Below are 115,343 nucleotides of genomic sequence, written 5' to 3' on the forward strand. Positions count from 1 at the left end.
CATCTGATTTTATCCATTCCCTGCCAAACGTTGAAAAAATCGAAATCCTTCCGTACCATAAGTTAGGTGTCTACAAATATGAAGCGCTCGGCATTGACTACCCCCTCAAAGGTGTCGAACCGCCGACAAAAGAACAAGTTGCACATGCAGAACAGATTTTGAAAAGGGAATTGCAGTAAAAAAGTGCCGGCTGCCCGCCGGCGCTTTTTTTATTCTTCCTAAAGAACGATACAACGTTCAGAAAGCGTGGAAAAGTGTTCGCCTTCTGTCTATCCTAAAAAATTGCCCGAGTTTTTCATCCTTCTGCTGGTGCTGCATGCATGCAGCAAGATAGCGGCAAAAATATCCGGCGCCTTCCTTCGCTTTAAGCACGCCTGCGCTAAGCTTCGCTGATGATACGCTACCGCCCGCGCGCAACGGCTGCAGCACCATGCTGCAAAAGTGCATCATCCCAAATTTCCAGGATTGCCTCTGGAGAAAGCTTTTCCCAATTGCAACAGTTCATGCGCAAGCTTTCGGATGCGTGCCTGGATATCAGCATTGATGATTTCATTTTCCTCATTAAAATCATCATTGTGGATAAAAACATTACGGACCGCACAGGTGGCCTTTAAAAAGGTTAACACCGGTTTCAGCTGGTATTCGGCAACAAGAAAATGTTTGTCCGATCCGCCGTTCATCACAATACCGCATACTTTAGACTGAAAAGCATCGCGGTGCAAATGGTCGAGCAGATTTTTCAAAGCGCCTGTAATGGACGCCTGGTATACCGGCGAGCCAAAAACAAGGATATCCGCTTCCAGCATTTTATTGACGACCGCAATCGTATCATCATTATAATAAGAAAGCGGAAAACCTCTTGCAAATTCCACTTCGTAATCTTTTAAATCGAGCAGTTCGGTTTCCGCTTCCGGGTTTTCCGCTTTTATTGCCATAAGCGCCTCATATACGCCGATAGAGGTTTTCTCACCGGTAAGCGAGCCAGATACACCTAAAATTTTCACCGCTTCCACTTCCTGATGTTATTTAAAATTTTCCTTTATATATGCCGCTTCTTCAGAAGGCGTCAGCCGCCGCTCCGCTTTTCCGATGTTGCCTTTTTGGTAGGCCCATATCTCGTTATGGGCCTTCACCGCATTGCTGAAATCGCCTTTTTTCCACGGTTTTAATATGCCGAGCAGCATATCCTGCAGTTCTGTATCCGCAAAAGTTTGATTGCTGATCGCCGAATACAGGGCGTCCACCTTTTCTTCTGTGATTTCGGAAGCTCCCCATTTTTCATTTGCCGCCACTTTTTGATGCGTCATATTATGTACTTCCTGCACCAATTCTTCTTCGTTCATGCTTTTGTATGCCGAAAGTTTGCGCTCAGGCGTCTTCTGGCGGAAACTTGCCTGTATAACCGCTTTTGCAGCCGTCTCTTCCTCTGCAGCCGGTTTTTTCGAAGGTGCTGCCTCCGTTGCAATTGCTTCTCCTTTGTTAAAGTAAAAATACGTGACACCTGCAATAAACATAAACACAGCAATCCCCATCCCAACGATAAACCGTTGAAACACAGCATCTCCCCCTTTGCTTATCATACGAAATTCGCGCTACCCCGTAAAAAATCCTGCTTTATCATTGTATGAATGCAGCGAAAAAATTTTACCGGAAATTGGCGGAATTCCGTTTTTCTTAATAAACATCCCGTTTCGTAAACACAACAAAAGACACCATAAGCGAAAGAAAAAGCCATACAAGCAGCACAGCAACCGAAAATCCGAGCGTCATGCCTTCAACAGGTGGGCTTGTGCCGTTGAGATAATTCGTCAGCTGCAAATTCACCATAAACAAATATTTTGCGCTTGGCCATGCCGATACCATATTGGTCAAAATCGCGCCGGCAATCAATGAGGATAACATAATCCCCATTACGGCGGCCGTGCTGCGCAACAGGACAGAAAGCATAAACGTGAGGCTGCCTGAAACAACGCAGACAAACCAGGCAAGGCCGAACGCCATGAGCAAATATTTCCATTGCGGGACAGCATGCACATGTGCAGTAAGGAGCTCGTCCCCTTTTATCGTAAAACCGGTAAGCATTGGCATGTTCCAGCCGCGGTAGCCGAATACTATTCCGGAAATGGCATAGGTAAAAACGGCTGTGCACAGCAAAATAAACGAAACGGACAGCAGCATGGCAATGTATTTGCTAAGCAGGATGCGCCATCTTTTCACGGGGCGCGTCAGCAATAATTTGATTGTCCCGCTGCCCGCCTCGGCAGACACGATATCGCTCGCCGCCACCATGACGAACAGCGGCAAAAGCATCCCGATCGCATTTTCAATAAATACCCGCATAAACGTCGGTGCGCCCGGCGCGTTCGGATTGATGTTATGGTTGAGATAATATTGTTCCTGGCTCAATGTCATACGCAAATATTTTTTGAAATCATCGGAAAGGCTTGCCGATCCAAGCCGGTTTTGCGTATCGACAATTTGTTTCTGGAGCTGCACCCGCCAGTCGCTTGTCCCGATTTTTTCCTGCAGCGCTTTTGATTCTTTGTACTGCGCGTAGGTAAAAATGGGAACAAGGCAGGCGATAATCAGGATAATAACAAGAATCCGCTTTTTCTTCCAAAGCTTCAGCTGTTCATTGTATATGAGTCGGATCATTTTTCCTGCCCCCTGTCAGTTCCAAAAACAAATCTTCCAGCGCCGGCAGCACGGCTTTTATTTCTTTTACCCGGACCCCGTTTTGAACGAGCATCTCGTTCCATAAAGCATTTTTTTCTTCATCATATGGGGTGATAAGGAGGCCGTCTTCTCCCTCTGCCACCTGTGTTTCCGCCTGAAGCAAGATGCGCGCTTTTTCTGCCGGGACTGCTTTCCAAAAGGTGCGCGCTTTTTCGGAAAGCAGCTCATGTACATTCCCGGTGCGGACCACCCGGCCGTTATGGATAATGGCCACCTTGTCGCACATCAGCTGCACCTCGCTTAACAAATGCGAAGAAACGAGGACGCTTAAATGCTCTTTTTCAGCAAGCGACCGGATAAATTCGCGCATTTCCCGAATGCCTGCCGGGTCAAGCCCGTTTGTCGGTTCATCAAGAATCAAAAGCTTCGGGTTCCCAAGGAGCGCCTGGGCAATGCCAAGCCTTTGCCGCATGCCGAGAGAGTATGTTTTCACTTTATCATGGATCCGGCTGCTTAAGCCAACGAGCGCTGCCGCTTCATCCAGCCTGTTTTTCGGAATGGACGGATCCATCCGCGCAAAATAGGCAAGGTTTTCATAGCCGGTCAAAAACGGGTACATCTCCGGATTTTCGACAATGCAGCCGAGATTTTTCATTGCTTCCGTAAACTCGGTCCGGACGTTTTTTCCGCCGATGAAAATTTTTCCCGAAGTCGGGCGGATCAGGCCTGTCAGCATCCGGATCGTTGTTGTCTTCCCTGCCCCGTTCGGACCGAGAAACCCGAACACCTCTCCCGGCATTACTTCAAAACTGATGCCTTTGATGATTTCTTTCCTGCCAATTTTTTTCCTTACATTGAGCACCTTAAGTGCGGGAATAGCCGTCATTTCGCTTTCTCCTCCCGGAAATGGATCAGGGAAGCAACACGCTCTCCGATCAGTTGATAACCGGCCATATTCGGATGGAATTTGTCACTGTACAAATAGTCGTTCACATTCAGTTCAAAAAGGTCAAATGTCGGCACATAGACCACCTTTGGAAAATCAGCTGCGACGGAAGCCGAATCAAAATTCCATTTCCGGACGATCGCAGAGGTGGTTTTCGCCTGAGACAGATCAATAAAAGGATTATACAGCCCGACGTGATAGACGGTTGCCGTTTTGTTTACCGCCCGGATCCCTGCATAGATCTGTTTTAAATGGACCAAATAAGGCTTTTCCAACTTTTCGATATAAGCGTTATCCAAATGGCCAAGCGCCTCCCCGCCTGCAAACAAATCATTACCGCCGATCGTCAGCAAAATGATATCCGCACTCCGGAGTTCACGTTTGATTTGCGGCTGTTTGATCTGTTCCAGCAGCCCGCTTGATGTAAGCCCTTTGATCCCATTGTTTTGCAACAGAACAGCCTTCTTTGTTTTTTTCTTTACCTCATCCGCAGTATAACCGGCATACCCCTTTCCTGCTGTATCCCCCGTCCCCCTTGTCAGCGAGTCGCCGATTGCTGTAATCGTGATTTGTTTCGTACCACCCGCTTTTGACGTGTTATTGCCGGTTCTGGCAGTTTCCGTCTTTACGCCTGTTGCTTTCGTCTGCTGGTCTTCAAACACCATCCACAGGCCGGCCAGAAACAACAAGGCTGACACGGCAGAAACAATAGAGATGGCGGAAATTAAATGCTTTTTCATTTCGCTATTCCTTTCTTTCCTGTTTATAACTTAAAGGATAGCAAAGGAAGCCGACTTTTTAAAATCGCGTGCTTTAAATAAATGCACAGGGTCCATTCTAAAAAAAGCGTTGTCCGGTTTCCAGGTAACACGCTGCAGAAATGTTTGATTGCTGCGAGCTCTCTCCCAAAATACAGCGCTGATGGGTTTTACGGAGACGAAACAGTGCAAGTTGCCAAGTACTGTAAAGGAAAGCGGATATAGAATTATGAACCGGCGACAGCGGGATTGGCTGGTGTTGCCCAACAGTGTTTAAAAAGGGATCAAAAAGCGTGGAAAAAGTTTTCAAAAAACCATAATAAGATTAAAGAATTTTGTAAGAATAATGAATATCCAACAAAATAAAAAAACTGCTGGTATATCGTGGATTCTGGGAGTTTTTTACAAGTAAATCGCAAATAAAGCCGCCAAAACAGCCATAACAAAGTAATCATTACTATCCATTTTCGTACCGTTTTTAACAAAAACACTTAAAGCCCAATGCAATATTGTTCCATCAGCCGTCTTAGAAACGAATTTTTTGCCGATATTGTAATACAGCACTTTGAATAAGGCAAATGCAATTGAAAGAAACAAATAAAGCAAGATAAACTTACCAAAAAACAAAAGCATTGCCGTCACTCCTATATTTAGTATTCTTCAATCAATAACTTAATTTTACCAAAAACGTCTATAAGAGAAAAGCAGAAATCAAAGAAAAGAAGATTAGTTCTTATGGAGCTTATGCAAAAAAGGGAAAGGGAGTCAAACACGAGATAGGAAAAATTTATTTTGCCAGTGACTTATTAAGAGGGAAAGAAAAAAAGTTATATAACTCAAGTTTCGGACTTGAATAATGAGCATAATCCCTTGATACAAAAGGAATCGCCATGCTTTTATTATCATGCTGCTTCCGATTTTAGTAGTGGCTTTTGTAAAAAGCTCGGCAATTTGTTGATAAAGCAATCCAAAAAGTCCTGAATTTTTTCATCTGTAAGCAGAAAGCTTTCTGCCAATGTTTGACCTAAAGCTTCTATAATTGTCAAAAGTGCTTCAGCAAATTGGATATCATCTATTTCTTCACAATACATGTAAAATAATTGTCCGAGTGTTCGAGGATCCTCTTCCTCTCTAGCGCGTAAGGATAGCATCAAATACCTTAGAAATACAATGGTCGTATGAGCAAACATTGAGTCATAGCTCTGACATTGAAATTCTTTACCTAGTTTTAGATATGATTTTGTCACTTTAAAGAAGCATTCAATATCCCAACGTTTGCCATAGATACGCACAACGTCTTCATCTGTGTGATTCATATTGGTCGTAAGTAGAGCTAACCACTTTTTTGAGCGATTACGGTCACGCACAAAGACGATACGTGCTTGAATTTCTTGTCCGTATTCATCATTGTGTCCTAATCCGACGACAATAGATGCCAAAATTTTAGCACGTCCACGCTTTTTACGAACCATTTTATAGAGTTGGCTTAATCGATAGGACTGCCCTTCATAATGGTAGGAAACCCTTGGTAAATCTTTTAGCATACAGACTACATCAAGGGAATAATTCCTGACGATTTTAGCGATGGTACTTGGAAAGGCAAACCAGCTGTCAAATAGAACGGCCTTAGCCCCTAGCTTTTCGGGATCAACAGCATCCAGTAGGTTGAACATCGTTTCCGTAGTTTTTTGGATAGCTTCCTTACGGCGTTTGTAACCAACAGTCCGTTTATCGATGCTTGAATCCATTTCTTGAAAACGATTTTTAGCTTTGGGAGAACTTAAATGTGAAAAGGCAAGAGGTAGAAAGGTAGCCCCATCTGACCAGCCAAGGGTAAGCATGCGAAATCCTTTGAAATACACATGATGTGCATGATCCTTCGCCCGTGCAAGCAGCTCAACACATTTACTCCGGTTTCGATAAAAGGCAGAATCGTCAAAGATCAGTACACAATCACGTCTTTCAGACGTAAGGGGACGGATAAACTTTTCTATGAGATAGGTGGAAACCAGAACCAACAGTTTACGCCAATTGTAAGTAGGATTCTTTAATAGGTCATAGACAACATCCTTCCGGAAATCTTTCGGGATGCGATCTGATTTAAGTGCTCGTGAAAAACTCATTCCATGAAGAACGAGAGAGAAAACGAACCGGATTATAGAAAGAGCGGAGATCCCCTTTACCTTGTGAATATTGGACCGATGTAAGAATACGCCTAACTTCGCTTGTTTAAAAAATCGTGTAGTTTCCACAGCTCTGAGGAGTAAAAATTTTTCGTGATAATTTAACTATTCCCCCCCAAAAATGCGGCTAAATATGTAATAATTTAAATAATTAGAGCTTGCTGGACGAATATTTTGGCATGGCTTAGTGACAAGTCGAATACAAGCTAAAATTTGATTCGTTCAGCAAGCCCTAATTAAACTTGGCTGTTTTGAGGGGGTTTTTATTTTGGTTACTAGAAAAGAAAAAAGAAATCGTGAAAAAGAAGCAAATTATTTTTTCGAGTTCCTTAAAATTCAGAAGCATTTTTTCAAAGACCTGATGAATAACCTAAAAAAGGTAGCAGACCACCGACATCAAAGCTATATCACTTATGGTCCAGAGGTCCTTTTATTTACGATGATGTTGAAAAATATGACCGGCCTAAAATCCATGAGAAACATGAGTGAGAGTTTTAATAAAGAAGAATGTATTAAAAATGTAGGGAAGGTGTTAGGCTTAGATTCTCTTGAAGAACTTCCACATTATGATACAATTAACGACTTTTTATCTGGCTTAGATGTAAATGAATTAGAAAAAATTAGAACGTATATGATTAAAGAATTATTGAAAAAAAGGTCTCTCGAGTCTTATCGAATTGAAGGAAAGTACTGGGGTGTCATCATTGATGGAACTGGATTACACACCTTTCATGAGAAACATTGTAAACACTGCCTGAGACGGGCATATACAAATAAAGAAACAGGAGAAACGAACGTACTTTATATGCACCATGTACTTGAAGCCAAGCTTGTCGTGGGGGATATGGTCTTCAGTATTGCCTCCGAATTTATCGAAAATGAATCAGAAAATGTTTCTAAGCAAGATTGTGAATTAAAAGCCTTCGACAGGCTGGCAAAGAAAATAAAAAAAATATTTAAAAGACTACCGATTTGTATCTTGGGAGATAGTCTCTATGCATGTGAAACGGTATTTAATCTGTGCAGGGCGCACAAATGGAAATATATATGCAGATTTAAGGAAGGGAGAATTAAAAGTATCTCGACGGAGTTTAAGGCAATAAAAGAGCTGGAACAAAGTAAGGATCAGAATTCATTAGTTTGGGTGAATGATATTGCCTACAAAGACAGAACGGTCAATCTGATGGAGGCCACAATGAAAACAGAGGATGGGAAATCGAAAGAGTATGTATTTATAACGGATATTAAAATCACGAAAAAGAACGTGGAACGACTCATCGCTGCAGGAAGAAGCCGCTGGAAGATTGAAAATCAAGGATTTAACGAACAAAAAAATAATCGTTACAATATAGAACATGCCAATAGCCAAAACTACACAGCCATGAAAAATCATTATTTATTAGTTCAAATAACAGATATTATTAGACAGCTGTTTGAAAAAGGTTCGTCAATCTTAAAAGCACTCAAAAAAACGGCAAAAGAAAAATCCTCAAATCTGTTGGAATCGTTTCGGACACGTATTTTAACAGACGAGGATTTCACCCATTTAAGTAAGCCAATACAAGTAAGGTTTACTTAATGGTTATATTATAGCAAAGGATGTGATGTAAAAAAAGGTTTTTTTGAAGTTATCCACAATTTTAAAAAAGAAATTTGCAAATTCGGCTCTTTTTGACTTTGAAAGCAGAAAAAATAGATGGAAAAATTTTCTAAATGTGGATAAGTCATTTTATCATAAAACATCTAAAAATTGATGAATTTACTCTTCAGAACTGATGGCGGCATATTGCTTTTGAATCTTGGTCCGATCTGTAGTAAAATGAAAGTGCTCTTGCATGGGGATTCTCCTTTCGAATGGTAGGTTGCACTTTCATTCTATAGGAGATCCGCCAGGCAAGGGCTATTTTTATGCTTGATCAAGTTTATCTAGCACCACGGGTTTTTTAAAACAACTAGGTAGCACCCAAGAAGCTCATTTTTTAAAAGCCACACGCTAAAGTCAATTTTGCATGTGGCTATTTCTTTATTTAGTGTGAAATCTTTCAAAGAGAACTCTTTGGGTGCTAATATTGTTAAGTGCTTTGCAATCTTAAGAAATTTTCAGTGGCAATTAATGAGTGCTCCTCTAAAATCACTATTTCTTTGATTATATAGAAAGGCAGCCCATCCCTTGTCTCAATTCATTTAGTTATTCACACATTTTTTAATTTTTTTCACTTCATCTATACTGAGTTTTACCATTTTTGCAACTTTTTCAACTGAAAATCCTTCCCTTAATAACTCGGCTGCCAAATTCCTTTTTTCTTCCATTTTCCCTTTTTCAATCCCTATTTCAATTCCTTCTTCCTTCCCCTTTTCAATCCCTTTTTCAATCCCTTTTTCTATCCCTATTTCAATTCCTTCTTCTTTCACAGTTTTCAGATACTCTGCAAATGTAGGAGCTTCTTTAAGCTCTTCAGAATACAGCATATGGTTTGCCTCCTTTTCAATGTGAATAAATAACTCTTTCGTTAATTGTTTTGTTAACTCACCAGGAAGATACAGAAGATAGTCAATAAAGTAACAAAGCGCTTCCGCATAATTAGAACTAAGATTTTGGTTGGATAAGATGAATTCTTTTAACAATTTTTTCTTAACTTCATATCGTTTCTGATAGTTCTTTTCCGTTAGATGAAGGTAAATACCCGCCAATACTGCAATGGCAAAAGGGTTCGTAGACTTTTTCAAAGAAGGAATGTCCGCTTCATTAAACTTATAAGTGTTAAAGCGATACGTAAGTTCAGTGCCGTAAAAGGAGTATTGGAACGGCTCTGAGTTATTTGATTTAGACAAATCGGTCAAAATCGCAATGGAATAAATGTTTTCTTGGAAGCGATCAAACAAGCGATAAAAATAAGTAAACATTCGTTTGGAAAAGTCCGGATCTTGTTTTTCTTGAATTTCAATGTGAATGAATACATATTTTTCTTCGCCGTTTTTCAAGGAAACCTTTACAATTTTGTCTGCAATTCTTTTCCCTTTTTTATGCTTGATGATGACTTTGTGCAGTTCCTGTTCGAGAAAAACAATTCCTTTTCCAAAATCAATGGTCTCATACAAATCAGGTGCAAAGAATAAAATAAATTCCTCAAACAGTTCACTTATAATTTTCTTCCAAAGCCCGTCGTAATCAGTTCCGGGTAAATAGTTTACCTTTTTCTCCAGAATAAGTACTTCTCCCATTATTTTACCCCATCCTTTGCTAAAATTGAATTATTAATCATATTATACACGATAAGAACGTTTGTTTCCACAAAATTTTTCGACCACTATATTGTGCTCCACCAGGTTTTATCCATAGGCCGAATGAAGAACACCGGAAGCGATTAAACGCACACTACCCAAAGTGGTATGGCAATTTAGGCAGTGGAAGCTTTTTTCAAGGAACGGAGCTGAACAACTTCGAAAGGGCCAACATTGCCAGCAGCTCCACCCACCAATCCGGCATGGTCGGAAAGAAAATTTCCAAAACGATCTGGATATCCCGGTGGAAGTGGAATACGCGACGACTTCCGCGACTTCCAACAACCCTCTCTGTTATATCAAATCATTCAGTTCATTCATTTTTTGACTTTGAGGCGATGGGCCGGAAGAGTTTAAAAACCGTTTCAACGCACTTTGATTTTTCAAACAAAAGTACTGACTGCATTCCTTTCAAAACAGAAAATTGTTAAAATAATGATGGGAATGCACTTTCAGAAGGAGCTGGTCCAGAATTGTCAAAAATCATGATTGTGGAAGACGATGTGAAAATTGCACGGGTGCTGGAGCTCGAATTGCAGCATGAGCACTATGATACCGTTTGGGTAGAGAACGGATCACAAGCACTCAACCTGCTAGAAAGCGAAGATTGGGATTTGGTACTGCTGGATGTGATGATCCCCGGCTTGAGCGGTCTCGAGGTTTTGCGGCGCTACCGTATGAGAAACAGCCGGACACCGGTCATTTTGCTGACAGCCCGCAATTCTGTCCTCGATAAGGTGAATGGGCTAGACCATGGTGCAAATGACTATATTACAAAGCCTTTCAATATTGAGGAATTGCTCGCGCGGATCCGTGCCGCGCTGAGAACGGGTGCACTCCATACCGGCAAATCCGAAAACAGCAAGAAACACGAATATGCCCTTGCCGATTTACTTGTCAACACGGCAACAAGGCAGGTGACAAGAGGCGGCAAACCGATTGAATTGACAAAACGGGAATTTGATCTTTTATGTTATTTGTTAAAGAATAAACGCATTGTATTAAACCGAGAACAGTTGTTAAATGAAGTATGGGGATTTGAATATGCGGGAGATACGAATGTTGTAGATGTTTATATTGGCTATTTGCGCAAAAAAATTGACCACGGGCACGAAACAGCGCTGATCCACACAGTGAGGGGCGTTGGTTATACAATGAAGGAGACGGGTTAATGTCGATTAAGAAAAAACTTTCGGCATTGCTTATTCTCTGGTCTTTTATTGTGCTTTTTGCCGGCAATACCATTGTATTTTTGGCGTTTCTTTATTTTTCAAAAGACCGGTTGGAAACAAGCCTGGAGAACAGTGCTGAACAATTAGCTGAAAGTGTGGGCAGCGGGGATGCGCTTTTTTCCGATCCGGAACCGATATTGCAAACGCATGTACCGGATGAAGGGATGATCCGTTTATTTAATGCACAGCACCAAAAGGTTTATGTAAAAGCCGATGAAGAAGACCTGTTGTCCATCAAACCGGTGTTTCCGAAAGATGACCAAACCCGTACTATTAAAGGTGAGGATTTCACTGCTATTGTGACCTCCTATCCGATCATGGAAAACGGAAAATACCTTGGAATGTTGGAACTCTCCGTGGTCCCCGAAGACATATTTGAAGACAGCCGACTGCTGCTTACGATCTTACTGGCCTCCTCTGCTGTTTTAATTGTGCTGGCCGCATTTGTAGGTGTAAAAACTTCCGGTCTGTTCTTAAAACCGGTCTCAACGATGATGAAGACGATGGCGGATATTGAAGAAAACGGCCGCTTTGAAAAGATCCCGCTTGCCCTGAATCATCACGATGAACTGTACCAAATGGCGCTTACCTTTAATGCCATGATTGACCGGCTTGAGGCCATGTTTAAAAAGCAGGAGCAATTTATCTATGACGCCTCCCATGAACTGAAAACACCGCTTACGGTTATTGAAAGCTATGCTGCCATGTTACGGCGCTGGGGAAAAGATGATCCCGAAATCCTGGCTGAAGGGATTGCCGCCATTTCGGATGAAAGCCGGAGACTCAATTCGATCGCCGAGCAGCTGCTTGCGCTTGCCCGTAGTGAAGATGTTTCGTATGAGTTGCAACCGGTTGATGCCGCCAATCTTTGCAGGCAAACTGCAAAGCGGCTCAGCCAATCATCCAACCGCAGCATTTCTGTGAAAGCTGAAACACCCGGGCTGTATGCATGGACCAATGAAGAAAAGTTTGTCCAGGTGCTGGTCATCCTTTTGGACAATGCACTGAAATACAGCCGCTTTCCCGTACAGATTGAAGTGGGAAGCGATAATGATTTTGTGACGGTCACCGTAATAGATCACGGCACCGGCATTCCAAAAGAAGACTTGCCGCATCTCTTTGAACGGTTTTACCGGGTCGACAAAGCGCGAACACGGGGAACCGGCGGGACCGGACTGGGCCTTTCGATCGCCCATTCAATTATGACCCAGCATGGCGGGGGGATTAAAATTGAAAGCGAAGAAGGAAAAGGGACGCGGGTGTGCCTGCAGTTTAAAAAAGTGGTTGATGCCTCATGATCCATCCAGACGGCTCCGGTTTCTTGCGGAGGCGGCCGGGATTCCTGCTGTTTGCTCTTGCCTGTTCCGCTTTGATTCATCCCCTGCATTCATTTTTCAAAAAAGCAAACCGGTATAATTTGCAAAAAAAATGCCTGGGTTTTGGCAGTTTTTTACTCGTGTATTCCTAATTTTCACGGTCAGTCATCATAGCCATCAAGAAATTCGTCATCAAGTTCTGCAGATAAAATTTTATCATGTTCATCAAGATCCAATTCGACTGGTACACCCTTTAGACTGCCACGGTAGCCGTCCCGGTCAAGACGGTAGAAGTGCCCCTTTGTAAAGCTTTTTGTTGTGCCATTCGCCTCAACCTTCATTGATTCTTTTTCGTCTGATACGATAACAGCTTTCACATCCATTGTCCGTTCTGTTTCGATTTTTACCGCTTCTTCTCCTGACGCCTTCAATTCAACAAGCACGCCTTTTTTTAACGGCAAGGAAAAATCTTCGACTACTGTTTGATTCGTCAACTTGAATGTTTCGCTTCCGCCGAACGGAAATGAAACGGTAATGCTTTGTTTATCCAGCGCAGTGACTTTGCCTTCTGTTTCGCGAATGACTGGATTAGCTGTTTTGCTCTGCCCGCCTTCTTTATTAACTGTGTAAGAAGCAACAGGTTCCTCTTTTTTTGCTTCTGGCGCAGAAATGGTTTCGGCTGGGTCTGATAAACGACTGGCCGTTCTTCTTTCATATTCATTCCGACAGCAATGCCGGCTCCCCCTGCAACGGAGAGGACTATTACCCCGATTAAAACTTTTATCCACTTCATTACGGTTCAATCCCCTTTCACTTGTTTGTTACTATATATTAGTCAGAAAATTCAATAAGACCTTAAGCAAAATTTAAGAATTGGATAAGAATTTCAGCTTTTAACAAACAATCAGGAGGCAATAACGAAGCAGATCTATCCCCTGTTTCATCAAGCATTCGGCCGCTTTATCCCCCTTTTGTATGTGTAAAATTTTACTCGAAGGGCAGATGGGTGGAAAAAAATGGGAAGACGCTCTATCATTTAAATGTACGCTTGTGGGCGAATACATTTAGAAAGAGGTCTTCCTATGGATATTATATCAATAATTGCTGGATTATTAAAGGATACAAAAAGTCTTATTGAATTTGAAGAACAAGTTAAAATTCTGATCCAGAATTGTTTTTTGCAAGAAAAAAGTGCAGAGTATTGCAGTATATAAATTCGTTTATACCGCATAAAAATTCAATCTGAATTCTCGCTATTAAGGGCTTGACATGGAGCCTCTGCAGCCATGATTCTTTTGCCAAGCGGCCAGCTGTAACAGATTTGGCAAACCCAAACAGGTTATCATGGCTACCCCTCCATGTAAAGCCCCTCTGCATAGCCATTTGCATAGAAATTTTGCACATCTCTGCACTTTAATTTTGCAATAAACACCAGAATGCCTTTACGCAATGGGTTGGGGAAATATTTGAGACGTTAGATAAAACAATTAAGCAAAAAAAGCTGGAGGATGGCTGGGAGTACTGCCGGAGTGATAACAGAAGCATTCAGTTTTTATTTGGAAATGTGACCTTTAAACGTTCACTAATGCATGACCAGAAAGGGAATTCACATTATCCTCTGGATGAATGGTTAGGGCTTTTACCATACCAACGATACAGCCCGTTAGTGGAGTTAAAGGTGGCAGAGTTGGCAAGTGAGAACACCTATCGGGAGGTAGCTGATATTTTAAAAGAATGGACAGCAGTGAGCCTTAGTCACACAACTGTAGGGAACATGGTGAAACACGTAGGGAAAACGCAAGCTGAAGCCGACAAGGCACTTGTAGAAGAGCTAGAAATAGCTGATTCACTACCTGAGGGAAAGAAGGTAGATTACCTGTTTTCCGAAGCTGATGGTATATTCGTCCGGGGACTAGAAAAGAAACAGGGTTTGGAAGTCCACCACGCCATTCTCTATGAAGGATGGGAAACCAATGGCAAAAGAGTCTCTCTACACCATCCCGTTGTTATCATGACGACGAAATCCATCCAGACATTTTGGGATGAAGTCCAAGCTGTAGCAGCCAACACCTATTCCCTAGAAAAAGCTCGTGTCATTACAAATAGTGATGGAGGTGCGGGGTACACAGCTGAACGGTTTCAAACAGCATTCTCACAGTCGGAATTTCCGGTGCTCAACCAGCTGGATACCTACCACGTTGCACAAGCCATCGTAAGGACATTCGGGGGCGGAAAGAGCGAGATCAAAGAGCAAATTAGAAAAGCGATTAGAACGCATGACCTAGACCAATTCACATTGTATTTGGATACGCATGAAAGCACATTGACGGATGAAAAGAGCCTTAAGAAAGTCAAGGAGTTTCGTTCGTACATCCTAAAAAACTGGGACCGCATTTTTGACTGGAGGGACAAGGTAGAGAACGTACCGGAAGGTGCGAGAGGCCTGGGGGCAATGGAATCAAATCAAAGGCATATCTCATTCAGAATGAAGAAAAGGGGGATGCATTGGAGTAAAGCTGGCGCCGAAGCCATGGTAAAGGTGAAACAGGGCATGCTTAACGGGACATTGCAGGAAACCTATCTGAAACACCGTTCAAGAAGCGCGAGAAAGCAACGGAGCTTGCAACAATCCATCAGGATGTCTCAACTATTCAAGCAGCCTGTACGCCCGTCAGTGGGCGTAAAGCACGGATCAGTTGCCCTGCATTCAAGCAGTTCATCGGCAATGGGACATTTAAGCAAAATATTAGAGCTTTCGTTTTAAGCTTGGCTCAGTGGGGACTGATCGTTGAGGCGCGCGAAATTTACGAGACTCCTGCGGGAAAAGCGAGCCAGGAGAGACCCCGCAGCGAGGTACGAGCGAGGAGGCTCGCCGGCCGCCCGCGGAAAGCGAGTGAATTTCGCGCGCCTCAACATCCCCGTTATCCATCTTTATACGGAAATATTACATCTTTTCCGAAAATTACACCGAGCAAGTAAAGCACGGTAGCCGAAAGTGTACAAAAAGAGTGTCTTGGAATACCCGATATTTAAACCTTGTCGAGAAAAACTTGACACATACCCCCCTTTTTTTCACATTGACAACATCTTCCCTGCGGAGTATAATAAAACTATAAAACTATTGTGAATTTGATGTTAACGTCTGTACATGGGGTAGGTTTACATAATGGGGGTTAAACAATGAATGTTAAAAAAATCGTGTTTGCCGGTCTTTTTATTGCATTAGAAGTGATTTTCACCCGTTTCTTGTCCATACAAACACCAATCATACGAATTGGATTTACTTTTATTCCTACAGCTTTGTCTGCTGTCTTATTGGGACCGTTATTTGCAGGAATAACAGCTGGATTGGCAGATATCATAGGAATGGTGCTATTTTCGGGAGGAGCTGCTTATTTTCCTGGTTTCACCCTCTCTGCGTTTCTGTCAGGTGCCATTTACGGCTTGTTTTTATATCGAAAATCCGTGCGATTTTGGAGAGTATGCATGGCGGTATTGATCATTACAGTTGTTGTTAATCTTGGATTAGATACACTATGGATATGGATGCTAACCGGAAAAGGGATATTAGGCTTATTGCCAGCAAGATTCATTAAATCCGTCATTATGTTCCCCATACAGGTAATACTGATCCAAGTCGTGTGGAAATCTCTTGCGGTTAGCTTAAGGCTTGAACCCTCCCACCACTTCCCCAACGGTTTTAGGTAGGGCATTTCTTTTTGAATCCAGCACTTTATGGGGAGACTCGTGTTTATGGGGAAGTTTACGCGGTGCCTGATCCTAAATAAATATTGACAATTGTGATTTTTGTTATTATACTAACTTATAAAGTTATAACTTTTGGAGGAGCAGCATGCAAATCGACAAAAATCTACCAACTCCTTTATATCATCAGGTACAAGAAATTCTTGACAAAAAAATATCCATTGGCCAATGGGAAGAAGGATTTCAAATACCTACCGAGAAAGAATTGGCGCGCATCTTTAACGTAAGTGCAATTACTGTGAAAAGAGCGGTTCAGGAATTAGTAAAGAAGGGCAAACTGTATCGTGTTAGAGGAAAAGGTACTTTTGTATCGAAGAAAACAGAAGAAAAAAGCATTTTGGATGTCGTGACATTCGGTAGCGAAGAAGTGAAGATGAGCCCACATAAATTGCTATATTCTTCAATTGTTCAAGCTGATGATGTCATTTCAGAAAAGTTAAAGTTGAAAAAAGAGGATCAAGTTATTCAGATGATTCGCCTTAAATATGAGAATGATGAACCTGCTGCGATAGAACACACTTTTTTAGTTCATGATTTGTGCAGAAACTTTTTACCTGAAATGACAGAAAAAGAACTTATATACAACGTGGTTCAGCAAAACGGGGTTAGTCTAGACAAGGTGAAGATCAACTTTTCGTCTATCAGTTCGGATTCCTACGAGGCTAATCTTCTAAAAATAAAAAAGGGCACACCCCTTTTTGTTATAGAACGGGTGACATTTACCGAAAAAAACGTCCCTGTAGAATATTCCAAGTTCGTCATACGTCATGATAAAGTCGATTATTATATTGAAGTTAGTCTCAACATGTAAGTGAATTCGGATAAAAAATGTTAGTGATATTTTTACAATCAAAAGTTATAAAAATATAAAGTTATAACTTTATATTTTTACCTAATAATGTCAGAAATTAAAAATTTAAACCAAAATTAAGGAGAATAAAGAATGCGCGATTCCGAAAATGCTGTAAAGAACCAAAAAGTCCAGCCATCCTACTTGCCGCCGCAGAAAGGTTTTTTTGGCCACCCTAAGGGTTTGTCGACGTTATTTTTTACAGAAGTGTGGGAACGTTTTTCTTATTATGGCATGCGTGCTATTCTTCTTTTTTATATGTATGACCAAATCGTACATGGAGGCTTGGGGTTGTCTCAAGGTACGGCTGCCGCCATCATGTCCGTATACGGGGCTTTAGTCTTTATGTCGGGTATTATTGGAGGATGGCTGGCCGACCGCTTGCTCGGCACATTCCATTCTATACTGTTAGGCGGAGTATTCATTATGTTAGGCCACATCGCTTTAGCTGTACCGGCCGGAGTAGTGGCTTTGTTTATCTCAATGGTTCTCATCATTGTCGGAACGGGGCTTCTCAAACCAAATGCCTCAAATGCAGTCGGACATTTATATACCCAAGATGATATCCGCCGGGACGCCGGTTTCAGCATATATTATATAGGCATTAATATTGGGGCTTTTATTGCACCTTATATTGTTGGAACATTAGGACAAAAGGTGAATTATCATCTCGGTTTCGGAATGGCAGCAATAGGAATGGCATTGGGCTTGATTATTTTTTTCTTAACAGCTAAGAAAAATTTATATGAACCTGAATTATTCATAGAAATACCAAAATAATCTACAAACGTTAATCTACCATGGAATTAACCTAAGTTGTTCATGCATCAAATAAATGCAAAAAGAATCCATTTCTGATAAGGTTAAAGCAACTACGAAATAACCATCAGAAAGGATTCTTATAATGGCTGTTTATTGCAAAATTAAAGTGCAGAGATGTGCAAAATTTCTATGCAAATGGTTATGCAGAGGGGCTTTACATGGAGGGGTAGCCATGATAACCTGTTTGGGTTTGCCAAATCTGTTACAGCTGGCCGCTTGGCAAAAGAATCATGGCTGCAGAGGCTCCATGTCAAGCCCTTAATAGCGAGAATTCAGATTGAATTTTTATGCGGTATAAACGAATTTATATACTGCAATACTCTGCATCTGCACTTTTTTCTTGCAAAAAACAAATGGCTACTTTACCGCAAATAACGCTAGATTTCAATCGTCAAATTAAATTGTCAAATGATGGAGGTTCTCTTTCCTCTGATACAGGGGAACTCATCTTTAGAGAGTTCGATGAGAAAATAGGTTTTTCAAAAACAATCGCTCGATTTCTTCATTTAAAAGACGAACGACATTACTTTATCCATTCGAATGAAGATTTACTCCGCCAAAAGATTTATCAAATCATAGCCGGGTATTTCGAAGATGACGCAGCCGATCAATTGACAAATGACCCGGTTTTTACAAAAGTCGTGGGGAAAGATGCATTAGCTTCCCAGCCTAGTTTATCTCGCTTTTTTTCACGATTTGATGCTGAATCGATCGCTCAATTAAATCAAGCCAATCAGGAACTTTTAGACAAAGTACATCAATTCAGAGAGCCAAAGGCTCTTATCATAGACTTGGATTCAACACACGCTGACACGTACGGAAAGCAAGAATCCGCAGCTTACAATTCACATTATGGTACAGTCGGTTTCCATCCATTAGTTGCTTTCGACGGTATAATGGGTGATTTCCTTAAAGCCCGGCTGAGACCGGGAAATGTGTATACTTCGAATGGGGTTGTGGACTTTGTGAAACCTCTTATTGAACATTATAACGAGAAATTTCCCGAAACCCTCCCATTCTTACGGGGAGACAGTGGTTTTGCTGTCCCAGCTTTGTATGAACTATGTGAAGAACAATCGGTCTATTACGTGATTCGTTTAAAGTCAAATGCCAATTTGCAACGTCTCGCCGATGAGCTGCATCCTGCCTCTACACCGACTGATACAACGAAATTAGAATGTTATTACGAGGAAAGCGAGTATCAAGCAAAGTCATGGTCCAAGCCGAGAAAAGTGATCATTCAGTCTGTCCGTCCTGCTGGAGAATTATTTTTCACGCATTCATTTTTTGTAACGAACATTGCTGCATTCTCCCCGCAGGATATTGTTAAAGCGTACAAAAAACGTGGAACAATGGAAAACTATATCAAAGAAGCCAAGAATGGCTTCGGCCTCGATAAAATGAGCAGTCATGCTTTCCAAATGAATGAAGCGAAGATGATGTTGAGCCTGTTAGCTTATAATCTAACGAATTGGCTGCGAACCCTTTGCTTTCCAGAGGGGCAACAGACGATGCAAATTGAAACGATTCGGACAAGAATCATAAAAGTGGCCAGTAAATTAGTAAAATCAGGACGATCCTTTTACTTTAAATTGTCCTCTAGTTTTGTGTACCAGGAATTCTTTTGGGCGGTACTTCGGAAAATTCAATACCTACAACTTGAATAAGCCAGCAATACTGTTATTAACTTCAAAAAAATTTAATTGGCAGACCAAGGGATTAGTCTGCCCAAAAACGGTAATTTATTGGAACTGAAAGGCCAGACTTTATCAAATTGAAAAAAACAGCTTTAAATCTTTGGCAACGAAGAAACAAATGAAGGTTTTCTGCTTCAATTTACAACATCGCCCGCAGGTATGAATAATTCAGGATGAAATATCCTTCAGGCCTATGAATCCTGTAAAAAGTGGGGAAGTTAAGACTCTTTCTTTAAAATTCGTCAGCGGTGCGATTGTGATAGCTCTTTTACTAGTAGTCTTGCAACAGATGGGTATTTTGACCATACGCTTCTTTGTCAACTGCATTACGATTGTAGCCAGCTCTGAAGAGTAAATTCATCAATTTTTAGATGTTTTATGATAAAATGACTTATCCACATTTAGAAAATTTTTCCATCTATTTTTTCTGCTTTCAAAGTCAAAAAGAGCCGAATTTGCAAATTTCTTTTTTAAAATTGTGGATAACTTCAAAAAAACCTTTTTTTACATCACATCCTTTGCTATAATATAACCATTAAGTAAACCTTACTTGTATTGGCTTACTTAAATGGGTGAAATCCTCGTCTGTTAAAATACGTGTCCGAAACGATTCCAACAGATTTGAGGATTTTTCTTTTGCCGTTTTTTTGAGTGCTTTTAAGATTGACGAACCTTTTTCAAACAGCTGTCTAATAATATCTGTTATTTGAACTAATAAATAATGATTTTTCATGGCTGTGTAGTTTTGGCTATTGGCATGTTCTATATTGTAACGATTATTTTTTTGTTCGTTAAATCCTTGATTTTCAATCTTCCAGCGGCTTCTTCCTGCAGCGATGAGTCGTTCCACGTTCTTTTTCGTGATTTTAATATCCGTTATAAATACATACTCTTTCGATTTCCCATCCTCTGTTTTCATTGTGGCCTCCATCAGATTGACCGTTCTGTCTTTGTAGGCAATATCATTCACCCAAACTAATGAATTCTGATCCTTACTTTGTTCCAGCTCTTTTATTGCCTTAAACTCCGTCGAGATACTTTTAATTCTCCCTTCCTTAAATCTGCATATATATTTCCATTTGTGCGCCCTGCACAGATTAAATACCGTTTCACATGCATAGAGACTATCTCCCAAGATACAAATCGGTAGTCTTTTAAATATTTTTTTTATTTTCTTTGCCAGCCTGTCGAAGGCTTTTAATTCACAATCTTGCTTAGAAACATTTTCTGATTCATTTTCGATAAATTCGGAGGCAATACTGAAGACCATATCCCCCACGACAAGCTTGGCTTCAAGTACATGGTGCATATAAAGTACGTTCGTTTCTCCTGTTTCTTTATTTGTATATGCCCGTCTCAGGCAGTGTTTACAATGTTTCTCATGAAAGGTGTGTAATCCAGTTCCATCAATGATGACACCCCAGTACTTTCCTTCAATTCGATAAGACTCGAGAGACCTTTTTTTCAATAATTCTTTAATCATATACGTTCTAATTTTTTCTAATTCATTTACATCTAAGCCAGATAAAAAGTCGTTAATTGTATCATAATGTGGAAGTTCTTCAAGAGAATCTAAGCCTAACACCTTCCCTACATTTTTAATACATTCTTCTTTATTAAAACTCTCACTCATGTTTCTCATGGATTTTAGGCCGGTCATATTTTTCAACATCATCGTAAATAAAAGGACCTCTGGACCATAAGTGATATAGCTTTGATGTCGGTGGTCTGCTACCTTTTTTAGGTTATTCATCAGGTCTTTGAAAAAATGCTTCTGAATTTTAAGGAACTCGAAAAAATAATTTGCTTCTTTTTCACGATTTCTTTTTTCTTTTCTAGTAACCAAAATAAAAACCCCCTCAAAACAGCCAAGTTTAATTAGGGCTTGCTGAACGAATCAAATTTTAGCTTGTATTCGACTTGTCACTAAGCCATGCCAAAATATTCGTCCAGCAAGCTCTAATTATTTAAATTATTACATATTTAGCCGCATTTTTGGGGGGGGAATAGTTAAATTATCACGAAAAATTTTTACTCCTCAGAGCTGCTTTAGTAAATGCAAACCGAAATTCATCCCTTACCTTCTGCCCTTCACCGATTGAAGAGAGTGACTTCTTCCGGAAAATGAAAAAACGCTCCTTACTAGATTATAAGGAACGTTTTACCGAAAAACTGAAATGTGATCTTTTGATACCGGTGGTCGGGGTCGAACCGACACTCCCGAAGGAACACGATTTTGAGTCGTGCGCGTCTGCCAATTCCGCCACACCGGCATGATCCTATGAATCTCAAACAAAACTGTTTGTTATGTCACTTTTATAATTATATCCAGATCGTAAAAAATGTCAATAACCATTGTGTGAAAAAGGGAAGCAAAACAGCTCCCCTATTCACATATGATCTTCCTTCAGTTCACTTAGGATCTCATAAGACCGCAGCCGCTCTTCATGGTTGTAAATATGCGATACAAACATCAACTCATCGACCTGTGTATCATCCAAAAATTCTTCCATTTTCTCTTTGATTGTCTGTTTTGAACCGATAAAAGCATATTCAAGCTGACGCAATGCCGCTTCTTTTTCAAACGGAGTCCAAATCCCGTTCATGCTATCGACAGGCGGCTGCAGCGTCTGCGATTTTCCACGGATAACGCCGAGGAAAAACTGGTACAGGCTTGTTGCGATCCTTTCTGCTTCTGCATCTGTGTCAGCTGCTACGCCATTCACACACGCAATCACATATGGCTTTTGCAAATACTTGGACGGTTTGAAGTTCTCCCGATAAAGGTATAAAGCATCAAACAATTGCGCTGGTGCAAAATGGCTTGCAAACGAAAACGGCAGGCCGAGCCTGGCAGCAAGTGTGGCACTGTATGTACTTGACCCAAGAAGCCAAACCGGAACATCCACCCCTTCTGCCACGACGGCCCGTGCATACGTCCTGCGTTCTTTATCCGAGAGAAAATAGTTCATCAGTTCTTGGACATTATCCGGAAAATCCATTTCCCCGCCCCTTAAATTCCTTCTGAGCGCCGCAGCTGTCAATTGGTCTGTACCCGGCGCACGGCCAAGGCCGAGATCAATTCTGCCTGGATAGATGGAACCCAGTGTTCCAAACTGCTCAGCCACGACAAGCGGTGCATGATTTGGAAGCATCACACCGCCAGACCCGACACGGATGGTTTTCGTCCCTGCCGCTATATACCCGACTAAAACAGCCGTTGCAGAGCTGGCTACTCCCACCATATTATGGTGCTCCGCGAGCCAGTATCGTTTGTAGCCCCAATTTTCAACATGCTGTGCGAGGCTTAGGCTATTTTTAAACGAATCTGCCGGTGTCTTTCCAGATAAAACGGGGATCAAATCTAAAACCGAAAATGCAACGTCATTCAACTTTTTTTGACTACCCATTGTCCGCTTCCTTTCCTTCTACTCGTGAAGATAGATCTATTGTAAAATAACAGATTCCCAAAACAAAATGATTTGCCTAACCTGTCCGGTGTATCCCAATGATGAGAACGTTCGTTTATGATACTGAAATTAAGGGAAAATGCAATGAAAAACAGTGCTCGTATGATCGGACCCATGGGCGTTGGGTGTTTCGGGTACAAGCTTCCCAATAGAAGCAGCAGAAAGAGCATTGGTATCCAAACTTCATGAAGTTGGCGAAATGGAAAATAGACTGCTTGTTGAAGCAGTATGCATAACTGGATCAATCGTTGGAAAGCCCCGTAAAAGTGAACAATCGAGAGAAAACCGGACCTTTTAAAGGAGGGGGTTAGCGATGCAAATTGGCATGGACTTATTAAAATTGATTATGGGCTTTCTTGCGCTCATTTTTTGTCTAAAATGTACCGGCGCCAAAAGCATTTCAAACCTTACGCCAATCGACTTCATCTGGAGCATAATGCTGTCTGAAATCGTCGGCAACGGCCTTTATGACTCAAGTGTAAAATGGTACTACATTCTTGTGATGCTTTCTGTTTAGGTCATCATTAAAATCATTTTTGACATCCTCATTTATCGCTATGATAAACTGGAAAAATTCCTTATCGGGGATAAAACGGTGATTATCGATAAAGGAAAAATTAACAAAGTCGTACTGAAAAAAAATAAAATTGATATGAATCAACTGTCGGAGTTATTGAGAAAGCAGGGCGTATTTTTGCTTGATGAAATTGACCAGGCCTATCTTGAAAAAGATGGGACGATTACGGTAAAAAAAAGAAAAAACAACCCTAGTAAATAGTAGGCTGCCCAGTTCTGTTCTCATTATAAAAGGAAAATCTAAGATAGTATTTCCAAACCTTTCTTATTAGATCAATTCCCTTTTTGTACAAGTTAAACAACTATAGATACTCACAAGTGTACGCTTTCAAGCAGCCACTTAAATTGGCCTCGGCTTCAATAATATAATTGCAATAAAAAAACGCTTCTCTTTATCTTGAGAAGCGTTCCATTTGGCATCAGCTTTCAATGTGATGCTATTATACCGGTGGTCGGGGTCGAACCGACACTCCCGAAGGAACACGATTTTGAGTCGTGCGCGTCTGCCAATTCCGCCACACCGGCATGATATGATGGAGGCGGCAACCGGAATCGAACCGGTGATAAAGGTTTTGCAGACCTCTGCCTTACCTCTTGGCTATGCCGCCATCAATGGAGCGGAAGACGGGATTCGAACCCGCGACCCCCACCTTGGCAAGGTGATGTTCTACCACTGAACTACTTCCGCATACTGGGCCAGCTGGATTCGAACCAGCGCATGACGGAGTCAAAGTCCGTTGCCTTACCGCTTGGCTATGGCCCAATAAATATGGGGCGGATGGTGGGAATCGAACCCACGAATGCCGGAGCCACAATCCGGTGCGTTAACCACTTCGCCACAACCGCCATCATAATGGCAGGGGCAGTAGGAATCGAACCCACACTGGAGGTTTTGGAGACCTCTGTTCTACCTTTAAACTATGCCCCTTTAAAAAATGGAGGGGGACGGATTCGAACCGCCGAACCCTGAGGGAGCGGATTTACAGTCCGCCGCGTTTAGCCACTTCGCTACCCCTCCATATTGCGTGGTGCCGGCCAGAGGACTTGAACCCCCAACCTACTGATTACAAGTCAGTTGCTCTACCAATTGAGCTAGACCGGCCAAATGGTGGCTCGGGACGGAATCGAACCGCCGACACAAGGATTTTCAGTCCTTTGCTCTACCGACTGAGCTACCGAGCCACAATTATGTAAAATGGATGGCGGTCCCGACGGGAATCGAACCCGCGATCTCCTGCGTGACAGGCAGGCGTGATAACCGCTACACTACGGGACCTTTATATGTAAATTGCGGGGGCAGGATTTGAACCTGCGACCTTCGGGTTATGAGCCCGACGAGCTACCAGACTGCTCCACCCCGCGATGATAAAATGGTGGAGGATGACGGGATCGAACCGCCGACCCTCTGCTTGTAAGGCAGACGCTCTCCCAGCTGAGCTAATCCTCCAGTTATAATGATGACCCGTACGGGATTCGAACCCGTGTTACCGCCGTGAAAGGGCGGTGTCTTAACCGCTTGACCAACGGGCCATATGGATCATGACGGAGAGCAAGGGATTCGAACCCTTGAGACAGCTTTTAGCCGCCTACACGATTTCCAATCGTGCTCCTTCGGCCTCTCGGACAGCTCTCCATGATGGCTCCGCAGGTAGGATTCGAACCTACGACCGATCGGTTAACAGCCGATTGCTCTACCACTGAGCTACTGCGGAATACAAGCCCGGCAGCGTCCTACTCTCGCAGGGGGAAACCCCCAACTACCATCGGCGCTGGAAAGCTTAACTTCCGTGTTCGGGATGGGAACGGGTGTGACCTTTCCGCCATCGCCACCGGACCTTAATGACAAAAATCATTATAACAAAGTTTTCATTTCTTATCAACAGGAATTATGTGATTCCCTGAAAACCGGATGGGAGAAAAAACTGTAAACGGAGAATGCGTTTTTACTTCTAACTTTGAGAATTGTCTAGCTCCAGCGCACCTTTTTCAAGGCGGCCTTCACTTTTCTATTTGGTTAAGTCCTCGATCGATTAGTATCCGTCAGCTCCACGCGTCGCCGCGCTTCCACCCCGGACCTATCAACCTGATCATCTTTCAGGGATCTTACCAGTATAAACTGTGGGAAATCTCATCTTGAGGGGGGCTTCATGCTTAGATGCTTTCAGCACTTATCCCTTCCGCACATAGCTACCCAGCGATGCCTTTGGCAAGACAACTGGTACACCAGCGGTGCGTCCATCCCGGTCCTCTCGTACTAAGGACAGCTCCTCTCAAATTTCCTGCGCCCGCGACGGATAGGGACCGAACTGTCTCACGACGTTCTGAACCCAGCTCGCGTACCGCTTTAATGGGCGAACAGCCCAACCCTTGGGACCGACTACAGCCCCAGGATGCGATGAGCCGACATCGAGGTGCCAAACCTCCCCGTCGATGTGGACTCTTGGGGGAGATCAGCCTGTTATCCCCAGGGTAGCTTTTATCCGTTGAGCGATGGCCCTTCCATGCGGAACCACCGGATCACTAAGCCCGACTTTCGTCCCTGCCCGACTTGTAAGTCTCGCAGTCAAGCTCCCTTATGCCTTTACACTCTGCGAATGATTTCCAACCATTCTGAGGGAACCTTTGGGCGCCTCCGTTACCTTTTAGGAGGCGACCGCCCCAGTCAAACTGCCTGCCTGACACTGTCTCCCACCCCGGTAAGGGGTGCGGGTTAGAATTTCAATACAGCCAGGGTAGTATCCCACCGATGCCTCCGCCGAAGCTGGCGCTCCGGTTTCCAAGGCTCCTACCTATCCTGTACAAGCTGTACCAAAATTCAATATCAGGCTGCAGTAAAGCTCCATGGGGTCTTTCCGTCCTGTCGCGGGTAACCTGCATCTTCACAGGTACTATAATTTCACCGAGTCTCTCGTTGAGACAGTGCCCAGATCGTTACACCTTTCGTGCGGGTCAGAACTTACCTGACAAGGAATTTCGCTACCTTAGGACCGTTATAGTTACGGCCGCCGTTTACTGGGGCTTCAGTTCAGAGCTTCGCCTTGCGGCTAACCCCTCTCCTTAACCTTCCAGCACCGGGCAGGTGTCAGCCCCTATACTTCGCCTTGCGGCTTCGCAGAGACCTGTGTTTTTGCTAAACAGTCGCCTGGGCCTATTCACTGCGGCTTCCCGGGGCATACACCCCAAAAAGCACCCCTTCTCCCGAAGTTACGGGGTCATTTTGCCGAGTTCCTTAACGAGAGTTCTCTCGCTCACCTTAGGATTCTCTCCTCGCCTACCTGTGTCGGTTTGCGGTACGGGCGCCTTTCACCTCACTAGAGGCTTTTCTTGGCAGTGTGGAATCAGGAACTTCGGTACTTTAATTTCCCTCGCCATCACAGCTCCGCCTTGGCGCGAAGGATTTGCCTCCGCACCGGCCTAACTGCTTGGACGCGATCAACCAGTGTCGCGCTTGCCCTATCCTCCTGCGTCCCCCCATCGTTCAAACGGTGAAGAGGCGGTACAGGAATATCAACCTGTTGTCCATCGCCTACGCCTTTCGGCCTCGGCTTAGGCCCCGACTAACCCTGAGCGGACGAGCCTTCCTCAGGAAACCTTAGGCATTCGGTGGAAGGGATTCTCACCCTTCTTTCGCTACTCATACCGGCATTCTCACTTCTAAGCGCTCCACCGGTCCTTCCGGTCCGGCTTCAACGCCCTTAGAACGCTCTCCTACCACGGACACCAAACGGTGTCCATCCGCAGCTTCGGTGATACGTTTAGCCCCGGTACATTTTCGGCGCAGCGTCACTCGACCAGTGAGCTATTACGCACTCTTTGAATGATGGCTGCTTCTAAGCCAACATCCTGGTTGTCTAAGCAACGCCACATCCTTTTCCACTTAACGTATACTTTGGGACCTTAGCTGGCGGTCTGGGCTGTTTCCCTTTCGACCATGGATCTTATCACTCACAGTCTGACTCCCAAGCATAAGTTTTTGGCATTCGGAGTTTGTCTGAATTCGGTAACCCGATGAGGGCCCCTCGTCCAAACAGTGCTCTACCTCCAAAACTCTCCGCTTGAGGCTAGCCCTAAAGCTATTTCGGAGAGAACCAGCTATCTCCAAGTTCGATTGGAATTTCTCCGCTACCCACACCTCATCCCCGCACTTTTCAACGTGCGTGGGTTCGGGCCTCCAGCAAGTGTTACCTTGCCTTCACCCTGGACATGGGTAGATCACCTGGTTTCGGGTCTGCGGCCTCATACTCTTTCGCCCTGTTCAGACTCGCTTTCGCTGCGGCTCCGCTTCTTCAGCTTAACCTTGCATGAGACCGTAACTCGCCGGTTCATTCTACAAAAGGCACGCCATCACCCGTTAACGGGCTCTGACTACTTGTAGGCACACGGTTTCAGGATCTCTTTCACTCCCCTCCCGGGGTGCTTTTCACCTTTCCCTCACGGTACTGGTTCACTATCGGTCACTAGGGAGTATTTAGCCTTGGGAGATGGTCCTCCCGGATTCCGGCGGGATTCCTCGTGTCCCGCCGTACTCAGGATCCACTCGGGAGAGAACGAAGTTTCAGTTACAGGGCTTTTACCTTCTCCGGCAGGCCTTTCCAGGCCGCTTCACTTACCCCGTTCTTTTGTAACTCCCATATGAGTGTCCTACAACCCCGGAAGGCAAGCCTTCCGGTTTGGGCTGTTTCCTGTTCGCTCGCCGCTACTTGGGAAATCGCAATTGCTTTCTCTTCCTCCGGGTACTGAGATGTTTCAGTTCCCCGGGTGTGCCCTTCCTGCCCTATGGATTCAGGCAGGAATCCTGTCCGATTAAAGACAGGGGGTTTCCCCATTCGGAAATCTCCGGATCAAAGCTTACGTACAGCTCCCCGGAGCATATCGGTGTTTGTACCGTCCTTCATCGGCTCCTAGTGCCAAGGCATCCACCGTGCGCCCTTTCTAACTTAACCATAAAAAGGTTTAAATCCAAAAATAAGCGATTCTCGGTTTACTTGGTTTGTTTCTCCTATCCGGTTTTCAAAGAACACATACTGAAGGATTGAACCTTCAAAACTGAACAAAACGGAAACGTCAAACTTAATTGTGGAAAACGAAGTTTTCCTTTTCTGTCTAGCTCCGGGCGCTATCGGCTAGCGTATTTCTACGTCTTCTCCCTACGATAAGCGGGCATCGATTCGCCTTTAAGGCTCATCGTGTTTCCTTTATCTCAGTCGAAGACTTCGAAATCCGTACGCCGATGAACGAGCGCCCTACGCTTTTCCCCTTAGAAAGGAGGTGATCCAGCCGCACCTTCCGATACGGCTACCTTGTTACGACTTCACCCCAATCATCTGTCCCACCTTCGGCGGCTGGCTCCGTAAAGGTTACCTCACCGACTTCGGGTGTTACAAACTCTCGTGGTGTGACGGGCGGTGTGTACAAGGCCCGGGAACGTATTCACCGCGGCATGCTGATCCGCGATTACTAGCGATTCCGGCTTCATGCAGGCGGGTTGCAGCCTGCAATCCGAACTGGGAATGGTTTTCTGGGATTGGCTTAACCTCGCGGTCTCGCAGCCCTTTGTACCATCCATTGTAGCACGTGTGTAGCCCAGGTCATAAGGGGCATGATGATTTGACGTCATCCCCACCTTCCTCCGGTTTGTCACCGGCAGTCACCTTAGAGTGCCCAACTCAATGCTGGCAACTAAGGTCAAGGGTTGCGCTCGTTGCGGGACTTAACCCAACATCTCACGACACGAGCTGACGACAACCATGCACCACCTGTCACTCTGTCCCCCGAAGGGGAAGGCCCTGTCTCCAGGGAGGTCAGAGGATGTCAAGACCTGGTAAGGTTCTTCGCGTTGCTTCGAATTAAACCACATGCTCCACCGCTTGTGCGGGCCCCCGTCAATTCCTTTGAGTTTCAGCCTTGCGGCCGTACTCCCCAGGCGGAGTGCTTAATGCGTTAGCTGCAGCACTAAAGGGCGGAAACCCTCTAACACTTAGCACTCATCGTTTACGGCGTGGACTACCAGGGTATCTAATCCTGTTTGCTCCCCACGCTTTCGCGCCTCAGCGTCAGTTACAGACCAGAGAGCCGCCTTCGCCACTGGTGTTCCTCCACATCTCTACGCATTTCACCGCTACACGTGGAATTCCACTCTCCTCTTCTGCACTCAAGCCTCCCAGTTTCCAATGACCGCTTGCGGTTGAGCCGCAAGATTTCACATCAGACTTAAGAAGCCGCCTGCGCGCGCTTTACGCCCAATAATTCCGGACAACGCTTGCCACCTACGTATTACCGCGGCTGCTGGCACGTAGTTAGCCGTGGCTTTCTGGCCGGGTACCGTCAAGGCGCCGCCCTGTTCGAACGGCACTTGTTCTTCCCCGGCAACAGAGTTTTACGACCCGAAGGCCTTCTTCACTCACGCGGCGTTGCTCCGTCAGACTTTCGTCCATTGCGGAAGATTCCCTACTGCTGCCTCCCGTAGGAGTTTGGGCCGTGTCTCAGTCCCAATGTGGCCGATCACCCTCTCAGGTCGGCTACGCATCGTTGCCTTGGTGGGCCGTTACCCCGCCAACTAGCTAATGCGCCGCGGGCCCATCTGTAAGTGGCAGCCGAAGCCGCCTTTCCTTTTTCCTCCATGCGGAGGAAAAAACTATCCGGTATTAGCCCCGGTTTCCCGGCGTTATCCCGATCTTACAGGCAGGTTGCCCACGTGTTACTCACCCGTCCGCCGCTAACCTTTTAAAAGCAAGCTTTTAAAAGGTCCGCACGACTTGCATGTATTAGGCACGCCGCCAGCGTTCGTCCTGAGCCAGGATCAAACTCTCAGTAAAGATGTTTGATAAAAGCTCAAAAAGAATTTGACGTTTCGTTTTGTCCAGTTTTCAAGGAACAATCCGTTTTGACAGTGACTAAATTATTATACCATCATAACGAAGTCTTTGTCAATAACTTTTTTCGTCTTTCGTCGTTGCTCTTTCATGTTCATCAGCGACGTATATAACTATACCAAGTTATTTATTATGCGTCAATACTAAATTTGATATTTTTTTATTGTTTTTTTGGAATCCGGTACCGTCTATGGAAGATTTCAGGCCCCTTTGTCGGCACTGTAATTTCCTCGATCATATTTTTTTCAATTAAAAATTCAAGCAGAACAGGCAAGTCAATACTGTACGATTGAAGGCCTGGATGGAAAAGCAGTTCGTCAATTGTCCATTCTTCCCGTTCTTCCATCAGTTCCAGTAAATGCTGCGCGCCAAACGACGTCTTCGAATAAATGTGGAATTCACTCGCAAGAAAGAGCAGTTCAAGGCGCTTTTCCAGCGACTCTTCACTTGTTACCAGTTCTTCGTACAACTTGAAGATTTGCAAATCAATTTGCTTTACCTGGTTCCAGACGGTTATTTCCGGGTGAAAGCCGTTTTCGATCACCGCGAGTCTGGCGAGATGGTGCAAGGCGTGAATGATGTGATTATAGGCATCGAGGTACTGGCGCTGTTTGAAGAAGTCTTTCCCGTTTAAATACCGACGGATCAATTTGGCAAATTCCGTGCCGATTTTGACCTTTCGTTCATGAAACGGAAAATCCCTTACTTCATCTTTTAAATGCGCCATGTACTCATTCCGGTCAAATAAGATCAGCCCTTCTGTAATCCATTCAAATATATTGCTGTTTGTCCCGTACAGCATCCACTCTTTCAACTGGTTCTCTGCCACGACATATAAGGCGGCTTTTTTGTCTTCATAGCGGTAATGCTTGACGTAGAGCGGCTGGTCCTGCTCTTTGACAATGATGAAGAGAATGGCGTCGAACAAATTGGTTGCGGCGTCTTCATCCGGCTTTTTTTCAATATACAGGACAGAAAGGGTATTTGGAAGGCTTGCCCTTTCCTGGTAAATCGGCCTTAAAATGTCTCTCATGCGTCATTCCTCCATCATGCTTTCTATGAACGTATTTCTGCAAATCCCGGGGAATCCCCTGCAAATTTTCGAAACAAATTTCAGTATATTGCATTCCTTCCTTTTTCGCCAGTTATGTTATATTTAAAACGCATATTCCGCACGTAAATTTTTCCATTTTAAGATTTTTTTAAAGGAATTTTCTCCTTCTTTGTAGAATTGAATGATTATCTAAACTAGGGGAAGACGAGGAAATTTTTATGTCAGATCAAATTTTAACCTTACATGTGGGGCCGTCTCAACTTTTATCTAAACTGTGTGATGAAATAGAACTCGAAAAAACCATTAATGATTTAGTCAAATGGGATTCTGTCCGTTGTCATATCTCACCCGGAACAAGGATTAAAGCCCTTGTCTTAAACATTTTATGCAGTGGCAAGCCCCTTTATAAGGTTCATGAATTCTATCAAAACCTAGATTCTGAGATGCTTTTCGATACATCGGTTTCACCCGATCAATTAAATGATGATGCATTAGGAAGAGCATTAGATTACTTGTATAAAGCCGAAGCATGGAAAGTATATTCCACCCTTGCATTAAAAGCATTAAAAAAATTGAATCTTCCTATTGGTGTACTCCATAACGATACAACATCAATTTCTGTTTACGGTGAATATAAACAACCGAAGGAAGATGGACTGCAAATTACGTACGGGTATAGTAAGGCCCATAGGCCTGACTTAAAACAAATCGTTCTGGGGATGGGGGTCACACCTGAACGAATTCCTATTCTTGCAAAAGTAGAAAATGGGAATACTTCGGATAAATCTTGGAATGTGGAATTCATTCAAAAGATGAGAAAAATCCTTTCCCATGAAGATTGGAAAAATCTCATTTATCAAGCCGATTCTGCATTAATCACAACGGAAAATCTAGCGGAAATTCAACAACAAAATTTATCGTTTATTTCCCGTTTACCTGATACATTCGGTTTAAGCACAGAACTAAAGAAAGAGGCATGGTTGCTCAATAACTGGGAAAGGGTAGGCTCACTTAGCAATAAAAAAGACGCAGCTATTTACCAAATTCAAGCTTTTGAAAGACAAATTCAAAACCTTCCTTACCGGTTTCTTGTTGTCCACTCAAACAATTTAGATCAACGAAAAGAGAAAACCCTAAATCGGGCGATCGAAAAGGAAGAAATAAAATTAAAAAAAGAGATAGAAAAACTAAGTAAAGTTATCTTTCATTGTAAAGAGGACGCACTAGAAGCAATTCAATCTTTTAAGAAAAAACAAAAGGCTTCATATTTCTGTTATAAACTAAACGTCCAGATGAGTGATCAACCTATCAAACGAAAAAAGAGAGGAAGACCTAAAAAGGACGAACAGACAAAACGAGAACAAATCTATCAGATACAACTGGAATCGTTTGAAAAAGATCATGATTTTATCGAAAATAAGAAAAGAATGCTCAGCACTTTTGTTTTAATCACAAATAAATTAGACGAGGAGACACTATCCAATCAAGAAGTTTTGAGGGTTTATAAAGGACAGTCGGCCGTTGAGACCCGTTTCCGATTAATCAAAGATTCACAAATGATTGATGCCATTTACTTGAAAACCCCGGAAAGGGTTGAGGCCTTAGGGATTGTGTATGTGATGGCTTTATTAATCTATGGAATTTTAGAATATCGAGTTAGAAAAGAACTGAAAGAAAAGAACCTATCTCTAATCTTGAAAGGAAAAAGGAAACTCTATCAACCCACAGGTCAAGCATTGTTAGAGCAATTAGAAGATATCACCGTGATCCTTATAAATCAAAATCGACAAAAATTAAGGCTCTTACCCGATAATATTGATTCACAAGCCAAAAAAATCATTGAATTATGCGGGTATGATCTATCAATATACGTGTCAAAAAATGTCGAAAACAAAGGCGAATAACACACAACAGGAGGAATTCATGAAAAGAATGTCGAATTCAATAGAACTTTATCGAAAATTCCTCAAAAATAAGAAGATATCATCTCACCAAAATGTTTAAATATAGTTCATTCAAAAATTAAAATGAATTTTATTTAAGACGTGCGAAATGTGGGTTAAAAGAAAGGGGGAATGGTGTTGGCAAAGTATTCAAGCAAAATCAATAAAATTCGGACATTTGCCTTAAGCTTGATTTTTGCCGGATTTATCGTCATGTATATCGGGCTGTTTTTCCGGGCGCATCCGGTTGTTGTAACTCTTTTTATGCTGTTCGGCCTGTTCTTTATTTTATTGAGCACAGTGGTTTATTTCTGGATCGGCATGCTCTCGACAAAAGCAGTGCAGGTTATATGCCCGGGCTGCGGCAAGCCGACAAAAATGCTGGGACGGGTGGATATTTGCATGCATTGCAATGAGCCGCTGACACTGGATCCCGAGCTTGAGGGAAAAGCGTTTGACGAATCATACAACCGTAAGCGGTTGCAGAAGTGACAGACCGGATTAGCAGCTGAAAAGGCCGGGTAGAAAAAACCCAGGCATATTCAGGCAAGACCCGCCCCATTTGAAGAAACCCGCATCCGGTTTTCGCCGGATGCGGGCCGTCTTCGCCTTCGTTCAGCCTTCTGTCTTTTCCAGTTCCTCTGCCAAATTGGCGCGGGAAAGGTTCGCATTTAAAAAAGCGTCTGTTTCCGGAAGTTCCAGATGCATATGCGTTTTTTTGCTGATCCGGATCGTCCCGTAGTCAAGCACATAGTCAAAGACATGGCCGCCGCCGGTGCGTTTGTCGTCAATAAAATGGAGGTGGAAGCCGGCGACCGCGATTCCTTGTGCAAACATCGGCGTCCAAAAACCAGCAAGCGTTCCTTTTGTATTTTCAAACGAGTAAACCGGCTGGGATTTCACCGCTTCCGTCATGGGGACCGGTTTTTCCTGGTAGGAGACGGTTCTTGTGTTCATTTTTTTAAAAACACCGTCCACACGAATGGCATAAAATAAATTTTCGCTGCGGACGAGATCTTTGATCAAGTCTTCCAGTTCGGGTTTTGCTAGAGAACCTTCAGCTGTATAGGTGATATCCTCCGAAAAATGTGCAAGCGAGCAAAACGGTGACTTGTCTTCAGGCTGTACACGTTTTGCCGTCCCGTCCTTCAGCTGATAGAACGCATTGTCAAAGGCAATCAATTCCCCGTCCAAATGGTTGAAAGTGCCGATGCCGAAATCGCCGAACTTTTTTAATTCAGCAAACGTCTTGTCGCTTTCGTATACGCCGTCAAGAAGCGATGTCATCGTGGACAATTGGTATACTTCATCGGTCCGGCTTGTTAAAATTTGCTCTGTATTTTGATTTTCTGCAGCAGTACGCATGGTAAACCCCTTCTTTCTATCGTATCCTGAAAAATTTGTGCCGGCTGAGTCCAAGTTATAGCAGCTGCCCGCCGCAGTAAGTGATTATACCAATTGGTTAGGCAGCAGTTTTTTCGCCAGTTCCAGGTTGTCGCTATAATCAACCGGGACATCGACCACGACCGGGCCTTCTGAGTCCAGCGCTTCCTTCAGTACAGAAACCAGCTCATCAGGTGCATTCACCCGCAAGCCTTTTGCGCCGTAACTTTCCGCGTGTTTTACAATATCAACGGGGCCGAAGTCTGCTCCCGATGTGCGCCCGTATTTCATTTGCTGCTGGAACGCCACCATGTCGTACGTGCCGTCACGCCAGACGATATGCACAAGCGGCGATTTTAAACGGACGGCCGTTTCAAGTTCCATGGCGGAGAACAGGAAGCCGCCATCCCCTGAGATGGATACGACTTTTTCACCCGGATTGACAAGCGTTGCGGCAATCGCCCACGGAAGCGCAACCCCGAGCGTCTGCATGCCATTTGAAAACAGCAGGCGGTTCGGTTCATATACCCTGAAATGGCGCGCCATCCAAATATAATGGGAACCGACATCGCATGTTACGGTCACATGGTCATCAATCAACGAACGCAAATCGTGAATGAACTGGAGCGGGTGAACAAGATTTTTATCCGCCTTTTCCGATGGTTCGTCGCGCAAATTCAGCTGGTTGCGCAAGCGTTCCAAAAGTTCCATGGACTTGCCGTTCATATTTAAACGGGCCAGCTGTTCTTTGATGCTATCAACGCTCGCTGAAATGTCGCCGACAAGTTCGATTTCCGGCTGGTAATCATGGTCGATATCGGCGCGGATTTCATCGAGATGGATGATTTTTCTTTCCCCTTCGCTGTTCCAAAACTTCGGATCATACTCAACAGAATCGTAACCGATCGCGAGGACGACATCCGCATGCTCAAGCAAAATATCGCCCGGCTGGTTGCGGAACAAGCCGATGCGGCCGAAGAAACGGTCTTCCAAATCTCTTGAAATCAAACCTGCCGCCTGAAATGTTTCAACAACCGGCAATGCAATTTTTTTCAGGAGTGACCGGACCGCCTTCACAACTTCCGGGCGGCTTGCACGCATCCCGACCAGAATGACCGGCAATTTGGCATGCTGGATCGCTTTTACAGCTTCTTTTACAGCTTCTTCATTTGCTTTCCCGAGTTTCGGGCTTTTAAGCGGGCCCAAAGCTTTGACAGACGCCGGCTCCTTCAGCACGTCCTGCGGGAAGCTGATAAAAGCGGCCCCTGCCTGTGCCGAGGCGGCAGAACGAAATGCATTTGTCATCACTTCCGGTACTGTATCCGGGTGGACAACTTCCGCTGCGTATTTTGTAATCGGCTGGAACAGGGATACATTGTCCATCGACTGGTGCGTTTTTTTCAGCCTGTCTGCGCGCGGCACGTTTCCTGCGATCGCAACGACAGGATCGCACTCCGTATTCGCAGTGGCAAGCCCGGTGGCAAGGTTGGAAGCCCCCGGCCCGCTCGTTACCAGGCAGACACCCGGTTTTCCTGTTAAACGCCCGATTGCAGCAGCCATAAAAGCGGCATTTTGTTCATGGCGGCATACAATCAATTCCGGGCCGCGTTCTTTCAGTACATCAAATACGGCATCAATTTTTGCGCCCGGGATGCCGAAAACGTATGGCACTTCCTGCTTCTCAAGGCAGTCGACAACCAGGTCTGCAGCTGTTTTTTCCGTTGTATTGGTTGGATTTGAATTCTTTTTTTCCACAGTTCCCACTCCCAAGGACAGCCCTATTTTGAACCTTCCCCCGTTTGTTACAGGGGAAAACGTTCATCTATAGGCTGAGCCAACTTGTTTCTATCTATACTTTACACCACACGGGGAAATGTTTAAAATATATTATTGTGCTATAAATAATATATTTTAAATATTAATCGTGATGGAAAGGAGGAAATACAGATGGAACTGCGCCATCTTCATTATTTTTTAACAGTCGCGGAAGAACTGCATTTCGGAAAAGCGGCAGAGCGGCTGCAAATGACCCAGCCGCCGCTTTCCCAGCAAATCCGGCAGCTGGAAGAAGAAATCGGGGTGGACCTGTTTATCCGCAATAAACGCCATGTTGAACTGACGATCCCGGGAAAAGTTTTTTTAAAAGAAGCCAAGCAGGTGCTTGAGCAGCTGGACAGGGCGGTGGAAAATGCACAGCGGGCTGAACGGGGGGAATTCGGGAATGTGGTGGTCGGCTTTGTCGGCTCGGCGACCTATGACATTTTGCCGGCCATCGTCCGGGAATTCCGGCTGAAATATCCAAAAACGGCCGTTTCCCTCCATGAGTTGTCAACCCCGGACCAGATTCGGGCGCTGCACCGGAAAGAAATCGATGTCGGCCTGCTCCATCCGCCGATCCATGATCCCTTAATTGAAACAGCTGAAATCCAGACAGGCGCGGCTGCCCTTTCCATGCCGAAAAGCCATCCGCTCGCCCAAAAAGAAAAAATCCGCATCGAGGATCTGGCGGACGTCCCGTTTGTCGTTGTGTCGCGCGATATTTGGCCGGGCCTTTATGATGAATTCCTGTCTCTTTTCAAAGATGCCGATTTCAGCCCGAAAATCGTCCAGGAAGCAACCGAGTACCAGATGGTCGTCGGCCTTGTTACAGCCGGAATCGGAATCGGGGTGCTGCCACGGACAGCCGAAAAATTATTTAATCTCGATATTGTGTACAGGGAGATTGAAGGGCACCCGTTAAATGCCGTTTTGTCCATTGCGTACCGGAAGGAGGACCAAAACCCGGCCCTTGCCAATTTCTTAAGCATTTCCGGCCAGGTGGCAGCAGAATTTTAACGGATTGTTGAAAGGCGCCTTTCCCCCTTAGATGGAGGGGTGCAGTTTACAATCGATGCAGGCGGAACATATCCGGTTTGTGGAAGGTAATGGTCTGCTTCTCAAACGAAATGGTGCCATTTCGTTTGAAGTCATTCAGAACATGGCTTGCGGTTTCCCTAGATGTTCCGGCAAGCTTGGCAATATCCGCGACGGTAATGGGGCAAAGAATCCGGATTTTGCCGTGATCCTTTATCCCGAGATCTTCAAGGAGCAGGCAAAGCACGTGGCGAACCCGCTCGGAAGCATTGCTGTTTGTCACAAGCTGCAGCCTCGATTCATGCAGGATTAAAATATCGGAGAGATGCTCAATAATATGGAGCAGCAACGTGTTATTTGATTCGGCAATTTTTTCAAATCCTGCCGTCGGAATATAAAACAGTTCGATATCCGTGACAGCGTATGCAGTATAATGATAATTTTCATCTTTAAACAAGCCGCCGTACGGAAAAAGTTCGTACGGCTTAATGTAATCGCCGTAAAAAGAAGCGGCGTTTTCGTCCATTTTGTCAATTTTGATATAACCATCCAGCAACAAATAAATTCTTTCGCACGGTCTTTAACTCGCCGATTTCCGACGTAATGTGAAGCGGGTACTTCATCTTTGTTTTTGGCTTTACGGCGGCTGTATTGGATAACGGTTTCATTTTTCATGGCTCCTTCCGGTACATATGATTAAATTTCCTTCATGAAGGATATCTTCTGTACATCTTGATCATACCGCCCTGCGCCAGAGCAGACTGTGGAAAAGCCCACACGCGGGGTGTGAAATTCATCACACTTTCATTTCTAAAAATGTAGGCGGTTGCATAAATACAATGAAAAATCCGGCCCCCAACGAAAGGGGAGCCGGATTGATTGCATAGAAGTGTATAAAGTTGCACTGCTAAAACTTGTGAACTACCCTCCACTTATCAACCTTACGGTTTGATTGAAGTGGGGGCTTCTCGACTTATCGTTGCTTTTACTAGCCAACGAAAACTGACCGAGCTAACCCTCTTGTTCCAAGAGTTTTGTTACTTATGATAACGCTAATAAGCGTAATCCCTCATTTTTGATATTGATTGCTGAATTGTGATCGCGATCTAATACAAAGCCGCAAGAACATTTATATACACGTTCAGATAATGGCATTTCTTTTTCCTTGCCGCAACATGAACACTTCTTAGTGGAGGGAAACCACTTATCAATTTTCACAAGTTGTTTCCCCTGTTCTTTTAGCTTATACGCTAAGAAAGTAGTGAACATACCCCAGCCGTTATCATGAACGCTTTTCCCAAAGTGAAGGGCTTGAGACATCCCTTTCATGTTCAAGTCCTCAATCACGACAGCATCAAAGTTAGAAGCTAATTCTTTTGACTTATGATGAAGAAAATTCATGCGTTGGTTCGCCACTTTCTCATGTAACTTAGCCACTACTAGTCGTTGCTTGTTCCAACGTGCAGAACCTTTCTTTCTTCGAGAAAGAATTCGTTGTGCTTTTGCTAATTTATCTAAGGCTTGCCGATAGTAACGTGGGTAATTGGCTTTCTTACCCTGTTCACTCTCGACATATAGACCATCCATAGCAAAATCCAAACCAACAACTTTCTGTATTTTAACTGGACGAATATCTTTCTCATATTCTGTCAAAATTGAAATGTAGTATTTGCCTGTCTTTGTTTTAGAAATAGTGCAAGATTTGATTTTATAATCAGCAGGTATCTCTCTATGCTGTTTCATTTTTATTGGCTTTTTGATTTTTGGCAGTTTGATATGACCATTTTCTAGCTTAATATTTCCGTTGACCATATTAGTTGTATAGGATTGTTTTGCTTTACGATTTTTGAACTTTGGAAAATCCGCATTTCCTTCAAAGAAATTCTTATAAGCAGTCTGTAAGTTCATTTGTGCATTTGCCAAAGCTAAAGAATCCACTTCTTTTAGGAATGGAAATTCACTTTTATATTTTGCAGGAGTCGGAAACTTTTGCTTTTTAAGCAATTCTTTATCATCCTTGAACTTTTCATACGTTTCTTTGCGTTCAGCTAACATCTTATTGTAGACAAAGCGAACACAACCAAATGTCTTAGCTAATAATGCGGATTGTTCTTTGTTTGGTAACAAACGAAACTTGAAAGCTTTGTTTTGCTTGGCCATATCCATTCACCTCACTTTGTGCGGAAAAATTTCGTATATATTGATTATATCGTAAAAAATCCGCACAATCAATATGAGGTGATCATCATGAGAGAAGAGAAAGAACGTGTAGAAATTCATATGCCTAAGACGATATTAGAAAAATTGGAGCAATATCAAAAAGAAAATGGGATTCCAACTAGAACAGCCGCAATCTTAGAATTGTTGAGAAAAGGATTGGAAAAATAACTTTGGCTAAAGCCAACCGAAATTCATCTCCCACCTACTCATTGGTGCGATTCGCACCTTCACATTCCTTGAGGATGGGAGACTTCTTTCGGAAAGCCGTTAAAAAATCCTTTCGGTGTATCAGGGCCTGGGTTAAAGTCGCAAAAAAAGAACCGGACGAACCCGTTTCGCCGGCGTCTGCGTTTTATTTTGCTTCCAGATAACTGTGCTTTTTCATACATTCCGGACAGGTACCGTAAATTTCCATACGGTGGTGGCTTACTTTAAAACCGGTCACATGCGCGGCAAGCTGTTCCACTTCATCCAGGCCCGGATAGTGAAAGTCGACAATCTTTCCGCAGTCTTCGCAAATAATATGGTAATGGTTTGATGTGACAAAATCAAAGCGGCTTGAAGCATCTCCGTAAGTCAGTTCCTGTACCAATCCGATTTCCTTAAAAACGCGCAAGTTATTGTAAACGGTGGCCACACTCATATTCGGGAATTTTCCCTCAAGAGCCTTATATATTTCATCGGCGGTTGGATGTGACATGGACTCAATTAAATATTCCAATATCGCATGACGTTGAGGGGTAATACGAACGCCCGACTGTTTCAAGGTCTCCAGTGCTTTATTCAACTGTTGCTCGGACACCGCCATGCACCTCTTTTCTAACAATTATCATTCTTAATTTATAATCTTTATAAAAAGTTTACAAAATAAACCCCTGTTTTGTCAAACAAATTAGCAACTCAATGCGCCGGGAATTTCCCATTCCCACGCTCTTCAGGCTCAAAAAAAAGGAAATTCGTTCATTAGGATGCCTTTTTTCAGCCGGGAGTATGTAAAAGCAATACCCCGGCTATTCCTTAAGCGGTTGGAGCGGGCGGTCTTTCACCCCAAGACAGTAATTGATATATCTTGCCGCAACGAACAGGAAATCGGACAGCCGGTTTAAAAACGACAGCACAAGCGGATTTACACCATTGACCGCAACACTTGCCCGCTCCGCCCTTCTTGCAACTGTGCGCGCCGCATGCATCGCCGCTGCTGCCGGATGCCCGCCCGGTAAAATAAAGGTTTTTAACGGTTCCAATTTTCCATCCCATTTGTCAATCAAAGCCTCAAGTTCATCGATATATGCCTGTTTCAATTTCCAGTGCACTTCTTTTCCCTCGGGCGTGGAAAGCTCCGCACCGGCATGGAACAGCATCGTCTGGACCCTGCTGAAACATTGTTCCAATTCTTCTTTTTCCGGAAATTGTTCGCCGTGCAAAAAACTGAGCGCAACGCCGATTGCCGAGTTCGCCTCATCCACTGTTCCGTAAGCTTCAACACGCGGATCGTTTTTCGCTGCTCTTACCCCGTAAACGAGCGATGTCGTCCCTTTATCACCGGACCTTGTATAAATTCTCATCTTGTCCCCTCCGCATCAATTTGATGGATCAGCCTATATAAACGCCGCCGCGCTATTTTTTCAATCTGCCCTTTAAAGGGATTCCCTGTAAAACCATATATTAGTTTTGTATCACGAATTCGAAAAAATTGCCATAAAAAAAGAAACCGAACAAGTCGGCTCAAAGATATCGTTATTTTTTTGAGGAGGTAATATACACTATGAACCCGCGGCAAATCCGCGTGGACAAAAGCCGCCCCGGATACAAAAATAGGCGCCGGCCGCATTTTGATCTTCCCTGGCGGACAACGGCCGGCATGCGGGAATCCCCCTGCCAGGCTATTTTTTTTCCGAGTCAAAAGCGGATCTTACCACAAACGCCGCCGGGATGGTATAGCCGATTAACGCTTCAATGATAATAAGAACCCGTGCGGCCCCGATCGGAACAATATCCCCGTACCCGACCGAAAACAGCGTGACGGCACTCAAATACATATAATCAAGCAGTGTGCGGAAATCATGCCCTTCCAACAGCTTTCCGTGATGGAGCGCAATTTGGAATCCCATCATATCGAGCAGTAAAAACAACAACCCGAACCCGATCATGATATTGGTGTACGTAAAAGCAAGAAAGAGAAAACGTTCAAATGAAAGCTGCTTCGCGCGCCAGGATGCCGGATAAAACAAGGTGCGCAGGCTCATCACAATACAAAGGACAACCAATATGCCGAGAAAATAAAACATGCCCGATACCCCCGGCGCCTTTCAAGTTTGTCCTTCCATTGTATGCCCCCGCCGCCCGGCTTATGACAGTCTTTACGGGAAGAAAATGGAAGGCTACAATAGAATGGTGGAATTGGCCAATGCCAATGAGGAGGGAACGATAAATGGATTTTTCAAAATCTGAAAGCTTGTATAAAGAAGCACTTGAGCATATTGTCGGCGGCGTAAACAGCCCGTCCCGCTCGTATAAGGCGGTGGGCGGCGGAGCCCCAGTTGCCATGGAAAGGGGAAAAGGCGCGTACTTTTATGACGTGGACGGCAACCGCTACATTGATTATCTGGCGGCATACGGCCCGATCATTACCGGCTTTGCCCATCCGCATATTGCTGCTGCCATTAAAAAAGCAGCCGACAACGGCGTTTTGTTCGGCACGCCGACCCCGTATGAAGTGCAATTCGCAAAAATGCTGAAAGAAGCGATCCCGTCCCTGGACAAAGTCCGCTTTGTCAACTCGGGAACAGAGGCGGTCATGACAACGATCCGCGTTGCCCGCGCCTACACGGGCCGCGACAGAATCATTAAATTCGAAGGCTGTTACCACGGACATTCTGACCTCGTGCTTGTCGCAGCGGGTTCAGGCCCGTCGCAGCTCGGCATGCCGGACTCAGCCGGCGTAACAAAAGCCATCGCAAACGAAGTCATCACCGTCCCTTATAATGATGTGGAACCTTTTAAACAGGCACTCGAAAAATGGGGCGATGAAGTTGCCGCCGTACTGGTTGAACCGATTGTCGGCAACTTTGGCATTGTGCCGCCGAAACCGGGATTTTTGGAAGCCATTAATGAACTGGCGCACAAAGCCGGTGCCCTTGTTATTTACGACGAAGTGATCACCGCTTTCCGTTTTATGTACGGCGGCGCGCAAAACATGCTCGGCGTTACCCCGGATTTAACCGCCATGGGCAAAATCATCGGCGGCGGACTGCCGATCGGGGCATACGGCGGCCGCAAAGACATTATGGAAGAAGTCGCACCGCTCGGCCCTGCTTACCAGGCCGGAACCATGGCCGGAAACCCGGCTTCGATGCTTGCCGGAATTGCCTGCCTTGAAGTGCTCCAGGAAAAGGGCGTGTATGAAAACCTCGACCGTCTCGGTGCCATGCTTGAAAAAGGCATTTTGGAAGCAGCTGAAAAACACGGCGTCACCATTACCATTAACCGCGTAGTCGGCGCCTTTACCGTTTACTTTACGGGCGAAAAAGTCGAAAACTACAAGCAGGCTGAAGCATCCGACGGCGAGTTGTTCGGGAAATTTTTCAAACTGATGCTCGAGCAAGGCATTAACCTTGCCCCGTCAAAATATGAAGCCTGGTTCCTCACAACCGCGCATACGGAAGAAGATATCGCAGAAACAATCAAAGCCGTTGACCATGCTTTTTCACATTTAAAAGGATAATCACCTTCTTTAAAAATTACACTGTCCCAGAAATGGGACAGTGTAATTTTAACTAATACCGTAATAGATATGGGAAACTTTTTATAACTCTTTGTTGTATTGAAAAGTCTCTGGTTTGTGTTAGAATAGAAATAGTCATGAAATCACTCCCTGGATATTTGGTCGTACTTATATCTTAACAAAGGAGTGGCTTTCATGGCTCTTTTTTTTCAAAAAAATCATCCTTTTCCGTTTTACAATATTTACCACAGGAATGAGTAGCTTAATCTATTGAAACCCGCCCAAAACCGACCAAAGTGGAAAAATTTAGACACTTATAATAAATAAATTTACCCCATTAAAATCAAAAACTCACAATTTCTTTTTACATTTGTCATAATGTTCCTACAAACGTCTTTTTTCTTTAGTGGAATAAATCAACGACCTTTAATTGTCTGACTGCTCACAGTTTCAGGGGATATAGCATTTTGGCAAGGGCTCTTAATAAAGACCCATGTTAAAAAAATGGAGACAGCGACCACAACCGGAAAAGCAAAAAACGTGCCGTACCATACAAGCAATGCGATCAGCGCCCCCAGTATCGGAGACAGCACTTTGCCGAACCCGTTTGATGCTTCCACAAGGCCGAGCACCTGGCTTTCCTTGTCGCCTTTAAACAGATCCCCGGTCAGGGCCATGGCGATCGGCGCTGTCCCGGCTGCCCCGATTCCCTGAAGCGTGCGGCCTGCCATGATCCAGGCGAAAGCATGGGAAAACAAAGCGGCTGCGATTCCCGCCAGGATGCCGCCTGCCCCGTATAAAAACAATGCCGGCAAAATGACGGCTTTCCGGGAAAAGCGGTCGGAAAGATAGCCGAGCACCGGGATGAACACGGCGGCCATAATGGAGAAAACAGAGATCGTCAAACTTGCCTGAAAGGAGGTCAAGTGAAGTTCAGACTGCATTTTCGGCAGGACAGGAATCAACATGGAATTGCCAAGCGTCATAATTAACGGAATGGAGCCGATTGCTGCCACTGCCATCACAGAAGGTTGTTTGCTTGCCATAATATCCTCCCGGGATTTCAATTTTTGCTCTGTTAGATTATCCGGAAGCAAGCATTTTATTCTTTTGCCCAAAGGAATACTGCAGCCAATTACAGGAAGGATATGGTTACCTGTTACGCAAGGAGGAAAACACGTGAAATTATTTATGGAATACATTTTGGAGGAAATCGAAAAGATCGGGATGAAGCAAGGTTACAAGGTCTCTTTATCGCAAAAGAAAGACGAACAAAATTATATTCGCGGCGTGATGCAATTTTTCGACGGCGGATTTGACATTTATTATGCTTTGATTTTCAGTTTCCCCGAAAACCATCCGAAACTGCAGTATACGTTCTGGGTGCTGAACCAAACCGGGAACCGGGCTGTGATCGAAAAAGATGGATCCGGAGAAAAGATGATGGAGACGGTCAGGGAAACGGCATTGAAAGAAATCCATGTCAACCTGATGGAAGGCGGCGAAATCCGGCATTTGCTTAAAGAACTAAAGCAAACGATCGGCACTTGCCCGCAATAAAGAAGGGTTGCCGCTTCAGGGGGTTGAAAAACAGGGATCCGCAGGGTTCTCCTCCCTCATTAGATGCGTTCCAGCCTAAAGGCACAGGGATTTATAGCCCGGATGATAAAACGGGGCTTTCGATTGCGGCGTTCCCCTCGGCAAAGACCCCCGCAGTACCCAGCATTGCCATCCCCACAAGCCGGCCGGTTGCTCAATCACTTCCCCTTTAACAAAGCTTACCCGTTGCTTTTGATCCCGTACAAAATGCAGCCTACCCCGGCCAGAATCCACAGCATTTTGGCAAACGAGATTTTATCGGAAATGCCGATCACCCCGATCGCCGTTGTCGTAATTAAAACAACAGGCCCGACAATAGCAAGAGAACTGTTGATGACGAGCGCCTTTTCCACTTGATTGTATTTGAGCATCAAAATGGCCGCGGAAATTTCGATCATTCCTGAGATCAGCCTGAGCGCAGCCATGCTAAGCACATGTTTTTCAATCAGCCACAAATTGTTTCCCCTCTTCATACGCGCATTTTGGATTCATTTACTCCATGTATATTCCGTGTCGGGCAAAAATAGGACAAATTCTCCGGCCGCATCCCCACACGTCTTCCGGCAAACATGTTATAATGACAAAATCAAAGGTTTGCCGTTTAAAAAAAATTTTCGGACGGAAATAGTTTAATGCAGCCTTTTGGAACATATCATTTAAATATCTTTGCAAGGAAGAAAGGAATTGCCAATATGAGGGTTGGAGCCCGCATTGTCAAAACAGGAATTGCTATTACTATCGCGCTGTTTATCGCGCAATTATTAAAAATGCCGTCCCCGGTGTTTGCCGGGATCGCTGCCACTTTTGCGATTAAACCTACAATATACCGGTCTTACCGGTCCATTATCGATCAGGTCCAGGGCAATCTGATCGGCGCTTTGCTCGCCGTCATTTTTGTCATGGCCTTCGGCAACCATTTTCTCGTCGTCGGCCTCGGGTCCGTGCTGATCATCATTTTAATGTTGAAACTGAAGCTCGATGATACGGTCGGCCTTGCGCTCGTGACCATGATTGTCATTATGGAAACACCAAGTGACAATTTTCTGCAGACGGCTGGGATCCGTTTTACGACATTGTTTATCGGGATTTTCAGCTCGTTTCTTGTGAATTTGATTTTTCTGCCGCCGAAATACGAGGCGCGGCTGTATGTCCGCCTCACCCATGTGACAGAAGAACTGCTCAAATTCATCCGGATTGCGGCGCGCCAGGAAGCCGATTACCAGCTTTTAAAAGAAGAACTTCCCGGCATTAAAGAGCGGGTGTACAAAGTGGAGCAGCTGTACACTTTATTTAAAGAGGAAAAAATTTACGGGAAAAGCAACAGGATCGAGCGGCAGCGGAAAGTGGTGCTGTATAAAGAAATGGTGGCCATTTTGAATTTAAGCTAGGGCTTGCTGAACGAATCCGATTATGGCTTGTATCTGATTTGTCAGCAAGCTCTACCTCAATATCATAGGAGAATGCATCTGCGAAAATGCTTTATTCTGTCCTCTCTGTATGTTGAATCAGCTTTAGAGTGCAAAGTTTTTCCTGCATTTTTTATAAAACCCTTGCATTTAAAGTTCGGCCAAAGCTGTCAGTATCCTTACCAAGTCTAGGACTTTTGCTTATTCAGCAAGCCTATTTAATTTCCCACCGAATGGTAGAAAAAAATCATCTACAAAAGTTAATTGATGTTCGGTCTTTTTGTACATCGTAACAGCCTCCAAGTGCAAGGTTTTTTACGTGTTTCCTTTGAAATCCTTACACTTTATATTCGACAAAAGTAGCCAAAATCCTTGTCAAATCTGGAATTTTTGCTTATTCAGCAAGCCCTAAGCTATATTATTTTAAAACGGCTGCAGCAGTACAAGGCGGATATTGCCGGGCTGCCGGAAACGTTCCGGAGCATGCTTCAGGAACAAATGGAATATCTTGTGAACGAACATGAAAAGATGCTGCTCATGTTTCTTGGAAAGGTCAAAGCCCATGCGCAAAAATGCAATACGGCCGACAAACAGCGGAATGAGCTGATGGACATTTTTCTGCAGAACTTAAAAGATGAGACTTTCCGCACCGATCTCCAGTCTTACCACGTGATGAACCTGCTGGCACTGCTTGTGGATTACCAGGAAGAGCTTGAACATCTGGAAAAATTGATCACCGTGTCCCAAACCTATCACCACGAACAATCAGAACTCAATCTTGATGAACTGGAAGACCAATAGGGGACGGCAGGCCTGCCGTCCCCTATTGGATGCACCGCCCTGTTCCCATACGGGCCGGCGCTACTCTGTTTTCGCTTTTTAGCAAAGATTTTCCGTTTCCAAAACGGCCGCTTTGTTTGCTGCGCTTTTCACGCCGGGCTTAAGGGCCGGCTTTTAGTTGTTTTCTTTGCGGAAAAAGGTCTGGATATTGATTTTTGAGTTTTTTAAGCGATGCATGATTTCCTCATAATGCCGCGCAACATAGGCGAAGTACAAAACATCAATCGTGAACAGTTGTGCTGCAAGGGATGTGGTTGCCGCGCTTCTCAGCAGGACCGCTTCCCCGCCATGGTGGATCAAAGGCACATCCACGATACGGGCAAGCGTACTGTCCCGTTTTTGTGTGATGCCCGCTGTAAAAAGCCCGTTCTGTTTGGCAATCTGCGTCAGTTTGATGGCTTCATTGGTTTCGCCAGAATTTGAAATGGCCACAAACATAGAGTCTTTGGAGGCGTTGATCAATGAAGAACCAAGCAGATGGTGATCCAGCGTGTGGACCACCGGCTTGCCGATTCTTGAAAACTTATGCATGAAGTCTTCAGCCGCTACATGGGAGGCGCCGATTCCGTATACGTATATAGCCGGGCTTTTATCCACCATGGCCGTTATCTTTTCAATGCAGCCGGTCTCGAGAAGATTTGCAGTTTGTGTGATGGACTGGTTAAACCGCAAAGCCAGTTTATCAGCAATCATTGCAATATCTTCATTTGATGTGATATCCGTATAAATTTCCCGATCCAGCCCGGATGCATCCGCGTACAATCTGATTTTTAATTGTGAAAAGCCGGAAAGCCCGATCGACCGGCAAAAGCGGACAACGGTGGCCGGGCTGACGCCTGCTTTTTTCGCAAGCTCGCTCGTATTGTCATTGACCGTTTCCACAGCGTGGCTGAGAATATACTTCCCGAGCTTTTTTTCTGATTTTGACAGACTGCTTAATTTGGATTTAATCTGCAAAATAATATTTTCTTCCAATTCCATCACTCACGATCTGCGTTTGTCGCCTTCATGGCATCTTTCGGGACGCCGAAGAAATAGGTGGCAACGAAGCCGCCAATATAGCCGGCAACCAAGCCTGCGATATAACCGAGCCAGCGCCCGTGCGCAATCAGCGGAATTAAATCAATCCCGCTTGTGCCGATCGCAATCGCGCCGATATTGCCAATGCCTGCAATCACTGCCCCGCCGATGCCGCCGCCGATGCACGCGGTAATAAACGGGCGCCCAAGCGGCAAAGTCACACCGTAAATTAACGGTTCGCCAATGCCCATAATACCAACCGGCAATGCCCCTTTAATCAGCTGCACAAGTTTTTTATTTTTCCGGCACCTGATCCATAAAGCAATCGCCGCGCCAACCTGCCCTGCGCCTGCCATGGCAAGGATCGGCAACAGCGGGGTCATCCCTGTCTTATTGATCATTTCAATATGGATCGGGGTGAGAATCTGGTGCAGGCCGAACATAACCATCGGCAGGAAGACAAGCCCCAGTATAAATCCTGAAAAAGCGCCGCCGACTTTCAACACCCACGTGATCGACCCGACAAGCGCGCCTGATACCGCGCCTGCGACCGGCATGACAATAAAAATAGTAAAAAGTCCGACAACTAATAATGCAATTGTTGGTGTTACAATGATATCCACAGCATTTGGAACAATTTTATGCAGCCTTTTTTCAACAAGCGCTAAAATCCATACTGCAAAAATAACACCGATGATCCCGCCTTGTAAAGGGGAAAGGGCATCTCCGGTAAAAATATTTGGAAGCGGATTTTTCGGATCCATGCCGGTCAGCATCGTCACAGCCCCGATGACCCCGCCAAGGCCCGGTGTCGCCCCGAACTCATTTGCGCTATTGATCCCGACATAAATGACCAAATAGAGATACAATCCGTTTTTAATAATGTTTAATGTCGTAATAACGGACACCCAGTTCTGGCTGAGGGCTGAGGAGTCCGCAGCCATGATATTTTGGAAAATGGCAGCAACCCCGCCGATAATCCCGGCGCCGACAAAAGCCGGAATAAGCGGTACAAATATATTGGAAATCGATTTTAAAGCCCTTTTGAAACCGTTACTTTTATGTTTCGCCTTTTCCCTTGCCTTTACTTCGGCCGCTTTGGCTTCCACCATTTCGCGGTTTGACCGCCCGGCATCTTGATGGCCCGTAGCCTTCGGAAAATTTTCCCCAAGTTTTACACCGGCCTGCTGTACCATAAGGTTGGCGACTTTGTTGACGATACCAGGGCCAAGCACGACCTGGAGCGTTTCATCCTCCACGACGCCGAGCACGCCATCAACCGCTTTCAGACCTTCGATATTGACTTTGCTGTAATCCGCAATGGTAAGCCGGACTCTTGTCATGCAATGGATGATCTTTTCGACGTTTCCCATGCCGCCGACATTTTCGTAAATTTCCCTTGCCAGTCTTTGTTCTTTCGTTTCGGTCATTTTTTTCATCCCCCGGTTTAAACGATTTTTCTAATAAAACCATTTGCCTGTGCCATTTTCTCCTCTGCCTCTTCCTTGGAAAGATTGGTTAACAACATTACAATGGCCAGCTTCACATTTTTGCCGGCTGCGTAAAAAGCCTGTTCAGCTGCTTCATAGCTGCATCCGGAAGCCTGCATAATAATCGATTTCGATCTCTCCACCAGTTTTGCGTTTGTCGGCTTTACATCCACCATTAAATTCCCGTATACTTTTCCAATTCCGACCATTGAAGCAGTTGAAATCATATTCAATACGAGTTTCTGGGCGGTGCCTGCTTTTAGCCGGGTTGATCCCGCCAACACTTCAGGCCCGGTTTCCACTTCGATCGGAATATCGGCATGGCGGCTGATTTCAGCATTTTTGTTGCAGGAAAGCGACGCCGCCACAGCACCGGTTTTTTTCGCGTAGTCCAGCGCGCCAATCACATACGGTGTTCTGCCGCTTGCCGCAATACCGACTACTGTATCCTTTTCCGATAAATGGATGCGCCTTAAATCTTCTTCCCCCATCTCTTTCGAATCTTCCGCCCCTTCAACGGCAACCGTCATTGCCGCACTGCCGCCTGCGATCAGCCCCTGCACCATGGAAGGGTCCGCACTGAATGTCGGTACACATTCGACAGCATCGAGAACACCGAGCCGACCGCTTGTACCTGCTCCGCAATAGATCAAACGTCCACCCTGGTTAAAAGAACGGATAACAGCTTTTACCACTTTTTCGATTTGTGCCAGTTCCTTCCCAACACGGATTGGAACCGTTTGGTCTTCCTCGTTCATCAATTGCAAAATTTCCCTTGTTGACAACGTATCAAGATCCATTGTTTTTTCGTTGCGCTGTTCTGTGGCGAGTTTTTCTAAGTCCATTCGTTTTCACCTTCATTGTCCGTCATTTTAAACCGTGTACCTGAACCAATAAAATCAAGGAGCGGCAAGTCGCGGCCGGCAATCTGCCCGATAACGTTTACTTTTTTATCGGCAGGCAGGCTCCGCTTTGTGATTTGCAATTCCCCTTTGTATCTTGCGTACAGGTTGTTGTCGAGCGTAATACTCCCTTTGTGGCGGGGAATGTTGTTTTCAGGCCCGATATCGTCCTTTTGATTGCATGTTCTCGACTGCTCGCTGCGGATGGCGTCCTTTGCCACATCCAGCCGGTTCCGGTGGGTTTTGAATATATACGGGCGCCATTTCGGCCCTGCAGCCGTTGCATGAAGCAGTATGGTATCATGGCAAAAAAATTCCCTGATCTGGCTGCGGGATTGCGGCGTTAACCCCGGATCCCCGATATAAGCATGGTCAACCGCATAATCCCTTAGCAGCGAGCAGATGGCTGCCAGCGGATTTTGATGGCGGTGGATTTCCAATGTCGGCAGGGATTCATATAAAGGAAATCTTAGTTTTCCATCGCCGGGTGCAAATGCCGTAATGCTGAATCCTTTGCTTTTCAGCCATTTGTTTTTTTCGTAAAACCAATTTTCATCCAGTCCGGTTCCGGGCCTCGGGTAATAATTATGCCAGGCCTCCAGCCGGCTGAAATCAGCGTCATGCTGTTTCAGCTGCTCATAATCCTGTTCCGTTAATGTGCTGGCGTTTAATCCGACCGTCATCGTGTTCGACAGGCGGGCAACCTGTTCCCAGCTGGCCCCGGCATCGATGCGCAAGCCATTGATACCGCTTTCAATAATGCGTACAGGATCATCAATGGACAGCCCGATATGGCGGAGCACGTTTCCGGAGACATCGATCATGACTTTCATCTTGTTCCGTTTTGCAGCCTCTAAGAGCGGAGCAAGCCTTTTCCGGTATTGGGATGGGTCATCTTCCGGAAGCTGCAGGGATGTAAAAATTCCTTCCATTCCAATTGCTGCCATTTGGCGAATGCAGGCTTCCTTCCCTTCTGACCAGTCTTCATTCAAGTATATTGAAAATCCAAGCAATCATGCATCCCTCCTTTCATATTATATGCACATTGAAACAATATTTCAACATATTTTTATTATTATATTTATAAAGGAAATTTTGTTTCATTTCCTGACAAAAAAAACCGGAGACCCCGTCGTTTAAACGGGATCCCTCCGACGGGCAAGCGCCCTCTGCTTTTCTTTGTCCAGCTCCGGGCGCTGTCGGCTAGTGAATTTCCAGTCCCCTCCCCTACGATAAGCGGGCATCGATTCGCCTGCGGCTCATCGTGTTTCCTTTATCTCAGTTCGGGAACTATGAAATTCATACGCCGACGGGCAAGCGCCCTCCGCTTTTCTTTGTCCAGCTCCGGGCGCTGTCGGCTAGTGAATTTCCAGTCCCCTCCCCTACGATAAGCGGGCATCGATTCGCCTGCGGCTCATCGTGTTTCCTTTATCTCAGTTCGGGAACTATGAAATTCATACGCCGACGGGCAAGCGCCCTCCGCTTTTCTTTGTCCAGCTCCGGGCGCTGTCGGCTAGTGAATTTCCAGTCCCCTCCCCTACGATAAGTCAGCATCGGTTCGCCTGCGGCTCACCGTGCTTCCTTTATCTCAGTTCGGGGACTGTGAAATTCATACGCCGACGGGCAAGCGCCCTCCGCTTTTCTAATCATCCAGTTGTTGGATTTGGAATAGGTTGTAATAGAGCCCTTGTTTTTCCATTAATTGTTCGTGGGTGCCGGTTTCTTTGATCTCCCCGTTTTCAATTAAGACAATGCGGTCTGCGTGGGTGATGGTGGACAGCCGGTGGGCAACGATTAAAGTTGTCCGGTTGCGCGCCAGTTTTTCAATGGCTTCCTGGATCAGATGCTCGCTTTCTAAATCAAGCGCGGATGTCGCTTCGTCGAGAATGAGAATCGGCGGGTTTTTCAGAAATACGCGCGCAATCGCAATCCGCTGCTTCTGCCCCCCGGACAGTTTAACGCCTCGCTCGCCCACCGTTGTTTCATACCCGTCGGCAAGATTCAGAATAAAGCCGTGGGCGTTCGCCGCTTTTGCCGCCTGTACGACTTCCTCGTCCGCCGCCTGCGGATTCCCGAGCAAAATATTGGATTTCACCGAATCACTGAACAAAATATTGTCCTGCAGCACCATTCCGATTTTATCGCGCAGGCTTTGTACTTTAAACGTGCGGATATCCTGGCCGTCCAGGTAAACCACCCCTTTTGTCACATCATAAAACCGGGGGATGAGGCTCACAAGGGAAGACTTGCCGCCCCCGCTCATCCCGACAAAGGCAACCGTCTCCCCTGCCCTGATCTCAAGATTGATATTTTTTAACACCGGCTCTTTTTCATCATCATACCGAAATTCGACGCCATCAAACCGGATATTCCCGCGTACATTCCGGCACTCTACCGCGCCCGGCCGGTCATCAATGTCATATTTTTCATCCAGCAGTTCAAACACCCGGTCCATTGAAGCGAATGCCTGCGTCAGCGTCGTGCCGGAGTTGACGAGCCTTCTGAGCGGGCTGTACAAATTATCAATATAAGCGATAAACGCCGCGAGCGTGCCGACGGTAAGGCTGCCTTTAATTACGAGATAGCCGGAAACAAAAATAATTAACAGCGGCGCAATATCGGTAATGGTGTTCACAACCGCAAACGATTTAGCCGTCCAGCTCGTGTGTGCCAGCGCTTTTTCCAGAAAATTGCGGTTATGCTTGTCAAACTGCTTTTGCTCATGGTCTTCAATGGCAAAACTCTTAATAACCGCCATGCCTTGCACCCGCTCATGGAGATAGCCCTGCACCTCCGCCAGCGCCTGCGACCGTTTTCTCGTCAAAAAACGCAAATTGCCGAAAAAATATTTGACCGAAAAAATATAAAACGGAAATACGGCGAGTGAAATCAAAGTCAGCCGGGCATCCATCATAAACATCATGACAATTGCAATCACGACCGTTGTCATGTCGAGCCAGACGTTCATCAGCCCGGTAATGACAAAATCTTTCGTCTGCTCGACATCATTCATCACCCGGGAAATGACTTCCCCTCCGCGTGTATTGGCATAAAACCGGAAACTTAATTTTTGAAGATGGGTAAAAAAGCGGCCGCGGATATCATACAAGATTTTGCTTGCCGTCCACTGCGCAAAATATTGCCGGTAATATTCAACGGGCGGCCGGACGATGACAAAAATGGCAAGCATGGCCGACATCACCCAAACAAGCTTATGTAGCTTCTCATCCGGTGAAAGCCCGTGGTTGCCGATAATATCATCGATCACATATTTAATCAAAAGCGGGATTAAAAGCGGGATCGCAAACTTGATGATCCCGATGATGATCGTCGCAACGATTTGAAACCAATACGGCTTTACAAATTTCATGTATCTTTTCACACTACCCATGCATTGAACCTCCTGAGCAAACAAAACGTACCATTTATTTCCCTCATTTTTTCAAAATTTACGCATACAAAAAACCTGTTGGCGTTCAACAGGCGGTTTGCTTAACGCAAATAGGTCAGATAGCGTTCGTACCAAATATCAATAAAGTCGGGGCTGAACGGGCCCTTCCGCTGCCGGATCCAGTGGATGAGAATGTCCACGTTCCGCTTTAAAATATGGTCGATGACATCGGGATAGCCCATTTTTTTGCGGTGGTATTCATATTCATCCTCATCCAGCAGCGTAAACGTCATATCCGGATAGACTTTGATGTCGAGATCATAATCAATATATTTTAACGCTTCACTGTCATAAACAAACGGCGACCCCAAGTTGCAGTAGTAGTAGACGCCGTCTTCACGGATCATGCCGATAACATTGAACCAGTGGTCGGCATGAAAGTAGCAGATTGCAGGTTCTCTCGTAATCCATGTCCTTCCGTCCGATTCGGTTACCAAAGTCCGGTTGTTTCCCCCGATCACCAGGCTTTTTGTGCCCTTCAAAACGGTTGTTTCTTCCCATATCCGGTGAATATGGCCGTTATGCTTATAACTTTGGATTTGGATTTTATCACCTTCTGCCGGGATTCCCATCATCTCATGCCCACTTTCATGATTGTTTATATGTAAACCTGTGCCCGTTATGTGCCGGAATGAAACTTATGTAATCAAACGATCTGTTTTCTATCTATTATAACGGTTTCTGAACGCGATTAAAACTAAACAATCCTATTTGAAATAGGATTGTTTATGTGCAAATTTTTGAACTGCGATAAACCCGGATCAGTTCAACCGTCTGCGATTCAAAAACTTTTTCAATTTCCTGCAATTCTTTATTCATCCGGCCGATTTCATCAAGGATATCTTCCGCCATTGTTTCTTCCTGCAACTTCAATAGTTCGCTTTTCACTTCGTTGCATCTCTCCATTTCCGATTGCAAAAACAGCAGCCTATCCATCGTGTCCATTTGCTGTGCCACAAGCCGATTAAATTCTTCCATCAAAGTTTTTTACCCCCTAAAGGATGAATTGAACTTTTCATTCACACATATTCTCGATGGAAGGGCAAAATCCTTTGACTTCTTTTGTCGAACTCCGAAAGCCTTAAAAGAAAAAAGAGGCCCCCGGTTCGGGAAACCTCTTTCTATCGGTTATTGCTGGCCGAATTGCCCGGCGTTTTGCGATTTTTTCGCTTCAGATTGCTGGTTTTGTTTTCTTACTTCCTGTGCGTTCGTTTCGCTTGCGAATTCAGAACCGAAAGAACCTTGGCCGGAAGCAGACTTCGCATTTTGCTTTCTTACTTCCTGCGCATTTGTTTCGCTGGCAAATTCAGAACCAAAATTTCCTTTGGCAGCTTTATTGAAGTTTTTGTTGTTTGCCATCGTTATCACCTCCACGGGTATTAATGTAACCAGAGGCGCAACGATTTATCCTTCCCATAAAAACTGGAAAATAAAGGAACTCAAAGCTGGCGTGCTCAACTTAAAAGAAGCGAGCGGCCGCCGTCCACAATGATCGTCTGGCCGCGGATCATAAACGCCTCGTCTGAAATTAAAAAGCGCACGGCGTTCACCATATCCTCGACCTCAACCATTCTTCCTGCCGGCGTATGTTTCCGCGCGTCTTCCAGTAGTGCTTCGCGGTTCGGGAAAGACTTGAGCGCATCCGTATTCAATACGCCGCCCGAAACTGCATTCACACAAATACTCGGCGCCAGCTCAACTGCCAAATAGCGGGTTAAAGCTTCAAGCGCTGCTTTCGACACACCGACCGCCGTATAATTTTCGATATAGCGGATCGAACCGAGCGAACTGAGGCTCACAATTTTTCCCCCGCCGTTTTCTTCCATCAGTTTGGCGGCTTCCTGCGCACAAAACAGGAGCGCCCTGCTGTTAATATTCATCGTCCAGTCCCAATGGCGTTCTTCCAGCTCCATTGCTGGGCGCTCGACACCTGAAGCGGCATTATTGACAAGCACATCAAGCCTGCCGTATGTATCCCGGATTTGCGCGAACATTTCTTTTATTTTTTTCACGTCCCCGACATTTGCTTTGATCAGAAGCGCTTTTTGCCCCAGCTTTTCAATTTCTGCTGCCACTTCTTCGGCTTTGGGCCGGCTGCGCGCATAATTGATGACCAGATCATAGCCGCTCTTTGCAAGATCGAGCGCAATCGCCCGGCCCAGCCCCTTGCTTGATCCGGTTACAAGTGCCACCTTATTTGCCAATGATTCCACCTTCTCCGTTTTCTTTATGATTTTTACAACGCTCTCCCTTTTTCAAAAAGCCGCGATGCATCCTGCTCCTTATCACCCTGGAATGCGGCATTTTCCACGCCTGCCTGAAGCCCGGTTTACAGAAACGCGGCTGTCCCTTGTTCCGGAACCGATTCGGATTGCGCGGCGCTCCGCTGGCTTATCTTTGGAACCGGTTCAGCCTGTCATAAAATGATGTTAAAAATGCATAAAGGGCTTTTTCTGAAGCCGCCATTTCCCTTTTTTTCGGGATCATCACGCCGACCGGGCGCATCAGTTCTACATCGCTGATTTCCGCTTTTACGATTTCTTCAGACAGATTAAATAATAGCGCAGGCTCAGGCAGAATTGCAACACCCGTTCCGCTTGCAACAAGGCCTTTAATCGTCTCCATGTCCTCGCCTTCAAATGCAATCGCAGGCTCAAAACCGGACTTCCGGCAGGCGGAGAACAGAATTTCACGAATCGAAAAGCCCTCCCGGAATGTAATGAAACGTTCGTTTTTCAGCTGGGCGAGCCGGATCATTTCCTGCCCGGAAAGCGGGTGGTCGCGGCGGAAAAGCAGCATGAGCTTTTCCATGTATAAAATTTCACCGCTAACCCCGGGATGGTCATCCGGCACAGGAGAGGCAAGCGCCAGCTCAAGTTCCCCGTTTTCAATCAACCGGATCAAATAGCCGGGGGTCCCTTGCACAAACTGGTACTCGAGGCCGGGATGTTTTTCGCGAAACTGTGCCAACAGGGAAGAAAAGGTCTGGACCGATAACCCGGTCGAAAAACCGAGGCGGACCGTCCCGTTATCCGGATCGAGGAATTCCTGCATTCTTTGCTTGGCTTTATCAATTTCGAGCACGACTTTTTCAGCGTGTTCTAAAAAAACTTTTCCGATCGGCGTCAGCCTGACATTCCTTCCTTCACGCCAAAAAAGGGAAACGCCAAGTTCGGCTTCCAAAAGGGAAATTTGCCGGCTGATGGCGGATTGGGCGACATGCAGCTCATCTGCAGCGTGTGTCACATGCTCCCTTTTGGCGACTTCAATAAAATAAATTAACTGTCTTAACTCCATGCGAATCACACCATTCTCAATTTGAGATTAATTTCATCTTAACTATATATTGTAAGAAAGAATAACAAGAGGGTAAAATTTAAAATAATCTTACTTTTCGGACTCGACCTGATGATGGAAGGAATGTGAAGCAATGAATAATCAACATTATGGACTTTACCGACCTGAATTTGAACATGATGCATGCGGCATCGGCTTTTACGCGGACATCAAGGGCCGTGCGTCTCATAAGATCATCACCACTGCTTTGGAGATGCTGAGAAGGCTGGACCACCGCGCCGGTAAAAATGCCGACGGGACAACGAGCGACGGCGCCGGTATTTCAATGCAAATCCCGCACGCGTTTTTTGAGGCCGTATGCTCCTTCACCCTTCCAAAAAAAGGGGAGTATGCAGTGGGAATGCTTTTTCTGCCGCATGATCCGCATGCTGCGGAGGACATTCTGAATGAATTCCGCATCCAGGCTGCATCACTCGGCCTTTCAGTGCCCGGTGTCCGTGAAGTTCCGGTAAATCCGGAAGTTCTTGGGCGCCAGGCGGAAGAATCGCGGCCGCACATCGTTCAGATTTTCGTCTCTTCTTCAAACGATAACACGGAAGAAGCGGTTTTTCAAAGAAAGATCTATATATTGCGGAAACTGGTTGAGAACAAATTCGGTTCCTCTTTTTATGCCGCCAGTTTTTCGAACCGGACAATTGTATATAAAGGCATGCTTTCGGCGGAACAGCTCCCTCTGTTCTACACTGATCTTGCGGACGAACGGTTTCAATCTGCCCTTGCGCTGATCCACTCGCGGTTCAGCACCAATACGTTTCCCAGCTGGGAGCGGGCCCACCCGAACCGGATGATCGCCCACAACGGAGAGATCAACACCATCAAAGGGAACGTCAACTGGTTCAATGCAAAAATCGAATTGTTTGCAAACGAACTGGACCTTGGCACATTGAAAAAAATCCAGCCTGTGATCAACAAAAACGGTTCGGATTCGGCGATTTTTGACAATGTCCTTGAATTTTTAACAACAAACGGCATCTCCCTTCCGCATGCGATCATGATGATGGTGCCGGAGCCGTGGGAAGACAACGAAGACCTGCCGCCTTACTTAAAATCATTTTATGAATACCATAGCCAGATTATGGAACCGTGGGACGGACCGATGGCGCTCGAGTTTACGAACGGAAAACAAATCGGGGCGGTGCTTGACAGAAACGGCTTGCGCCCGGCCCGTTACTACATTACCCATGATGATAAAATCATTTTTGCATCTGAAGTCGGCGTCGTCGATGTGGAGCCGGAAAACGTCAAAGAACGGCGCCATTTAAAACCGGGTCAGCTGTTGTTCGTGGATCTTGAAAAGGGGGCCCTTATCCCGAGCGACGAACTAAAAGCACAGGTCAGCCTTGAAAAACCGTATGCAGAGCATCTCGAAGATTCAGTGATAGACCTGGAGGAAAGCCACTTTATCCCGGCTGCATCCTGTCTTGAAAAAAATGAACTGGCTTATTGGCAGACATTATTCGGCTACACTTATGAAGAATGCACAAAGTCCATCGTGCCAATGGCGCAGGAAAAGAATGAACCGATCGGGGCAATGGGCGTCGATACACCGATTGCAGTTTTATCGGAGCGCCCGCAGCTTTTGTTCCATTATTTCAAACAAAGCTTCTCGCAGGTCACAAACCCCCCGATTGATTCCATTCGCGAAGCATACGTCATATCTACGGTTACCTGGCTCGGCCCGCAAGTATCGCTTGACGGCCATGACGATACCGCCCATAAAAAAATCCGGCTGGAACACCCGTTTTTAAGCACGGCCAAATTTAACGCCATTTTAAACCAGGGAATGATAACGGCTTTTCTTCCTGCGTACCATTCGCCGGATATCAGCCTTGACCAGGCGCTGGAACAATTGCTCAGGGAAGCGGACGAAAAAATCGGGGAAGGTGCGGAAATTTTAATTCTTTCCGACCGTGCGCAAGGCCATCGTGCCGTGCCGATCCCTTCCCTGCTTGCCGTTTCAGCCCTGCACCAGCATATGATCCGCTCCGGCACAAGGCCGAAAGCAAGCATCGTGCTGGATTCCGGTGAACCGCGGGATTCACACCATATGGCCGCTCTATTGGGCTACGGTGCCGATGCGGTACACCCGTATCTCGCACTTGAAACGATTCAAAATTTAATCGGCGAAGGGCATATCGATCTGCCGTATAAAAAAGCAAGTGAAAACTATTTAACCACCCTTAAGAAAAGCGTCGTCAAAATCATGTCGAAAGTCGGGATTACGACGATGCAAAGCTATCGCGGGGCGCAAACTTTTGAAGCGCTCGGCATTGCGGAAAGCGTCTGCGACCGCTATTTTACCGGCACCGTCTCGCAGCTTGGCGGGATCGGGCTCGCGGAAATCGGCCAGGAATCATTGAAACGTTTTGAAAAAGCGCAGAAATTGCTTTTCCAGCACAACAAAGCGCTTGATCCGGGAAGCGAGCTGCAATGGCGGAAAGACGGCGAATACCATTTGTTCAACCCGCAAATGATGTACACTTTGCAGCAGGCAACCAGAACGAACAACAAGGAACTGTACCGCAAATTTTCGGAAACGTACCACCACGGTCCGTACGCCACGATCCGGAGCCTGCTGGCCATCGAGAGCAACCGGAAACCTGTTCCGCTGGATGAAGTGGAGCCGGTCGAATCGATTTGGAAAAGGTTTAAAACCGGCGCGATGTCGTACGGGGCATTAAGCAAAGAAGCGCACGAAGCACTCGCGATTGCGATGAACCGCATCGGTGGAAAAAGCAACAGCGGCGAGGGCGGCGAAGAAAAAGAACGCTACACGCCTGATGCGAACGGAGATTCAAGACGGAGCGCCATTAAACAGGTGGCATCCGGCCGTTTCGGCGTCACCAGCCTGTATTTAACAGATGCGGACGAAATCCAGATTAAAATGGCCCAGGGTGCGAAACCGGGCGAAGGCGGCCAGCTTCCGGGCTCGAAAGTTTATCCGTGGATTGCCGAAGTCCGCGGCTCCACTCCGGGCGTCGGTTTAATCTCGCCTCCTCCGCACCATGATATATACTCGATTGAAGACCTGGCGCAGCTGATTTACGATTTGAAAAGCGCCAACCCGCGCGCCCGCATTTCGGTAAAACTGGTGGCAAAGTCAGGCGTCGGGACCATCGCGGCCGGTGTAGCGAAAGGCCTGGCCGATACGATTTTAATCAGCGGCCATGACGGCGGCACCGGGGCGAGCCCGCAAACGAGCATCAAACATGCCGGCATGCCATGGGAACTCGGCCTTGCAGAAACCCATCAGACGCTAACGCTGAACGGCCTGCGTGACCGTGTCGTACTGGAAACAGACGGTAAACTGATGACCGGGCGTGATGTCGTCATCGCCGCCTGCCTTGGCGCCGAAGAATTCGGGTTTTCCACTGCCCCGCTTGTTGTCCTCGGCTGTATCATGATGCGCGCCTGCCATCTTGATACATGCCCGGTCGGCGTGGCCACGCAAAATCCGAAGCTGCGCGCCAAATTCATGGGCAAACCGGAATATGTTGTCAACTATATGCGGTTCATCGCAGAAGAGGTCCGCGAAATATTGGCTGAATGCGGCTACCGCAGCCTTGATGAACTTGTCGGCGAAACCGGCTTGCTGAAAGTGAAAGATGAGGTTAAAAACCATTGGAAAGCGAAACAGCTTCATTTTGATAAATTACTGTTTAAAGCGGGTGATACACCATTTGCTGTGCAAGGCAAAACGGCGCAAAACCATAAACTGGAAGAACGCTTTGACAGCCGTGAATTGGACCATTTATCCGTATCCGTCCGGAACAGGCAGCAAACAGCGGTCACCTTGCCTGTGCGCAATACCGACCGGGCAATCGGTACCACTTTGGGCCATATCATTACAAAAACATACGGTGACGAAGGGCTTCCGGAAGATTTTATCCACATTCATCTGCACGGTTCAGCAGGGCAAAGCCTCGGCGCCTTTATTCCAAAAGGCCTAACACTGAACCTTGAAGGAGATGCCAATGACTATGTTGGAAAGGGATTATCGGGCGGAAAAATCGTTGTGAAGCCGGTTGCCGGATGGATCCGGCACGAAGAACAGGCCATCATCGGCAACATCGCCTTTTTCGGAGCCACATCGGGCGAAGCGTATATCCGCGGAACAGCCGGCCAGCGTTTCTGTGTCCGTAACAGCGGCGTACATGCCGTTGTCGAAGGCATCGGAGACCACGGCTGCGAATATATGACCGGCGGACGCGTTGCCGTGCTCGGCCCGATCGGCAAAAACTTTGCGGCCGGGATGTCCGGCGGGATTGCCTACATTTATACCGGCGCAATGGGCGAAGATGAAGTTTTATCCCGGATCAACCAGGAACTTGTCAGCATTGAAGGTGTGGATTCTGATGAAGATATGCGCGAACTTTACCATATGATCCAGAAACATTATCAATACACCGGCAGCCCTGTTGCCAAACGGATTTTGAAGAATTGGGAGCTGGCCCTGCATCAGTTTGTCAAGATTGTTCCACGCGAATACAAAGCGATGATGGAACTCATCCAGTACTTCCTGGATCAGCAAATGCCGCTTGATGAAGCGAGGCTTGCCGCTTTTGAATATAAAAAATCCGGAAAGCACCTGCCGGAAATCGAAAAAGAAAAAGCTTTCCCGACAGAAGTAAAGTAGATGGGTAAATCCATCCGGAAGCGTCCGGATGGATTTACAGGATTGTGTGTGGATTGAAACGAAAAAAACGGAGACCTATCATGTCCCGTCAGCGGACCGATAAGAAGCACGAGGATGGCTGTTTTAAGAAAAATGGAGCATCGCACGCAAAACGGAAACTTTTTTCCGGAAAAAAGCTGAAATTGTACGACATCTATATCCCTCCGGCAGCGGCCGGGTGATTTGTGAGGAGTGTGAGACATGCGCGGAACGACAGATTTTGTTGACCAGAAACGTGAAAAACCGAAAGAACTGGATGCCGCAAAACGGGTGGCTACATGGAAAGAATACGTGCAGCCATTTCCGGCAGAAAAACTGAGAACGCAGGCATCCCGCTGCATGGAATGCGGCACCCCGTTCTGCCAGATGGGGGAACTGATCGGCAGGCAAACGAGCGGCTGCCCTTTGTATAATTTAATTCCGGAATGGAACACCCTTGCCGCCCAGGGAAAATGGGAAGAGGCCTACCAGCGTTTGCTTTTAACCAATAATTTCCCGGAATTCACATCGCGCGCCTGCCCGGCACCATGCGAAGGCTCGTGCACAGCCGGGCTGGTCAGTGAACCTGTCACCATTAAAAGCATTGAAAGAGCCATCATTGACCGTGCCTGGGAAGAAGGCTGGATCAAGCCGAGAATCCCGCTGAAACGGAACGGCTTAAAAGCAGCCGTTGTCGGAAGCGGGCCGGCCGGATTGACGGCAGCTGACGATTTAAACCAGGCAGGCTATGATGTTACCCTCTTTGAAAAAGAAGACCGTTTTGGCGGGCTGCTCATGTACGGGATTCCGAATATGAAAATTGAAAAGCAGTATGTAGAGCGCAGAGTGGACCTGTTGCAGGCGGAAGGCATCACATTTAAAGCCAATACCGAAATCGGCAAAGACATCACGCTTGCAGAACTGGAGGCTGCTTTTGACGCCGTCCTGCTTTGCATCGGCGCGGAGAAACAACGTGACATGGACATTCCGGGGCGTGATTTAAAAGGCATTTACCCGGCGATGGAATATTTGAAAGCCAATACGAAACACCTGCTTGACCATGGGGAAAACGGCGAACCGCAAATATCGGCAAAAGGAAAAAAAGTGATTGTCATTGGCGGCGGCGATACCGGCGCAGACTGTGTGGCAACCGCAATCCGGCAAGGGTGCAAGAGCGTTGTACAGTTCGGAAAACACGGAGAACTGCCGAAAGAACGCCCGGAACACGAACCATGGCCGGTGAACCCTTCCCTGTTCACGCTGGATTATGCATATGAAGAATCATTTAAAGTGTTTGGAGAAGATCCGCGGCAATACTATATCCAAACCACAGCATTTCTCGGTAATGATAACGGCGAAGTAACAGGGCTTACCACCGTGCCGTTTTCAGATCAGCGGGGAGCGGAACAGCAGGTATGGGATGCGGATCTTGTGCTCATCGCGATCGGATTCCAGGGTGTCGATGATGCCAAATCAGCCGGCATCGAACTTCAAAACGGGCTGATACACACCTTGCCCGGGAGTTTCCGGACAAACCGGGAAGGCATTTTTGCCGCCGGCGATGCGAAACGCGGCGCAAGCCTGATTGTCTGGGCAATGCAGGAAGGCAAAAAAGCCGCAAAAGAAATAGACCTGTATCTCTCAGAAAAAAACAAGGCGGCCTGCCAGCCATCTGCATAAAAAACAGCCCCAAGCTTTTCAAAAAGCTCGGGGCTGTTTTGTTGCTGAATGCCCTTTTGAAGGACATTTTGGCTTGCGGTTCGTCCTTTTTTTTCATAGCGATTAATCGTGAAAGAGGGAACTTCATAAATCCACTTCAAATATAACTCTCATCGTGTTGCCTATATCATCGTATTCTTAAAACCACGTACAAGCCCAAATAAGAGATTTTTAATGTTTTTGTTTATCTTTGATATGCAACTGAAAAAAGATTAGCGCTAAAACAAATAAAATTATCGGAATAACTATTAAACTAGAACTTAATAGAGTATAGGTCGTATCTCCATCCATTCTCCCCGTTTTTATTTGTAAATTTCTATAAAATGTTGCTAATTGAATAACAAAAATCATTATTAGACCAGTTATAAAACTAAGCAGAGAGCCTCTGCCAAAATAAAAATATACCCTTGAGCGAGGCTCTGGAAAATTAATTATCCCGGTTTTTTTGCCTTTTCATCCAGATTTTCAATTCAATAGAAGTAAAACGGTCATTTTCCTTCAAAAAAAGGGCATACGTATCCCGCCTTCACAAAATGGGTTTTTTTCACTACCCTTTGTGGAAAGGAAACGCTCATTTTATTTATTCACATATCCACCTGTGAATAACTTAATTTGCTCTTTGCAGCCGATTGCGTGTCCATCCACAATTGGCCTTTCCTGTCTGATGGTACGCCATATTTGCCATGATGTGCATAGATATCATGCATCGATCTACATGAGCTTCAACTGCCTGTTTCCCACGCTTGTGAACACGACGGAGACTGTATCCGTCTTTTAGAATGCCAAAGATTCTTTCGATGATCGTCCTGGCACTATATAACACTTCAAATGTGCGCCCATGTTGAGGCAACTCGACATCTACTTGAGGCGTTTGATCAAAGTCTATCCTAAATACTCTTCCTTGTGCTGCCCCATTACAACATTCCGCGTGATTCGCTAGCGGGCAGGTGAGACCTTCTTGCTTGGCATTTGGATGAAATACAGGACAAGTGTAAATATATTGCCCCTTTTCCCGATCAGATCCTCTAAGTTCCATTTTATGCCCACTGATACAGATGGGAGTGCCGTACCGGTTGATTTTTTCAATCCCTCGGGCGGTAGTTGGTTTATCTTTACGGTTCCGTGGATTGATCGGTGCCACCAATTTCGCCTGTAATACATCCTTTGTCACTTTTTGATTTTCCGGCGTTTGGTAGATTCCATCTGCCAGGATAAAGCTCAACTGCTCAGCCATCTCGGGGTGCTCTGTCTTAAACGTTTCCAATGTCGGTTCTAATGTTTTCCCATCGGGTGTATTTCCTTTAAATACTTCCCGCGTCAAAGGCAAACCGGATCTCACCCCGCATACCATTGATAATTTATGCGCAATATAGGAGACTGCATTACTTTTACGCATTACCCCTACATTGTCGTCCGTAAGGACTCTGGGGCAATCGCAATTACCCTCACAAGAACACGTCTTCCTTGTTTTATTCAAGGTTGCTTCTGCCTCTATATGCGATGTATCCACGGCGGCTGCTTCCTCATTCGTTTCAACCACGCCTTCCCCTTTATTATATTCAACAACCAATAGCCGGGCTTTTTCCCAAAGACCATTTGTTGTCATGATTTGATCAAAACGAGCAAAGGAACGGTAGCTCGGAATTTTCTCCGTAAATCCACACATGGTGGCAAATAGCGGGTTTGATTTCACTTGCAAATAGACACTCTCCACCATCACTTCAATATACTGTAAAGAGGCCAGTTCAAAAGCACGAAAAAAGGGCATGAAAGGATGCGGTTTTCTCCCTGCGGGAGAGGGACGAAATAATGAAGACGCAGACTTGTCTTCTTCCTCCGTTATTGAAAATAGTGCCGGTTGTATTTCATTAGAAGGATCATGTGCTCTTTCATTTTTTAGGTGCAAATATAAAAGGGTGTAGTATTCTCGTTCAATCGGCTTAAAAATCTCCCATGGGAAACACATGGCTGGAATGACAAATGGTATATCGGCATAGTCTTGCCAATTGTGGGGAATCAAATTTTGTTGTATTGAAAAGTCTCTGGTTTGTGTTAGAATAGAAATAGTCATGAAATCACTCCCTGGATATTTGGTCGTACTTATATCTTAACAAAGGAGTGGCTTTCATGGCTCTTTTTTTTCAAAAAAAATCATCCTTTTCCGTTTTACAATATTTACCACAGGAATGAGTAGCTTAATCCGCATATTCCGCACGTAAATTTTTCCATTTTAAGATTTTTTTAAAGGAATTTTCTCCTTCTTTGTAGAATTGAATGATTATCTAAACTAGGGGAAGACGAGGAAATTTTTATGTCAGATCAAATTTTAACCTTACATGTGGGGCCGTCTCAACTTTTATCTAAACTGTGTGATGAAATAGAACTCGAAAAAACCATTAATGATTTAGTCAAATGGGATTCTGTCCGTTGTCATATCTCACCCGGAACAAGGATTAAAGCCCTTGTCTTAAACATTTTATGCAGTGGCAAGCCCCTTTATAAGGTTCATGAATTCTATCAAAACCTAGATTCTGAGATGCTTTTCGATACATCGGTTTCACCCGATCAATTAAATGATGATGCATTAGGAAGAGCATTAGATTACTTGTATAAAGCCGAAGCATGGAAAGTATATTCCACCCTTGCATTAAAAGCATTAAAAAAATTGAATCTTCCTATTGGTGTACTCCATAACGATACAACATCAATTTCTGTTTACGGTGAATATAAACAACCGAAGGAAGATGGACTGCAAATTACGTACGGGTATAGTAAGGCCCATAGGCCTGACTTAAAACAAATCGTTCTGGGGATGGGGGTCACACCTGAACGAATTCCTATTCTTGCAAAAGTAGAAAATGGGAATACTTCGGATAAATCTTGGAATGTGGAATTCATTCAAAAGATGAGAAAAATCCTTTCCCATGAAGATTGGAAAAATCTCATTTATCAAGCCGATTCTGCATTAATCACAACGGAAAATCTAGCGGAAATTCAACAACAAAATTTATCGTTTATTTCCCGTTTACCTGATACATTCGGTTTAAGCACAGAACTAAAGAAAGAGGCATGGTTGCTCAATAACTGGGAAAGGGTAGGCTCACTTAGCAATAAAAAAGACGCAGCTATTTACCAAATTCAAGCTTTTGAAAGACAAATTCAAAACCTTCCTTACCGGTTTCTTGTTGTCCACTCAAACAATTTAGATCAACGAAAAGAGAAAACCCTAAATCGGGCGATCGAAAAGGAAGAAATAAAATTAAAAAAAGAGATAGAAAAACTAAGTAAAGTTATCTTTCATTGTAAAGAGGACGCACTAGAAGCAATTCAATCTTTTAAGAAAAAACAAAAGGCTTCATATTTCTGTTATAAACTAAACGTCCAGATGAGTGATCAACCTATCAAACGAAAAAAGAGAGGAAGACCTAAAAAGGACGAACAGACAAAACGAGAACAAATCTATCAGATACAACTGGAATCGTTTGAAAAAGATCATGATTTTATCGAAAATAAGAAAAGAATGCTCAGCACTTTTGTTTTAATCACAAATAAATTAGACGAGGAGACACTATCCAATCAAGAAGTTTTGAGGGTTTATAAAGGACAGTCGGCCGTTGAGACCCGTTTCCGATTAATCAAAGATTCACAAATGATTGATGCCATTTACTTGAAAACCCCGGAAAGGGTTGAGGCCTTAGGGATTGTGTATGTGATGGCTTTATTAATCTATGGAATTTTAGAATATCGAGTTAGAAAAGAACTGAAAGAAAAGAACCTATCTCTAATCTTGAAAGGAAAAAGGAAACTCTATCAACCCACAGGTCAAGCATTGTTAGAGCAATTAGAAGATATCACCGTGATCCTTATAAATCAAAATCGACAAAAATTAAGGCTCTTACCCGATAATATTGATTCACAAGCCAAAAAAATCATTGAATTATGCGGGTATGATCTATCAATATACGTGTCAAAAAATGTCGAAAACAAAGGCGAATAACACACAACAGGAGGAATTCATGAAAAGAATGTCGAATTCAATAGAACTTTATCGAAAATTCCTCAAAAATAAGAAGATATCATCTCACCAAAATGTTTAAATATAGTTCATTCAAAAATTAAAATGAATTTTATTTAAGACGTGCGAAATGTGGGTTAATCTATTGAAACCCGCCCAAAACCGACCAAAGTGGAAAAATTTAGACACTTATAATAAATAAATTTACCCCATTAAAATCAAAAACTCACAATTTATTTTTACATTTGTCATAATGTTCCTACAAACGTCTTTTTTCTTTAGTGGAATAAATCAACGACCTTTAATTGTCTGACTGCTTACAGTTTCAGGGGATATAGCATTTTGGCAAGGGCTCAGAGAAAACTTGAAGTACATAAATAACCCTCCTTATTCATTTGATAATAAATTATAAACCTGGATTACGAGAGTAAAGCAGAAGCTTAAAATAAAAAGGTGCCCCGAATCTCTGGTATAATTGGGTTTGTATAGAACTACCAAACCAGAAAGGAGGGCACCTTTAAGGTGAATTATATCACTTCTGTCTCGAAAATCAAATATGCGTTTCGTTTAAAGAAGAGTACGAATTTTAGCGGGCTGCTCCCGATTTTGCAGTTTCTGGAAAGAATGAAGATTGAACAGACCTTCCGGGATTTTGACTGCTTGAAAAAATACAATGCCAAATATCCTTTAAGCAAAATCTTTATATACCTGGTGATTGGCTGGCTGTCCAATTGTTCCCGGCTATCTCATTTCCGGACTTTGCAGGATGATCCTTTAATCATGGCATTTATGGGCGGGAAATGCCCGCACTATACCCTTTTAAATAAAGACCTGCTAAGAATTGAAAAGTTGGAGGGCGCTGATCTTGAATTCAAAGAACGCATGATGGATTTGATTGAACCCTGGCTTGACAAGGAGCTCATTCTGGATTTTGATTCAACCGTGGAAACCGTCTATGGGGGCCAGGAAAAAGCAGGGGTCGGAGTAAATCCCTACAAGCCGGGAAGAAAAAGTTATCACCCTCTTCTTGTATTTGAAGGGAAATCCCGTCTTTGTTTAAACGCCAGGCTGAGGGAGGGAAATTCCCATTCTTCTCAAGGGGTACTCGGTTTTGCAGAAGAGACCTATCAGCTGCTTTCTCCCCATTACCCTATTCGTTATACCCGTTTTGACAAAGGATTTGGTGGAGAAGATTTCTACAGTTACTGGGAAAACGGTGGGATTGGCTATACCGGCAAACTGAGGTGGACTTCGAGACTTAAAAAAAGGGTTGAAAACGATGATTCACCGTGGATCCGCTATGTTGACGACGAATTGACCGTGATAGAGGGAAAAGCCGTTGATTACCAGGCAAGTTCCTGGAAGAAGCCAAGAAGAGTTGCGGTAATTCGTAAAGCTGACAAATATGAGGAAAGTCAGCTTCAAGCTTGTGATTTTTTATGGAAGTATGAAGCGATTGTGACGAACATGGACTGGGAACCCATTGATATTTGGAGATTCTATAACCAAAGGGCTTGCATGGAAAACTACATCAAAGAGTCAAAATATGGATTCTCGATGGGCAAGATTTCAACGCATTCATTTGACGCCAACCAAATGGATCTGCTGATTAAACTGCTGGCATACAATTTATTCGAGATCTTTAAAAAAGAACACTGTCCGCCAGCGTATCGCTCTTATACGATCAGGAGATTCCGGAGGGAATTCATCTACGCGGCTGGCGTGCTGGTCTATCACAGCCGAAGTGTCATTTTAAATATTTGTGAAACATACGCCCATAAAAAGGCATTCCGGCAAATGATTCAAAGTGTACGGCTGATTGACTGAGTGTGAAGGCTGAAACAGAATACTGGAAATTGAAACGCCCGCAAATGTGGGGAGGGGGCAACTGTGGCCTTAATAACCCAAAAATAGGCAGTTGTGATTCCATTTTTGATAATATTATCCATTTATTTTCCATATGATTCCAATTACCTGCATCAATCTAGTAAAGTTTTGCACTTTCTTAATTTGGGATAAAGTCAACAAAAATTTTAATAACTTTTTATAAGTTATTAAAAACTGTTTAAGCCCTTCCATGGCAAGAAGAAATAACCAAACCTGATTATTTTCAACAATAATTATAACAAGAAATCTCTGCATTTTCCATCAAATTTGCAATCATTACTTACTGATGACCCGGAAGGCTTTCCAGATTTTTTGATGGGGCACAGGAAATGCAAACGTTTCAATCTCGTCAGGAAGCACGCATTTTAGTTCATCCGTTTCCTGCACATGATTTAAAATTTTCCCGCGGTATACCCGGATGTCCCAAATTAAATGGGTAAAAACATGCCGTATTTCCGTAAAATGCTCCGTCTCGAGTGCGGCTTCAATTTGAAATGCCTCTCCAAGATAGTCCTTCAATACCTGCCTCGCCGGCAAAACGGCACTTTCTTCCACTTGAACAAATTCCCACATATTTGCAAGCAGCCCTTTATCCGGACGCTTATGGATCAAAATGCGCCCGTCTTCATCTTCCAAAACGGCCGCCTGGAGCCGGATCTGTTTCTGCTTTTTCCCCTTTGATTTCACAGGCAGCTCATTAATGGTTCCCTCTGCAAACGCCCGGCAATGCTCCCGGACCGGGCAAAGCAGGCATGACGGCGATTTCGGCGTGCAAACGAGCGCACCAAGTTCCATCAAAGCCTGATTAAAATAAGACGGATTCTCCTGAGAAATCAACTTGCGGACGGCTTCTTCAAAAACCTTTCTTGCAGAAGGCTTTGCAATGTCTTCCCATATGGATAAAATTCTTGAAAGCACCCGCATCACATTTCCGTCCACAGCCGGTTCCGGCAAGCCGTATGCAATGCTCAAAATCGCTCCGGCCGTATATGGCCCTACGCCTTTTAGCTTCGAAACTTCTTCCGGTGTGTCCGGAACCGTGCCGCCATAATGTTCCTTCACTTCTTTTACGGCAGCGTGCAAATTCCGGACGCGTGAATAGTAGCCGAGCCCTTCCCACGCTTTTAGCACCTCATCTTCACCGGCATCCGCCAGCGCTTCAAGTGTCGGAAATTTTTCCATAAAGCGCCGGAAATAGGGGATGACAGTGTCCACCCTTGTCTGTTGCAGCATGATTTCCGATACCCAAATTTTATACGGGTCGCGGTCCTCCCGCCATGGCAGGTCCCGCTGTTCCCTCTCAAACCAGGAGATCAGATCCTCTTGAAAAGATTGTATATCAAAGTCGTCGATTGGAAAATTTTTCAATGTTTAACTCCCCCAAATGATTGCTATAACATTTATGAACGGGAAAAATACAATTAGGAAATCCTGAATGGCCGCTTTTGTCTATTGCAATTCTTCTTAATTTACCATATGATGAAGGCATATGAAAGAAATAAGCGCTTTAACAAGGAGCCAGAACCACTTTTAGGAGGAATAAGATTGGATACTGGAACCCATGTTGTTATGGGCATTGCACTCGGAGGTTTGGCAACGTTGGATCCTGTGGTCGCACAAGATGCGGTTCATTTTCACAGCGTTCTCATTGCCACGGTTTTAGGTTCACAGGCACCGGACATCGATACTTTGCTCAAATTTAAAAATAATGCGGTTTATATTCGCAACCACCGCGGCATTACGCATTCTCTTCCCGCCGTCTTGCTGTGGCCGCTTGCCATTACAGCTGTGCTCAGCATCTTTTTCCCTGGAACGGATGCGCTTCATTTATGGCTTTGGTCTTTTTTGGCTGTTTTTCTGCATGTGTTCGTCGATATCTTTAATGCGTACGGGACACAGGCATTGCGGCCGTTCTCATATAAATGGGTCGCGCTCGGCGTGATCAATACATTTGACCCTTTCATTTTCACCATCCATGTGATCGGCATTGCCGCCTGGTTGTTCGGGGCGCAGCCGGGGCCGACTTTTCTGGCCATGTACATCTTCATATTTTTATATTATATCGCCAGATTCGCGGCACGTCACGATGTAAAAAAAGCCGTGCTGGCCAGGATTCCGGATGCGGAAAATATCATTATTTCCCCGACTGTCCGTTTTCACCAATGGAAGATTGCCGTCAGAACGAAAGATGCCTACTATGTTGCATCCGCATTTAAGTCGGCGGTCACCATTCTGGACAAATTCAAACGGCTTCCGGTACCGGAAAATGAAATTATTGAAGCGGCAAAGCAGGATAAAAATTTGTCAGCTTTCTTAAGCTTTTCCCCTGTCTATAACTGGCAGATCAAAGAGCTTGATAACGGCTGGGAAGTCCGCTTTACCGATCTCCGCTACCGGAAAAACGGGCATTATCCGTTTGTTGCTGTTGTGAAGTTAAATGAAGATCTGGAAATAATCGGCTCTTATACCGGTTGGATTTTTAATAAAGAGAAGCTGAAGAAAAAACTTGATATTGTACCAAGATAAGGCGCGGGTTTTCCGTCTGAAAACGCGCAAAATAACCGGTGCGGGGGCCATTCCCCACCGGTTATTTTGTTGAGGAGGGCATGAACATGCGGAATAAAGAAAAAGGTTTCCCGTACCATCATGACAATGTATATGAAGGCAAGCCGCGGGCAAAAGCCGAATATGCTTCGAAACGCGCGGATGGCACGACCAACACGCACCCGCAGGAACGCATGCGCGCATCAGGCCGCCGCGAAGAGTCATGACAGAAAGGGCTGCTGGATGATGCCGGCAGCCCTTACATGTTGAATAGCACCGGTCCCATTTCTTTTGAGCCCCTGTAAAAGAGTAACAAATCAATCCACCAGTTTCAGCATCGAAATCGGGAGGGCTTCGATCGGTTTGCCGCCGCTGACCCGGTAACCCCAGGCAAAGACGCCGTCGATATAATCAATTTTAAAATAGGCGCCGGGGTCTCCTTCAATTTCATAAATTTCCCCTTTTTGAAAAGAAGCCGGGTCCAGCAAATACGACTTTGCCATCGCAATTTTCCGCTCGAGCACGGCAAACTCATTCACAATACCAAGTTGTTCGGCCTTGCGCGCTTTTTCCGTCAATTGTGCAATCTCCTGCTTTAACTCATACTCGCTCATTTCACTGTATCTTTTTTCCATCTCCATCCCCCTCTTCCCGCAAGTAGCGGTCTATTAAATCAACCGGGAACCCTTTCCGGTATAAAAACTGCTTCATTTTTTGCCTGTAGGCGGATCCCGAAAACTTTCCGTATTTGCGCTTTGCTTTTTCCGCATGCTGAAGAAGGGCTTCCCACTCTGCTTCTTCATCCTTTTCAACATGAAGCGCCGCCATCGCAGCGGAAATCACTTCAGGCGGATAGCCTTTTACTGTAAGCCCCTGCTTCACTTTTTGTTTTAAAAGCTTCTCCGACAACCGGGCATGCTGCCTGGAAAGCTTTTCTGCCAGGACAAGGGCGTGTTCCACTTGCTGATCAGCATCAAAAATTTCAAGCGCCCTTTCGATCAGCTCCGGTGCAATGCCTTTTTGCTGAAGTTCCCTTTCAATGACAACAGGCCCCTTATGGGTTGTATTCATTTGTGTCCGCACGAAACTTGCGGCAAATTTCGCATCATCAAGATACTGCATTTCATAAAGCTTTAATATGACACTCCGGATGACTTCCGGCGCAAATTCCTTTTTTATCAAATCATCACGCACTTCTTTTTCCGACCGCATCCGGTAGGAAAGAAAATGGATGGCGGTATTGACGCCTTTCCGGATATCATCCTCGGCAAGGATTGCTTCAATATCAAGCTCATCCAATTCTTTCCCCTTTAAAAGCTGGTACCGTGCCAGCACTTCTTCATCAACACTGAACCGGTACTGGCCGTCAAGAAAAATATTGTAACGTTCTTTATTGTTTTTTTGAACCGAGATTTTTGTAATGACCGGCACATGAATTCCTCCCTTGTCTATTTTACCATTGAAAGTGTAGAAAGCGGTATGACCGGGAACAATAATCCAAAAAAGGAGGTTTTGCGAATGCCGAAAGATAAAAAAGTTCAGACGAAAAGCACATTAAGAAGCATGCAGGAAGTGACTTACCAGCACGAATTTAAAAAAGCCGACCGGGCCGGAGGATATACAGACAGAGGCCGCAAATAATTGCCTGTTTAAAAAAACCTTTTGCGCAAAAAATAGTTTTGCGGGAAAACCGCAAACTGCTTGAAAGGGGTTTTTTCAATGGGCCGCGGGCATCAGCATAAAACACGCGATAAAAATAAAGCAACATTGCCGCAAGTACCGAAGAACATGAAAATAGACGGGAAAGACATTGAATATTCGAGGGAACTCGCAGACGGAGAAGACTTGGAAGCACAGGCCCGTTCCGAGGCTGCGGAAAAAAGAGCGAAAAACAGGCGGTAACATAAAAACGGGCGGCCTTTCCATGAGGCCCCCGTTTTTTGTGGATGATGTGCATAAACCTTTCAATGCCTTTATTGCCAATACGATTGGATGTGCATAAATTTGTGCACATTTTTCGTGTATAAAATGTGGATATTGTGGATAACCAGCAAAATCCCTTTTCTTTACCTGCCCGGGATGTGTATAAACCTGTGGGAAACCCGGTTGCAGCATGGACGCCTGTGTGCGCAACCGGTTCGGCGCGTGCGTCCAGGCATTTTTACAGCTGGTTTGGTGCTGCTTGTTGCTTTGCGCTTTCCACAAGCGCACGGATTTTTTCCGTTTCCCCGCGCTGGAAGAGCTCGATGATTTTGCTCCCGGCCACCACGCCGCTGCAGTAGCGGGTTAAACGGCGGACTTGCCCCGGGCTGGAAACGCCAAAGCCGGCAAGAACAGGCACCCGGCTGATGCTTGATAAGAAAGCGAGGTAATCCTCGATATTGTCGTGGAAATTTGTGCGGGTGCCGGTTGTGCCGGTGACCGTAACAGCGTACAGAAACCCTTCGGAACGGGAGGCGATTTTCTTAAGCCTATCTTTCGGGCTTGTAATGGCAGCCAGCCGGATGAGCGCAAGGCCGCATGTTGCCAGTTCTCCGGCAATTACCTCTTCTTCCTCGATTGGCAAATCCGGAATAATCAGCCCGTCAACACCGGCATCCGCGCAGTCTGCTGCAAATTTTTCCACCCCGTAGGCAAAAACCGGGTTGAAATACGTCATAAGAATAACCGGGACTTTTCTCGGATGGGCTTTTAAATGGCCCAGCACTTTTTTCATTGTCGTGCCTGCCTTAAAAGCGCGGAGTCCGGCCGCCTGGATGACCGGACCGTCTGCGACAGGGTCGGAAAACGGGATGCCAAGTTCAATTGCCGTTGCCCCGCAAGCTTCCAAAAACGCAAGCCTTTTCTCCGTCTCTTCCATTCCGCCGTCCCCCGCCATAATATAAGGGACAAATGCCTGGTCACCGCGTGCAAGAACCGCTTCAAACTGTGCTTCCAATTTTTGTTTACCCATTGTTTTCCCCTCCAAACAAGCGGCTGGCCGCTTCTCCAATTTTGTCCCCGCATCCTGGCAGGACGGCAGTCGTTTTTGCCGGTTTCAGGGCCATACGGACGGCATGGGCGCTTTCCAATGCAAAAATTTCACCCATTGTTTTCCCCTCCAAGCAAATGGCTGGCCGCTTCTACATCTTTGTCCCCGCGCCCTGACAGGCAAACGGCGATCGTTTCGTCTTTCCCCATGGTTTTTGCCAGCTTCAGCGCAAAACTGATGGCATGTGCGCTTTCCAGTGCCGGGATAATGCCTTCTGTCCTCGAAAGCAGGCGAAATGCATCTAATGCTTCATTGTCGTTCACGGACGTATACGTAACCCGTCCTGTTTCTTTTAAATAACTGTGCTCCGGCCCGACTCCCGGATAATCAAGCCCGGCCGACACCGAATAAGCTTCCTGGATTTGCCCGTCGTCATTTTGCAGCAAATACGTTTTCATGCCGTGAAGCACGCCGAGTTTGCCGTCGCTTAAAGACGCCGCATGCTTTCCAAGGCCGGCGCCGCCCGCTTCCACGCCGAACAATTTTACGGCCTTATCTTCCACAAATGGATAAAACATGCCGATCGAATTGCTGCCGCCGCCGACACAGGCGACAACTGCATCGGGAAGTTTGCCTGTCTGTTCTACAATCTGTTTTTTCGTTTCTTTCCCAATCACACTTTGGAAATCGCGGACAATTTGCGGAAACGGATGCGGGCCGACTGCTGAACCCATAATGTAGTGCGTGTCTTCTACATGGGCAACCCAGTAGCGGAGTGCCTCGTTGACCGCATCCTTCAATGTGCCGCTGCCCTGCGCCACACTTTTGACCTTTGCACCGAGCAATTCCATTCTGAATACATTGAGCTTTTGCCGGCGGATATCTTCTTCCCCCATAAAAATTATGCATTCAAGGCCGAGCAGCGCGCACACAGTTGCTGTTGCCACTCCGTGCTGGCCGGCGCCCGTTTCGGCAACGACTTTCTTTTTTCTCATTCTAAGCGTAAGCAGCGCCTGGCCGACTGTGTTGTTGATTTTATGTGCCCCCGTATGATTCAAATCTTCGCGTTTCAGGAAAATTTTCGGGCCGCCTCCAAGCTTTGTTAAGTTTTCTGCAAAATAAAGCGGGGTTTCACGACCGACATATTGCTTCAGCAGTTTCTCCAATTCCGCATGAAAAGCCGGATCGTTCATGGCTTCACGATAAGCTTGCTCGAGTTCTTTAACAGCTGGCATCAAGGTTTCCGGGACGAATCTCCCCCCGAAAGTCCCGAAACGGCCGTTTGTATCAGGCAGTTTGTATGTTTGCATTTTTGTCACGCTCCTCTAATTTTTGAAACGTTTTTCTTGCTGCTTGCACAAATGCTTTGATTTTATCCGGGTCTTTTTCCCCGTTTGTTTCCACCCCGCTTGAAACGTCGACGATATGCGGCCGGGCGGAAAGAATCGCGGCTTCGACATTTTCCGGTGTGAGCCCGCCGGCAAGCACCACCGCCCGCTCATCCGATAGCGCCTTTGCCAATTCCCAGTCAAACGCCTTTCCGTTACCGCCGCGATATTTTCCGCCGGCGCTGTCCAAAAGCACCAGATCGCACCGGTAATCGTGTATCGCTTCGAGATCAGCATCTGTCCTTACCGGGAAAGCCTTGATTACCGGATAAGGGATTTGCGCGACGTCTTCTGCTGTTTCATCACCGTGCAGCTGCAGGTAATCGAGCCCGGCCCGCTCTGCAATTTCCGCCATTTTTTCAGGCGATTCATTGACGAATACGCCCACTTTTTCGATAGAATCCGGCAACGCTTTTGCAATCTGTGCCGCCTTTTCTGGTGTAATCTTCCGTTTGCTTTCGGCAAAGACAAAGCCGATCATGTCCGCCCCCGCGCAGACAGCCGCCCGGGCCGCTTCAAGCGTGCGAATGCCGCAAATCTTTACCTTCCTTTTTTCCGGGACACCGGCCAGCTTTTTCATTGCCGTTTGCGGGTCGTTTGTGCGCATAAGCGTTTCTCCGACTAAAATCCCTTTTGCCCCGGCATGTTCAGCGCGAACGACATCTTTCCGGGTGCGGATGCCACTTTCACTGATCACCAGTACATCCGGATTTGAGATTTTTGGCGCAAGCTTTTCGGCAACGCCGAGATCAACTTCAAACGTCTTTAAATTGCGGTTGTTGATGCCGATGATCCGGGCCCCCGTTTTAACAGCGGTTTCCAGTTCCGCTTCATTGTGCACTTCAAGCAGCACTTCAAGGCCGGCGCCCCGGGCATAATCGTACAGCTGACGGAGCCTTTCGGGGGAAAGAGCCGCTGCGATCAGGAGAATTACGCTTGCACCATATGCTTTTGCCCGGTCGATCTGGATTTCGTCGATAATAAAATCTTTGCAGAGAACCGGAATCCGGACTGCATCGCTTACGGCTTTCAAATCTTCCACCGACCCTTTAAAAAAGGCTTCATCCGTTAAAACGGAAATGGCGCCGGCGCCTGCTTTTTCGTAGGCAAGCGCCTGCCGGATGGGATCCACGCCCGTTCGGATATCCCCTTTTGATGGGGAGGCCCGTTTGATTTCAGCAATGATGCTTGTTTTTTCGGCGTGCATAAATGTTTCATAAAGAGAAGGGGCTTTGCGCGCGTTTGGGGCAAAAGCCTTTCCTGCAGCTTTGATACGGGCCACTTCTTTTTCTTTTTCGGCTAAAATCTTTTCTAAAAATGTCATTTAAATCGCCTCCTGCGTGAGTTTCCGGCTCGCTTCAATGAGCGCGTGCAGTTTTTCAAGTGCCGCGCCCGATTCGATTGCCTGCTCCGCAATCTGGATCCCTTCTTTTACCGTCTCTGCCCGCCCCGCAGCAAAGAGCGCAAGCCCGGCATTGAAGAGCACCGTATCACGATAAGCACCTTTTTCCCCCTTTAATACTGACAGCAAAATATCGCTGTTTTTTTGCGCATCGCCGCCGCGGATCGCTTCAACCGGGTAATACGGCAAACCGACCTCTTCCGGCGTCAACGTAAACGTGGTAATTTTCCCGCCGTCAAGCAGTGCAAAATGGTTTTCCCCCGATAAAGATGCTTCATCAAGATAGCCGGCGCCATTGACAACGAGCGCGCGTTTTCTGCCAAGGCGGCCGAGCACTTCCGCCATCGTCCCGAGCATGTCGCGCCGGTACAGCCCGAGCAGCTGTGTTTCCAGGTTCATCGGATTTGTGAGCGGGCCGATCAAGTTAAAAATCGTCGGGATTCGCAAATCTTTCCGGATTTTCATCATTTTTCCAAGGGCCGGATGGACTTTCGGGGCAAACAGGAAGACGATGCCGATTTCTCTCAGCAAGCCTTCAATTTCTTCCGCCGGGAAAGACAAGGAAATCCCGAGCTTCTCTAGGACATCGGCGCTCCCGGTCTGGCTTGAGACGCTGCGGTTACCATGTTTGGCAACTTTCACGCCGCTTGCCGCCAGCACAAACGCGGAGGTCGAGCTGATGTTAAAACTGTGGCTGCCGTCCCCGCCCGTCCCGCAGTTGTCCATAAGCCCTGGAACGTTGCATGGAACCGGCACGGCTTTTTCACAGATCACTTCGACCAGCCCGGCAATTTCTTCCGCCGTTTCGCCTTTACATTTCAAGGCGGCTAAAAATGCGCCCATCTCCCCTTCTGTCACTTCATCAGAAAACAGTGCGCGAGAGGCTTCCCGCATTTCTTCAACCGTCAGCCCTTCTTGTGCCAAAATTTTTTCAAGATACGGTTTCAACTTTCTCATCCTTTCTGATTTCGCGTAAAAAGTTTTCAAGCATCTGTTTACCGGTTTCCGTCCCGATCGACTCGGGATGAAACTGGACGCCGAAACACGGGGCGGATTTATGTTGAATGGCCATGATTTCGCCGTCATCAAGAGATTCGGCAACCACTTCCAGGACTTCCGGGATCTTTGTCCGGTCCATGACAAGCGAGTGGTAGCGCATCACTTCGACCGGATCCGGCTGCCCGCTGAAAATTCCTTTCCCGCCATGGCGTACAAGGGAAGTTTTGCCATGTTTGATTTCTTTTGCTTTTGTGATCCCTGCCCCGAACGCTGCGGCAATTGCCTGATGGCCGAGACAGACGCCGAGCATTGGGACTTGCCGGTAAAATGTTTTTACAGTTTCAATGGAAATGCCGGCATCTTCCGGCACGCCGGGCCCCGGTGACAGGACAATCGCTTCCGGCTTGAGCCTTCTGATTTCATCTATGGTGATCCGGTCATTGCGGAACACCTTTACTTCCTCCCCAAGTTCGCATAAATACTGGTACAAGTTGTAAGTGAACGAATCATAGTTATCGAGCAATAAAATCATGCGTCTGTACCTCCAGAATCGATCTCGCCTTGTTGAGCGTTTCTTCATACTCTTTTTCCGGATCGGAATCGTACACAATGCCCGCGCCCGACTGCAAATAAGCGGTGTTGTCTTTAATCAGGAGCGAGCGGATGGCGAGCGCAAAGTCAATGTCGCCGTTCAGGTTGATATAGCCGACCGCTCCCGCGTACATGCCGCGCTTCAAGCTTTCCAGACTGTTGATGATTTGCATCGCGCGGATTTTCGGCGCACCTGATACCGTGCCGGCCGGGAGACAGGAGATGAGCGCGTCAATTCCGCTAAAACCGTCCCGCAATTTTCCTCGTACTTCCGAAACGATGTGCATCACATGCTGGAACCGCTCGACTTCCATATATTTTTGCACCCGGATGCTTCCGGGCTCGCACACCCGGCCGAGGTCGTTCCGGCTCAAATCAACGAGCATTTTATGTTCGGCAAGTTCTTTTTCATCGTGTAAAAGCTCGTTTTCAAGGCGCTCATCTTCTTCTAAGGCATTGGCGCGCGGGCGCGTTCCCGCAATCGGATTCGTATATACCACACGCCCCTTCGTTTTGATCAAACTTTCCGGCGATGCCCCAAGAACGACATAACCGCCGAAGTCGAGATAAAACATATACGGGGACGGGTTCGCTTTCCTTAACTTCCGGTAAAAATAGAACGGATCGTGCGAAAGCCTCCCTTTCATACGCTGTGACAGGACAACCTGGAAAATGTCCCCGTTTTCGATATGCTGTTTTGCGGTTTCGACCATCTTCATAAATGCCTGCTTTTGAATGGCCGGGGCAAAGTCAACCGGGCCATGGTCGACAAATGGTTCTGCGCTTGTCTGCCGACAGATCGCTTTTTCCATTGCCGCAAGATTTTTTTCTATTGCCTCCCCGTCTTCCCCGGTTGAAACAAGGTAGACGGTCTGGCTTTTATGGTCGTAAACAGCTATATTTTGGTACAGCATCAAATGCAGATCCGGGATTCCTGTTTCATCTTCCGGTACATGGCCGATTTCTTCATACTGGCGGATGGCGTCATAGCCGATATAGCCGACCGCCCCGCCGTAAAACGGAAAGGGAAGCTGGATATTAAGACGCGGCAACAGGCCTTTGACAAGATCGAGCGGCTTACCTTTTTTTATTTCACGCCGCCCCGTCATCCGGTCAATCACCTCCAGTTCATTATCCCGCCCGATGAACGCTTTTACCGGATCAGCCCCGATAAAAGAAAACCGGCCGTTGCTGTCATTTTGCAGCGAACTTTCGAACAAAAACTTGCATTTTCCTCTCAGTCTCGTAAAAATCATGACCGGCGTTAACACATCGCCATTTAGCTTAACGATTTTGTATTGCATCCGTCCGCTCTCCTTTTTTATTGAAATGGCCACAAGCAAGTGGTTTTTCGCGCTCTGGCTGTATATCCTTCGCTTAACAGGCGGGTTCCGATACAGATCCCGGGTCCCGGCTAAATAAAAAAAACGTCCTCTGCCCGCAGCTGTATGCTGCAGGACAGAGGACGTTTTCCAACGCGGTGCCACCTCTTTTGAAAGGATTTAAAACCTTTCCGCTCATTCGGGTACGGAGCAAGCCACTCTTTATACCCTATCCCTGTAACGGGGGAAGCCGTATTTCCCTACTGCACCGTTCAGGAAACCTCTCGTAAGCCCATTCTGCAAAGGCAGTTCGTGCCGGACTCCCACCCGCGCCGGCTCTCTGGAACGCTTGCCATTTGCATACTCTTCTTACTCAGCGATTTTCTTTTATGGAATTTTTTTAACGGAACGCAAAAAGGGTTCCCAATCCATGTAAAGGACGGGGAACCCGCGGTGCCACCTTTATTGGCTTTATCAGCCCGGCTTTGACGGTATCAGGGAAAAACCGTAATACCTGCCTTTTGTAACGATAAGGCATTCGCCAAAGCCTACTCCGGAATCGTTTCGGTTTGGAAGCTCGGAAGCCCATTCGCCTGCACGTCATCACCGGTTCGCACCACCCACCGGCTCTCTTCGGAATCCACACAGGTTACTCTTCTTCTTCATCGCCTGAAAAATGTTTCATTGATTGATTATTATCTTAATGCCGAAAATAAGAATTGTCAACCTTCATTTCAAAAATTTTTTTATTTTTTTCAGCCCATTTTTCCAAGTAACATTTGGCGGACAAACCTTGTCTTCCTTGTGAAAAAGTGACTTGGCCTACCCGGGAAAAATACGCGAAAGGGCACGCATGGCCACTTCGTTCGAAGAAGGGGTCCGGTTAGGACGTTTTACTTTGCACATTCATCATTGTTTAGACCCCTGTATTCTTCCAATCAACATCCTAACGCAAAATATCGATCAAGTTCTTATTGGCTGCATTTTTAGCCGGCAATATGCCAAATAGAATGCCGACAAAGGTAGAGACGCAAAAAGCGAGTAAAAAGCTTCCTACACCGATCACGGCACGGAAAGGTAAGAAGAGCGAAATGAGCCACGCGAGTCCACCACCTATCCCAAAACCAATCAAGCCGCCTATTCCCGTCAACAACACCGCTTCCAAAAGGAACTGGAATAAGATATTCTTTGGGGTTGCGCCGATAGCGAGACGAATGCCAATTTCCCGGGTACGTTCAGAGACAGAAATATACATCATGTTCATTACCCCAATCCCAGCAATAAACAGCGAAATCCCGGCAATTGCGCTAATGAAGTAGGTTAAACTGTTAATGACTGATCCAATGCCTTTCAAGATTGACCCCATTTCTATATGCTCATAGCTTCCCTGCAAATGATGGCTGCCCTGCTTGTTGAGCAGGCTGACGATTTTTTTTGTTTGTTTACTGACGTTCTCCCCGCGATTGAAGACCAGTTTTAATTTATTTCCTACGTTGCTGATATTACTTTTCTTATAAACCTTTTTGGGAATCATTATATCATGAAAATCATCGGCATTTTCAAAGACTCCGATAACATGGTAGCTAATCCCATTCACGATGACAGCCGTATCTAAAGCACGATTGGGTTGAATATAAATAGAAGCCGCCAATTTTTTTGAAATTAAAGCAACAGGATCAGCGAATGTGATATTATTTTGAGAGATATTATGGCCAGCAGAAATCTCTTGTTCCGAAGAAGAACGTTTAAGAAGCTTTACTGTTACGTTTTGTTCGCTACCATTTAGCGAAGCCTGGACATCGACTGTCCCATTGTCATCGTTAATAATATGAGCCTCTGCCAGTCCGAAGCTTGCCCCGGCGGAATTTAATAACGATAGATCCGACTCATTAAAACCAGATTCGGCCGCGTTCAAATCGTCAGCATAATATTCCACGACAGTTGACTGCTTGCCCGAATTGGACGCCTGTAAATTTTTAAGAGTTGCTTTCTCAACGCCTTTACCTAAGGAAATAATCGTAATCACCGAGGCAATGCCGATAACGATGCCCAACATTGTTAAAATACTTCGCCTTCGATTCGCCAAAAGCGAACGTATTGCAGTAAAAAACAGTTCGGCTGCCCTCATTTGCTGACGCTCCTATCGCTTTCAATCCGGCCATCCATAATTTGAATCATACGTTGGCTCTGGCTGGCAACTTGGTAATCGTGCGTAACCATAATAATGGTGGATCGTAATTTTTGATTTAAGTCAAGGAACAGTTTTAAAATCTCTTGCGAAGTATGCCTGTCAAGTGCGCCAGTGGGCTCATCGGCCAGTAAGAAACTCGGCTTGGATATAAGGGCGCGGGCAATGGCAACACGCTGTTGCTGGCCGCCCGACAGCTGGGACGGCAACTTTTTAGCAATTCCTTTTAAATGCACACTTTGTAATACATTATTCACTCGTTCGCCGATGTCCTTTCGGCGGTATCCGGCATAAAGCAGCGGTAAACCAACATTCTCAGCAACCGTTAAATTCGCAATCAGTTTAAAATTTTGGAAAACGAAGCCCACGTTTTGATTTCGCAACTTTGCATAGTCTTTTGATGACTTGCCAATTACCGAATTCCTCTTAAACAAGTATTCACCCTCAAATTGATTATCAAGAAAGCCAATGATATTAATGAGCGTTGATTTGCCCGAACCCGACGGCCCCATAATTGCCACGAACTCTCCTTGATTAATTTCCAAAGAAATATCCTTCAGCACATGAATTTTTTCATCTCCTTGTTGATAATACTTGTTGAGCCGTTCTAATCGAATCAATCAGTTCACCTTCGCTCCATCTTTTAGTCGTTTGTCCGGATCAGCCACAATACGATCGCCGGGGTGCAATCCGCTTTTGAGGGTGTAGAAACCGTTCTGTTTCTCTACCGCCACAGTGCGAAAACGTGCTTTTCCATTTACGACTAAATAAACGGCCGTTTGACCATTCTTTTTGATAATGGCTTTGCTCGGAAGCTTTATTTGCTTTTGTGGTATTGTGATTTGCACGCTTTGGCCTGCCATAAAGCGGCGATCCACATCGACCGTGAAGTCATACATTGAAAAGCCTTTCTTAGTAGCGGTTTTTGAGGGTATTTTGGAAATAAACTGAATGGTTGTGGTCTGCCTCTTCCCGTTTGCCAAGGCCTTAATAACCACTTTACTCCCTACACGCAACTTGTCATAGTCATATTCGGAAACACTCGACTGGACCTCTAAAGCATCCGAGCTGATGCTGTATTGCGATTGGCCGCTATTATTAGTGGAAATACTCACCACACCATCAAACGGTGCTTTTAACCTGCCCTCCACTCTATTCTCCAGCTGATTTAATTGATCCTGTTGATTTTGCAAACCAGCTTCTGTATCTCGATAGGTATTCTGATCTCTTGCAATTTCAAGATTCAGCTCCTCTTTATTCTCTTCTTGGTGTACTGCTGATAATTTCTTTTTAAGATAAGCAATGTTTTGTTTTTGAACCGCTAAGTCGCGCTGTATTTTTAAAATACTCTGTTTCACCTCAGTAATCTTCTCTATGATTTCGTTATTATGGGTTGTTAAGAGAACATCCCCTTTTTTCACTTCATCACCGTTCCGTACATTTACTTTTTGTACTGTACCATCCGGTATTTGCAAATTCTGTGTCTGCTTTGCTGAAACCTTCCCTGTTTCAACTAACGCCGGAGTATATTTGACCACATATTGCTGGTAATGGGGTTCGCTTTTTAAACTTGCATTCGTCCTTAAAACAATTACCAAGCACAGCACTCCAAAAAGGGCGGCAATAATAATCAAAGCAATAATGAGATTTTTCTTCCCGTTAGCTGTCTCTTCATTCATGATAAAACCTCGTTCATAAATATGTTTTTATTTCTTGTTAATAAATGTGGCTTAAAACGCAACTATGGAAATCTACTTTTTAAAATCGATAACGGCAATGACGGCTGTTATTAACGATATGCAAAGTGCGAGGAGGCCAAAAATAACTGCCACCATATTTAGAGCCCTTGCCAAAATGCTATATCCCCTGAAACTGTAAGCAGTCAGACAATTAAAGGTCGTTGATTTATTCCACTAAAGAAAAAAGACGTTTGTAGGAACATTATGACAAATGTAAAAATAAATTGTGAGTTTTTGATTTTAATGGGGTAAATTTATTTATTATAAGTGTCTAAATTTTTCCACTTTGGTCGGTTTTGGGCGGGTTTCAATAGATTAAGCTACTCATTCCTGTGGTAAATATTGTAAAACGGAAAAGGATGATTTTTTTTGAAAAAAAAGAGCCATGAAAGCCACTCCTTTGTTAAGATATAAGTACGACCAAATATCCAGGGAGTGATTTCATGACTATTTCTATTCTAACACAAACCAGAGACTTTTCAATACAACAAAATTTGATTCCCCACAATTGGCAAGACTATGCCGATATACCATTTGTCATTCCAGCCATGTGTTTCCCATGGGAGATTTTTAAGCCGATTGAACGAGAATACTACACCCTTTTATATTTGCACCTAAAAAATGAAAGAGCACATGATCCTTCTAATGAAATACAACCGGCACTATTTTCAATAACGGAGGAAGAAGACAAGTCTGCGTCTTCATTATTTCGTCCCTCTCCCGCAGGGAGAAAACCGCATCCTTTCATGCCCTTTTTTCGTGCTTTTGAACTGGCCTCTTTACAGTATATTGAAGTGATGGTGGAGAGTGTCTATTTGCAAGTGAAATCAAACCCGCTATTTGCCACCATGTGTGGATTTACGGAGAAAATTCCGAGCTACCGTTCCTTTGCTCGTTTTGATCAAATCATGACAACAAATGGTCTTTGGGAAAAAGCCCGGCTATTGGTTGTTGAATATAATAAAGGGGAAGGCGTGGTTGAAACGAATGAGGAAGCAGCCGCCGTGGATACATCGCATATAGAGGCAGAAGCAACCTTGAATAAAACAAGGAAGACGTGTTCTTGTGAGGGTAATTGCGATTGCCCCAGAGTCCTTACGGACGACAATGTAGGGGTAATGCGTAAAAGTAATGCAGTCTCCTATATTGCGCATAAATTATCAATGGTATGCGGGGTGAGATCCGGTTTGCCTTTGACGCGGGAAGTATTTAAAGGAAATACACCCGATGGGAAAACATTAGAACCGACATTGGAAACGTTTAAGACAGAGCACCCCGAGATGGCTGAGCAGTTGAGCTTTATCCTGGCAGATGGAATCTACCAAACGCCGGAAAATCAAAAAGTGACAAAGGATGTATTACAGGCGAAATTGGTGGCACCGATCAATCCACGGAACCGTAAAGATAAACCAACTACCGCCCGAGGGATTGAAAAAATCAACCGGTACGGCACTCCCATCTGTATCAGTGGGCATAAAATGGAACTTAGAGGATCTGATCGGGAAAAGGGGCAATATATTTACACTTGTCCTGTATTTCATCCAAATGCCAAGCAAGAAGGTCTCACCTGCCCGCTAGCGAATCACGCGGAATGTTGTAATGGGGCAGCACAAGGAAGAGTATTTAGGATAGACTTTGATCAAACGCCTCAAGTAGATGTCGAGTTGCCTCAACATGGGCGCACATTTGAAGTGTTATATAGTGCCAGGACGATCATCGAAAGAATCTTTGGCATTCTAAAAGACGGATACAGTCTCCGTCGTGTTCACAAGCGTGGGAAACAGGCAGTTGAAGCTCATGTAGATCGATGCATGATATCTATGCACATCATGGCAAATATGGCGTACCATCAGACAGGAAAGGCCAATTGTGGATGGACACGCAATCGGCTGCAAAGAGCAAATTAAGTTATTCACAGGTGGATATGTGAATAAATAAAATGAGCGTTTCCTTTCCACAAAGGGTAGTGAAAAAAACCCATTTTGTGAAGGCGGGATACGTATGCCCTTTTTTTGAAGGAAAATGACCGTTTTACTTCTATTGAATTGAAAATCTGGATGAAAAGGCAAAAAAACCGGGATAATTAATTTTCCAGAGCCTCGCTCAAGGGTATATTTTTATTTTGGCAGAGGCTCTTAATGTTCTATCCGGAAGATTCCAACCTATAAGTTCAAAAACCGGCTTGACTGTAACTGCTAGAATAAAAAATATAAGTGCAACTATAAAAATTGCATACTTGTTAACCAACTATCCCATCTCCTTTCAGGCAAAATATAAAAGAACACTGCCGATTAAGTTTACAATAAATACTGTGATAAATAGTATTCGTGCAAAAATCTTTTTAAATGGGCTAAACAAAAACATATATAAACCAAATAACCCGAAAGTACTTACTGGCAATAAAAATGGATAATAATGGGATATAATCAATCCGAAAGCTAAAACAAGCGGAATTCCAATCAAATATAAGATTTCACCTATTTTTTTCATTTTCCTATCCTTTCTATTTGAATAATGGTGTCAAATAGGTTTCTATTAAACCGCTGATCATAACAAATAGCATTACCACAATTAGTAATAGCAGTATATTTGTAAAATAATCTTTGATAAAGTTGCTGATATTTTTCTTATGGAACAATTGAGGAATTAGCGCAATACCTTTAAAACCAATTACCCCACTTACAATTAAAGCAGGAATTTCGAATATTCCATGTGGTAAAATCAATAAAACAATTTTTAATACACCAAAGTCCATATTATTCATAATGGATTCGCCAAGGATTAATCCATTTGTAAATAAATATAAAATTGTAGTTAAACCAAACGTAAAAAAACCGGAAATGATCAGACCGCACACTAATAAATTATTGTCAATTAGATGTATCAGACTGGATGTTGTATTTAAACTTCCGCTTTTATTAACTGGATCAGCGGATGTGATACCGTATACAAAACCCGAAACATAGATTGCTGTTGTAATCGTCAACAAAATCCAATTGCTTCTTAGAATAGAGGGAACTTTATACATATATGTTTTCTACTTCCTCCTCTAATTTGTCCAAGCTATAATCTTGCACGGTTATTTTTCTGGCAAGTTTGCCTTCATGGATAATTGCTATTTGGTTGCAAACAGAATGAGCTAATTCTAATAAGTGAGTTGTTATGAGCACTGTTTTTCCTTTATCCGTGTAATCTTTTAGAAATTTCCTTATAACCTTACTTGATTTTAAATCTATTCCCGTAAGCGGTTCATCTAATATTAAAATTTGAGGCTCATGTATTAGAGCAGCTGCTATCGAAATCTTTTGTTTCATTCCATGAGAATACGTTTTTATTAATTGATCTTTCTCATTATACAATTCAAAATCATTAAGGATATTCGCGGCAAATTCGACAATTTTCTTTTTTGGCACATTAAACATTCCGCCAACAAAATACAGATACTCTTCTCCCGTAAGATATTCGTATAAAATAGCGTGATCCGGTACAAATCCTATAAGATTTTGCAATGTATAATTTTTAATGTCTTGTTTTTCTCCATTTATGGTGACTTCCCCACTATCAGGAACCATCATCCCTGCAATAATTTTTAACAAAGTTGTTTTCCCTACACCGTTTGTCCCTAATATTCCAAAAAAATCGCCGTCTTTAATTTCCAGAGAAAGCCCCCTCAGAACAATTTTTTTATCGAATCGTTTTTTAATATTTTTAATCTCTATCATTCAAAATGTACCTCTCATTCATGTTAATCTTTTTTAGATATAACATAGAGAATAAATAATTAAGTAAAGTAAAAACAATCATAACTGTCCCAAGGCTTAAAAGTATAATTGAGAGCCCTTGCCAAAATGCTATATCCCCTGAAACTGTAAGCAGTCAGACAATTAAAGGTCGTTGATTTATTCCACTAAAGAAAAAAGACGTTTGTAGGAACATTATGACAAATGTAAAAATAAATTGTGAGTTTTTGATTTTAATGGGGTAAATTTATTTATTATAAGTGTCTAAATTTTTCCACTTTGGTCGGTTTTGGGCGGGTTTCAATAGATTAAGCTACTCATTCCTGTGGTAAATATTGTAAAACGGAAAAGGATGATTTTTTTGAAAAAAAAGAGCCATGAAAGCCACTCCTTTGTTAAGATATAAGTACGACCAAATATCCAGGGAGTGATTTCATGACTATTTCTATTCTAACACAAACCAGAGACTTTTCAATACAACAAAATTTGATTCCCCACAATTGGCAAGACTATGCCGATATACCATTTGTCATTCCAGCCATGTGTTTCCCATGGGAGATTTTTAAGCCGATTGAACGAGAATACTACACCCTTTTATATTTGCACCTAAAAAATGAAAGAGCACATGATCCTTCTAATGAAATACAACCGGCACTATTTTCAATAACGGAGGAAGAAGACAAGTCTGCGTCTTCATTATTTCGTCCCTCTCCCGCAGGGAGAAAACCGCATCCTTTCATGCCCTTTTTTCGTGCTTTTGAACTGGCCTCTTTACAGTATATTGAAGTGATGGTGGAGAGTGTCTATTTGCAAGTGAAATCAAACCCGCTATTTGCCACCATGTGTGGATTTACGGAGAAAATTCCGAGCTACCGTTCCTTTGCTCGTTTTGATCAAATCATGACAACAAATGGTCTTTGGGAAAAAGCCCGGCTATTGGTTGTTGAATATAATAAAGGGGAAGGCGTGGTTGAAACGAATGAGGAAGCAGCCGCCGTGGATACATCGCATATAGAGGCAGAAGCAACCTTGAATAAAACAAGGAAGACGTGTTCTTGTGAGGGTAATTGCGATTGCCCCAGAGTCCTTACGGACGACAATGTAGGGGTAATGCGTAAAAGTAATGCAGTCTCCTATATTGCGCATAAATTATCAATGGTATGCGGGGTGAGATCCGGTTTGCCTTTGACGCGGGAAGTATTTAAAGGAAATACACCCGATGGGAAAACATTAGAACCGACATTGGAAACGTTTAAGACAGAGCACCCCGAGATGGCTGAGCAGTTGAGCTTTATCCTGGCAGATGGAATCTACCAAACGCCGGAAAATCAAAAAGTGACAAAGGATGTATTACAGGCGAAATTGGTGGCACCGATCAATCCACGGAACCGTAAAGATAAACCAACTACCGCCCGAGGGATTGAAAAAATCAACCGGTACGGCACTCCCATCTGTATCAGTGGGCATAAAATGGAACTTAGAGGATCTGATCGGGAAAAGGGGCAATATATTTACACTTGTCCTGTATTTCATCCAAATGCCAAGCAAGAAGGTCTCACCTGCCCGCTAGCGAATCACGCGGAATGTTGTAATGGGGCAGCACAAGGAAGAGTATTTAGGATAGACTTTGATCAAACGCCTCAAGTAGATGTCGAGTTGCCTCAACATGGGCGCACATTTGAAGTGTTATATAGTGCCAGGACGATCATCGAAAGAATCTTTGGCATTCTAAAAGACGGATACAGTCTCCGTCGTGTTCACAAGCGTGGGAAACAGGCAGTTGAAGCTCATGTAGATCGATGCATGATATCTATGCACATCATGGCAAATATGGCGTACCATCAGACAGGAAAGGCCAATTGTGGATGGACACGCAATCGGCTGCAAAGAGCAAATTAAGTTATTCACAGGTGGATATGTGAATAAATAAAATGAGCGTTTCCTTTCCACAAAGGGTAGTGAAAAAAACCCATTTTGTGAAGGCGGGATACGTATGCCCTTTTTTTGAAGGAAAATGACCGTTTTACTTCTATTGAATTGAAAATCTGGATGAAAAGGCAAAAAAACCGGGATAATTAATTTTCCAGAGCCTCGCTCAAGGGTATATTTTTATTTTGGCAGAGGCTCTAATGCTTTTAATGCAAGGGTGGAATATACTTTCCATGCTTCGGCTTTATACAAGTAATCTAATGCTCTTCCTAATGCATCATCATTTAATTGATCGGGTGAAACCGATGTATCGAAAAGCATCTCAGAATCTAGGTTTTGATAGAATTCATGAACCTTATAAAGGGGCTTGCCACTGCATAAAATGTTTAAGACAAGGGCTTTAATCCTTGTTCCGGGTGAGATATGACAACGGACAGAATCCCATTTGACTAAATCATTAATGGTTTTTTCGAGTTCTATTTCATCACACAGTTTAGATAAAAGTTGAGACGGCCCCACATGTAAGGTTAAAATTTGATCTGACATAAAAATTTCCTCGTCTTCCCCTAGTTTAGATAATCATTCAATTCTACAAAGAAGGAGAAAATTCCTTTAAAAAAATCTTAAAATGGAAAAATTTACGTGCGGAATATGCGTTTAATTGTCTGACTGCTTACAGTTTCAGGGGATATAGCATTTTGGCAAGGGCTCATAATAAATGGTTGACTTAAAATGGATATTCATTCATAATAACCATATAAAAGTTAAATGTATTTTTAACTTGAAGGAGGGTTATTAACTTGGCTTATACAATCAGTAAGGAAAAGGTAAGATTACATATGAAAAGAAATAATATATCTACACAAAAGCAGTTAGCAGAGCAACTAGGCATTAGCAAAAGTCAGCTTTCAATGATACTCTCTCCTAATTTTAATCCTATTAAATCAAATGCAATGAAACTGTGTGAGCTCTTGGGTGTAAACTTTGAGGATATAATAGAATCAGAACAGTTAGAATTACCCCTAGATAGTACAGATTTTTTAGAGAAGTCTCAAGAAAAAGAAATCAATACAGCAGACTTTGAGGGGCATGACTTTGTAGAAGTTAGAGGAATAAAACCAAATAAAGACTATTCAGTTGTTGAACTATTTGCGGGAGCAGGAGGTCTCGCTCTTGGTCTTGAAATGGCTGGGTTCCATGCTAAGGGTCTTGTAGAACTTGATAAACATGCCTGTCAGACTCTAAGAAAAAATAGGCCTAATTGGAATGTTGTTGAGGAGAATGTAATAAAGATTGCTGAGCAAGGCATCAGAAACTTTTTTGATGTTCCTATAGGAGAACTGGATCTATTATCAGGAGGCTATCCTTGTCAAGCTTTTAGTTATGCAGGAAAGAAGATGGGATTATCTGATGCTAGAGGTACACTGTTTTACTATTATGCACAAATATTAAAACAACTACTGCCTAAGATGTTCCTAGCTGAAAATGTTAAAGGATTAGTAAATCATGATAATGGTAGAACATTAGCTCTGATGATAAAAGTATTTTCTGACATTGGTTATACTGTTAAATGGCATGTATTAAGAGCATTAGATTATGATGTGGCTCAAAAAAGGGAAAGAATTGTAATCATCGGAATTAGAAATGATTTAGTTGAAAAGTATAATCTTAAATACTATTTACCTAAACCCTATGGATATAAGCTTACTTTAAGGGATGTTCTCAAAGATGTTCCACCATCTGATGGGGTTAAATATCCCGAGTCTAAAAGGAAAGTTTTAGACCTCGTACCTCCCGGGGGATATTGGAGAGACCTACCTGAAGAAGTGGCCAAGGAGTACATGGGCAAAAGTTACTACTCAGGAGGAGGTAGAACAGGAATGGCTAGAAGATTATCATGGGATGAGCCATCGCTAACATTAACCTGCTCACCCGCTCAGAAACAAACTGAGAGATGTCATCCTGATGAAACTAGACCATTAACAGTTAGGGAATATGCAAGAATACAAAGTTTTCCCGATAGTTGGGAGTTTGAGTGCTCTACAGCTAATGCTTATAAACAAATAGGAAATGCTGTTCCTGTAAACATGGCTAAGGCTGTAGGATTATCCATTATAAATGTATTGAATCAAATTAAATAAATTGGAGTCAGTTCAGCTTCTGTAAAATTATTAGTTAGACTGATTTTCATATTACTAGCTAGGAAGTATCTATTAGATATAGGATTTTTGATGAGGCAGTAGCGAATTACAAAATTGAATAGAGAATAATAAAGAAATAAAAGGGGATGGATGCTTTAAACACATCCATCCATCCTATTCTTAAAAATCATACTTTTCTTTATCCTCGGCAACTAGCTTTTTTTCAACTTTAGATTCTAACTCCTTAGGTTTAAGGCTCTCCTCAATCTCTATAGCTAGGGAGTTAATTACTTTATCCATTAATTCAGTACCATCATATTCTGAGGCAACCTCTCCAATAGCACCAGTAAGTCTATCGTAAAAGTCCTCTTCACCAGTAAGCCTATACCAAAACTCCGCTCCAACAATGACAGGGTATTCTTGATTAATTTTTTTATAATGTCCACTTAGCTCTTTAGGAGTTCCGTAAAATACACCGACTATAAGGTCATTTAATCCAACGCTAAGGTTATTAGTTCTAGCAAGATTTTTTACTCCCGCAAAATGCCCTTTTATTGTTTCAACATCATCTTTATTGATTGTATTTGGTCCCGCCTTAATTTGGCAATATTTTCTCCTACCATCTGACTTATCAATAAATTCAATGTCAATCCCTGATGTAGTTGACGCAAAGCCCTCTAAAACCTCGCTACAAAACTTTTGCAGCTTGTTACCAAAAGTAGTATTTATAGATGTACCTAAAACTCTTGGATAAATGAGAGCTTTTGCAATGCTTTTGGGGTCATCATTACCAGTTAAAAAACTAGCCTTATACCTGTCTAAAAAAGGATTAAGATGGAATTCCTTTAACTTAGTTAGTTTTTCAGTATTGGAAATATGGCTAGGAGCAATTTCCTTTCTAAAAAATTCTTTTGCTTTCTCAATAATTTCATCATATTGACTACTCACTTTTGTCCTTCCTTCCTTTGCTCTAATAGGTAAAAATACTCTTTATTTCAATATTACTATTTTCCTCTCATAAACGAAAGTTGTATTTTGCAAAAAGTATTCATGATCGGCTTACTCCCAACCCGGGCATAAATAAATGAAATGACATCTTCCTTTTTGACAAAAACATTACCAGTAGAAGAGATGTTCCTTATATGCTAACGGATAAATAACCAAATAGACTATAATCTTCCATATTAAGAACTTTTTTAAGATGTTTTTTTCGTGATTACATCTATTAATTTGATGAATGCTTTTATTATAAATGTGATTACTGCAGCGATCACAAAAGATCCAAAGATCAAGGCAATATAATTAACATTTATACCTGGAGACATTATTTGTAATGCAAATGCAACTAAGACGATCAAATAAGTAATAATAAACGTTTTAGATAAAAAGAAGCTTTTCAAGCCGCACACCCCCATTCATCATTCATGTTATGCCCAGACCAAGCCTTTAAACAATTTTATTATAGCATCATTTAGAAATCGTTTCCATAAAGGCTAAGGAAAATTAATTTTTTTCTGAACTGTTATTCAACTCATCTTTGCATAATAAAGGCGTGAATACGTGGATCATCACATTTCTTCTTCGGGAGCAACCGTACGAGGTAATTGCGATGTTACAGACTCCTTGTAGCCCAAGGGTTTGAAAAAAGGATAAAAAAATTTTCCCCCTAAAAAGAGGGGGAAACAAGCAAAAATGATAAAAAAATAAGGAGTGGACAAAAATTCCACCCCACTGAAACAAAAACAGGTGAACCCGTTTCCCCAGTAGGTTAAAATAGTTTTAGGACTAACATCTTAACACTGGGAGTTAACACTGGGAGGTTCACCTGTATGGCTATTATACCACAAATGAGTCTGTTTACATGGAAAGAAATTGAGATTCTTGGAGATTTAGACCGTCTTCGCCTTGTACTGGACTACATGCCTGATGAAGCGTTCATGCAAAGCCTTGAAAAGAAAAGGGGGAAGGGTCGTAATGACTACCCCGTTCGTGCCATGTGGAATTCTATCTTGGCAGGCATTGTATTTCAACATGAAAGCATTGAGAAATTACGCCGTGAACTCTCCCGTAATGGCCAATTAAGGGAGATGTGTGGCTTTGAAGGGCAGGTTCCAACTTCATATGCCTATACGCGCTTTCTAAAATCCCTAATCCGTGACGAAGAAATGATGGATAAAATGTTTGAGACTTTGGTAGAACAGCTCCTGGAACGGTTGCCGGATTTTGGTAAACGCTTGGCAATCGACAGCAAGGCGATCTCATCGTTTTCTAAACATCCGAACAAGCATGAAACCAAGGATGGCCGCCGGGATCTGGATGCAAATCATAGCCAGAAGGTTTACAGTGGTGTGACAAAAGAAGGCAACCCATGGCAAAAAGTTGTGAAATGGTTTGGCTACAAACTGCATCTGGTGGTGGATGCAACCTACGAGTTACCGGTAACATTCAAGGTTACAAAAGCGTCTGAGTCAGACATTACGGAAGGGCATAAACTCTTAGAGCAAATGGAAGAAAAGCAGCCAAAGCTTCTGAAAACAGCGGAAACGATGGCGGGAGACCGGGGTTATGATGACACGAAGCTGATTACGAAACTCTGGGATACGTATAAGATTAAGCCCATCATTGATATTCGCAATATGTGGAAAGACCCCGACAAAACACGATTACTCCCGGGAAAGGAAAACGTCGTTTATAACTACAAAGGAACCGTATCCTGCGTATATGCCCTGAAACAGGTAAACAACGGGAAATGTGCAACGGGGGATTTGAGAAAGACCGCCAGAAACTAAAAAAACTTTGCCCGGCGAAACAAATGGGAGTGACATGTGAAGGCAAGGCTCAATGCCCCGTGGCACAAGGGCTCCGTATCTCATTATCTGAAGACAGGCGTATTTTTACACCCATTGATCGATCGAGCTATAAGTGGAAAAAAGAATACAACAGACGTACAGCTGTAGAGCGCGTGAACAGCCGGCTTGATACTTCTTTCGGCTTTGAACTTCATACAATTCGGGGAATGGCTAAAATGAAGCTGCGTTGTGGACTGGCACTCTGTGTCATGTTAGCCATGGCCTTAGGCCGGATCAAAGAGAACCAGGCTGAAAAAATGAGAAGCCTCGTTTCTTAACTTATCCATATAAAGAGCCTTTGCCAAAATGCTGTATCTCCTGAAGCAGTAGGCAGTCAGACAATTAAAGATCGTGGATTTATTCCACTATAGAAAAAGGTATTTGCACGAATATTATGACAAGTATAAAAGAAAAAATGGTGAGTTTTAATTTCAGTGGATAAATTCGCTTATTATCAATATCTGAATTTTTCCATTTCAGTCGGTTTTAGACGAGTTTTAATAGATTAGGCTACTCATTCCCCTGGTAAATATTGTAAAATGGAAAAACATAATTATTTTTGAAAAAAAAGTGCCATGAAAGTCACTCCTTTGGTAAGATATAAGTACTACCCAATATCCAGTATCCAAGGAGTGATTTCATGACTACTTCTATTCTAACACAAACCAGAGATTTATCAATACAACAAAATTTGATTCCCCACAATTGGCAAGACTATGCCGATATACCATTTGTCATTCCAGCCATGTGTTTCCCATGGGAGATTTTTAAGCCGATTGAACGAGAATACTACACCCTTTTATATTTGCACCTAAAAAATGAAAGAGCACATGATCCTTCTAATGAAATACAACCGGCACTATTTTCAATAACGGAGGAAGAAGACAAGTCTGCGTCTTCATTATTTCGTCCCTCTCCCGCAGGGAGAAAACCGCATCCTTTCATGCCCTTTTTTCGTGCTTTTGAACTGGCCTCTTTACAGTATATTGAAGTGATGGTGGAGAGTGTCTATTTGCAAGTGAAATCAAACCCGCTATTTGCCACCATGTGTGGATTTACGGAGAAAATTCCGAGCTACCGTTCCTTTGCTCGTTTTGATCAAATCATGACAACAAATGGTCTTTGGGAAAAAGCCCGGCTATTGGTTGTTGAATATAATAAAGGGGAAGGCGTGGTTGAAACGAATGAGGAAGCAGCCGCCGTGGATACATCGCATATAGAGGCAGAAGCAACCTTGAATAAAACAAGGAAGACGTGTTCTTGTGAGGGTGATTGCGATTGCCCCAAAGTCCTTACGGACGACAATGTAGGGGTAATGCGTAAAAGTAATGCAGTTTCCTATATTGCGCATAAATTATCAATGGTATGCGGGGTGAAATCCGGCTTGCCTTTGACGCGGGAAGTATTCAAAGGAAATACACCTGATGGGAAAACATTAGAAACGACATTGGAGACGTTTAAGGCGGAGCACCCCGAGATGGCTGAGCAGTTGGACTTTATCTTGGCAGATGGAATCTACCAAACGCCGGAAAATCAAAAAGTGACAAAGGACGTATTACAGGCGAAATTGGTGGCACCCATCAACCCACGGAACCGTAAAGATAAACCAACTTCCGCCCGGGGAATTGAAAAAATCAATCGGTACGGCACCCCCATCTGTATCAGTGAACATAAAATGGACCTTAGAGGATCTGATCGGGAAAAGGGGCAATATATTTACACTTGTCCTGTATTTCATCCAAATGCTAGGCAAGAAGGACTCACCTGCCCGCTGTCGAATCACGTGGAATGTTGTAATGGGGCAGCACAAGGAAGAGTATTTCGGCTGGACTTTGATCAAGCGCCTCAAGTAGACGTCGAGTTGCCCCAACATGGGCGGAAATTTAAAGTGTTATATAGTGCCAGAACGATCATCGAACGAATCTTTGGCATTCTAAAAGACGGATATAGTCTCCGTCGTGTTCACAAGCGTGGAAAACAGGCAGTTGAAGCGCATGTGGATCGTTGCATGATATCTATGCATATCATGGCAAATATGGCGTATCATCAGACAGGAAAGGCCAATTGTGGATGGACACGCCATCGACTGAATTAAGTTATTCACAGGTGGATATGTGAATAAGTCAAATGCAGCGTCTCCTTTCCACAAAGGGTAGTGAAAAAAACCCATTTTGTGAAGGCAGGATACGTATGCCCTTTTTTGGAGAAAAATAGCCATTTTATTTTTATTAAATTTAAAAATCTGGAAGAAAAGGCAAAAAACGAGATAATTAATTTTCCAGAGCCTCGCTCAAGGGTATATTTTTTATTTTGGCAGAGGCTCTGAAGAAAAAGTACTGAATTTCATTAACAGGAAACTGACGAGACAAATCATTTGTAATATAATGACAAAGATACATCCTTCGTAGATATGTTGAAATGTTTTTGCTTTACTTGATTCCCCGATTTCATAGAAATGCTCCCAGTTCTTTTTTGGATACAGTAAAACACTACTTGTTTGAATAAGGCTATATAAATAACCGTTACACAAAAATATAATAAAAAATACAAAATGAAGCAGAATGAAATAAGGTTGCCAGAAAAAAGAAATAAAGGTTAGAAAAATCGTTAAAAACCAAACAATAAGATTATAATTTCTTAATTTTGGTTTTGCTAATTCCCATAAATTAAATACATTAGAATAAAAAATATGGTAATTTTTTAAATCTAATTCAACGGAAAGAATCATTTTTATTGCATCTCCAACAAGCTGATAGAACAATGAAGAAATTAAAAAAGCGGAAATAATCGATGCTTGAACAGGATAGCCACTAAAGTATCTTAAGATAAAAGGGAAACCAAATCCAAGAAAAAACATAACCAAAAATAGCATGTTGCCAAGATTTCTAAAAAAGAAACCATCGATTCTTAATAAAAAAGCTCTATCTTTATGTAAGATACAATAAAATATTTTCTTTTTATTTGCTAGCGGTATTGTGTTTGAGTAAACTCGATTATTTAATTTCGTGTACTCTATTAAGTCGAATCTCTCTAAAGTTTTGCTCCATATTATATATACAAGCACACATGAAACCGCCAAAATTGAAACAATGATTAGGTCGGAGGAAATGTTATTTTTACAAATTACTTGATAAGGGTTTGCCACTTTAAAATAATAAAATATCTTAGTATGGGATAATTTATACAGGGACTGTACAATATTAAATTTATTCAGCAAATAAAATCCGAAGAAGCCAATAATCACAGGTACCAATAGGTTAATAATTAATGCAATTATTTTTATAATGAATGATTTTAATGCTCTTGACCATAAAATTGATAAAATATATGGAATGTAAGAGAATAACAACGAAAAGAAAAAGTTAACAAAGAAATACATAAGTAATATGAGAAGCAAATCAAATATACCGATAATTGAGTTTTGGGTTAGGTTTAAAGCTAATAAAACGGGTATTAATATTAAAATACTTGTTAGCATTGCTTTTTCAATAGTTTTATATACTAAAACAGATTTCAACTGAACAATCCTAATCCTTCTATTTTGATGGATTATCTTTCTTTCATCTTTTAAAAAATAGTCTCTATTGTTTTTGAAAAAACTTAGGGACGAAGCGATTTGTTCAATGAAAATGAATACCAACAGTAACTGTAAATATGTATGTGGGAGCATGTATTTCTTACTAATATAAAACGACAAAATAAACACTAGTAATGAAGTGAGAAAGATAAAGGATAATAAAGCATAAAAGGCCTTTTTAACCCCAATATGATTCAGATTCCAATCGTCTAATTTTTTTCTTGTCTTTGAGAGCATATTAAATTTCACAATATAATACAGTATACTATAATTATTATTTTTCATAAACTCGTCAACTCTTTCTTCAAACTAAAAAAAGGGGAGGCAATGCTAATTACCAAGCTGCCGCGTACTTTTTACTGTATTTTTTTGCCAACCTTTTAGCAGTAGCGACAACAGCGTAAGAGATAGCTCCAGCGCCTGTAACAACACCAATTAAAGATATAATTGATGCAATCGTTGAAGCAGTATCGATAATATCGATAGCCTTCTTTGCTGCGGCGGTGGAAATGCCAAGATTGCTTGCTAAGTAAGCATTGCCAGGCAAAACTGCAGTTTGATGAATAGTGATTTGTAGTGTACTGATATACGCAACCGATGACAGAGTGGCGAGTACCAGCCCAATTACCACAAACAGAAATACCCTTTTTTTGTTAGATAAGCTGTTTACCATACATTTCACTCCAATCTTAATTTTTATATATATAGTTTAATAGCCCCCCATTATTAAACTATATAATTTAGAGCCCTTGCCAAAATGCTATATCCCCTGAAACTGTAAGCAGTCAGACAATTAAAGGTCGTTGATTTATTCCACTAAAGAAAAAAGACGTTTGTAGGAACATTATGACAAATGTAAAAATAAATTGTGAGTTTTTGATTTTAATGGGGTAAATTTATTTATTATAAGTGTCTAAATTTTTCCACTTTGGTCGGTTTTGGGCGGGTTTCAATAGATTAAGCTACTCATTCCTGTGGTAAATATTGTAAAACGGAAAAGGATGATTTTTTTTGAAAAAAAAGAGCCATGAAAGCCACTCCTTTGTTAAGATATAAGTACGACCAAATATCCAGGGAGTGATTTCATGACTATTTCTATTCTAACACAAACCAGAGACTTTTCAATACAACAAAATTTGATTCCCCACAATTGGCAAGACTATGCCGATATACCATTTGTCATTCCAGCCATGTGTTTCCCATGGGAGATTTTTAAGCCGATTGAACGAGAATACTACACCCTTTTATATTTGCACCTAAAAAATGAAAGAGCACATGATCCTTCTAATGAAATACAACCGGCACTATTTTCAATAACGGAGGAAGAAGACAAGTCTGCGTCTTCATTATTTCGTCCCTCTCCCGCAGGGAGAAAACCGCATCCTTTCATGCCCTTTTTTCGTGCTTTTGAACTGGCCTCTTTACAGTATATTGAAGTGATGGTGGAGAGTGTCTATTTGCAAGTGAAATCAAACCCGCTATTTGCCACCATGTGTGGATTTACGGAGAAAATTCCGAGCTACCGTTCCTTTGCTCGTTTTGATCAAATCATGACAACAAATGGTCTTTGGGAAAAAGCCCGGCTATTGGTTGTTGAATATAATAAAGGGGAAGGCGTGGTTGAAACGAATGAGGAAGCAGCCGCCGTGGATACATCGCATATAGAGGCAGAAGCAACCTTGAATAAAACAAGGAAGACGTGTTCTTGTGAGGGTAATTGCGATTGCCCCAGAGTCCTTACGGACGACAATGTAGGGGTAATGCGTAAAAGTAATGCAGTCTCCTATATTGCGCATAAATTATCAATGGTATGCGGGGTGAGATCCGGTTTGCCTTTGACGCGGGAAGTATTTAAAGGAAATACACCCGATGGGAAAACATTAGAACCGACATTGGAAACGTTTAAGACAGAGCACCCCGAGATGGCTGAGCAGTTGAGCTTTATCCTGGCAGATGGAATCTACCAAACGCCGGAAAATCAAAAAGTGACAAAGGATGTATTACAGGCGAAATTGGTGGCACCGATCAATCCACGGAACCGTAAAGATAAACCAACTACCGCCCGAGGGATTGAAAAAATCAACCGGTACGGCACTCCCATCTGTATCAGTGGGCATAAAATGGAACTTAGAGGATCTGATCGGGAAAAGGGGCAATATATTTACACTTGTCCTGTATTTCATCCAAATGCCAAGCAAGAAGGTCTCACCTGCCCGCTAGCGAATCACGCGGAATGTTGTAATGGGGCAGCACAAGGAAGAGTATTTAGGATAGACTTTGATCAAACGCCTCAAGTAGATGTCGAGTTGCCTCAACATGGGCGCACATTTGAAGTGTTATATAGTGCCAGGACGATCATCGAAAGAATCTTTGGCATTCTAAAAGACGGATACAGTCTCCGTCGTGTTCACAAGCGTGGGAAACAGGCAGTTGAAGCTCATGTAGATCGATGCATGATATCTATGCACATCATGGCAAATATGGCGTACCATCAGACAGGAAAGGCCAATTGTGGATGGACACGCAATCGGCTGCAAAGAGCAAATTAAGTTATTCACAGGTGGATATGTGAATAAATAAAATGAGCGTTTCCTTTCCACAAAGGGTAGTGAAAAAAACCCATTTTGTGAAGGCGGGATACGTATGCCCTTTTTTTGAAGGAAAATGACCGTTTTACTTCTATTGAATTGAAAATCTGGATGAAAAGGCAAAAAAACCGGGATAATTAATTTTCCAGAGCCTCGCTCAAGGGTATATTTTTATTTTGGCAGAGGCTCTTAAAAAATAAGAGAGACCGATATTTACAAATTTAATCAGCAAATAAATGAGTGTTAAATAAAATACTTTTTTTCTATTGCTTGATAAAATATTAACTCCTAAAAGGAAAAATAAAACAGTACTTAACCATAAAAAAGGATCTGCTATTTGTGAAAGAAAACTCTGCTTTCCAACAATATAGATTTTGCTTGTATTTGCATGAAACAGATTTACTATGCCTGCTATGACAAGTTTAAATGAAAGAAATAATGAAGTTAGGGAATAAACTAATAAATAATCTTTTTTCTTTTTTTAATTCCAAACAGGAATCCAAAAAAAGCAACCCTGGATTACGAGAGTAAAGCAGAAGCTTAAAATAAAAAGGTGCCCCGAATCTCTGGTATAATTGGGTTTGTATAGAACTACCAAACCAGAAAGGAGGGCACCTTTAAGGTGAATTATATCACTTCTGTCTCGAAAATCAAATATGCGTTTCGTTTAAACAGCTCTGAAGAGTAAATTCATCAATTTTTAGATGTTTTATGATAAAATGACTTATCCACATTTAGAAAATTTTTCCATCTATTTTTTCTGCTTTCAAAGTCAAAAAGAGCCGAATTTGCAAATTTCTTTTTTAAAATTGTGGATAACTTCAAAAAAACCTTTTTTTACATCACATCCTTTGCTATAATATAACCATTAAGTAAACCTTACTTGTATTGGCTTACTTAAATGGGTGAAATCCTCGTCTGTTAAAATACGTGTCCGAAACGATTCCAACAGATTTGAGGATTTTTCTTTTGCCGTTTTTTTGAGTGCTTTTAAGATTGACGAACCTTTTTCAAACAGCTGTCTAATAATATCTGTTATTTGAACTAATAAATAATGATTTTTCATGGCTGTGTAGTTTTGGCTATTGGCATGTTCTATATTGTAACGATTATTTTTTTGTTCGTTAAATCCTTGATTTTCAATCTTCCAGCGGCTTCTTCCTGCAGCGATGAGTCGTTCCACGTTCTTTTTCGTGATTTTAATATCCGTTATAAATACATACTCTTTCGATTTCCCATCCTCTGTTTTCATTGTGGCCTCCATCAGATTGACCGTTCTGTCTTTGTAGGCAATATCATTCACCCAAACTAATGAATTCTGATCCTTACTTTGTTCCAGCTCTTTTATTGCCTTAAACTCCGTCGAGATACTTTTAATTCTCCCTTCCTTAAATCTGCATATATATTTCCATTTGTGCGCCCTGCACAGATTAAATACCGTTTCACATGCATAGAGACTATCTCCCAAGATACAAATCGGTAGTCTTTTAAATATTTTTTTTATTTTCTTTGCCAGCCTGTCGAAGGCTTTTAATTCACAATCTTGCTTAGAAACATTTTCTGATTCATTTTCGATAAATTCGGAGGCAATACTGAAGACCATATCCCCCACGACAAGCTTGGCTTCAAGTACATGGTGCATATAAAGTACGTTCGTTTCTCCTGTTTCTTTATTTGTATATGCCCGTCTCAGGCAGTGTTTACAATGTTTCTCATGAAAGGTGTGTAATCCAGTTCCATCAATGATGACACCCCAGTACTTTCCTTCAATTCGATAAGACTCGAGAGACCTTTTTTTCAATAATTCTTTAATCATATACGTTCTAATTTTTTCTAATTCATTTACATCTAAGCCAGATAAAAAGTCGTTAATTGTATCATAATGTGGAAGTTCTTCAAGAGAATCTAAGCCTAACACCTTCCCTACATTTTTAATACATTCTTCTTTATTAAAACTCTCACTCATGTTTCTCATGGATTTTAGGCCGGTCATATTTTTCAACATCATCGTAAATAAAAGGACCTCTGGACCATAAGTGATATAGCTTTGATGTCGGTGGTCTGCTACCTTTTTTAGGTTATTCATCAGGTCTTTGAAAAAATGCTTCTGAATTTTAAGGAACTCGAAAAAATAATTTGCTTCTTTTTCACGATTTCTTTTTTCTTTTCTAGTAACCAAAATAAAAACCCCCTCAAAACAGCCAAGTTTAATTAGGGCTTGCTGAACGAATCAAATTTTAGCTTGTATTCGACTTGTCACTAAGCCATGCCAAAATATTCGTCCAGCAAGCTCTAATTATTTAAATTATTACATATTTAGCCGCATTTTTGGGGGGGGAATAGTTAAATTATCACGAAAAATTTTTACTCCTCAGAGCTGTCGTTTAAAGAAGAGTACGAATTTTAGCGGGCTGCTCCCGATTTTGCAGTTTCTGGAAAGAATGAAGATTGAACAGACCTTCCGGGATTTTGACTGCTTGAAAAAATACAATGCCAAATATCCTTTAAGCAAAATCTTTATATACCTGGTGATTGGCTGGCTGTCCAATTGTTCCCGGCTATCTCATTTCCGGACTTTGCAGGATGATCCTTTAATCATGGCATTTATGGGCGGGAAATGCCCGCACTATACCCTTTTAAATAAAGACCTGCTAAGAATTGAAAAGTTGGAGGGCGCTGATCTTGAATTCAAAGAACGCATGATGGATTTGATTGAACCCTGGCTTGACAAGGAGCTCATTCTGGATTTTGATTCAACCGTGGAAACCGTCTATGGGGGCCAGGAAAAAGCAGGGGTCGGAGTAAATCCCTACAAGCCGGGAAGAAAAAGTTATCACCCTCTTCTTGTATTTGAAGGGAAATCCCGTCTTTGTTTAAACGCCAGGCTGAGGGAGGGAAATTCCCATTCTTCTCAAGGGGTACTCGGTTTTGCAGAAGAGACCTATCAGCTGCTTTCTCCCCATTACCCTATTCGTTATACCCGTTTTGACAAAGGATTTGGTGGAGAAGATTTCTACAGTTACTGGGAAAACGGTGGGATTGGCTATACCGGCAAACTGAGGTGGACTTCGAGACTTAAAAAAAGGGTTGAAAACGATGATTCACCGTGGATCCGCTATGTTGACGACGAATTGACCGTGATAGAGGGAAAAGCCGTTGATTACCAGGCAAGTTCCTGGAAGAAGCCAAGAAGAGTTGCGGTAATTCGTAAAGCTGACAAATATGAGGAAAGTCAGCTTCAAGCTTGTGATTTTTTATGGAAGTATGAAGCGATTGTGACGAACATGGACTGGGAACCCATTGATATTTGGAGATTCTATAACCAAAGGGCTTGCATGGAAAACTACATCAAAGAGTCAAAATATGGATTCTCGATGGGCAAGATTTCAACGCATTCATTTGACGCCAACCAAATGGATCTGCTGATTAAACTGCTGGCATACAATTTATTCGAGATCTTTAAAAAAGAACACTGTCCGCCAGCGTATCGCTCTTATACGATCAGGAGATTCCGGAGGGAATTCATCTACGCGGCTGGCGTGCTGGTCTATCACAGCCGAAGTGTCATTTTAAATATTTGTGAAACATACGCCCATAAAAAGGCATTCCGGCAAATGATTCAAAGTGTACGGCTGATTGACTGAGTGTGAAGGCTGAAACAGAATACTGGAAATTGAAACGCCCGCAAATGTGGGGAGGGGGCAACTGTGGCCTTAATAACCCAAAAATAGGCAGTTGTGATTCCATTTTTGATAATATTATCCATTTATTTTCCATATGATTCCAATTACCTGCATCAATCTAGTAAAGTTTTGCACTTTCTTAATTTGGGGCAACCACTAAAGCTCCTATTAATATGCCAACTATTGACGTAAGCACCGTAAAACTTTGAACAACATAAAATATTACATTAATTGAAGAGCCAAGATGATTTTCTTTATCAACCTGAGACCAAAACAAATTTAGCGCTTTTTGATGAATACAGTATTGAAAAAAAACATTAAATATTACTATAAAAAATAAAGAGATAAAAATCCAATAAGTATTTGATGATGTTATTTCTTTTTTCATTTGTTTATCTCTCCATTAATTGTTTAATATTGTTAATAGTTGAATTCTTCAATCCTTTTTCCTCAACCCATAAGAAAATCAAGGATATTTTTTATCAGTTATTAAGGACATTAAGAACTTTAGAAAGATACACTAATCAATGTATCTTTGGCTTTATCAGCCCGGCTTTGACGGTATCAGGGAAAAAACGTAATACCTGCCTCTTGTAACGATAAGGCATTCGCCAAAGCCTACTCCGGAATCGTTTCGGTTTGGAAGCTCGGAAGCCCATTCGCCTGCACGTCATCACCGGTTCACACCACCCACCGGCTCTCTTTGGAATCCACACAGGTTACTCTTCTTCTTCATCGCCTGAAAAATGTTTTATTGATTGATTATTATCTTAATGCTGAAAATAAAAATTGTCAACCTTCATTTGTATGTGGTATGTGTCAAGTTTTTCTCGACAAGGTTTAAATATCGGGTATTCCAAGACACTCTTTTTGTACACTTTCGGCTACCGTGCTTTACTTGCTCGGTGTAATTTTCGGAAAAGATGTAATATTTCCGTATAAAGATGGATAACGGGGATGTTGAGGCGCGCGAAATTCACTCGCTTTCCGCGGGCGGCCGGCGAGCCTCCTCGCTCGTACCTCGCTGCGGGGTCTCTCCTGGCTCGCTTTTCCCGCAGGAGTCTCGTAAATTTCGCGCGCCTCAACGATCAGTCCCCACTGAGCCAAGCTTAAAACGAAAGCTCTAATATTTTGCTTAAATGTCCCATTGCCGATGAACTGCTTGAATGCAGGGCAACTGATCCGTGCTTTACGCCCACTGACGGGCGTACAGGCTGCTTGAGTAGTTGAGACATCCTGATTAATTGTTTCAAGTTCCGTTGCTTTCTCTCGCTTCTTGAACGGTGTTTCAGATAGACTTCTCTCAATGTCCCATTGAGTATGCCTTGTTTGATTTTCACCATGGCTTCTGCGCCAAGTTCACTCCAATGCATGCCCCTTTTTTTCATCCTGAAGGAGATATGCCTTTGATTCGATTCCATCGCTCCTAGGCCTCTCGCACCTTCCGGCACGTTTTTCACCCTGTCTCTCCAGTCAAAAATGCGGTCCCAGTTTTTCAAGATATACGAACGGAATTCCTTGATTTTCTTGAGAGCCTTTTTATCCGTCAAGGTGCTTTCGTGCGTATCCAAATATAACGTGAATTGGTCCAGGTCATGCGTTCTAATCGCTTTTCTAATTTGCTCCTTGATCTCGCTCTTTCCGCCCCCAAATGTCCTTATGATGGCTTGTGCAACGTGGTAGGTATCCAGCTGGTTGAGCACCGGAAATTCCGACTGTGAGAAAGCTGTTTGAAACCGTTCAGCTGTGTATCCCGCACCTCCATCACTGTTTGTAATGACATGCGTTTTTTCGAGGGAGTAGGTGTTGGCAGCTGTGGCTTGGACTTCATCCCAAAATGTCTGGATGGCTTCCGTTGTCATGATGACTGTGGGCTGACGCAGGGAGACCCTTTTACCATTGGTTTGCCATCCCTCATAGAGAATGGCGTGGTGGACTTCCATACTCTGTTTCTTTTTTAGTCCCCGAACGAATACACCATCTGCTTCAGAAAACAGGTAGTCTACCTTCTTCCCCTCAGGCAGGGAAACAGCTATTTCTAGCTCTTCTACAAGTGCCTTATCGGCTTCCGCCTGAGTTTTCCCTACGTGTTTTACCATGTTCCCTACAGTTGTGTGACTAAGACTCACTGCTGTCCACTCTTTTAAAATATCAGCTACTTCCCGATAGGTGTTCTCACTTGCCAACTCTGCCACCTTTAATTCCACTAACGGGCTGTATCGTTGGTGTGGTACCAGCCCTAACCATTCATCCAGAGGATAATGGGAATTTCCTCTCTTGTCATGCATGAATGAGCGTTTAAAGGTCACACTTCCAAATAGAAACTGAATGTTTCTGTTATCACTCCGGCAGTACACCCAGCCCTCCTCTAACTTCTCCTGTTTAATTGTTTTATCTAACTCTTCAAATATTTCCCCAACCCATTGTGTAAAAGCCTTCTGCATCAAAAGTTTAAGCTGTTCTTCAAATTCCATAAGACTTTTTGTATCCTTTAATAATCCAGCAATTATTGATATAATATCCATGGGAAGACCTCTCTCTCTAGATGTTCATCTTGAAGTGTACAATTAGATGATAGAGCGTCTTCCCATTTTTTTCCACTCATCTGCCCCTTCGAGTAAAATTTTACACATACTTCAAAAATTTTTTTATTTTTTTCAAGCCGTTTTTCACGTTGGGATAACGGAACGGGATGTCAAAGGTGGTTGTTTGCCGCAGCACACTTTTCCGGTGGGAGAAGGCATTAAAGCTTTCCTTCCCATGGTAAGTGCCCATCCCGCTTGCCCCGACGCCGCCGAACGGCAGGTACGGAGAAGTAAAATGGTAGACGGTGTCATTGATACTGCCACCGCCGAATGAAAGTTCATTCATTATTCTATCCTGCACCGCCCTGTCTCCGCTAAAAAGATAGAGCGCGAGCGGCTTTTCATAACGGCGGACGGCGCCAACCACTTCATCCAGGCTCTCGTATTCAAGGACAGGCAATACCGGCCCGAAAATTTCCTCCTGCATCACTTTGTTTTCCCATGTAATGCCGGTTAACACTGTCGGCTCGATGATTCTTTCCTCTTCTTTGAACCCGCCGCCAAATACCGTCTCTCCCTCTTCAAGAAAACCGCGGAGCCGGCTGAAATGCTTGTCGCTTACGATGCGCGTATAATCCGGATTACCAAGCGGCTGTTCCCCGTATAATTCATGCACAGCCCCCTCCAGCTCTTTGAAAAAGGCCGTTTTTATGTTTTGGTGCACATACACATAATCCGGCGCAATACACGTCTGGCCGGCATTTAAAAATTTTCCCCATGCGATCCGCTTCGCCGCCAGTTTGATTTTAGCATCTTCATGGACAATACACGGGCTTTTCCCACCAAGTTCAAGCGTAAGCGGCGTAAGCCTTCTTGCGGCTGCCTCCATGACGATTTTGCCGACCGGAACGCTGCCGGTGAAAAAAATCTTATCAAACGGCAATTCAAGCAGCGCCCGGCTTGTTTCCACCCCGCCTTCGATCACGGCGACTAAATCTTCCGGGAATATTTCTTCCACCAGTTTTTTCAAAGCCTTTGAAGTATGCGGCGTGTATTCCGACGGCTTGATCACCGCACAGTTTCCGGCGGCCACTGCGCCAACAAGCGGTACAAGCGAAAGCTGCAGCGGAAAGTTCCATGGCGAAATAATGAGCGCCGTGCCGTACGGTTCCGGTACAATCATGCTTTTTGAACCGGCATGGGTGAGCGGCGTTTTTGCCCGCTCCGGTTTCATCCATCTTTTCAAATGTTTCAATGTAAATGAAAGCTCGCTCAGAAGAATGCCGATTTCTGTTGCATACGCATCAAACGCCGACTTGTTCAAGTCTTTCCGGAGCGCATCCGACAGCGCCTTTTCATGCCGGATGACAGCTTTTTTCAGCGCCTCAAGCGCCCCGGCGCGGAATGCATACGGCTTTGTTTTCCCTGAATAAAAGAAGGCTTGCTGTTTTGCAAGAATCAACTCTTCGTTCATACGGAATGCTCCCTTTAAACAATCTTCAGCTGCTTATCGCGGTCATCTTTGTGCGCCTCATAAAAACGGACCATTGCCGGCAATGTCTCTTTGAAATCCGGGCAGGAAATCCCGGACCCCTCCAAATCTTTTTGGGCCGTGCTGCAGTCATATTCTGCCCTGCATGTAAAATATTCAAGGGCTTCCCGCTCCGCATTCAGCCATTTCCGGAAAGCCTTAATAGAAAACAGCCATTCCATTACCGACAGCGGGATGGTCCCGTGCGGTTTTCTTCCGAGATACGCCTCCATGACCATTTTGTACAATTCGCGCATGCGGTACGGATGCGGATCGGTAAGGTGATACGTTTTTCCCGCCCCGGCATGCGCATGGGCAAGATAAAGGGTGGCGTCAAAAATGTAATCGACCGGGACAAAGTTCCCTTCCGCCGTGCCCTCGCCGAAATACGGAATCACGGGAAAAATTTTAAATTTCGTAAGCGTATTCAAAAGAAAATAAATGCCGTCAAATTTAATGGTTTCGACGGTCTTTGAATGCCCTTTTACAATCCCCGGGCGGATCACCGTAACCGGCACATCGCCCATGATGCCGCGGACGCGCTTTTCCGCTTCAAATTTCGTCTCCTCGTAATGGTTTTTAAACGTTTGCCCCATGTCGAGTTCATGTTCGTAAATGCACCCTTCCCTTTTGCCCGATACATAAGCGGCGCTGAAATACACATACCGTTTTAAGGCTTTAAGCGTTTTTACCCACTGGTTTACATTCTCTGTTCCCGTTACATTCACCCGCCAGGCGATGTCCCGTTTCACCGCAAGATCGTAAATGGCGGCAAGGTGGAACACATGGGTCACTTCTTCTGCCAGCTTGAAACGCATCCCTTCCTCAATCGAAAGCCCTTCTTTTGTAATATCCCCTTCAATGACGGTGAACTGTTCCTTTGCAATGTTTTCCGCTCCCTTGCAAATTTCCCCAATCTCCGCCTCTGCTTTTTGCCGCATCGCCGGAAGCACAAGCAAATAAATGTGCCCGGCCGGATAATCCAATTGTGCCATCCGCCTGATCAGCGACGAAGCGATAAACCCGGGAAAACCGGGAAAAAAATAAATGTTTTTCAAGCGCCCCCCCCTCCTGCCGGAAATCTATTGGATGATATTCGCCAAGCCGGCATCTTTTCCTGCAGAAAAGCAAAAGTTCGGACAAAATTTAATTTCGGAAAACGGCTTATGCTGCTGGATGCCCGGTCCCCCCATGAAAAGCCCGGCCCTTGCCGGCTGCTTTTTAGCGGAAGAATTCCGGGCAGTATGCAGCAGCTGAAAGCAAACAGTCCTTTTCGAGTTTTCCCCTGCAGGAAGCCTTTCAGAAATCCGTTAAAAAAGCCTTGTTTTGCTATGCACGTTCCAAATCTCGCCGGCATACTTGAGCACGGTATAATCAGAGGAAAATACGCCGGCATTGGCAATATTGACGAGTGCCATCTCCTGCCATTTGAGCGGCTCGCGATAAAGCTTGTCCACTTTTTTCTGCGCCAGCGCGTAATCCTCGAAATCTCTTAATACAAAAAACTCATCCCCGTATTTAATCAGGGAATCAAAGATATCCCGCCCTTCCGCCTGCACCCCGGGAATCGAGCCGTCAATCAACGCATCGAGCACACGGTGCAGCACCGGATTGTTCTTATAATAATCATAAGAATGATAAGACCGGTCATGGTAATATTGGAAAACTTCCTGATCGGTCAGCCCGAAGAGGATAATATTGTCCTCCCCGACGAGATCGCGGATTTCGACATTGGCACCGTCCAGCGTGGCCAATGTGACCGCGCCATTGAGCATAAACTTCATATTGCTCGTCCCAGACGCTTCCTTGGATGCGAGTGAAATCTGTTCGCTCACGTCAGCCGCCGGGATGATCCGCTCGGCCAGCGACACACCGTAATTTTCAATAAAAACGATCTTCAGCCTGTCCCTCACTGCCGGGTCATGATTAATCAGATCCGCCGCTGCGTTTATCAGCTTAATGATTTCCTTGGCATAGGTGTAACTCGGTGCCGCTTTGCCGCCAAAAATGAAGACGCGCGGGTAAATATCTGCTTCCGGATCATCCTTCAATTTAAAATACAAGCTTAAAATATGCAAAAGATTCAGCAGCTGCCTTTTATAAGCATGGAAACGTTTGACCTGCACATCAAAAATGGCATCTGTCCGGATGGCAAGCCCTGTCGTTTTCCCGATATAGTCCGCGAGCCGCTGCTTATTGGTTTGTTTGATTTCGGCAAGTTGCCTGAGTGCGCTTTCGTCGCGGCGGAAAGGTTCGAGCATTTTCAGGTCAGTCGGTTTCGCCGCCCACTCCCTGCCGATTTTGCTGTCAATAAAACTACGCAGCGGTTCATTGGAAAGCAACAGCCAGCGCCGGTGGGAAATGCCGTTTGTTTTATTGTTAAATCTGGACGGGAAAATGCGGTAGAAGTCACGAAGCACTTTTTCTTTCAAAATATTCGTATGGAGCTTTGCCACCCCGTTGATGCTGTGGCTCCCGATGATCGCAAGGTGTGCCATCTTCACGCTTCCGTCCGAAATCACCCTTGTCCGCTCAATCTTATCCCGGTCATACAAACGGGCCATATCCTCTATATAGCGGCGGTCAATTTCGCAAATGATTTGATAAATGCGCGGCAAAAGCTGTGCCATCATATCTGTCGGCCAGCTTTCCAGCGCTTCGGACATAATGGTATGGTTGGTATAGCTGAGCACTTTTACCGTCACATCCCATGCCGGTTCCCAGCCCATCCCTTCCTCATCCAGTAAAATGCGCATCAGTTCGGGGACACACAATGCCGGGTGTGTATCATTGATGTGGATGGCGACTTTTTCGGCCAGATGCGCAATCGGCAGGCCGAATTTTTTATAGGTGCGGATAATGCTTTGAATGCCGGCCGAGACGAAAAAATATTCTTGCTTCAAACGCAACAGGCGCCCTTCATAATTGGAATCGTCCGGATACAGCACTTCGGAAATGCTTTCGATCCGGCTCTGCTGCTGAATAAAAGCATGGTACTCCGTGTTCGCATCCTCAAGCGGCATTTCTGCCGACCACAATCTTAAAGTGTTGACCGTGTTGTCCCCGTAACCGATTACCGGGGTATCATACGGCACGGCAAGCACCGTTTCTTCATTTTCATAATGGGGGACAAAATGTCCCGATGCGTCTTTCTCAAGCCGGACGTTGCCGTAAAACCGCACATTTACCGCCTTGTTCAGCCGGCGGGTCTCCCACACATTGCCATTCCGCAGCCAATTTTCAGGCAGTTCGACCTGGTAGCCGTTGACAAACTTCTGCCTGAAAAGCCCGTACTTAAAACGGATACCGTTTCCGTGCCCGGGGATCGCATGTGTCGCCATTGAGTCGATGAAACAAGCTGCCAGCCGGCCAAGGCCGCCGTTTCCCAGCCCGGCATCCAGTTCCACCTGTTCCAATGCCTCGAGTTCCATCCCCATTTCTTGAAGCCCCGCCCGGACTGTATCGAGAATGCCAAGGTTGAACAAATTGCTTTTCAACATCCTGCCGAGCAAAAATTCCATTGAAAAATAGTAAACTTGTTTCTCCCCTTTTTCCAAGTAACGCTGATTCGTGTTCCGCCATTCTTTCGCTGCATATGAACCGATCAATTTTCCGAGTGTAACATACTGTTCTGTCAAATCAGATTTTTCCACATCCATTGTGAAGCAGTCCGACAGCATCCTTTCGAAATCGGCCTTAAATTGTTCCTTTGTGAGTTCCATCCCATTCCCCCCGTTTTTGCCCGTCCTGCAGCCCTTTCTCCGGAGAGGCCCAGAGCCGTTCCTGCACTATTTTTTCAAATGCTGATTCTTCATTTTCCTGATTTTCAAGATTTTATAAATCGCAAATCCGGCGGCATAGAGAAAAATAAGCCAGCCCAACTGAAAAACCACATCAGGCCAATTGACATATTGATGCACGCTTTTCTCTTCCCCCATATGAGGTCATTTCCTTTTTCAAAAAATTTGTTCACCCGCTTCATAGTTTTATTTTAAAGGACGCCGGAGCCATTGTCACCGAAAATATTTTGCCGGCGCTCCGAAGCCCTTTTGTGGCCGCTGCTCCATCGTTTTCTCGCGTGGCAACTGCCACGGCCGTTGTGCGGCGGGCAAAATTCATCCCCCAAAATTCCCGCACTTGCATTGCCTTTTGCTTTGCCCGGGCGGAACCCGTTTTCAGTTGAATCCATGCGCCAAAAAAAGCGCCTAAAGCCTAGATTCCTGCTTTGGGCGCTTCTTCTTTAAAACTTGTATTTTTTCACCATTTCCTGCAAGTACTCCGCCAGATAGGACAACGCTCTGGCCGAATCGCTGATATCATCCATCGATTTCAGGTGGCTTTCAATGGAAGCGGCCATTTCTTCGGTTGCCGCCGCATTTTCTTCAGCAATTTGGGCAAGTTCGTTCGCAGTCGAAGTCACTTCCTGGACGGAGGCGGAAATTTCTTCCGAGATCGCCGCCATTTCTTCTACTTGCGGTGTGATTTCTTTCATCCCGTTCATGATCGTGTCAAATTTTCCGATCGAATCTTTGGAACGTGACACGCCGGCTTCCACATCTTTGGACACTTGTTCCATTTCGCGGACGGAATCTTCCGTATCATGCTGGATTTGCGTAATCAGCTTTTCAATTTCTTTGGTCGAGTTTTGCGACTGGTCGGCCAATTTCCGGATTTCGTCTGCCACGACCGCAAACCCTTTTCCGTGCTCGCCCGCCCTTGCCGCTTCAATCGCTGCATTTAAAGCAAGCAAATTCGTCTGGGCCGCAATTCCTTTTATCACTTCTGTAATCTGGCTAATTTGCTTCGAATGTTCAAAGAGTGCCTGGATTTTTGCGTTAGATTGCGCGACAGAACCGGCAATGGACTTCATTTGTGCAACCGTCTCACGGACAGCCTCGCCGCCTTGTTTCGCATGTTCAAGCGTGGCATTGGACAAGCTGGAAATCGCCATCGTACTGTCGGTTACTTTTTCCATTGCTTTTGCGATTTCACTCATCGCCTGTGCGCTGTTTTCCGTGCCGTTCGTCTGCGTTTCCGCACCGCTTGCAATCTGGGCAGCAGCGGAATTGATTTCATGGCTTGCCTGCGTTGTATTTTCCGCATTTGCCTTCAGCTCTTCGGAAGAGGAAACGACCATCTCCGCGCTTTTATCGACCTGGTCGAGAAGGTCGCGCAGGCGGTCCTGCATTTTTTTAAAACTTACAGCCAGTTCACCGACTTCATCTTTTTTCCGGATATCAATTTCCTCTGTTAAGTCCCCTGAGGAAATTTTTAATGCCGCTTCTTTCAGGCGGTTAATCGGCCGTGTCACAGAACGGATGACAAAATAGGCTAATGCCGTACCGAGAACGAGAAAAATGACGATGACAAGAATCATCCGGTCAATGATCGGCTGTACAGCTTTGCCGACCTCATCGGCATACATTGTCCCTGCAATTTTCCAACCCGTCAGGCTGTCGGTTGTATAAATCATCATTTTTTCCTTCCCCTGATACGTATAGGAAATGTGTCCGGAAACATGGTTAAATACGGTATCATACACTTTTTCTTTTGCATACGCCCCCGGTTTTCTTCCCGGCATCACGACGATGCGGCGCGCCGGGTCTACAAGCACCGCATACCCGTTTTTCCCGATTTTGATTTCTTTCGCCATTTTTTGGAGCGCGCTCATTTT

At 44.2% G+C, this 115,343-nt stretch carries 91 protein-coding genes, 16 tRNA genes, 3 rRNA genes, 3 pseudogenes and 2 other annotated features (2 of these 115 running past the window's edge); of the genes and pseudogenes, 35 read left to right on the forward strand and 78 right to left on the reverse strand.

Annotated elements, in window-relative coordinates; all coding sequences use genetic code 11:
* Nucleotides 1-179: the final stretch of a pyruvate formate-lyase-activating protein gene (gene pflA / locus NST20_RS11960; RefSeq protein ID WP_013860233.1), read on the forward strand. Its footprint begins 559 nt before the window's first position; the window shows 179 of its 738 coding nt (coding positions 560-738); its start codon lies beyond the left edge, outside the window; it ends in the stop codon at nt 177-179.
* A gap of 267 nt (nt 180-446) precedes the next feature.
* Here pflA and NST20_RS11965 read toward each other — a convergent pair whose 3' ends face one another.
* The 7 genes from NST20_RS11965 to NST20_RS11995 all read right to left on the reverse strand — a co-directional run bounded on the left by NST20_RS11965 (nt 447) and on the right by NST20_RS11995 (nt 6,503).
* Complete coding sequence (locus NST20_RS11965; protein ID WP_342399503.1) at nt 447-1,004, reverse strand: NAD(P)H-dependent oxidoreductase; 558 nt, start codon at nt 1,002-1,004, stop codon at nt 447-449.
* Nucleotides 1,005-1,022: 18 nt separating this feature from the next.
* Entirely contained in the window at nt 1,023-1,556 is a 534-nt protein-coding gene (locus NST20_RS11970) for a DUF6241 domain-containing protein (RefSeq protein WP_029142797.1), read from the reverse strand.
* A 118-nt stretch (nt 1,557-1,674) separates the two neighbouring features.
* Entirely contained in the window at nt 1,675-2,655 is a 981-nt protein-coding gene (locus tag NST20_RS11975; RefSeq protein ID WP_013860236.1) for an ABC transporter permease, read from the reverse strand.
* Complete coding sequence (locus tag NST20_RS11980) at nt 2,633-3,562, reverse strand: ABC transporter ATP-binding protein (protein ID WP_342399504.1); 930 nt, start codon at nt 3,560-3,562, stop codon at nt 2,633-2,635. The genes NST20_RS11975 and NST20_RS11980 overlap by 23 nt, the downstream gene beginning before the upstream one ends.
* Complete coding sequence (locus NST20_RS11985; RefSeq protein ID WP_342399505.1) at nt 3,559-4,362, reverse strand: GDSL-type esterase/lipase family protein; 804 nt, start codon at nt 4,360-4,362, stop codon at nt 3,559-3,561. The genes NST20_RS11980 and NST20_RS11985 overlap by 4 nt, the downstream gene beginning before the upstream one ends.
* Before the next feature lie 420 nt (nt 4,363-4,782).
* The gene (locus tag NST20_RS11990; RefSeq protein ID WP_014097412.1) at nt 4,783-5,013 is read right to left on the reverse strand and encodes a hypothetical protein; all 231 of its coding nucleotides are present in this window, start codon (nt 5,011-5,013) and stop codon (nt 4,783-4,785) included.
* 269 nt (nt 5,014-5,282) lie between these two features.
* Nucleotides 5,283-6,503, reverse strand: coding sequence for a transposase (locus tag NST20_RS11995; RefSeq protein WP_342399506.1), 1,221 nt, complete (start codon nt 6,501-6,503; stop codon nt 5,283-5,285).
* Between the two features lie 328 nt (nt 6,504-6,831).
* On the opposite strand from NST20_RS11995, the gene NST20_RS12000 reads away from it, so the two are divergent.
* Nucleotides 6,832-8,142 carry a transposase family protein gene (locus NST20_RS12000; protein ID WP_013858128.1) on the forward strand — a complete coding sequence of 437 codons (1,311 nt, stop codon included), beginning with the start codon at nt 6,832-6,834 and terminating at the stop codon, nt 8,140-8,142.
* 605 nt (nt 8,143-8,747) lie between these two features.
* Here the strand turns inward: NST20_RS12000 and NST20_RS12005 are convergent.
* Complete coding sequence (locus NST20_RS12005; RefSeq protein WP_014097410.1) at nt 8,748-9,785, reverse strand: hypothetical protein; 1,038 nt, start codon at nt 9,783-9,785, stop codon at nt 8,748-8,750.
* 545 nt (nt 9,786-10,330) lie between these two features.
* Between NST20_RS12005 and NST20_RS12010 the strand changes: the two genes are divergently transcribed.
* Together NST20_RS12010 and NST20_RS12015 are read left to right on the forward strand one after the other, a co-directional pair.
* The gene (locus tag NST20_RS12010) at nt 10,331-11,017 is read left to right on the forward strand and encodes a response regulator transcription factor (protein WP_046721857.1); all 687 of its coding nucleotides are present in this window, start codon (nt 10,331-10,333) and stop codon (nt 11,015-11,017) included.
* The gene (locus NST20_RS12015; protein ID WP_342399507.1) at nt 11,017-12,375 is read left to right on the forward strand and encodes an ATP-binding protein; all 1,359 of its coding nucleotides are present in this window, start codon (nt 11,017-11,019) and stop codon (nt 12,373-12,375) included. Before NST20_RS12010 ends, NST20_RS12015 begins: the two co-directional genes overlap by 1 nt.
* 179 nt (nt 12,376-12,554) lie before the next feature.
* On the opposite strand, the gene NST20_RS12020 is transcribed toward NST20_RS12015, so the two are convergent.
* Complete coding sequence (locus NST20_RS12020; protein WP_342399508.1) at nt 12,555-13,196, reverse strand: DUF5666 domain-containing protein; 642 nt, start codon at nt 13,194-13,196, stop codon at nt 12,555-12,557.
* Between the two features lie 279 nt (nt 13,197-13,475).
* Here NST20_RS12020 and NST20_RS12025 point away from each other — a divergent pair, with 279 nt between their 5' ends.
* The 6 genes and pseudogenes from NST20_RS12025 (at nt 13,476) to NST20_RS12050 (ending at nt 19,497) form a co-directional block, all read left to right on the forward strand.
* Nucleotides 13,476-13,607: a hypothetical protein gene (locus NST20_RS12025; RefSeq protein WP_342399509.1), complete on the forward strand. Its 132-nt coding sequence runs from the start codon at nt 13,476-13,478 to the stop codon at nt 13,605-13,607.
* 224 nt (nt 13,608-13,831) lie between these two features.
* Nucleotides 13,832-15,157 (forward strand): annotated as a pseudogene (locus NST20_RS12030) (ISLre2 family transposase); the annotation flags it as partial.
* Nucleotides 15,158-15,573: 416 nt separating this feature from the next.
* The gene (locus tag NST20_RS12035; protein ID WP_342399510.1) at nt 15,574-16,101 is read left to right on the forward strand and encodes a folate family ECF transporter S component; all 528 of its coding nucleotides are present in this window, start codon (nt 15,574-15,576) and stop codon (nt 16,099-16,101) included.
* Nucleotides 16,102-16,246: 145 nt separating this feature from the next.
* On the forward strand, nt 16,247-16,969 hold the full coding sequence (locus tag NST20_RS12040; protein ID WP_035185274.1) for a GntR family transcriptional regulator: 723 nt from the start codon (nt 16,247-16,249) through the stop codon (nt 16,967-16,969).
* Nucleotides 16,970-17,101: 132 nt separating this feature from the next.
* Nucleotides 17,102-17,752: pseudogene (locus NST20_RS12045) on the forward strand (oligopeptide:H+ symporter); the annotation flags it as partial.
* A 431-nt stretch (nt 17,753-18,183) separates the two neighbouring features.
* Entirely contained in the window at nt 18,184-19,497 is a 1,314-nt protein-coding gene (locus NST20_RS12050) for an IS1380 family transposase (RefSeq protein WP_168986133.1), read from the forward strand.
* Between the two features lie 565 nt (nt 19,498-20,062).
* Here NST20_RS12050 and NST20_RS12055 read toward each other — a convergent pair.
* From NST20_RS12055 to NST20_RS12065, 3 genes are all read right to left on the reverse strand, one after another.
* Nucleotides 20,063-21,373, reverse strand: a complete 1,311-nt coding sequence (locus NST20_RS12055; RefSeq protein ID WP_013858128.1) for a transposase family protein — start codon at nt 21,371-21,373, stop codon at nt 20,063-20,065.
* A gap of 345 nt (nt 21,374-21,718) precedes the next feature.
* A tRNA-Leu gene (locus NST20_RS12060) sits at nt 21,719-21,800 on the reverse strand.
* 117 nt (nt 21,801-21,917) lie between these two features.
* Nucleotides 21,918-22,937, reverse strand: a complete 1,020-nt coding sequence (locus NST20_RS12065; RefSeq protein ID WP_017550137.1) for an LLM class flavin-dependent oxidoreductase — start codon at nt 22,935-22,937, stop codon at nt 21,918-21,920.
* A gap of 373 nt (nt 22,938-23,310) precedes the next feature.
* On the opposite strand from NST20_RS12065, the gene NST20_RS12070 reads away from it, so the two are divergent.
* Both NST20_RS12070 and NST20_RS12075 read left to right on the forward strand, forming a co-directional pair.
* Nucleotides 23,311-23,514 (forward strand): hypothetical protein, encoded by a 204-nt coding sequence (locus NST20_RS12070; protein ID WP_342399511.1) that lies wholly within the window; start codon nt 23,311-23,313, stop codon nt 23,512-23,514.
* A gap of 48 nt (nt 23,515-23,562) precedes the next feature.
* The gene (locus tag NST20_RS12075) at nt 23,563-23,775 is read left to right on the forward strand and encodes a YetF domain-containing protein (protein ID WP_267471905.1); all 213 of its coding nucleotides are present in this window, start codon (nt 23,563-23,565) and stop codon (nt 23,773-23,775) included.
* A 241-nt stretch (nt 23,776-24,016) separates the two neighbouring features.
* Here the strand turns inward: NST20_RS12075 and NST20_RS12080 are convergent.
* The 19 genes from NST20_RS12080 to NST20_RS12170 all read right to left on the reverse strand — a co-directional run bounded on the left by NST20_RS12080 (nt 24,017) and on the right by NST20_RS12170 (nt 31,478).
* A tRNA-Leu gene (locus tag NST20_RS12080) sits at nt 24,017-24,098 on the reverse strand.
* 9 nt (nt 24,099-24,107) lie between these two features.
* Nucleotides 24,108-24,181: transfer RNA gene (locus NST20_RS12085), tRNA-Cys, on the reverse strand.
* A gap of 5 nt (nt 24,182-24,186) precedes the next feature.
* A tRNA-Gly gene (locus NST20_RS12090) sits at nt 24,187-24,261 on the reverse strand.
* Nucleotides 24,262-24,264: 3 nt separating this feature from the next.
* Nucleotides 24,265-24,336 (reverse strand) — tRNA-Gln (locus NST20_RS12095).
* Nucleotides 24,337-24,343: 7 nt separating this feature from the next.
* Nucleotides 24,344-24,419: transfer RNA gene (locus NST20_RS12100), tRNA-His, on the reverse strand.
* A gap of 8 nt (nt 24,420-24,427) precedes the next feature.
* Nucleotides 24,428-24,501 (reverse strand) — tRNA-Trp (locus NST20_RS12105).
* A gap of 8 nt (nt 24,502-24,509) precedes the next feature.
* Nucleotides 24,510-24,591 (reverse strand) — tRNA-Tyr (locus NST20_RS12110).
* 8 nt (nt 24,592-24,599) lie between these two features.
* A tRNA-Thr gene (locus tag NST20_RS12115) sits at nt 24,600-24,675 on the reverse strand.
* Nucleotides 24,676-24,679: 4 nt separating this feature from the next.
* A tRNA-Phe gene (locus tag NST20_RS12120) sits at nt 24,680-24,755 on the reverse strand.
* A gap of 18 nt (nt 24,756-24,773) precedes the next feature.
* Nucleotides 24,774-24,849, reverse strand: a tRNA-Asp gene (locus tag NST20_RS12125).
* Nucleotides 24,850-24,861: 12 nt separating this feature from the next.
* Nucleotides 24,862-24,935, reverse strand: a tRNA-Met gene (locus NST20_RS12130).
* Between the two features lie 9 nt (nt 24,936-24,944).
* Nucleotides 24,945-25,020: transfer RNA gene (locus tag NST20_RS12135), tRNA-Val, on the reverse strand.
* Between the two features lie 11 nt (nt 25,021-25,031).
* Nucleotides 25,032-25,103 (reverse strand) — tRNA-Glu (locus NST20_RS12140).
* Nucleotides 25,104-25,116: 13 nt separating this feature from the next.
* A tRNA-Ser gene (locus NST20_RS12145) sits at nt 25,117-25,206 on the reverse strand.
* 4 nt (nt 25,207-25,210) lie between these two features.
* Nucleotides 25,211-25,285 (reverse strand) — tRNA-Asn (locus NST20_RS12150).
* 6 nt (nt 25,286-25,291) lie between these two features.
* Nucleotides 25,292-25,407: ribosomal RNA gene (gene rrf, locus NST20_RS12155) — 5S ribosomal RNA — on the reverse strand.
* A gap of 176 nt (nt 25,408-25,583) precedes the next feature.
* Nucleotides 25,584-28,516, reverse strand: a 23S ribosomal RNA gene (locus NST20_RS12160).
* A 318-nt stretch (nt 28,517-28,834) separates the two neighbouring features.
* Nucleotides 28,835-30,388, reverse strand: a 16S ribosomal RNA gene (locus NST20_RS12165).
* The 16S, 23S and 5S rRNA genes sit together here with 15 tRNA genes alongside, the layout of an rRNA operon.
* 217 nt (nt 30,389-30,605) lie before the next feature.
* A complete protein-coding gene (locus NST20_RS12170) occupies nt 30,606-31,478 on the reverse strand; it encodes a nucleotidyltransferase-like protein (protein WP_342399512.1) in 873 nt (290 codons plus the stop codon).
* A gap of 239 nt (nt 31,479-31,717) precedes the next feature.
* Here NST20_RS12170 and NST20_RS12175 point away from each other — a divergent pair, with 239 nt between their 5' ends.
* Both NST20_RS12175 and NST20_RS12180 read left to right on the forward strand, forming a co-directional pair.
* Nucleotides 31,718-33,403: an IS1634 family transposase gene (locus NST20_RS12175; RefSeq protein WP_342399513.1), complete on the forward strand. Its 1,686-nt coding sequence runs from the start codon at nt 31,718-31,720 to the stop codon at nt 33,401-33,403.
* 174 nt (nt 33,404-33,577) lie between these two features.
* The gene (locus NST20_RS12180) at nt 33,578-33,934 is read left to right on the forward strand and encodes a YgzB family protein (protein ID WP_342399514.1); all 357 of its coding nucleotides are present in this window, start codon (nt 33,578-33,580) and stop codon (nt 33,932-33,934) included.
* A gap of 123 nt (nt 33,935-34,057) precedes the next feature.
* Here the strand turns inward: NST20_RS12180 and budA are convergent, their stop codons facing one another.
* Both budA and alsS read right to left on the reverse strand, forming a co-directional pair.
* Complete coding sequence (gene budA / locus NST20_RS12185) at nt 34,058-34,807, reverse strand: acetolactate decarboxylase (RefSeq protein ID WP_342399515.1); 750 nt, start codon at nt 34,805-34,807, stop codon at nt 34,058-34,060.
* An 84-nt stretch (nt 34,808-34,891) separates the two neighbouring features.
* The gene (alsS, locus tag NST20_RS12190) at nt 34,892-36,580 is read right to left on the reverse strand and encodes an acetolactate synthase AlsS (RefSeq protein ID WP_342399516.1); all 1,689 of its coding nucleotides are present in this window, start codon (nt 36,578-36,580) and stop codon (nt 34,892-34,894) included.
* Between the two features lie 192 nt (nt 36,581-36,772).
* Here alsS and alsR point away from each other — a divergent pair, with 192 nt between their 5' ends.
* Entirely contained in the window at nt 36,773-37,660 is an 888-nt protein-coding gene (alsR, locus tag NST20_RS12195; protein ID WP_013860250.1) for an acetoin biosynthesis transcriptional regulator AlsR, read from the forward strand.
* A 46-nt stretch (nt 37,661-37,706) separates the two neighbouring features.
* Here alsR and NST20_RS12200 read toward each other — a convergent pair whose 3' ends face one another.
* A complete protein-coding gene (locus tag NST20_RS12200) occupies nt 37,707-38,234 on the reverse strand; it encodes a Crp/Fnr family transcriptional regulator (protein ID WP_342399517.1) in 528 nt (175 codons plus the stop codon).
* A gap of 485 nt (nt 38,235-38,719) precedes the next feature.
* Nucleotides 38,720-39,838: an RNA-guided endonuclease TnpB family protein gene (locus NST20_RS12205; protein WP_014095882.1), complete on the reverse strand. Its 1,119-nt coding sequence runs from the start codon at nt 39,836-39,838 to the stop codon at nt 38,720-38,722.
* Nucleotides 39,839-39,925: 87 nt separating this feature from the next.
* Here NST20_RS12205 and NST20_RS12210 point away from each other — a divergent pair, with 87 nt between their 5' ends.
* Nucleotides 39,926-40,066 carry a ribbon-helix-helix protein, CopG family gene (locus tag NST20_RS12210; RefSeq protein WP_013860635.1) on the forward strand — a complete coding sequence of 47 codons (141 nt, stop codon included), beginning with the start codon at nt 39,926-39,928 and terminating at the stop codon, nt 40,064-40,066.
* Nucleotides 40,067-40,250: 184 nt separating this feature from the next.
* Here NST20_RS12210 and perR read toward each other — a convergent pair whose 3' ends face one another.
* The 3 genes from perR to NST20_RS12225 all read right to left on the reverse strand — a co-directional run bounded on the left by perR (nt 40,251) and on the right by NST20_RS12225 (nt 42,186).
* Entirely contained in the window at nt 40,251-40,700 is a 450-nt protein-coding gene (gene perR / locus NST20_RS12215; protein ID WP_014097390.1) for a peroxide-responsive transcriptional repressor PerR, read from the reverse strand.
* 208 nt (nt 40,701-40,908) lie between these two features.
* A complete protein-coding gene (locus NST20_RS12220) occupies nt 40,909-41,463 on the reverse strand; it encodes a cob(I)yrinic acid a,c-diamide adenosyltransferase (protein WP_342399518.1) in 555 nt (184 codons plus the stop codon).
* 318 nt (nt 41,464-41,781) lie between these two features.
* Nucleotides 41,782-42,186, reverse strand: a complete 405-nt coding sequence (locus NST20_RS12225; RefSeq protein ID WP_013860258.1) for a potassium channel family protein — start codon at nt 42,184-42,186, stop codon at nt 41,782-41,784.
* Between the two features lie 143 nt (nt 42,187-42,329).
* On the opposite strand from NST20_RS12225, the gene NST20_RS12230 reads away from it, so the two are divergent.
* Nucleotides 42,330-43,622, forward strand: a complete 1,293-nt coding sequence (locus NST20_RS12230) for a glutamate-1-semialdehyde 2,1-aminomutase (RefSeq protein ID WP_342399519.1) — start codon at nt 42,330-42,332, stop codon at nt 43,620-43,622.
* A gap of 416 nt (nt 43,623-44,038) precedes the next feature.
* Here NST20_RS12230 and NST20_RS12235 read toward each other — a convergent pair whose 3' ends face one another.
* Entirely contained in the window at nt 44,039-44,671 is a 633-nt protein-coding gene (locus tag NST20_RS12235; protein WP_342400425.1) for an MFS transporter, read from the reverse strand.
* Nucleotides 44,672-44,801: 130 nt separating this feature from the next.
* Between NST20_RS12235 and NST20_RS12240 the strand changes: the two genes are divergently transcribed.
* Nucleotides 44,802-45,182, forward strand: a complete 381-nt coding sequence (locus tag NST20_RS12240; RefSeq protein WP_327077038.1) for a hypothetical protein — start codon at nt 44,802-44,804, stop codon at nt 45,180-45,182.
* 218 nt (nt 45,183-45,400) lie between these two features.
* Here NST20_RS12240 and NST20_RS12245 read toward each other — a convergent pair whose 3' ends face one another.
* On the reverse strand, nt 45,401-45,676 hold the full coding sequence (locus NST20_RS12245) for a YqhV family protein (RefSeq protein WP_029143025.1): 276 nt from the start codon (nt 45,674-45,676) through the stop codon (nt 45,401-45,403).
* A 237-nt stretch (nt 45,677-45,913) separates the two neighbouring features.
* On the opposite strand from NST20_RS12245, the gene NST20_RS12250 reads away from it, so the two are divergent.
* Both NST20_RS12250 and NST20_RS12255 read left to right on the forward strand, forming a co-directional pair.
* Nucleotides 45,914-46,609 carry an aromatic acid exporter family protein gene (locus NST20_RS12250; protein WP_342399520.1) on the forward strand — a complete coding sequence of 232 codons (696 nt, stop codon included), beginning with the start codon at nt 45,914-45,916 and terminating at the stop codon, nt 46,607-46,609.
* A gap of 390 nt (nt 46,610-46,999) precedes the next feature.
* Nucleotides 47,000-47,428, forward strand: a complete 429-nt coding sequence (locus NST20_RS12255) for a hypothetical protein (protein WP_342399521.1) — start codon at nt 47,000-47,002, stop codon at nt 47,426-47,428.
* A gap of 153 nt (nt 47,429-47,581) precedes the next feature.
* Here the strand turns inward: NST20_RS12255 and NST20_RS12260 are convergent, their stop codons facing one another.
* The 10 genes from NST20_RS12260 to NST20_RS12305 all read right to left on the reverse strand — a co-directional run bounded on the left by NST20_RS12260 (nt 47,582) and on the right by NST20_RS12305 (nt 57,636).
* The gene (locus NST20_RS12260; protein WP_017552884.1) at nt 47,582-48,448 is read right to left on the reverse strand and encodes a MurR/RpiR family transcriptional regulator; all 867 of its coding nucleotides are present in this window, start codon (nt 48,446-48,448) and stop codon (nt 47,582-47,584) included.
* Entirely contained in the window at nt 48,448-49,917 is a 1,470-nt protein-coding gene (locus NST20_RS12265; protein WP_013860267.1) for a PTS transporter subunit EIIC, read from the reverse strand. The genes NST20_RS12260 and NST20_RS12265 overlap by 1 nt, the downstream gene beginning before the upstream one ends.
* Nucleotides 49,918-49,934: 17 nt before the next feature.
* On the reverse strand, nt 49,935-50,822 hold the full coding sequence (murQ, locus tag NST20_RS12270) for an N-acetylmuramic acid 6-phosphate etherase (RefSeq protein WP_019721552.1): 888 nt from the start codon (nt 50,820-50,822) through the stop codon (nt 49,935-49,937).
* On the reverse strand, nt 50,813-51,892 hold the full coding sequence (locus NST20_RS12275; RefSeq protein ID WP_342399522.1) for a MupG family TIM beta-alpha barrel fold protein: 1,080 nt from the start codon (nt 51,890-51,892) through the stop codon (nt 50,813-50,815). The genes murQ and NST20_RS12275 overlap by 10 nt, the downstream gene beginning before the upstream one ends.
* 629 nt (nt 51,893-52,521) lie before the next feature.
* Nucleotides 52,522-54,270, reverse strand: a complete 1,749-nt coding sequence (locus tag NST20_RS12280) for an ABC transporter ATP-binding protein (protein ID WP_265114863.1) — start codon at nt 54,268-54,270, stop codon at nt 52,522-52,524.
* Between the two features lie 101 nt (nt 54,271-54,371).
* Entirely contained in the window at nt 54,372-54,902 is a 531-nt protein-coding gene (locus tag NST20_RS12285; protein WP_061566747.1) for a DUF402 domain-containing protein, read from the reverse strand.
* Between the two features lie 154 nt (nt 54,903-55,056).
* Entirely contained in the window at nt 55,057-55,311 is a 255-nt protein-coding gene (locus NST20_RS12290; RefSeq protein ID WP_017551406.1) for a YgaB family protein, read from the reverse strand.
* Nucleotides 55,312-55,458: 147 nt separating this feature from the next.
* On the reverse strand, nt 55,459-55,689 hold the full coding sequence (locus NST20_RS12295) for a gamma-type small acid-soluble spore protein (protein ID WP_013860273.1): 231 nt from the start codon (nt 55,687-55,689) through the stop codon (nt 55,459-55,461).
* A 95-nt stretch (nt 55,690-55,784) separates the two neighbouring features.
* Entirely contained in the window at nt 55,785-56,534 is a 750-nt protein-coding gene (fabL, locus tag NST20_RS12300) for an enoyl-[acyl-carrier-protein] reductase FabL (protein WP_013860274.1), read from the reverse strand.
* Nucleotides 56,535-56,721: 187 nt separating this feature from the next.
* Nucleotides 56,722-57,636, reverse strand: a complete 915-nt coding sequence (locus NST20_RS12305) for a LysR family transcriptional regulator (RefSeq protein ID WP_061566703.1) — start codon at nt 57,634-57,636, stop codon at nt 56,722-56,724.
* Between the two features lie 124 nt (nt 57,637-57,760).
* Here NST20_RS12305 and gltB point away from each other — a divergent pair, with 124 nt between their 5' ends.
* Both gltB and NST20_RS12315 read left to right on the forward strand, forming a co-directional pair.
* A complete protein-coding gene (gltB, locus tag NST20_RS12310) occupies nt 57,761-62,323 on the forward strand; it encodes a glutamate synthase large subunit (protein WP_342399523.1) in 4,563 nt (1,520 codons plus the stop codon).
* A gap of 240 nt (nt 62,324-62,563) precedes the next feature.
* Nucleotides 62,564-64,021, forward strand: a complete 1,458-nt coding sequence (locus tag NST20_RS12315; RefSeq protein ID WP_342399524.1) for a glutamate synthase subunit beta — start codon at nt 62,564-62,566, stop codon at nt 64,019-64,021.
* Nucleotides 64,022-64,667: 646 nt separating this feature from the next.
* On the opposite strand, the gene NST20_RS12320 is transcribed toward NST20_RS12315, so the two are convergent.
* Nucleotides 64,668-66,131 (reverse strand): transposase, encoded by a 1,464-nt coding sequence (locus NST20_RS12320; protein WP_342399478.1) that lies wholly within the window; start codon nt 66,129-66,131, stop codon nt 64,668-64,670.
* A gap of 240 nt (nt 66,132-66,371) precedes the next feature.
* Here NST20_RS12320 and NST20_RS12325 point away from each other — a divergent pair, with 240 nt between their 5' ends.
* Complete coding sequence (locus tag NST20_RS12325; protein ID WP_342399513.1) at nt 66,372-68,057, forward strand: IS1634 family transposase; 1,686 nt, start codon at nt 66,372-66,374, stop codon at nt 68,055-68,057.
* Between the two features lie 540 nt (nt 68,058-68,597).
* Nucleotides 68,598-69,902 carry an IS1380 family transposase gene (locus NST20_RS12330; RefSeq protein ID WP_342399525.1) on the forward strand — a complete coding sequence of 435 codons (1,305 nt, stop codon included), beginning with the start codon at nt 68,598-68,600 and terminating at the stop codon, nt 69,900-69,902.
* Between the two features lie 336 nt (nt 69,903-70,238).
* Here NST20_RS12330 and mutY read toward each other — a convergent pair whose 3' ends face one another.
* Nucleotides 70,239-71,330 (reverse strand): A/G-specific adenine glycosylase, encoded by a 1,092-nt coding sequence (gene mutY, locus NST20_RS12335; RefSeq protein WP_342399526.1) that lies wholly within the window; start codon nt 71,328-71,330, stop codon nt 70,239-70,241.
* 177 nt (nt 71,331-71,507) lie between these two features.
* Here mutY and NST20_RS12340 point away from each other — a divergent pair, with 177 nt between their 5' ends.
* Complete coding sequence (locus NST20_RS12340) at nt 71,508-72,488, forward strand: metal-dependent hydrolase (RefSeq protein ID WP_342399527.1); 981 nt, start codon at nt 71,508-71,510, stop codon at nt 72,486-72,488.
* An 86-nt stretch (nt 72,489-72,574) separates the two neighbouring features.
* Nucleotides 72,575-72,733 (forward strand): small, acid-soluble spore protein K, encoded by a 159-nt coding sequence (locus tag NST20_RS12345; protein WP_013860282.1) that lies wholly within the window; start codon nt 72,575-72,577, stop codon nt 72,731-72,733.
* A 90-nt stretch (nt 72,734-72,823) separates the two neighbouring features.
* On the opposite strand, the gene NST20_RS12350 is transcribed toward NST20_RS12345, so the two are convergent.
* A complete protein-coding gene (locus tag NST20_RS12350) occupies nt 72,824-73,141 on the reverse strand; it encodes a YfhH family protein (protein WP_013860285.1) in 318 nt (105 codons plus the stop codon).
* Nucleotides 73,122-73,937: a recombination regulator RecX gene (gene recX / locus NST20_RS12355; protein ID WP_342399528.1), complete on the reverse strand. Its 816-nt coding sequence runs from the start codon at nt 73,935-73,937 to the stop codon at nt 73,122-73,124. The genes NST20_RS12350 and recX overlap by 20 nt, the downstream gene beginning before the upstream one ends.
* Before the next feature lie 87 nt (nt 73,938-74,024).
* On the opposite strand from recX, the gene NST20_RS12360 reads away from it, so the two are divergent.
* Both NST20_RS12360 and NST20_RS12365 read left to right on the forward strand, forming a co-directional pair.
* Nucleotides 74,025-74,147, forward strand: a complete 123-nt coding sequence (locus tag NST20_RS12360; protein WP_073193833.1) for a YfhE family protein — start codon at nt 74,025-74,027, stop codon at nt 74,145-74,147.
* 78 nt (nt 74,148-74,225) lie between these two features.
* Nucleotides 74,226-74,408 (forward strand): YfhD family protein, encoded by a 183-nt coding sequence (locus tag NST20_RS12365; protein WP_061566697.1) that lies wholly within the window; start codon nt 74,226-74,228, stop codon nt 74,406-74,408.
* A gap of 259 nt (nt 74,409-74,667) precedes the next feature.
* Here NST20_RS12365 and trpA read toward each other — a convergent pair whose 3' ends face one another.
* The 10 genes from trpA to NST20_RS12415 form a co-directional block, all read right to left on the reverse strand.
* Entirely contained in the window at nt 74,668-75,459 is a 792-nt protein-coding gene (trpA, locus tag NST20_RS12370; protein WP_342399529.1) for a tryptophan synthase subunit alpha, read from the reverse strand.
* Nucleotides 75,452-75,595: a hypothetical protein gene (locus NST20_RS12375; protein WP_019721536.1), complete on the reverse strand. Its 144-nt coding sequence runs from the start codon at nt 75,593-75,595 to the stop codon at nt 75,452-75,454. The genes trpA and NST20_RS12375 overlap by 8 nt, the downstream gene beginning before the upstream one ends.
* Complete coding sequence (gene trpB / locus NST20_RS12380; protein WP_342399530.1) at nt 75,588-76,787, reverse strand: tryptophan synthase subunit beta; 1,200 nt, start codon at nt 76,785-76,787, stop codon at nt 75,588-75,590. The genes NST20_RS12375 and trpB overlap by 8 nt, the downstream gene beginning before the upstream one ends.
* The gene (gene trpCF / locus NST20_RS12385) at nt 76,765-78,189 is read right to left on the reverse strand and encodes a bifunctional indole-3-glycerol-phosphate synthase TrpC/phosphoribosylanthranilate isomerase TrpF (RefSeq protein WP_342399531.1); all 1,425 of its coding nucleotides are present in this window, start codon (nt 78,187-78,189) and stop codon (nt 76,765-76,767) included. Before trpCF ends, trpB begins: the two co-directional genes overlap by 23 nt.
* Nucleotides 78,190-79,215: an anthranilate phosphoribosyltransferase gene (trpD, locus tag NST20_RS12390; RefSeq protein ID WP_342399532.1), complete on the reverse strand. Its 1,026-nt coding sequence runs from the start codon at nt 79,213-79,215 to the stop codon at nt 78,190-78,192.
* Nucleotides 79,199-79,798 carry an aminodeoxychorismate/anthranilate synthase component II gene (locus NST20_RS12395; protein ID WP_342399533.1) on the reverse strand — a complete coding sequence of 200 codons (600 nt, stop codon included), beginning with the start codon at nt 79,796-79,798 and terminating at the stop codon, nt 79,199-79,201. Before NST20_RS12395 ends, trpD begins: the two co-directional genes overlap by 17 nt.
* Nucleotides 79,779-81,161 carry an anthranilate synthase component I gene (gene trpE / locus NST20_RS12400; protein WP_342399534.1) on the reverse strand — a complete coding sequence of 461 codons (1,383 nt, stop codon included), beginning with the start codon at nt 81,159-81,161 and terminating at the stop codon, nt 79,779-79,781. The genes NST20_RS12395 and trpE overlap by 20 nt, the downstream gene beginning before the upstream one ends.
* Before the next feature lie 154 nt (nt 81,162-81,315).
* Nucleotides 81,316-81,565, reverse strand: a binding site (T-box leader).
* A gap of 46 nt (nt 81,566-81,611) precedes the next feature.
* Nucleotides 81,612-81,854: a binding site (T-box leader), on the reverse strand.
* Nucleotides 81,855-82,125: 271 nt separating this feature from the next.
* On the reverse strand, nt 82,126-83,307 hold the full coding sequence (locus NST20_RS12405; RefSeq protein WP_342399535.1) for an FtsX-like permease family protein: 1,182 nt from the start codon (nt 83,305-83,307) through the stop codon (nt 82,126-82,128).
* Nucleotides 83,304-83,987 carry an ABC transporter ATP-binding protein gene (locus NST20_RS12410; protein WP_014097348.1) on the reverse strand — a complete coding sequence of 228 codons (684 nt, stop codon included), beginning with the start codon at nt 83,985-83,987 and terminating at the stop codon, nt 83,304-83,306. Before NST20_RS12410 ends, NST20_RS12405 begins: the two co-directional genes overlap by 4 nt.
* On the reverse strand, nt 83,988-85,046 hold the full coding sequence (locus NST20_RS12415; RefSeq protein WP_342399536.1) for an efflux RND transporter periplasmic adaptor subunit: 1,059 nt from the start codon (nt 85,044-85,046) through the stop codon (nt 83,988-83,990). It abuts the gene before it with no gap.
* A gap of 503 nt (nt 85,047-85,549) precedes the next feature.
* On the opposite strand from NST20_RS12415, the gene NST20_RS12420 reads away from it, so the two are divergent.
* Nucleotides 85,550-87,013 (forward strand): transposase, encoded by a 1,464-nt coding sequence (locus NST20_RS12420; RefSeq protein WP_342399478.1) that lies wholly within the window; start codon nt 85,550-85,552, stop codon nt 87,011-87,013.
* Nucleotides 87,014-87,368: 355 nt separating this feature from the next.
* On the opposite strand, the gene NST20_RS12425 is transcribed toward NST20_RS12420, so the two are convergent.
* Genes NST20_RS12425 through NST20_RS12435 form a run of 3 tightly spaced genes read right to left on the reverse strand, consistent with a single transcriptional unit; the run spans nt 87,369 to nt 88,828 of the window.
* Nucleotides 87,369-87,596: a DUF5970 family protein gene (locus NST20_RS12425; RefSeq protein ID WP_014097345.1), complete on the reverse strand. Its 228-nt coding sequence runs from the start codon at nt 87,594-87,596 to the stop codon at nt 87,369-87,371.
* Between the two features lie 13 nt (nt 87,597-87,609).
* A complete protein-coding gene (locus NST20_RS12430; protein ID WP_342399537.1) occupies nt 87,610-88,095 on the reverse strand; it encodes a stage II sporulation protein M in 486 nt (161 codons plus the stop codon).
* A gap of 31 nt (nt 88,096-88,126) precedes the next feature.
* Complete coding sequence (locus tag NST20_RS12435) at nt 88,127-88,828, reverse strand: ABC transporter ATP-binding protein (RefSeq protein WP_342399538.1); 702 nt, start codon at nt 88,826-88,828, stop codon at nt 88,127-88,129.
* A gap of 453 nt (nt 88,829-89,281) precedes the next feature.
* Between NST20_RS12435 and NST20_RS12440 the strand changes: the two genes are divergently transcribed.
* Nucleotides 89,282-90,745, forward strand: a complete 1,464-nt coding sequence (locus tag NST20_RS12440; protein WP_342399478.1) for a transposase — start codon at nt 89,282-89,284, stop codon at nt 90,743-90,745.
* A gap of 210 nt (nt 90,746-90,955) precedes the next feature.
* Here NST20_RS12440 and NST20_RS12445 read toward each other — a convergent pair whose 3' ends face one another.
* Entirely contained in the window at nt 90,956-91,321 is a 366-nt protein-coding gene (locus NST20_RS12445; RefSeq protein WP_342399539.1) for a DUF4277 domain-containing protein, read from the reverse strand.
* Between the two features lie 254 nt (nt 91,322-91,575).
* On the opposite strand from NST20_RS12445, the gene dcm reads away from it, so the two are divergent.
* Nucleotides 91,576-92,916 carry a DNA (cytosine-5-)-methyltransferase gene (dcm, locus tag NST20_RS12450; protein WP_013860441.1) on the forward strand — a complete coding sequence of 447 codons (1,341 nt, stop codon included), beginning with the start codon at nt 91,576-91,578 and terminating at the stop codon, nt 92,914-92,916.
* A 180-nt stretch (nt 92,917-93,096) separates the two neighbouring features.
* On the opposite strand, the gene NST20_RS12455 is transcribed toward dcm, so the two are convergent.
* On the reverse strand, nt 93,097-93,864 hold the full coding sequence (locus NST20_RS12455; RefSeq protein ID WP_013860442.1) for a PmeII family type II restriction endonuclease: 768 nt from the start codon (nt 93,862-93,864) through the stop codon (nt 93,097-93,099).
* Between the two features lie 881 nt (nt 93,865-94,745).
* Between NST20_RS12455 and NST20_RS12460 the strand changes: the two are divergent.
* Together NST20_RS12460 and NST20_RS12465 are read left to right on the forward strand one after the other, a co-directional pair.
* Nucleotides 94,746-96,043 (forward strand): annotated as a pseudogene (locus NST20_RS12460) (transposase).
* A 362-nt stretch (nt 96,044-96,405) separates the two neighbouring features.
* The gene (locus tag NST20_RS12465) at nt 96,406-97,860 is read left to right on the forward strand and encodes a transposase (protein ID WP_342399540.1); all 1,455 of its coding nucleotides are present in this window, start codon (nt 96,406-96,408) and stop codon (nt 97,858-97,860) included.
* Nucleotides 97,861-98,070: 210 nt separating this feature from the next.
* On the opposite strand, the gene NST20_RS12470 is transcribed toward NST20_RS12465, so the two are convergent.
* On the reverse strand, nt 98,071-99,282 hold the full coding sequence (locus NST20_RS12470) for a hypothetical protein (protein WP_342399541.1): 1,212 nt from the start codon (nt 99,280-99,282) through the stop codon (nt 98,071-98,073).
* Between the two features lie 394 nt (nt 99,283-99,676).
* Complete coding sequence (locus tag NST20_RS12475; protein WP_342399542.1) at nt 99,677-100,015, reverse strand: uberolysin/carnocyclin family circular bacteriocin; 339 nt, start codon at nt 100,013-100,015, stop codon at nt 99,677-99,679.
* 412 nt (nt 100,016-100,427) lie between these two features.
* On the opposite strand from NST20_RS12475, the gene NST20_RS12480 reads away from it, so the two are divergent.
* Nucleotides 100,428-101,891, forward strand: coding sequence for a transposase (locus NST20_RS12480; protein ID WP_342399478.1), 1,464 nt, complete (start codon nt 100,428-100,430; stop codon nt 101,889-101,891).
* Nucleotides 101,892-102,798: 907 nt separating this feature from the next.
* Here NST20_RS12480 and NST20_RS12485 read toward each other — a convergent pair.
* Entirely contained in the window at nt 102,799-104,109 is a 1,311-nt protein-coding gene (locus tag NST20_RS12485) for a transposase family protein (RefSeq protein WP_013858128.1), read from the reverse strand.
* Between the two features lie 160 nt (nt 104,110-104,269).
* Here NST20_RS12485 and NST20_RS12490 point away from each other — a divergent pair, with 160 nt between their 5' ends.
* Nucleotides 104,270-105,574: an IS1380 family transposase gene (locus tag NST20_RS12490; protein WP_342400426.1), complete on the forward strand. Its 1,305-nt coding sequence runs from the start codon at nt 104,270-104,272 to the stop codon at nt 105,572-105,574.
* Nucleotides 105,575-105,752: 178 nt separating this feature from the next.
* Here the strand turns inward: NST20_RS12490 and NST20_RS12495 are convergent, their stop codons facing one another.
* The 6 genes from NST20_RS12495 to NST20_RS12520 all read right to left on the reverse strand — a co-directional run.
* Nucleotides 105,753-106,001 carry a hypothetical protein gene (locus tag NST20_RS12495; RefSeq protein ID WP_342399543.1) on the reverse strand — a complete coding sequence of 83 codons (249 nt, stop codon included), beginning with the start codon at nt 105,999-106,001 and terminating at the stop codon, nt 105,753-105,755.
* A gap of 721 nt (nt 106,002-106,722) precedes the next feature.
* On the reverse strand, nt 106,723-108,138 hold the full coding sequence (locus NST20_RS12500; protein ID WP_342399544.1) for an ISLre2-like element ISBco6 family transposase: 1,416 nt from the start codon (nt 108,136-108,138) through the stop codon (nt 106,723-106,725).
* Between the two features lie 100 nt (nt 108,139-108,238).
* Entirely contained in the window at nt 108,239-109,612 is a 1,374-nt protein-coding gene (locus tag NST20_RS12505; protein WP_342399545.1) for an aldehyde dehydrogenase, read from the reverse strand.
* Nucleotides 109,613-109,626: 14 nt separating this feature from the next.
* On the reverse strand, nt 109,627-110,727 hold the full coding sequence (locus tag NST20_RS12510; protein WP_342399546.1) for an SDR family oxidoreductase: 1,101 nt from the start codon (nt 110,725-110,727) through the stop codon (nt 109,627-109,629).
* Between the two features lie 252 nt (nt 110,728-110,979).
* The gene (locus NST20_RS12515; protein WP_342399547.1) at nt 110,980-113,391 is read right to left on the reverse strand and encodes a glycogen/starch/alpha-glucan phosphorylase; all 2,412 of its coding nucleotides are present in this window, start codon (nt 113,389-113,391) and stop codon (nt 110,980-110,982) included.
* A 518-nt stretch (nt 113,392-113,909) separates the two neighbouring features.
* A protein-coding gene (locus NST20_RS12520; RefSeq protein ID WP_342399548.1) for a methyl-accepting chemotaxis protein crosses the window boundary here: on the reverse strand, nt 113,910-115,343 show its 3' portion. 543 nt of this gene lie beyond the right edge of the window; 1,434 of the gene's 1,977 nt are visible here — the last part of the coding sequence; the start codon falls outside the window, past its right edge — the gene reads right to left on this strand; its stop codon occupies nt 113,910-113,912.

The organism is Weizmannia sp. FSL W8-0676, from assembly GCF_038593015.1.
Classification (GTDB): domain Bacteria; phylum Bacillota; class Bacilli; order Bacillales; family Bacillaceae_C; genus Weizmannia; species Weizmannia coagulans.

What these genes read in the sequence shown, in the direction of transcription:
- gltB (WP_342399523.1), top strand. Translation starts at nt 57,761, where the DNA reads ATGAATAATCAACATTATGGACTTTACCGACCTGAATTTGAACATGAT.
- NST20_RS12495 (WP_342399543.1), bottom strand. Translation starts at nt 106,001, where the DNA reads ATGAAAAAAGAAATAACATCATCAAATACTTATTGGATTTTTATCTCT.
- NST20_RS12345 (WP_013860282.1), top strand. Translation starts at nt 72,575, where the DNA reads ATGCGGAATAAAGAAAAAGGTTTCCCGTACCATCATGACAATGTATAT.
- NST20_RS12360 (WP_073193833.1), top strand. Translation starts at nt 74,025, where the DNA reads ATGCCGAAAGATAAAAAAGTTCAGACGAAAAGCACATTAAGAAGCATG.
- NST20_RS12425 (WP_014097345.1), bottom strand. Translation starts at nt 87,596, where the DNA reads ATGAAAAAAATAGGTGAAATCTTATATTTGATTGGAATTCCGCTTGTT.
- NST20_RS12480 (WP_342399478.1), top strand. Translation starts at nt 100,428, where the DNA reads ATGACTATTTCTATTCTAACACAAACCAGAGACTTTTCAATACAACAA.
- NST20_RS12375 (WP_019721536.1), bottom strand. Translation starts at nt 75,595, where the DNA reads ATGGGTGAAATTTTTGCATTGGAAAGCGCCCATGCCGTCCGTATGGCC.
- NST20_RS12365 (WP_061566697.1), top strand. Translation starts at nt 74,226, where the DNA reads ATGGGCCGCGGGCATCAGCATAAAACACGCGATAAAAATAAAGCAACA.
- NST20_RS12350 (WP_013860285.1), bottom strand. Translation starts at nt 73,141, where the DNA reads ATGGAAAAAAGATACAGTGAAATGAGCGAGTATGAGTTAAAGCAGGAG.
- NST20_RS12040 (WP_035185274.1), top strand. Translation starts at nt 16,247, where the DNA reads ATGCAAATCGACAAAAATCTACCAACTCCTTTATATCATCAGGTACAA.
- NST20_RS12205 (WP_014095882.1), bottom strand. Translation starts at nt 39,838, where the DNA reads ATGGCCAAGCAAAACAAAGCTTTCAAGTTTCGTTTGTTACCAAACAAA.
- NST20_RS12285 (WP_061566747.1), bottom strand. Translation starts at nt 54,902, where the DNA reads ATGGGAATCCCGGCAGAAGGTGATAAAATCCAAATCCAAAGTTATAAG.
- NST20_RS12015 (WP_342399507.1), top strand. Translation starts at nt 11,017, where the DNA reads ATGTCGATTAAGAAAAAACTTTCGGCATTGCTTATTCTCTGGTCTTTT.
- NST20_RS12475 (WP_342399542.1), bottom strand. Translation starts at nt 100,015, where the DNA reads ATGGTAAACAGCTTATCTAACAAAAAAAGGGTATTTCTGTTTGTGGTA.
- NST20_RS11995 (WP_342399506.1), bottom strand. Translation starts at nt 6,503, where the DNA reads ATGAGTTTTTCACGAGCACTTAAATCAGATCGCATCCCGAAAGATTTC.
- NST20_RS12315 (WP_342399524.1), top strand. Translation starts at nt 62,564, where the DNA reads ATGCGCGGAACGACAGATTTTGTTGACCAGAAACGTGAAAAACCGAAA.
- trpCF (WP_342399531.1), bottom strand. Translation starts at nt 78,189, where the DNA reads ATGACATTTTTAGAAAAGATTTTAGCCGAAAAAGAAAAAGAAGTGGCC.
- NST20_RS12170 (WP_342399512.1), bottom strand. Translation starts at nt 31,478, where the DNA reads ATGAGAGACATTTTAAGGCCGATTTACCAGGAAAGGGCAAGCCTTCCA.
- NST20_RS12035 (WP_342399510.1), top strand. Translation starts at nt 15,574, where the DNA reads ATGAATGTTAAAAAAATCGTGTTTGCCGGTCTTTTTATTGCATTAGAA.
- NST20_RS12025 (WP_342399509.1), top strand. Translation starts at nt 13,476, where the DNA reads ATGGATATTATATCAATAATTGCTGGATTATTAAAGGATACAAAAAGT.
- NST20_RS12210 (WP_013860635.1), top strand. Translation starts at nt 39,926, where the DNA reads ATGAGAGAAGAGAAAGAACGTGTAGAAATTCATATGCCTAAGACGATA.
- NST20_RS12065 (WP_017550137.1), bottom strand. Translation starts at nt 22,937, where the DNA reads ATGGGTAGTCAAAAAAAGTTGAATGACGTTGCATTTTCGGTTTTAGAT.
- NST20_RS12230 (WP_342399519.1), top strand. Translation starts at nt 42,330, where the DNA reads ATGGATTTTTCAAAATCTGAAAGCTTGTATAAAGAAGCACTTGAGCAT.
- NST20_RS12005 (WP_014097410.1), bottom strand. Translation starts at nt 9,785, where the DNA reads ATGGGAGAAGTACTTATTCTGGAGAAAAAGGTAAACTATTTACCCGGA.
- NST20_RS12320 (WP_342399478.1), bottom strand. Translation starts at nt 66,131, where the DNA reads ATGACTATTTCTATTCTAACACAAACCAGAGACTTTTCAATACAACAA.
- murQ (WP_019721552.1), bottom strand. Translation starts at nt 50,822, where the DNA reads ATGGACTTAGAAAAACTCGCCACAGAACAGCGCAACGAAAAAACAATG.
- NST20_RS12435 (WP_342399538.1), bottom strand. Translation starts at nt 88,828, where the DNA reads ATGATAGAGATTAAAAATATTAAAAAACGATTCGATAAAAAAATTGTT.
- NST20_RS12445 (WP_342399539.1), bottom strand. Translation starts at nt 91,321, where the DNA reads ATGTCAGATCAAATTTTAACCTTACATGTGGGGCCGTCTCAACTTTTA.
- NST20_RS12420 (WP_342399478.1), top strand. Translation starts at nt 85,550, where the DNA reads ATGACTATTTCTATTCTAACACAAACCAGAGACTTTTCAATACAACAA.
- NST20_RS12395 (WP_342399533.1), bottom strand. Translation starts at nt 79,798, where the DNA reads ATGATTTTATTGCTCGATAACTATGATTCGTTCACTTACAACTTGTAC.
- NST20_RS12175 (WP_342399513.1), top strand. Translation starts at nt 31,718, where the DNA reads ATGTCAGATCAAATTTTAACCTTACATGTGGGGCCGTCTCAACTTTTA.
- trpB (WP_342399530.1), bottom strand. Translation starts at nt 76,787, where the DNA reads ATGCAAACATACAAACTGCCTGATACAAACGGCCGTTTCGGGACTTTC.
- NST20_RS12405 (WP_342399535.1), bottom strand. Translation starts at nt 83,307, where the DNA reads ATGAGGGCAGCCGAACTGTTTTTTACTGCAATACGTTCGCTTTTGGCG.
- alsR (WP_013860250.1), top strand. Translation starts at nt 36,773, where the DNA reads ATGGAACTGCGCCATCTTCATTATTTTTTAACAGTCGCGGAAGAACTG.
- NST20_RS12500 (WP_342399544.1), bottom strand. Translation starts at nt 108,138, where the DNA reads ATGGATATTATATCAATAATTGCTGGATTATTAAAGGATACAAAAAGT.
- NST20_RS11980 (WP_342399504.1), bottom strand. Translation starts at nt 3,562, where the DNA reads ATGACGGCTATTCCCGCACTTAAGGTGCTCAATGTAAGGAAAAAAATT.
- trpE (WP_342399534.1), bottom strand. Translation starts at nt 81,161, where the DNA reads ATGCAATACAAAATCGTTAAGCTAAATGGCGATGTGTTAACGCCGGTC.
- NST20_RS12265 (WP_013860267.1), bottom strand. Translation starts at nt 49,917, where the DNA reads ATGACCGAAACGAAAGAACAAAGACTGGCAAGGGAAATTTACGAAAAT.
- NST20_RS12415 (WP_342399536.1), bottom strand. Translation starts at nt 85,046, where the DNA reads ATGAATGAAGAGACAGCTAACGGGAAGAAAAATCTCATTATTGCTTTG.
- NST20_RS12325 (WP_342399513.1), top strand. Translation starts at nt 66,372, where the DNA reads ATGTCAGATCAAATTTTAACCTTACATGTGGGGCCGTCTCAACTTTTA.
- NST20_RS12465 (WP_342399540.1), top strand. Translation starts at nt 96,406, where the DNA reads ATGACTACTTCTATTCTAACACAAACCAGAGATTTATCAATACAACAA.
- NST20_RS12070 (WP_342399511.1), top strand. Translation starts at nt 23,311, where the DNA reads ATGCAAATTGGCATGGACTTATTAAAATTGATTATGGGCTTTCTTGCG.
- NST20_RS12280 (WP_265114863.1), bottom strand. Translation starts at nt 54,270, where the DNA reads ATGGGTAGTGTGAAAAGATACATGAAATTTGTAAAGCCGTATTGGTTT.
- NST20_RS12440 (WP_342399478.1), top strand. Translation starts at nt 89,282, where the DNA reads ATGACTATTTCTATTCTAACACAAACCAGAGACTTTTCAATACAACAA.
- NST20_RS12250 (WP_342399520.1), top strand. Translation starts at nt 45,914, where the DNA reads ATGAGGGTTGGAGCCCGCATTGTCAAAACAGGAATTGCTATTACTATC.
- NST20_RS12050 (WP_168986133.1), top strand. Translation starts at nt 18,184, where the DNA reads ATGGCTACTTTACCGCAAATAACGCTAGATTTCAATCGTCAAATTAAA.
- NST20_RS11990 (WP_014097412.1), bottom strand. Translation starts at nt 5,013, where the DNA reads ATGCTTTTGTTTTTTGGTAAGTTTATCTTGCTTTATTTGTTTCTTTCA.
- budA (WP_342399515.1), bottom strand. Translation starts at nt 34,807, where the DNA reads ATGCGTACTGCTGCAGAAAATCAAAATACAGAGCAAATTTTAACAAGC.
- NST20_RS12505 (WP_342399545.1), bottom strand. Translation starts at nt 109,612, where the DNA reads ATGAACGAAGAGTTGATTCTTGCAAAACAGCAAGCCTTCTTTTATTCA.
- NST20_RS12260 (WP_017552884.1), bottom strand. Translation starts at nt 48,448, where the DNA reads ATGGAATTGGAAGAAAATATTATTTTGCAGATTAAATCCAAATTAAGC.
- NST20_RS12515 (WP_342399547.1), bottom strand. Translation starts at nt 113,391, where the DNA reads ATGGAACTCACAAAGGAACAATTTAAGGCCGATTTCGAAAGGATGCTG.
- NST20_RS12220 (WP_342399518.1), bottom strand. Translation starts at nt 41,463, where the DNA reads ATGAGAATTTATACAAGGTCCGGTGATAAAGGGACGACATCGCTCGTT.
- NST20_RS12295 (WP_013860273.1), bottom strand. Translation starts at nt 55,689, where the DNA reads ATGGCAAACAACAAAAACTTCAATAAAGCTGCCAAAGGAAATTTTGGT.
- NST20_RS12225 (WP_013860258.1), bottom strand. Translation starts at nt 42,186, where the DNA reads ATGTTTTATTTTCTCGGCATATTGGTTGTCCTTTGTATTGTGATGAGC.
- NST20_RS12010 (WP_046721857.1), top strand. Translation starts at nt 10,331, where the DNA reads ATGATTGTGGAAGACGATGTGAAAATTGCACGGGTGCTGGAGCTCGAA.
- NST20_RS11975 (WP_013860236.1), bottom strand. Translation starts at nt 2,655, where the DNA reads ATGATCCGACTCATATACAATGAACAGCTGAAGCTTTGGAAGAAAAAG.
- NST20_RS11985 (WP_342399505.1), bottom strand. Translation starts at nt 4,362, where the DNA reads ATGAAAAAGCATTTAATTTCCGCCATCTCTATTGTTTCTGCCGTGTCA.
- trpA (WP_342399529.1), bottom strand. Translation starts at nt 75,459, where the DNA reads ATGGGTAAACAAAAATTGGAAGCACAGTTTGAAGCGGTTCTTGCACGC.